The organism is Streptomyces sp. NPDC048504 (assembly GCF_043200035.1).
Lineage (GTDB): Bacteria > Actinomycetota > Actinomycetes > Streptomycetales > Streptomycetaceae > Streptomyces.
This window is the reverse complement of record NZ_JBICXA010000021.1, coordinates 56,927-170,167: the sequence shown is the minus strand read 5'-3', so window position 1 is coordinate 170,167 and position 113,241 is coordinate 56,927. Positions and strand designations below refer to the sequence as shown.

Here is a 113,241-nt window from a genome sequence, read left to right as displayed (position 1 = left end):
CCGAGCGGTTGTTGTTCGATGCCGGAGTGCTGGGTGTAGGTGAGGGGATAGCCCATCAGCTCCGTCATCGTGTCGAACAGGCTCACCGCGACGGACGAGGCCGTGGGCCCGGGCCCCACTCCGCGTTCCCTGCCGTACAGCAACGCGACGATCGACAGGGCGGCGTACAGGCCGCTGCACACGTCGGCCATCGGCGGCCCCGGTTTGGCCGGTGCCCCGGGGTGGCCCGTCACCGCGCAGGCGCCCGACTCGGCCTGTACGAGGAGGTCGTAGGCGCGCTTGTGGGAGAGGGGGCCGCCGGGGCCGTAGCCGTCGATCTCGACGGCGATGAGATCGGGGTGACGGGTCTTCAAGTCGCCTGGGGAGATGCCGAGTTTGGCCGTGGTGCCGGGTGTGAGGTTGGAGACGAGGACGTCGGCGCGTTCCAGCAGGCGGTGCAGGACGCCCATTCCGCCGGGTGACTTCAGGTCCAGAGCCACCGACTCCTTGCCCCGGTTGACCCAGACGAAGTGCGCTCCCAGGCCCTTGACCACATCGTCGTAGTGTCGGGCGAAGTCGCCCCCCTTGGGGTTCTCCACCTTGATCACGCGGGCGCCGAAGTCGCCGAGCGTGCGGGAGCACATCGGAGCCGAGATCGCCTGCTCCAGCGCGACCACGGTGATTCCGGCCAGTGGCCCGGTCGCCGTCATGTCAGCTCGCTGCCGTGAAACTGGCACGGAGTTCGTCCTTCAGTACCTTCTGGCTCGCGTTGCGCGGGAGTTGGTCGACGAAGCGGACATGCCGGGGGACCTTGAAGTTGGCCATGTGCTCGCGGGCCCAGGCGATGACCTCGGTCTCGGTCGGGGTCCGCTCCGGTGAGGCGACCACGAAGGCGCAGCCGACCTCGCCGAGCCGTTCGTCGGGAACCCCGATCACGGCGACCTGCTGGACGTTCTCACAGCCGAGAAGCAGCTTCTCTATCTCCGCCGGATAGGCGTTGAAGCCGCCGACGATGTACAGCTCCTTCTTGCGGTCGACGATGGCGAGATTGCCGTCGTCGTCGAGCCGGCCGATGTCCCCGGTGTGCAGCCAGCCCTCGGCGTCGATCGTCGCGGCGGTGGCGTCGGGGTCGTCCCAGTAGCCGCGGGTGACGTTGTAGCCGCGGACGAGGATCTCGCCGTCGAGTCCGATCGGGACGTCGAGACCGTCGGCGGCGACGATCCGCACCTGGACACCGGGAATGGCACGTCCCGTGGTGTGAGCCACCGTCTCCTCGGTGTCGCCGACACGGGTCGTGGTCACCAGCGCCGTCGACTCGGTCAGGCCGTAGGCGCTCATCACGATGTCGAACGACAACTCCGCTTTCATGGCGTGGATCAGCGATTCCGGGATCGTCGTACCACCCGTCATCGAGACCCGCAGCGACGACAGGTCGTGCGCGGCGCGCTCCGGGTGGTTGACCAGGTCGTGGAAGATCGTCGGCGGTCCGAGGAGAATGCTCACCCCCTCCCGCGCGATGAGGTCCAGCGCCCGCCCGGCGTCGAAGACGGGCATGGGAATGACGGTCACCCCGTGCATGAGGGAGGCCAGCCACCCGGCCTTGTATCCGAAGCAGTGGAAGAAGGGCGGGATCACCAGGAAGGTGTCGGAGGCATCGAAGGTGTACTCCTCCGCCATCCACCCGTAGGCGCGCAGGGACTGGCCGTGCGTGAGCATCACGCCCTTAGGGTGGCCGGTCGTGCCGGACGTGAACATCACGTCGGACACGTCGTCCGGCGTCAACCGGTTGATCGACTCATGGGCGGCGGATGGCGAAACGTCCTCTCCCGCGCCGAGAAAGTCGTTCCAGGCCAGCTCGGCCGCCCCCTGCGGGCCGCGGACGGACACCGTCTTCTGCAGGGCCGGCAGTCCCGGATCGGCCTTCCGTAGTTCGCCGATGTAGTCGTTGCCGAGGAAGGGCGAGGCGAACACGGCCGCCGCCTCCGACTTCCGCAGAATGTACGAGATCTCCTGCGCCTTGAACCGTGTGTTGAGCGGTACGAGGATGGCTCCGGCGCCGTGGATGCCAAGGGCGGTGAAGATCCACTCCGCCGAGTTGGGGGCGCACAGCCCGACCCGGTCGCCCGGCTTGATGCCGAGCGCCATGGTGGCGCGGACCGAGTCGACCATCTGCTCCTCCAGCTCCCGGAACGTCCACCGGCGGTCACCGTCGATGAGCGCCGTGGCGTCCCCGAAACGCCTGGCCGCCAGCCTGATGACGTTGGGGATGCTCAGGAATTCGTCGTCGTAGCGCATCAGTTGGCTCCAGGGCTAGCCGTTCGAGGGGAGATGCAGGATCCGCTTGGCGATGATGTTCCGCTGGATCTGGGAGGTGCCGCCGTAGACGGAGGCCGCGCGGGAGTAGAGGTAGTCGCCGAACAACTCGCCGCTCTCTCCGGAGAGTTCGGCAGGGAACACCTCAAGTGCCGTGTCGTAGAGCCGCTGTTCGGTCCTCGTCATCAGCAGTTTGTCCACGGACGACTCCGGACCGGCGACCTGCCCGGCGAGACGTTCGGCGGTGCGGCGGCGGGCGTGCGCCACGAGGACCTCGTAGTCCACGACACACCGGCCGATCCGGGACAACAGCCCGTCGGGCAGGCTGCCTCGGTGGTCGGCGGCGTGGCGCCGCAGTCGTTCGACGAGCAGTCCGTACTTCGAGATGTGCCCGGTGTCGAGGGCGTTGCGCTCGTACGACACCGTCGTCATCGCCAGCGCCCAGCCGACGCCCTCGGCGCCGATGCGTTCGGACTCCTCGATGCGGACGTCGTCCAGGAACAGCTCGCAGAACTCGTCGTCGCCGTCGGCCGCGCGCAGCGGTCGGACCGTCACGCCGGGTCGGTCCAGGGGAAGGATGAACGCCGAGATCGACTTGTGGGCCGGAGCCGAGCGGTTGGTGCGGGCCAGCAGCAGGCACAGGCCGGAGTACTGGGCGTAGCTCGTCCAGAGCTTCTGCCCGCGCACCACGTAGAAGCCGTCGTGCCGCGCGGCGAAGGTGCTCATGCCCGCCAGGTCCGAACCGGCATCCGGCTCACTGAAGCCCTGACACCACACCTCGTCACCGGCCAACATGCGCGGCAGGAACCGGAGTCGCTGTTCCTCCGACCCGAACTCCAGCAGCGCGTGGGCGAGATACCCGATCCGGGGGACGCCCGGAGCCCGGCAGGCGCCCAGTTCGTCACTGATCGCCACCTGGTGCAGCGCGGTGAGGCCCCGGCCGCCGTAGCGCTCCGGGACGTCGAGTCCGACCCAGCCGCCCGAGTGCAGCAAACGGTGCCAGCGGCGCAGGAAGACCGGTACCGGCTCACCCGACTCCCGCTCGGGGAGGGGGTGTTCGGCCAGCCAGGCACGGAACTCCCGCCGCAGCCGGTCCAGATCGGCCGGGTCGCCGAAGTCCAGCGGGGTGTCGGTCATCGCGTCACCTCCGGTACGGCCAGCGCGGCGAGCAATTCGTCCGTCGTGGCGAGGAGCGTCGCGCCCAGGCGCACCTTGCGCAGATACAGGTGTGCGATGTGCTCCCACGCCTGGGCGATACCGCCGAAGACCTGCATCCCCGCGTAAACCGCCTCCAGTGCCGAGGAGTTGACCTCCGCCTTGGCGACACGTGCCGCCGTCAGGGCGCGCTCCGGCTGCTCGTTGTCGAGACACCAGGCCGCGTACCTCGTGACGCTGGTGCACGCCTCCACCAGGACGGTCGCGTCCGCGAGGAGATGCTGTACGGCCTGGAAGGAGCCGATCGCCTGTCCGTACTGGCGGCGGACACGGGCGTATTCGACCGCCTGCTCCACGAATGAGCCTGCCGCGCCTACCAGTTCGGCCGTCACAACGACAAGTGCGTAGGCCTGCCAACGGAGTTGGTCCGGCGGGTCGAGATGACCGACGGCCTGCACGGGAGCATCCGGCGGTACCGCCCGCACCGAGCGCACAAGGTCCATGCTCGGCGCCGCCGGGCCCAACTCGACCCGGCTGACTGCCCCTTCGGCGGTGACGCAGAGCGCGCTGTCGGCTCCCTCGCTGTCCCAGGCGAGGAGATCTGTCGGCGTCCGTACGGGGAAGCGGAGTTCGCGGGTGAGCGCGATGGTGGGCGTTGACTGCGGGGTGTCGTCGCCGAGTAGGCGGAGCAACTCGGGGGCGAGCAGGACTGTGCCGAGCAGGGATGTCGTGAGCGGGTGGCGGCTGTGCTCCTCGGCGAGCAGCGCGCACTCCTGGGCGGTCGCCGCCGGGGGAGAGGTGCGCCGTAGATCCGCCAAACCCATGTCGTCCAGGGCCTGTTGGGCAGCTGTCCGGGTCGACGGTTTCACCTCGTCCGCCGATGTCACGCCGAAGCGGGTCGCGATTGAGCGCACCATGTCGCGGACCAGGACGAACTCCTCGCGGTCCACGCTCAGTTCTCCTCAGGGGGGTGGGCGCGCCGTTCGGCGCGGGCCGCGAGTTCGGTGATGATGCGGATGTGGTCCGGGCTGGTCATCGTGGCCCGCTCGGCCATCAGCGCGGCTTCCATGCCGCCGCGTGACACCTGCTCGACGACCGCCGCGAGGGCCAGCTTGGTGGCGCGGAGGGCCTCGGCGGGCTGGGCCGCGAGCCGGTGGGCCAGGGCGAGTGCCTCGCGCATGAGGTCGTCGGGCGGGACCGTGCGGTTGGCGAGGCCGAGTTCGACCGCCTTGGGGGCGGGGATACGGTCGCCGGTGAAGAGATACTCCTTCACGCGCAGCAGGCTGGTGAGCATCGGCCACAGGGTGACCCCGCCGTCGCCGGCCACCAGGCCCACCGAGATGTGCGGGTCCGCGAAGTAGGCGTCCTCGGAGATCAGCACCAGGTCGCAGGCCATGGCGAGGCTGCAACCCAGGCCCACCGCGGGGCCGTTGACGGCGGCGATCACCGGCAGCGGGAAGCGGATCATCTCGGTCTGGATGGTGCGGTCGAGACGAATCGACCGCTCCCGCAGCTCCGGGTCGGTGTGGTGCCGTAGGAGATGGTCGAAGTCGCCGCCCGCGCTGAACGCGCGGCCCGCGCCCGTGAGGACGACGGCCCGGGCCTTGGTGTCGTCCGCGAGTTCGCGCCACACCTCCGACAGGCGGCGGTGCAGTTCCTCGGACACGCCGTTCAGCCGGTCGGGGCGGTTCAGGGTGACGATGCGGACGTCTCCGTCGGCGGCCACGGTCAGCACGGGAGGCACCTTGCTCATACCGGGATGGTATTAAAGGTCAGACCGATACTGTCAATGGTGTTGCATGAAGAAGAGAATCACATTCTCGCCTTCCGGTGGGCCGATTCTCCGGTCGGGTCAGTTCTGCGGATCGGTGAGCTCCACTCCGTCCCGGCGGTCCACCTCGGCGGCGGCGCGGGCGAAGCCGCACACATGGCGTGTCATCCGGCGCGTCGCCGCCTCGCTGTCGCGGTCCCGGATCGCCTCGGTGATCCGGGCGTGCGCGCGGGCGGTGAGCTTGCGGATGTCCGCGTCCATGAACTGCTCGATGTTGGTGGCCGCGTGGATCGACTGCGAGAGAGCGCTCATGAACCCGATGAGAAGCTCGTTCTCGCCGGCCCTCGCCACGGCGTTGTGCCAGCGGATGTTGGCGCGCAGGAAGCGCTGGATGTCCTCGCCCGCCGCGACGAGGTCAGTGTGGGCGTCGTCCAGCTCCACGAGGTCGGCGTCCGTGCGGCGCCTGGCCGCCAGTGCCGCGCACGCGGGCTCGATCGCCTCCCGGGTCTCGTGCAGGTCCTCCAGCCGGATCCGCTGCCCCCGGATCACCAGCCGCACGGTGTTCGCGAGGGATTCGCGGCCCGGCCGGTGCACGAAGGCGCCGCCCCCGCGCCCCGGCCTGATCTCCAGCAGCCGTTCGACCTCCAGGATGCGCAGCGCCTCGCGCACGGTCGCCCGGCTCAGCCCGGTCTGCTCGACCAGTTGCCGTTCCGGCGGCAGCGCCGTGCCCTCCGTGAACTCCCCGGAGAGAATCCGCTCGCGCACCTCAGCCGCCAGCACGTCCGACGCCTTCGGGACGGTGAGCGTGTCGAAGCGCGGCCGGGGCTCACCGGCCGCAGCGCGTCCCCGAAGGGTGCGGGAAGGATGCTCGGCGCTCTGCACAGGTTCAGGCCTCTCGTCGGAAGCCGCGCTCTTCGGCCTCTTTGGCTGAACCATTCAACACAGCACGCGCGCCGGCTGTCACATCACCGTGCCGCGCAGCACGCACGTCGCCCGTCTACATGACCATGCCGCCGTCCACCGGCAGGACCTGCCCGGTGATGAAGGAGGCGGCGTCCGAGGCGAGGAACACGAAACTGCCCGCGATCTCCGCCGGCTCGGCCCACCGGCCCAGCGGGATGCGGGCGAGCATCTGGGCCGAGAACTTCTCGTTGGTGCGGATGGTCTCCGTCATGGGCGTGGCCGCCAGCGGCGCGAGGGCGTTGACCAGGACCCGCCGACGCGCCAGTTCGCGGGCCAGGGACTTCGTCAGGCCGATGATCCCCGCCTTGGCGGCCGAGTAGTTGACCTGCCCGAGCGTGCCGACCAGGCCCGCGGACGAGGTGACCGATCCGTCGTCGGGCAGGAACGGCAGCGCGGCCTGCGCGCAGTGGAAGGTGCCCATCACATGGATGTCGAGGACGCGCCGGAACGCCTCCTCCTCCAGCTTGTCGAACATGGCCGGGGCGATGACCCCGGCGTTGTTCACGAGGATGTGCAGCGTCCCGTCCGCGAGCGCCGCCGCGCGTGCCACCGCGACGTCGGCGGCGGACCGGTCCCGTACGTCGAGTGCGGCGCTGTCCGCCGTCAGGCCCGCGGCGTCGATCTTCTCCGCGACGGCCGCGGCGGCCGACTCGTCGACGTCGGTCACCAGCACCGCGGCACCCGCGCGCGCCAGCGCCTCGGCGACCGCGGAACCGATGCCGCCCCCGGCACCGGTGACCAGCGCCGAGCGGCCCGTGAGGTCGAACAGCCCTGTGCTGTCGGTCATTCAGTAGCTCCTCGGGAGTCCCAGCGTGTGTGATCCCAGGTAGTTCAGGATCATTTCCTGACTGATCGGTGCGATGCGCATGAGGCGGGCCTCGCGGAAGTAGCGGGACACGCCGTACTCCTCCGAGTAGCCCATGCCGCCGTGGGTCTGCAGGGCCCGGTCGGCGGCCGTGAACCCGGCGTCGGCGCACAGGTACTTGGCGGTGTTCGCCTCCCGCCCGCAGGGCCTCCCGTTGTCGTACAGCCACGTTGCTTTGCGCAGCACGAGTTCGGCGGCGTCGAGGTGGGCCAGGGAGTCCGCGAGGGGGAACTGGATGGCCTGGTTCATGCCGATCGGGCGCCCGAAGACGACGCGCTCCTTGCCGTACTGGACGGCCTTGTCGAGCGAGGCCCGGCCGATGCCGAGGGCCTCCGCGGCGATCAGCATGCGCTCGGGGTTGAGGCCGTCGAGGAGGTAGCGGAAGCCCTGGCCCTCCTCGCCGACGCGGTCCTCGGCCGGGATGCGCAGGTCGTCGATGAAGAGTTCGTTCGAGGTGACGGCGTTGCGGCCCATCTTCGGGATCGGGCGGACGTCGATCCGGTCGAGGTCGATGTCCGTCAGGAACAGGGTCATCCCGTCGGTCTTCTTGGTGACCTCGTCGGCCTTGCTGGTGCGCGTCAGCAGCAGGATCTTCTCCGACTCCATGGCCTTGGAGATCCACACCTTGCGGCCGTTGACGATGTAGTGGTCGCCGTCCCGTCGTGCGTACGTCGTGATGCTCGCGGTGTCGAGTCCCGCGCCGGGTTCGGTGACGCCGAAACAGACGTGCAGGTCGCCGTTGGCGATGCGCGGGAGTGTGCGGCGCTTCAGCTCCTCGGAGCCGTGCACCACCACCGGATGCATACCGAAGATGGACAGATGGATCGCGCTGGCCGCGTTCATGCCGCCGCCCGACCGGGCCACCTCCTCCAGCAGCAGGCTGGCCTCGGTGATGCCGAGGCCGTGGCCGCCGTAGGCCTCCGGGATCGTGATCCCGAGCCAGCCGCCGCCCGCGACGGTGTCGTAGAACTCCGTCGGGAACTCGTGCGCCTGGTCCTTCCGCATCCAGTACTGGTCGTCGAAGTCGCGCAGCAGTCCGGCGACGGACTTGCGGATCGTTTCCTGGTCCTCGGTCAGCTCAAAGTCCATGGAATGTGGACCCTTCTCCGGTTCCGGCTGCGAAACATATCAAAGGTCAGACCGAAACAGTAGGGTCCAGGTGTGCGGTGATCCGCGCGACCGTGCCGGCGTTGTCCTCGAAGAGGTGCGCCAGCATCCCCGCGGTGCGGGCGGCCTCGACATGGGGGGCGAAGTTGTCGACGAACAGGCAGTCGCCGGGCCGTACTTGGAGCCGGGCGCAGGTGATGGCGAAGGCCCTGGGGTCGGGCTTGCGGACGCCGATCTCGTGGGAGTAGACGATCTCGTCGACCAGCCGGTCGAAGCCGTACGCCGCCGCCTCCAGCTCGCGGGCGCCCACGAAACTGTTGCTGAGGATGCCCAGCCGGCAGCGCGGGCGCAGCCCCGCCACGTAGTCGATGAACTCGGTGTTCGGGGATCCCAGGTACTCCTCCCACAGGTCCGCCATGAAGGACTCGGTGTCCACCGGGCCGAGTCCCAGCCGGATGGCCACCTTCTCGCGCACCTCGTTCTCGGTGATGGTTCCGATCTCTCCGGCCTCCCAGATGTCGGTCAGTCGCTCGTCCGCCGTGCCCGGCGGGAGGCCGAGGCGCTCGTCCCAGCGGGTGAGCCAGCCGGTCCGGGGCGTGAGTTCCAGGACACCGCCGATGTCGAGGATCAGACAGCGCGCGTTCATGCGGGTTCCTCTCGTTCGTCTCCGCACGACCGTCGGGCCTCACCTTTGGACAAGGTCAACCGTCATCGCTCTTCTACCGTGGAGTAACATCGCGCGGCAGGCCATCAGAGGAGGAACCGTGCCACGGTCCGAACGCTCGTCGCTGCTGCTCGCCGGTCTGCTGGCGACCGCGGGGGTCGCCCATCTCACCTCGCCGAGACAGTTCGACGCGACGATCCCGCGCGCCCTGCCGGGGTCGCCCCGGACGTGGACGTACGCGAGCGGTGCCGTCGAACTGGCGCTGGCCGCGGGGATCGCGGTGCCGCGTACCCGGCGTACGGCCGCGCTGGCCGCGGCGGGGTTCTTCGTGGGCGTGTTCCCCTCCAACGTGAAGATGGCGCTGGACTGGCGGGACCGGCCGACCCCGCAGAAAGCGGCGGCCTACGGACGGCTGCCCTTGCAGGTGCCCCTCGTACTGTGGGCACGCAATGTCGCGAAGAATGGGGAGGGACGGTCATGACGGGACGCCTGAACGTCGGTGACAAGGTCGAGGACTTCACGCTGCCGGACGAGACCGGCGCCGAGCGCGGCCTCACGGAACTGCTCGCCGAGGGGCCGGTGGTGCTGTTCTTCTATCCGGCCGCCCTGTCCGCCGGCTGCACCGCCGAGGCCTGCCACTTCCGGGATCTGGCCGCCGAGTTCGCGGCCGTCGGCGCGCGGCCCGTGGGCATCAGCGGCGACTCCGTCGACAAGCAGCAGGAGTTCGCCGGGAAGCACACCCTCGGCATGCCGCTGCTCTCGGACGCCGACGGGACGATCCGGGAGCGGTTCGGGGTGAAGCGCGGGTTCTCGCTCGCGCCCACCAAGCGGGCCACCTTCGTCATCGGCGAGGACCGCACGATCCTGGAGGTTGTCTCCAGCGAACTGCGGATGAACACCCACGCCGACCGCGCCCTCGCCGCCCTCCGCGCCCTCCGGAGGTGACACAGGGGCCACAAATGCCGTATCGCGGTTGTTGCGACGCGGTATAGGGACCATCCTGGACGATATGGAGCAGGTCTCCGCCGCGGCGGTCATCAATGCCCGAGGCATCGTGACGGGGTGGAGCGACGGTGCCCGGACACTGACCGGATACCCGGCCGAGGAGGCCGTGGGCCGGTCGGTGGCGGCACTGCTCGCCGAACCTCCCTCCACGACGGCCCTGGCCGCGCTGACGGGGACCCTGGTCCTACGACACCGGGACGGAACCCCGCTCCCGCTCACCGTGCGGGCCTGCCCGATGCTCGGCGCGGACGGCGCACCGGACGGATACGTCCTCACCGCCGAACCCCTCAGCGAACCCGAATCCGCACCTGCACCCGCACCGACCTTGGCCGAGCAGGCCTTCCAGCAGGCGTCGATGTCGCTCTCCGTCTTCGACACCGAGCAGCGCTACCTGCGCCTCAACGACGTCGCGTGCCGGGTGATGGGAGTCCCGGAGGACGTCCTGATCGGCCGGTTCTTCCCGGAGAGCGTCGAGGACGCCGAGCACAGCCGGAGCTTCCTGGCCAACCTGCGCCTGGTCGCCGAGACGGGCAGGCCGGTCCGCTACAACAGCTGGGCCGGCGCTCCCGCCCTGAACCGGGAGCACGCCTGGAGCATCGAGATGTGGCCCCTCAAGGGCGACTCCGGTGGGGTGACCGCGGTCGCCCTCGCAGCCTTCGACAGCACCGAGCAGTACCTCGCCCAGCAGCGGCTGGCCCTGCTGAACGAGGCGGCGGCCGGCATCGGCACCACCCTCGACGTGGTCCGCACCGCCGAGGAACTGGTGGAGATGCTCGTGCCGCGCTACGCCGACTTCGCCAGCGTGGACCTGCTCCCGTGGGTGCTCGGCGCGGACGAACCACCACCGGCCCCGGACGGCGAGATCGTGCTGCGGCGCGTGGCCCACGGCTCCGTCACCGAGGGAGCGCCGGACGCCGCGGTACCCCTGGGGCAGGCGGACGTCTATCCACCCTTCTCGCCGCCCGTGCGGGCCCTGCGCGAGGGACGGGCGGTGCGCAGTCAGGCCGGCGAACCCGACTTCGTCCGCTGGGTCGACGACCGCAACGCCCGCTCCCCAGAGGGGATTCCGCACCGCAAGGGCGTCCACTCGATGATCGCCGTGCCGTTGCGGGCGAGGGGCACCACGCTCGGCGTCGCGGTGGGCGTCCGCATGGCCCACCCGGACGACTACGCGGCCGACGACGCCGTACTCGCCGAGGAGTTGGCCAGCCGGGCCGCCGTCTGCATCGACAACGCGCGCCGCTTCGCCCGCGAGCGCTCCACCGCACTCGCCCTCCAGAACAGCCTGCTGCCCAGGGACTTGCCCGGGCAGGCGGCGGTCGAGGTCGCCCACCGCTATCGGCCCTCGGGGTCACTCGCGGGCATCGGCGGCGACTGGTTCGACGTGATCCCGCTGTCCGGCAGCCGCGTCGCCCTGGTCGTCGGCGACGTCGTCGGACACGGCATCCCGTCCGCGGCGACCATGGGCCGCCTCTGCACGGCCGTCCGCACCCTCGCCGACGTGGACCTGCCGCCCGACGAACTCCTCACCCACCTCGACGACTTGGTCACCCACCTCGCGACGGACGACACCGGCGACGAGGTCGCGGAACTCGGCGCCACCTGCCTCTACGCCGTCTACGACCCCGTCTCGCGCCGCCTCACCACGGCCGCCGCCGGACATCCACCGCCGGCCGTCGTCCTGCCCGACGGGACCGCGAGCCTCGTCCCCATGACCGCCGGGCCACCGCTCGGCGTCGGCGGACTCCCTTTCGAGGCAGTGGAGTTGGAGCTGCCCGAGGGAGCCACCGTCGCCCTGTACACGGACGGCCTGATCGAGGACCGCGACCGCGACGTCGACCACGCCACCGCCGAACTCTGCCGCGCGCTCACCGCGTCCGCCGAGTCGCTCGACGCGCTGTGCGACTCGGTGCTGAAGGCCGTGATGCCGGAGGAGCCCAGCGACGACGTGGCCCTGCTGCTCGTGCGCACCCGGGCGCTCGGCGCGGACCGGGTCGCCACCTGGGACATCGAACCCGACCCCGCGCTCGTGGCCGGCGCCCGGCAGGCCGCCACCGAGCAACTCACCGCCTGGGGACTGGACGAGGAGTCCTTCGTCACCGAACTCGTCGTCAGCGAACTCGTCACCAACGCGATCCGGTACGGCGAACCGCCCATCCAGCTCCGCCTGATCCGCGACCGTGCCCTCATCTGCGAGGTCTCCGACGGGAGTTCGACCTCACCGCACCTGCGCCGCGCCCACGCCTACGACGAGGGCGGCCGCGGACTCCTCCTCGTCGCCCAGCTCACCCAGCGCTGGGGCAGCCGGCAGACCGGCAGCGGCAAGACCATCTGGGCCGAACAGCCGCTGCCGCCGGACTGACCGGACCACTCACTCGAAGGGGCACCCGGGGTTCGGCGCGTCCTCCGAGAACGGTGATCCGTGCGGCAGGACGTACAGCACGTCGAGGACGAGAGGGACGTTCCCCAGATTGCGGCCGATGTGCACATTGCCCGAACCGGCCGGCTCCTGGATGGGGCTGCCCGCCCGGTACACGCCGTCGGAGGCGCAGCTGGAGTCGAAGTGGCTGAGCGTGCCCTGCTTGACGATGCCGTACAGGGGACCGTCGTGGTAGTGCCAGCCGGTGGCCTGGCCGGGCGGAATGGTGATCTCGCGCAGGGTGTAGTCGGTGTCGCCGATCGTGGTCTGGCTGATCAGCCGGGCGGTGACTCCGGGGCCTGCCGGGGTCGCCTGGGCGGTGCCGCCGACCAGCAGAGCGGCGGCGGCCACCGACCCGGTCACGGCGGTACGGAACGCGGTGCGCATACGAGAACCTTCCGGTGAGATCTTGAACCTCCGCCGTGAACATAGAGGCAGGGAAGGCGAGTTGGGGGCGGAAACACGCAACTTCCACCCCCGGGACTCTCAGAATTCCTCGTGCGTCTCCGGGTCCCCGCCCAGCCGCTGCGGCGTGTGGTCGGCGATGGCGGCCAGTTGGGCCGGGCCGAGTTCGAAGCCGAAGATGTCGAGGTTCGCGCGCTGCCGGTCGGGGTCCGCCGACTTGGGGATCGGGATGGCCCCGAGCTGGGTGTGCCAGCGCAGCACCACCTGCGCCGGTGTCACACCGAAGGCCTCGGCGACCGTCACCACGGCGGGGCCGTTCAGCAGCTCGGAACCACGACCGAGAGGACTCCAGCTCTCCGTGAGAACACCCTTCTCGGTGTCGAAAGCGCGCAGCTCGTCCTGCGGGAACAGCGGGTGCAGCTCGATCTGGTTGACGGAGGGCAGGACGCCGGTCTCCTTCTCCAACTGCTCGATGTGCCCGGGGGTGAAGTTCGAGACGCCGATCGACCGGACGAGACCGTCCTCGCGGAGCTTGATCATCGCCTTCCAGGAATCGACGAACTTGCCGACGCGGGGCAGCGGCCAGTGGATCAGATACAGGTCCACGTACTCCACGCCGAGCCGCGCCCGGGACTCCTCGAAGGACGCGAGGGTCTCCTCGTAGCCCTGATGGCGACCCGGCAGCTTCGTCGTCACGACGATCTCCTCGCGGGGCACATCCCTGCGGGCGATGCCACGGCCGACACCGGTCTCGTTGCGGTAGTTCGTCGCCGTGTCCACCAGGCGATAGCCCATGCGCAACGCACCGGCGACGGCTTCCTCGGCCGTCGCGTCGTCCATCGGCCAGGTGCCCAGGCCGATGGCGGGGATCTTCGTGCCGTCGTTGAGCGTGTGCGTCGGGATGCTGATCACGGTCTGACCTTCCCTTGACTGTGCGGTACACCCAGTATGGGCGACCGGAACCCCTGTCGCCCTGCGCGGGGATCGCTGACACGATCTTCCTTGGAACCGGTACGACCTGGGTACGGACCCGGTAGGGGGACCTGGTACGGACGACCGGCCGGGCACGTACGACGACGGAGCGGGCATGACGACGGACAGCAGCGGAGCGACGACGGACGAGGCGGTGCGGGTGGACGGCATGGAGGTGCGGCCGGCCTCCGGGCACATCGGGGCCGAGATCACCGGTGTCGACCTGGCCGGTGAACTCGACGACGCCGTGGTCGCCGCGATCCGGGCGGCGGTGCTGCGCTGGAAGGTCGTGTTCTTCCGCGGGCAACGCCTCGACCACACGGGGCATGTCGCGTTCGCGCGCCGCTTCGGGGAACCGGTCGTGCTCGGGCGGCGCGGCAGCGCGTCACCGGCCGGCTTCCCCGAGGTCGAAACGACCGCCGACCGGCTGGAGTTGGGCGGCCGGTTCGGCATGGAGCACGAGGAGTGGCTGGAGCGACGCAGGCACACACTGCTGCGCGGCTGGCACTGCGACCACGGCGCCCGCGTCGACCCGCCCGCCGCGACGATCCTGCGCGCGGAGACCGTCCCACCGTACGGCGGCGACACCACCTGGTCCAACCTGGCGGCCGCGTACGCCGGACTGTCGCAGCCGGTGAGGGAGTTCGTGGACGGGCTGCGGGCCGAGCACCGGCTCGGCGTCGGCTATCAGCCCCGCCCCGGCGACGACGCGTACGTCCGTCACCTCCTGGACCACCAGGTCGCCTCGGTGCACCCGCTGGTCCGGGTGCACCCCGAGACGGGGGAGCGGGTGCTGTTCGTCAACGGCTACTACCTGGAGCAGATCACCGACGTCTCCCGGGCGGAGAGTGCCGCGATCCTGGAGATGCTCCTCGCGCAGGCGACCCGGCCCGAGTACACGGTCCGGTTCCGCTGGGAGCCGGGCAGCGTGGCCTTCTGGGACAACCGGGCCACCATCCACCTCGCCCCCAGCGACAACGCCCACCTCGGCTTCCCGCGGACCATGCACCGCGTGATGCTCACCGGCGACATACCGGTCGGCGTCAATGGCAAGCCGTCCGAACCGATCGTCGGCACCGAGCCGGGCCGATGGTGACACGGAGGTCAGACGGTGGGCTTCCACCCGAGCGCCGGTCCCAGCTTCGTCGCCATGTCCGTCAGGATCTGCACGTAGTCCTCGTGCTCGAAGGTGAACGGCAGCGCGAACGCCACCTCGTCGATCTCCCTGAACGCGGCGTGCGCGTGCAGGAGTTCGGCGATCTCGTCGGAGGTGCCGACGATGTCCGGCGCGAACATCAGCCGGGCCGGGCCCTGCGGTGACGTCGTACGGGGAGTGCGCTTGCGGGCGAACTCCTCGTACTTCGCGCGCTGTTCGGCCGACGCGGCGTCGGTCGGGATGACCACCAGGCCCTGGGAGACGCGGGCGGCCTCGCCGTCGGGGTGGTGGGCGCGGAACGTGCGGATGTGGGAGAGCTGGATCTCGGCGAAGTCCCTTGACTCGTCCGGCCCTTCGGCCTTGACGACACTGCTCGTCAGGAAGTTCATCCCGTGCTCGCCGGCCCACTTCGCCGACCCCGTGCTGCCGCCGCCGTACCAGAGGCGACGCCCCAGACCGGGGGAGTGCGGCTGCACCCGGTCCGAGAACACCTCGAAACCCTCGACCCCGCTGAAGTCGGTGGCCGGTTCGCCGCGCACGAAGTCCAGGAGGCGGCGCACCCGCTCGTAGCTGAAGTCCTCGACGTCTGCTGTGTCGGGGTACAGCGCCTCTTTGAGCCGGTCGAAGTGCATCGGCGGGCCGATGCTGACGCCCGGGTTGATTCGGCCCCCGGACAGGATGTCGACGGTCGCCAGGTCCTCCGCCAGCCGCAGCGGGTTCTCCCAGCCGAGCGGGATCACCGCCGTGCCGAGTTCGATACGGCTCGTGCGCTGCGAGGCCGCCGCCATGACCGCGACGGGGGAGGAGATGCCGTACTGGAGGTGGCGGTGGCGCAGCCACGCGCTGTCGAAGCCGAGGTGCTCGCCCAGCTCGATGATCTCCAGCGTCGACTCGTGGCCCCGGCGCGGATCGGCCTCGTCGAAGAGGCCGATCGTGAGGAAGCCCAGCTTCCGCAGCGGGCGTGAGGTGGGCGGCACGGGCTCCTCCGGCGGTCGTACGTCAGTGCTGTTCTGTCCTGATTGTGACAGGCGAACATTGCGCGCGTGTGATCAGTGCAGCGGGATGGTGATCTCGTCCTCGACCGGCGGGTCCATCTCCTGGGCACGGTTGCCGGTGGCCGCGAAACAGCGCAGGCGGATCGCGTCCGGGGTGACGTCCAGCCGCAGGAAGCACTTGAAGAACGGCGGGCTGTACGTCACCGAGCCGGGCGAGAAGAGCTGCGTGTAGATCTTGCGCACCGGGAGGCGGAAGCGCGAGCGGCGGTCGGGACGGCCCCCGGCGCCCAGCAGGCTCGCGACCAGGCGGACGCGGCGGGTGATCCGGACGGGCGGGCCCGGGGTCCGCGTCGGCGGGATGCCGAGGCGCTCGCAGATCACGGCCGACGCCTCGGCCTCGGTCAGGGTGAAGAAGCGGCGCAGGTGCAGTCGGCGCCCGTACAGCCTGCTGTAGAAGGCGAGGGAGTCGCCGCGCAGCGGATAGCAGCGGAAGTCCTGCTCGGTCACGTGTCCGATGTCGACGCGCGGCACGGTGTGGGTCGCGTGCATGAACGCGCCGCCGCCGCCCGAGACCACGTACTGGAGCGTGCGGCCGTCCGCCAACTGCACTGGGTAGCGCTGGTAGTTGTGGATGTCCCCGCCGATCGCGGCGACGAAGCGGTGGGCCGGATCGCTGACGATGTCGTCGACCGTGCCGCCGCCCTCGATGGCGCAGGGGTGGTGCTCGCCGTCGACGTACAGCGGCGAACCGGTGATCAGGATCTTCGGCGTGGGCCCCTTCGCCACTTCGCGCAGCCAGGCGCCCTGTTCGGCGTCGATCGTGCCCAACAGGCCCGTGTCGATGCCGATGACGCGCACCGGACCCGCGTCGATCGCCCAGTACGGGCCCGGCTGCACGGCCTGTTGGACCGGCGAGGAACGCAACTCCCGTGCCTTGTCGAGGCGTTCGCCGTCGGACGGGCTGGGGCGGTGCCACAGCAGCGAGCGCCACCAGGCGCGTGTCAGCGGGCGCGGCGCCTTCGGTGCGGGCAGCGCGGGCGCGTCGGCGCAGAAGACGCGCATGAAACCGCCGAGACCCTCGTACCAGTCGTGGTTGCCGGGTATCGCGTAGATGGGCGCCGGATAGGCCTGGTACGGGCGGAAGAACTTCGTCTCGTAGTCGTCCGCGGTGCCGACGGGATAGATGACGTCACTGGCGACGACCGCGAAGGCCGTTTCCTGACTGGCCTTCAGAAAGCCCGGCACGACGGCGTATTGGGGATCGTCGCCCTCGCCGGTGTCGCCGATGACCATGAAGGAGAAGGTGTCGGGATCGTCGCGCCGGATCACCTTGTCGGCGGGAGCGCCGGCGGCGGCGCGCTGGGCCACCCAACGACCGCGGGTGGAGCCGGTCGGGTCCCCGAACCAGGAGGCCAGCACCCCGTTGCGCGCGGCCCACAGGGTCCTCGGGCTCAGCCACGAGACCTTCTCGACACGGGACGGCATGAGCTGCTGATACGCGCCGCGCTCCGCGGTGCCCCAACCGGCGCCTTCGGGAGTATCGCGTGAAGATTCAGACACCGGTGAACCGTAACAACGAGCCAGCGCGGTACGCGAGGCAGGGGCCTGACAACATCAACTCGACGATGCTCAACCGAAAGGCCCCCGCATGCCCGGCGAAGCCGACTTCATCGATCTGATCCCCGACCCCGAACTCCGTTCGGACCGGCTGCTGTTGGGCATCCGCCACTTCGACGAACCCTTCCTCGTCTCCGTCTCCCTCTCCCAGGGCCTGGGCTCCAGCGACCTGGAGCTGGACCGGGGGAAGGCGGGCCGGACCTGGCTCGCGGAGTTCCGCCGGGTCGGCGACCGGGTCCTGTTCGCCGTCCGCAACAAGCACTTCCTGACCTCCGGCGACGCGGCCGCCGTACGGGCGGGGGCCGAGTCGTTCGCGCTGTCCGTGCTGTGGAGCGGGCCCGTGCTGCGCGAGGAGAACGGCGCGGCGGTCGTCGACGCCACCGGGCTCGTCGTCGCCGACCACGACGGGATCGCCGAGCATCTGCACGCCCGCGAGCAGGGCGACTACACGATCGACGCGTCCACGAGCCTCCCGCTGGTCGCCGACAGCCGCACCGGACCCGCCGCCGTCCGCCTCCCCGCGCTGCTCACCTTCCGGGGCCCCGGCCGCGGACCGGCGGTCCGGGCCGTCGCCGCCGACCCGCGCGCCCTCACCGTCGTCCAGCAGTTGAACCTGCTGCGGCTGCCCGCGTCCCCGCTGCCGGTACGGCGCTACCACCCCGCCTCGGGCGGCTACGACATCGGATACGCCGACCACGGCCTCGTCGGCCGGACGAGCACCCAGGTCAAGCTCCAGCCCCGCTTCCGCGCGGAACCCGGCGGCGCCCCGATCGTCTTCCAGATCGACCCGGCCGTCCCCGAACCCTTCCGCTCGGCGGTCGTCGAGGGCGGCAACTGGTGGCGGCAGGCCTTCGCCCGGATCGGACTCCCCGACGCCTACCGGGTCGAGCCCGGCGCCGACGCCTTCGACCCGTACGACTCCGACGTCAACGGGGTGGTCTGGGTGCACCGGGCGGGCCGCGGCTGGTCCCTCGGCCAGGGCCTGACCGACCCCCGCACCGGCGAGATCCTGCACGCCCGGGTACGGCTCGGCTCCCAGCGCGTCGAACAGGTCCGTGCGCTCGGCGAGTCCCTCCTCGCACCCTACGGCCGGCCCGACGAGGCCGAACGGCTCGCCGCCGTCGAGGAGTTGGTGCTCGCACGGCTGCGCCAGCTCGCGGCGCACGAGATCGGCCACGCACTCGGCTTCATGCACAACTTCGCCAGTACGCAGCACCCCGAACCATCCGTCATGGACTATCCGCACCCGCGGATCGGCGTCACGGAAGAGGGCGACCTCGACCTGTCCGCCGCGTACGGCACGGGACTCGGGCCGTGGGACCACTTCCTGGTCGCGCATGGCTACGGCCGGTTCGGTGAAGGCGCGGAGGAGACCGCGCTCGCTCAACTGCGCGCCGACGCGGCCGGGTCGGGCCTGATCTATCTCTCCGACGAGGACGCCCAGGGACCGAACGCGGCGCACGCCGACGCCGTGACATGGGTCAGCGGGCCGGACGCCCTCCAGGCGCTGGAGACGATGCTGCGGGTCCGCCGTATCGCACTGGACGGTTTCTCCCGCAGGGTGCTGCCGCCCGACCGGCAGACCGGTGAACTGGAGGAACGCGCCGTCCTGGTGCACCTCCTGCACCGGCACGAGGTGACGGCCGCGGCCCGGCTGGTGGGCGGGGTGCGCTACGCGTACGGCCTCGCGGGCGAGGACGGCCGGGGCGCACAGGCCGTCGACGCGGCCACCCAGCACACGGCGCTGACCCGACTCGCCGAACTGCTCCACGCCGAGCAACTCGCCCTGCCCGGCGCGGTGTTGGGCACCCTCACCCCGCCCGCGATCCGCTACGGCCGGACGGATCAGTACCTCGACACGGCGGCCGGGCGGGTCTTCGACCCCTTCGAGGCCGTACGGGTCGCGACCGCACTGGTCACGGAGCAGCTGCTGGACCCGGCCCGGCTCAACCGGGTGGCCTGGCAGCATGCCGCCGACCCCGCGGCGCCCGGTGTCACCGACCTCGTCGACGCGCTCCTCGCCGCCACCTGGCGTCGTACCGACCCGGTACCCGCCGAACTGCCCGGCGGGGTCGCCGTACAGCACACGGCGGACTGGACCCTCCTGAACCACCTGCTGACCCTGCTCGACGACACGGCTCTCCACGCACCGGTACGCATGTCACTGCGCGGAGCCGTGCGACGGCTCGGGACGGAGCTGCGGTGCCAGGGCGACGAACAGGCGCGCGAGGCAGGCGAGTTGATCCGGGCGTTTCTCGCCGACGCCGGGTCGGTGCGGGTCGATCCATTGCCCCGGGTGCCGCCGGGCGCGCCCAACTGAACCGCCGTAGAGCCACTTGACGGCTACGGCGGTCGCTGGCTCAAGTCGGGGCGTGGCGGGCGGTGTCGGTCACCACTCCCCGGGGCGCTGCGGGGTGCCGTACGGGTCCGGGCGGCCGCGTGCGGGAGCGGCCGGGGTGTTCTGGGCGCCGCGGGGATTCGGCGGCGCGGGGATGGCGGGGCTGCCGTACGAGGCCTGTCGGTTCGGCGTCGGGCCGGCGGGGTTTCTGCGGGTGTACCGGCTCCGGCTCCGGCGGCTGTCCGGTGGGGCGGGTGGGCTCTCGTACCCGCCCGGTCGGCCCGCCGTGTCGAAGAGGGAGTCGGGGCGCCGGGCGGCCTGCTTGCCGCCGGTGTCCGGGCCGACCGGGTGGCGGGCGAAGGAGCGGTCCCAGTCGCCCTCGCCCATCACCAGCAGCGGGTCGAACATCACGACGACCCCGGCCAGCAGCAGGAAGATCGCCGGCCCCAACAACATGGGAAGCAGAATGGAGTTGGCGGAGTCGCCCGTCCACGCCCCGCCGGTGCCGTGCAGATGGACGCTCACCGCGGCCATGCCCGTGTAGTGCATCCCGGAGACGGCCACGCCCATTACCAGGCTGGCGCCCAGGCTCGCCAGGAAGCCGCGGATGGAGACGGCCGCCCACAGGGCAGCCGTCGCGGCGACGATCGCGATCGCCACGGAGAGTACGACCGTGCTGGTCCGGTACTCGATGTCGCCGTTCAGCTTCAGGGCCGCCATGCCCAGATAGTGCATGGCGGCGACCCCTAACCCGGTGATGACGCCGGCCGCGGAGAGTGTGCCGGGGGTCGCGCCGCGGTAGCCCACGGCGAAGACGCCGATGCCGACCACGACGATCGCCACGGCCAGACTCAGCGCCGTGAGGCCGACGTCGTAGCCGATCCGGGTCTCCTCGACCTGGAAGCCCATCATCGCGATGAAGTGCATCGTCCAGATGCCGCTGCCGATCGACGTCGCGCCGAGCGCGAGCCAACCCGCTTTCCACGACTGCTTGTTGTGCAGGGACCGCACCACGCAGCGCAGTCCCAGAGCCCCTCCCAGGCTGGCCATCAGATAGGCCGCCACCGGGGTCACCGCACCGTAGCGGAACCCGTCGATCGTGCCTTGCATGAGCCAACTCCCCCCAGAGTTGTGGCTTCTTGTGGGGGGAGTATGTATGGATCGGGGCCCAGGGGCGCAACCCTTTCACGCCGATAGCCGGTTAACTCTGTGCTTTCGGGGGACTACTTCGGCCACATCGAGGTCGATACGGGGACAGAAGCGGTCAGGGCTGTTGCGGCTTCTCGCGGTCGATGAAGTCGTTGGCCTTGTCCTGCGCCATGTCGACCTGCTTGGCGTGCTTGCCGCCCGTGCGCTTGTCGACCATGTCTCCCGTCCGTTCCACACCTTGCTTGGCCTGGTCGGGGTGCTGGCCCAGCATTCCCTTGACCTTGTCCATGAACGACATGGCTGTCCTCCTTCGGACGTGCGTTGGCCCTCCCAGCATCCCCCCGCTTTCCCTATGCCGCATGTCGGGTGATTCCCGGGTTCAGGCGCGTACGAGCGGCTCGACCCCGTCGGTGTCGCGGGCCTCCCGGGTGCGGGACACGGCGAGCAGGAGTGCCTGGAGGACCGCTCCGGACAGGCCCACCCACAGGGCGAACCGGTAGCCGACCCGGTCGGCGAGGAGGCCGCCCAGGGGTGCGCCGACCGCGACCGTGCCCCAGTTGAACGAGCGGATCGTGGCGTTCATCCGTCCCCGCAGCCGCTCGGGCGTGACGGCCTGCCGGTAGCTCATCTCGACCGGGCTTTCGAGCGAGATGGCGCCCGAGACGACGAAGAAGGCCAGCGACACCGAGACCAGGGCCCACGGTCCCCGCTGGGCGAGGACCAGCGGCAGCCAGCCGACGGCGGCGACGAGACGGCCCGCGATCAGGACGGCGCCGACGTCGAATCTCCGCGCCGCGCGTGCGGAGAACGCGCCGCCGAGCACTCCACCGAGGCCCGCGCAGGCGTACGTCACGCCCAGGCCGAAGCCCCCGATCTTGAGCTCCCGCAGCGCGAAGACCACGAAGACCGTACTGACGACGGTGTTGAAGAGGAGCATCAGGTGCGAGGTCAGCGCGATGGACGCCAGGGTCCGGTGGCGGTAGACCCAGGACGTCCCCTCGCGCAGTTCGCTGAGCAGACCGCGCCGCCCGCCGCGATCGGGAACCGGGTCGTGGGCCCGTACCGAGGCCAGCAGCAGGCCGGACACCAGATAGCTGACGGCGTCCACGAGCACGGCGAGCGGCGCGCCGACCAGCTTGATCAGCACTCCGGCGATCAGCGGCCCCGTCGACCCGGCCGCCGCGTCGGCCTGCCCCACCCGGGCATAGCCCGCGTTGAGGAGTTCCTTGGGGACCAGCTGCGGGACGTAGGAGTGGTTGGCCGCGTCGAAGAACAGACAGAGCACCCCGAAGGCGAAGACACACGCGCACAGCGCGGCGATGCCGAGCCGGTCCAGCGCGTACAGGAGCGGGATCGCGCCGAGGAGGACGGCTCTGCCGAGATCCATGGCCACCATGACCGGCCTGCGCCGGCAGCGGTCCACCAGTACCCCGGCCACGAGCCCGAAGAGCAGATAGGGCGCCCAGCGGGCCGCGTTGACCAGACCCACCTCCGTGGCGGAGGCGCTCAACGTGACGGCGGTGAGGATCTGCAGTGCCAGCCCGGTGATCTGCGAGCCGAACGACGAGATCGCGGAGGCGGTCCAGAAGCGTACGTACCCAGGAACGTCCACCAGGCGCGACATGATCGGATCGTATCAAGTGACCGTTCCGCCACGGCAGTTGTGCCACCGGTCACGGCAGCACCGACGACGCCACCGCCCTCCCCGCCAGCAACGCGGCGACCGGATCGGCCGCCTCGTCCAGTTCGATGAGCACCGTGTCCGCGCCGGGCGTACGGGACATCACGTCGGCCCAGCCCTTCCAGTCGACGATGCCCGATCCCAACTCCGCCATGTAGGGCTGCTGTTGGGCGAAGACCGTCTCGTCGATCGTGAGTTCCACGTCGATCGGCCTGACCGCGTCCTTCCAGTGCGCCAGGGCGACGCGCTGCGCGTGACGGCGGGCCACGGCCACCGGATCACCTCCGCCGAGCGCGATGTGGCACGAGTCGGGGCACAGCCAGACGTAGCGCGGATCGGTGAAGGCCATGAACAGGTCGATGTCACGCTCGTACCAGAGCGTGCTGTTGGACTCCGTGTGGAAGGCGAGCCGCACACCCTGCCGGGAGACGGCCTCGCCCACCGCGTGCGCGATGTCGGCCATGCGGGTCATGTACGGGGCGTCGACGAAGAGGGGCGGGCGTGTCCCGAACGTCGTGCGCATGGGGAGCCCCGCGACGAGGAGTTCGGCCCCCACGTCGACGAGGAAGGCCGCGCGTCGTTCGGCGTCGGCGACGATCGCCGGGAGGTTGTCGGCGTCCTGCCAGTCGGGGCTGTCCTCCCCGGCGACGAACGCGCTCACGACGGCCAGCCCACGGGACACCAGCTCGCGGCGGAAGCCCTGCGCACTGCCGAAGGCGCGCAGTGCCGACTCGATGTCGCCCGGCGCGAAGGTGAGTTCGAGGCCCGTGACGCCGGCCTCGTCCAGCGCGTCCATCACCCGCGCCCAGAAGCGCTCGGGGTGCGCCAGCGCCCATGCGCGTACGGCGTCCGCGGAAGGGAGATCCCAGAAGTCCGGGTGGTAGAAGGTGACGATGTCCGTCGCGAAACGCGGGGTCACTCGGCACCTCCGCGCGCGTTGTAGACGACGACACCGTCCGCCTCGTCGACGGCCTTGCGGTAGTTCCGGAACACGGCCAGCGCCTCGTCCCGGAGAACGTCCCCTACGACGTCGATGCCCCGCGCCTCGAACTGCCCGGCCCAGTCCGCGCCGAGCGGGCCCTCGTCGAACGTGGTGATCTCCTCCAGCTCCGGGCCCTCGCCCGCGACCACCAGACCGCGCACCCCGGACCACAGGGTGGCGCCGTAACACTGGACGCAGGGGCGCCAGTTGACGACCAGCTCGTGCGTCGGGAGGCCGGAAGCGCCCAAGTCCCAGCCCCCGGTGGCCACTTGGGCCAGGCCGAGGGCCATGACCTCGGCGTGTGCGCTGGAGACTCCGGAGGCGAGAACGACGTTCACGCCCACGGAGACGATCCGGCCGGTGTCGCGCTCGGCGACGAGCGCCGCGAACGGACCGCCGTTGCCCTCCCGCCAGTTGCGGTCCGCGAGCCGGTGCACGAGGCGCATCCGGTCCTCGCGGCCGGGGACGACGGCGGGCACGTCGGCCAGCTCGTCGTCGATCCACGCCGGCAGGGCCACGCGGTATTCCTTCACGATGTCGATCACGATCGGGCTTCCTTCACGTTCGGGCTTCCTCTCAGCGCGCGGCGAGCGGTGCGGTGCGGGTGGTGACGGCACGGGCGGCCCGTACGGCCGTCACCGCGCCGGTCAGCGTCACGTTGGCGGCCATCGGCGTGGGGATCACGCCGGTACCGGCGACGTACAGGTTGTCGAAGCCCCACACCCGGCCGTCCGGGTCGCACACGCTGGTACCGTCGTCGGCGGTGCCCGAGCGGACGGTGCCGGTCAGGTGCAGGGACGAGCCGGGCGGGAGCAGGGCGAGTTCGGTCGCGGGGTCGAAGGGGCCGAACTCCTCGGCCAGTGAACGGACTTCGGCGAGTCCCCGGTCGATCAGCGCGCGGTCGGTGTCCGTGTAGGCGAACTCGACGCCGATACGGGGGAGTCCGGCGAGGTCCGTCTCCGACTCCGAGAAGACCAGTCGGTGTTCGGGGCGCGACTCGACCGGGACGAGCAGCGACAGCCCCACGGCGTGTGCGAGGGGGCGGCCGTGCTCGTCGACGTACGTCCGGTTCATGATCTGGCCGTGGAACGGCTGGGCCGCCCCGTTCTGCGGCAGCCACAGCGAGTCCGTGCTGAACTCGCCGGGGCGGGGGAGCGGCAGATCGTCCAGGGCGATGCCGAACCGGTCGAGGTCCAGGAGGACTTGGGCGGTGATGAACGCGTGCTCGTTGAGGTAACGGCCCAGCGCCTCGGGGCGGATGCCCGAGGCGAACAGCAGTTGCGGGGTGCGCAGCGCGTCGGCGCACACGATCACGGTGTCCGCGTGGAGTGCGGACTCCGTGCCGTCGGCGACGCGGCGCAGCAGGGCGCCGGTGGCCCGGCCGTCCGAGACGAGCAGCCGGGTCGCAAGGGTCCCCGTGAGCAGGGTGAACGCCGGGTCACCGCCCGTCGCGATCGCCGGGAAGATCGTCCCCGGCGCGGTACGCGGCATGGGGCCCGAGTCCGTCGCCGTGACGGCCATGGGCATCGGCTGCGGGCGCCGGTCGTCGGGTGCGGTGTCGTCGTAGCGGCGGCGCAGGACGTCGAGGACGGTCCGGCCGACCGCGGTCGGGCCGATGGGGGAGGGGGAGACGGCGAGCAGGCGCCGCGCGGTGTCCAGGTCGGCCGCCCAGCGGGCCGGGTCGCCGAAGTCGAAGACCTCGGGTCCGGCCGGCCACGGGGTCGCGGCGGTCCAGTGGACACCCATGCCGCCCGCGTTCCACGCGAGTGCCGTCGCGGGCATCGCCTCGGCGTCCTCGCCGAAGGCCAGCGCGTGGAACATCCCGGGCGGCAGGCGGGCGAGGCTGTCCGCGACCTCGCGCACCACCTCGGCGCCGGTGTACATGCCCTGGATACCGGAGTCGACCCGCTCGTTGTACCGCGACCAGACGGCCGGGTCGGCCACGTCGTGCAGATGCAGTCCCGGCGCCTCGCCGATCGCGCTGCCGCCGTCGACCATCGTGATGCCCAGCCTCGGATCGCTCTCCCGCAGCAGCCGGGCCACCACGGAACCCATGATGCCGCTGCCCACGATGAGGACGTCGGTGTGCGGGGTGTCGGTCACAGGGAGACTCCAAAGTCGTTTGCCGTGGGGGGGAGTTAGGGACTGAGGACGAGCGGGCCGAACAACTCGGTGTCCATGCGGTCGAGCGCCAGCTTCACGGCGCCGATCAGCGCGGCGTCGCGGCCCAGTCCGGTGGCGCGCAGTTCGATCGCGGGGGTACGGGCGGCGCGCATCGCCTCGCGCACCCGGGGGAGCAGCACGTCCGCCGCGTCCTGCAGTCCGCCGCCCAGCACGATGAGCGAGGGCGCGACCGTCCACGACAGGGTGGTCAGGATCGAGGTGATGTTCTCGACGAACTCGTCGACCTCGGCGAGGGCTTCCGTGTCACCGGCGCGGGCCGCGTCGAAGCGTTGCAGAGCCACCTTCCGTTGGGCCGCCTCCGGTGAACTCAGCCAGGCCACGGGGCGGTCGGCGATCGTGCCGGTCGGGATCGACCGCGCCTCGACGATCTCGCCCGCCGCGCCGTCCAGACCGCGGTGCACGGCCCCTCGGATCAGGATGCCGAGACCGGTCCGGTTGCCGAGGATCGCCCACACCATGTTGTCGTGGTCACCGGCCACACCCCGCCAACGCTCCGCCAGCGCACCGAGGTTGGAGTCGTTGTCCGCGAACCAGGGCATCCGGACGCGCTGTTCGAGCTCCTTGGGCAGATGCACACCTTCCCAGCGCGTGGTGTGCACCAGACGTCGTACGACACCCTCGTCGTCGATGGCGCCACCGGACGCCACCGCACCGGCGCGGAGCCGGTCCGGTGATCCGCCCGCGTCGTCGAGCGCCTCCCGTACCAGGGCCGCCGCGTCGTCGAGCGTGACCTGAGGGTCCTGGTAGGCGCGCAGCGGGCGGTGTGCCCGGCCGACGATACGGCCGCGTGCGTCGGCGATCACGGCCGATGCATCAGCGGTGTTGATGTAGACGGCCGCCAACAGGGCGTGCTCAGCGCGCAGTTCGTACCGTCGGGCCGGTCGCCCGGCGCTGCCGCTGACCGGTATCCGCTCCAACTCGGCCACCCAGCCCGCCTCGACGAGCGAGTCCAGGATCAGTTCGATGGTACGGCGGGACAGCCCGGCCCGTTCGGCGAGCGCGGTCAGTGTCGTGGGCCCCGCGGACACCGCGAGCGCGCGCAGGACGACCGAGGTGTTGACGCGCCGCACGGCGCTCTGGTTCATCCCCGACATCAACATCCCTCCGCCTCCTCGGACCTGCCCCGTGCGACGGGCGCGAACCCACAGGTCTCGGTCACCTGTGTCACCGCATCCCCGATCCGGCGATCCCCTGCACGAAGTACCGCTGCAGGAACAGGAAGAGCACGAGGACCGGCAGCATCACGACGATGGCGCCGGCGAGGACCAGGCCGTAGTCGGTGACGTGCTGGGCCGCCTGGCTGGTGGCGGCGAGGCCGACCGGAAGGGTGTAACTCGCCGTGCTCTGGGCGACGATGAGCGGCCAGATGAAGTTGTTCCACGAGTTCAGGAACGACATGATCGTGATCGTCGCGACCGCCGGACCGGCCAGCGGCAGGAAGATCCGGAAGAAGATCCGGAACTCGCCCGCCCCGTCGATGCGCGCCGCCTCCAGTAGTTCGTCCGGGACCGACTGCGCGTACTGCCGCATGATGAACACCGACAGCGGGAGCGCCACGCCGGGCAGCGCGATCCCCGTCAGGGTGTCGGCGAGGCCCATGTCGACGGTGATCACGAACTGGGTGACGAACACCGTCGTGAACGGCACCATCATCGCCGCCATCACCGCGCCGAACGCGAGCCGCTTGCCCGCGAACTCCAGCTTGGCCAGGGCGTATCCGGCCGCCGACGCCGCCACGATGTTGCCGATCACCACCATGAGGGCGACCAGGACACTGTTGGTGAGGAAGCGCCCGAAGCCCTCGGTCCGGAACAGTCGCACGAAGTTGTCGAGCGTGACGTGCTGCGGCAGCCACGCGCCCGGGTCGGAGCGGATCTCGTCGAGACCGCGCAGCGAACCGCTGACCACCCAGAAGAAGGGCAGCAGCGTGAGCAGCGCGCACAGGACCAACGCGCCGTACAGCAGGGGGCGGCCAACGAGCCGTGTGCGCAGGGCGATTGGGGCGTCGGCGGCGGCGGCGGTCAGGTCGGCGTCGGCGTCGTTCAACGACGCGGCTACGGCGGTCATGTGCGGGGCCTCAGCAGTCGGAACTGGACGACACTCACCAGCAGGACGAGCAGCAGCATCACGAAGGACGCGGCCGAGGACATGCCCAGCTGGCCGGAGCCGAACTGGTGGTAGGTGTACAGCGACACGGACTCGGTGGACCCCAACGGGCCGCCGTCCGTGAGGAGATAGGGCTCGTCGAAGACCTGGAGGTAGAAGACGGTCAGCAGCACCGACACCATGAGGGTGGTCGGGAGCAGCAGCGGCAGGGTGATGTGCCTCAACTGCCGCCAGCGGCCCGCCCCGTCGAGCGCGGCGGCCTCGTACACGTCCTCCGGTACGGCCTGCAGCCCGGCGAGGAACAGGACCATCGCGGTGCCGAAGTTCCGCCAGACGCCGAGCAGGATCACCACGGGCATGGCGAGATGCGGGTCGTCCAGCCAGTTCGGCCCGGCGAGACCGACGTAGCCCAGCGCCTTGTTGACGGTGCCGCCCGCGTTGAAGGCGTACTGCCAGATCAGGGCGACCGCGACGACGTTGGTGACGACCGGCGCGAAGAAGACCGTACGGAACACCCCGCGCAGCCGCCGGATCCCGGAGTTCAGCGCGACGGCCAGCGCGAAGCCGATCGCCATCGTCAGCGGCACACCGACGGCGACGAAGACGCCGGTGTTCAGGATGTCCCGCAGGAAGGCCGGATCCTGGAACAGACGCAGGTAGTTGTCCAGGCCGGTGAAGTCGACCGCGAGCGGATGCCGCAGGTCCGAGCCGCGCAGATCGGTCAGGCTGAAGCCGAGCGCGGCCACCGTGGGGATCGCGGTGTAGAGCAGGAACACGACGCCGAACGGCGCGAGAAACAGCCAAGCGACCGCCGTACGACGGGAGTTGCGTGCCCGGCGCCGCGTTCCCGGGACGAGCGTGGTGGTCATCCGCGGCTCACTCCGCGCCCGTGCCGAGGCTCTTGGCGTACGCCTGGACGCTCGCGGCGGCCTTCTCCGCGGTCTGCGTGCCCTTCGCCACGGTCTCCATCTCCTTGCCCAGCCGGGTGGCGACCTGCTGCCAAGTACCCACCTGCGGAAAGGCCTTGGTGTTCTTCAGCTGGGTGAGGAAGGCGTCCAGGAGCGGCTGTTTCTTGACGGCCGGAGCGTCCCAGGCGGAGATCACCGCGGGCAGTGAGCCGTACGCAGAGTACTGGGCGACCTGCGTGCTCGGCTTCGAGACGTGGCGGACGAACTTCCACGACGCGTCCGTGTTCCCGCTGTCCGCGAGGACGCCCCACGTCCCCCCGGCGGAGAAGGAGACGCTGCCCGAGGCACCGGCCGGCAGGGGTGCCGTGGCGACATTCGCCGCCGTCCAGCCGGTCTTCTTCGCGGCGGTGTCGAGCTGCCCGAGCACCCATGGACCGGTGATCATCGTGGCGGTCCTGCCCGACACGAAGTACGGCTGCGCGTCGAGGAAGGTGGGCGTCGCGGTGTCGGCCGAACCCGAGGTGAAGAACGACGCGTTGTACTTGAGGGCGTCGACCATCGCCGGGGTGTCGAGGGTCCAACTGCCGCTGGACGAGAGGAGGTTGCCGCCCGCCTGCCAGGCGTACATCGCGACGTCCTGGCCGTTGAAGATGTCCCAGCCGTTGTCCGCCCCGAGCCCGTGCACTGCTCCGGCGCGTTTCAGCGCCTTGAAGAACGGCACCATTTCGGCCCAGGTGGTCGGCGCCTCGACGCCCGCCTTCTTGGCGAGGTCGGCGCGGTAGACGAGGGCGTACGTGTACGCGTACCAAGGCACCGTGTAGGCCACGTCCTTGACCAGACCCGCGTCCCACAGGCTCGTGAAGAAGGCGCCGGAGTCGACGAGCCCGTCCGGTACGGGCCGGAGGATCGACGGGTCGAGGAACTGCGCCTGCGACTCGGGGAAGAACTGGGCCACATCGGGGCCCTTGCCCGCCGCGATCGCCGCCTGGAGCTTCGTGTAGTACTCGGAGTTCGGTATCAGCGTGAACTTCACGGTGACGTCGGGGTTCGCGGCCTTGAAGGGCTTGATCACCTTGTCGAGGACATCGGCGTCGCCCTGGGCGGCCCAGACGTTGACGGTGCCGGTGGCCGGCTTGTCGTCGATCGACTTGGCCGTGGCCTTCGCGGTGGCGGTCGCGGTGTCGCCGCGCCCACAGCCCGCGAGGGCGAGGGTGCCGAGCAGAGCGGTGCCGGCGGACAGTCTGAGGACGCCGCGGCGGGAGGGATCGGACACTCTGGGCTCCTGTCTCATGGGGCGCTGAGGACAGTGAAGGGAATTCCGGAGCACCGGCGTATTCGGGTTCCGGGATTTTCGGGGAAAGCAGCGTTATCGGTCCGACGGCCGTCATGCGGCTGATGGGACCTCTGTGGCTGACTGCGACGTTAGGAAGGGTCTGTTTCGGCGGCGTGGCTCAGCCGTCACGAATAATTTCGGAACTTGTAGCGAAATCCCTGACAGAGGGAAAACCCTTGAGTGCTCCTGACCTGGATGACATGGACGGGTCAAGACTGTCATCCTCCACCCAGCCACCCCCATGGATCCTCCACGGATTGGTCAAAGTTCAGCCAGTCCCGCACAGCTCGGCTCTTCCCGGACAGCAGACCCGGCTGCCCGGCCTGTCACCGGCCGCGTCCGCGGTCGTCGCAGTAGGAGTTAAGAGTGAGACGCATCCCCCGCAAGCGGATGGCGGTAGGAGCCCTGGTCTCCACCGCCGCCTTCCTGGCCGTCGGCGTCCAGTCGGTGCCGGCGACCGCGAAGCCCGCCTCCCCCCACCCGAGTCCGCTGCTCACCGGCAGCCTGGAGGCGAAGCTCACCCCGGCCCAGCGCACCGCCCTGGTGAAGAGCGCCACCGCGAACAGCACGACGACCGCCCGCACCCTCGGCCTCGGTGCCAAGGAGAAGCTGGTCGTCAAGGACGTCGTCAAGGACAACGACGGCACCGTCCACACCCGCTACGAGCGCACCTACGCCGGTCTCCCCGTCCTCGGCGGCGACCTCGTCGTGCACACCCCGCCCGCCACCGAGGCGACCGGCACGGTGAGCGCGACCTTCAACAACAAGCACACCCTCACGGTCCCCTCGACCACCGCGTCCGTAGCCAAGTCGACTGCCGAGACCAAGGCCCTGACGACCGCGAAGGCCCTCGACGCCAAGGCGCCCAGCACCGACAGCGCCCGCAAGGTCATCTGGGCCGGCACCGGCACCCCGAAGCTCGCCTGGGAGACGGTGATCAGCGGCTTCCAGGACGACGGCACCCCCAGCAAGCTGCACGTCATCACCGACGCCACCACCGGCAAGGAGCTCTCCCGCTTCGAGGGCATCGAGACCGGCACCGGCAACACCCAGTACAGCGGCACGGTCTCGCTGAGCACCACGCTGTCGGGTTCGACGTACCAGCTGTACGACACCACGCGCGGCGGCCACAAGACGTACAGCCTCAACAACGCCACGTCCGGGACCGGCACCCTGATGACGGACGCGGACGACGTGTGGGGCACCGGCGCGGGCTCCAACACCCAGACCGCCGGCGCGGACGCGGCCTACGGCGCCCAGACGACCTGGGACTTCTACAAGAACACGTTCGGCCGCAGCGGCATCAAGAACGACGGCGTCGCCGCCTACTCGCGCGTCCACTACAGCACGGCGTACGTCAACGCCTTCTGGGACGACAGCTGCTTCTGCATGACGTACGGCGACGGCACCAGCAGCACCCACGCGCTGACCTCGCTGGACGTGGCGGGGCACGAGATGAGCCACGGCGTCACCTCCAACACCGCCGGGCTCAACTACACCGGTGAATCAGGCGGGTTGAACGAGGCGACCTCCGACATCTTCGGCACCGGCGTCGAGTTCTACGCCAACAACAGCAGCGACGTCGGCGACTACCTCATCGGCGAGAAGATCGACATCAACGGCGACGGCACGCCGCTGCGTTACATGGACAAGCCGAGCAAGGACGGCGGCTCCGCGGACAGTTGGTACTCCGGCGTCGGCAACCTGGACGTCCACTACTCCTCGGGCCCGGCGAACCACATGTTCTACCTGCTCTCCGAGGGCAGCGGCACCAAGGTCATCAACGGCACCACCTACACCAGCACCACCTCCGACGGTGTCGCCGTCGCCGGTATCGGCCGGGCCGCCGCCCTGCAGATCTGGTACAAGGCCCTGACGACGTACATGACGTCCAGCACCAACTACGCCGCTGCTCGCACCGCCGCGCTCAGTGCCGCCGGGGCCCTGTACGGCACGACGTCCGCGCAGTACGCGGGAGTCGGCAACGCCTTCGCCGGCATCAACGTCGGCAGCCACATCACCGTGCCCACCAGCGGTGTCACGGTGACCAACCCGGGCAGCCAGTCCTCGACCGTCGGCACCGCGGTGAGCCTGCAGGTCTCGGCCAGCAGCACCAACAGCGGCACCCTGACGTACGCCGCGACCGGACTGCCGACCGGCCTGTCGATCAGCAGCTCCACGGGCGCCATCACCGGCACCCCGACGACCGCGGGCACGTACAGCACCACCGTGACCGTCACCGACAGTACCGGGGCGACCGGTACCGCGGCCTTCACCTGGACCGTGAGTTCCAGCGGCGGGGGCGGTAGTTGCACCTCGACCCAGCTCCTGGGCAACGCGGGCTTCGAGTCGGGCGCCACCACCTGGACCGCGACCAGCGGTGTCATCACCACCGACACCGGCGAGGCCGCCCGCACCGGTTCGTACAAGGCCTGGCTCGACGGCTACGGCTCGACCCACACCGACACGCTGTCCCAGTCGGTGACGATCCCGAGCGGCTGCACGGGGACGACGTTCACCTTCTACATCCACATCGACACGGCGGAGACCACCACCAGCACCGCTTACGACAAGCTGACGGTCACCGCCGGATCGACCACCCTGGCCACGTACTCCAACCTCAACGCGGCCAGCGGGTACGTCGCGAAGTCCTTCAGCCTGTCGGCCTTCGCGGGCACCACGGTCGCCCTGAAGTTCAGCGGAGTCGAGGACTCCTCGCTCCAGACCAGCTTCGTCATCGACGACACCGCCGTCACGACCAGCTGACCGATCCGTGAGTCCGGCACCCCGCACGCGCCCCCAGGCGTGCGGGGTGTCCGGTCTTTCTCAGCTCAGCGGGTCCAGCGTCAGATAGGCCTGCTGCGGGTTCCCGTCGTTCACCAGGGACTCCTGGGCGCCGACGTCGTCGAACGCGAACGCGTACGCCTTGCCGTCGGCCATCTGCGCGTGGATCTTGCGCGCGTAGTGGTTGGTCACCGTGTCCAGGTAGAAGTTCGCCGTGGTGGTGTCCGGCTGGTTGGGGTTGACCAGGAGCGTGGAGCGGTTGAAGCCCGCGCACAGCGTGCGTGAGATCGGGCCGCGCACCAGGTCGTTGGGGGCGTCGAGGTACTTGGAGCAGCCGAAGATGCTGGCCGCGTCCGGCTTCTGGAAGGTCGTGACGACCGCCCCGGAGCTGTTGGTGAAGTTCATGACGTTGCCCGACACCCGGCCGTAGTACTTGGTGTTCGGCTGGTCGGCGAACGGCGTCACGGTCAGCGTCGACGACGAGTACTTCGTCCAGACGCGGTTGATGTAGTCGTCCATCACGGTGCTCGGCAGGGCGCCCGTCTCGATCCCGTACGTCGGTGAGAGCGCTCGCAGAACCGTGCCGTCGGAGCGCGTCTGGATCAGGTTGGCCCAGCCGCCCGGCTGCCCGCGCAGCGCGTTGAAGAACCCGGTGTAGCCACCCGACTTGAGATGCCCGGTGGAGGCCGTGCTCCCGTTCGACCGCTGCACCCCGACCGCGTACGGCACGGAGAACATGTCCACCTGGGTGCTGTTGATCCACAGCCCGGAGTCGTTCAGCGTGTACTCGGACCAGTTGAAGAGGATGTTGCGGTTCGGGTCCGTCGGGTTCTGCACGGCCGGCTGCACCAGACCGCCGGTCGTCAGCTTGAACACCAGCTTCTGGCCGTACGAGAAGTAGATGCGGCCGGAGAACTTGGGGATCCGGATGGTCGTGGACTGCCCGGCAGCCGGGCCCGCGATCGACGCGTCCGGCGCCGGGGTGGGCGGGTTGCCCCCGGCCGGCCAGGCGTGGAACGTGCCGTTGGCGTCGGCCCAACCCTGCTGGCCGGTGGCCAGGTTGGTGCCCAGGTCGTAGATGTAGACCGCGTCGCCGCGGCCCGAGTTGTTGGTGATCTTCAGTGGGATCGTGGCGGGCACCGCGGCGTCCGCCGTCACCGGTGTGGCCAGCGCGATCATCGTGGCCACCGCGGTCGCGGCACCCAGTCGACGCATGAGTCTGGCGAGCACTACTCACCTCCGTGTGGGGGGTGTACGAAAAATTGGTCCGTACCTGTGTGAGAGCGCTCTCAGAGTCGCGCCGAGGCGCGGGCATGTCAATGAGTTGAACGAAAGGTGCCCACGGCAACTCGCGCCGTGGGCACCTGGATTGAATCAGTGAAAGCGGTCTGCCGATCAGAACGTACGGTCCAGCAGGTCGAGCAGCGCGACCCAGTGCCGCTCGTCGGCCTCCGCGTCGTACGCCGAGGTGTCGGCCTGCGTGTAGCCGTGCCGCGCACCCGGGTAGACCTCGCAGCGGTGCCGGACGCCCGCCGCGGTGAGCGCGTCCTCGAACCGCTTGATCTGGTCCTCGGGCAGCGAGGGGTCCTGGTCGGCGTGGCCGAAGTACAGCTCGGCGGTGATGTGTTCGGCGGCCAGGTGCGGGCTGCCCGGGTCGTCGGTGGCCAGCCGGCCGCCGTGGAAGCCGGCGGCGGCCGCCACCCGGTCCGGGTGGGCACCGGCGGTGTACAGCGCGAGGCGGGCGCCCATGCAGTACCCGGTGATCGCGACCGGCCCGTCGGCGACCAGCGGGGACTCGGCCAGCCAGCGCAGATACGCGCCGGCGTCCCGCTCGATCAGTTCGGGATTCCGGGCGAACCCCATGATCAACGGGCCGACCTTCTCGAAGATCTCGGGACGCCCGTCGTGATCGATGAACTCGGGCAGCTCGACCACGGGCGCGCGACCCTGCCGGTAGAACACGTTCGGCACCAGGACCGTGTAACCGGCCTCGGCGAGCCTGTCCGCCATCGACTTCAGATGGGGACGCAGCCCGAAGGCGTCCTGGTAGAGCAGCACGGCCGGACGGGGAAGCCCGTCGCCGGGGTGCGCCAGATAGGCGTCGGCGATGCCGTCCTCGGTCGGGATGTCCACGGCTGTGCCCTGTGCAGCGGTCATGGCGGGGTGCCTCCGTGCGGATCGGCGCCGGACCGCCTGCCGGCCCGGCGCGGCGTGTTCCGATCATCGTGGCACGCCCGCCTACGACCCCTCCGCCGGGGTCGGTCGAAGCGGAACCGGGATCACTCGAAGCGGGAGACGTCGCCCGCGCCCTTGCGGACGATCTCGGCCTCGCCGTTCGAGAAGTCGATGACGGTCGTCGGTTCCGTACCGCAGTCCCCGGAGTCGACCACCGCGTCCACCACATGGTCGAGCCGGTCCTTGATCTCCCAGCCCTGGGTCATCGGCTCCTCCTCGTCGGGCAGGAGCAGGGTGCTGGACAGCAGCGGCTCGCCCAGCTCGGCCAGCAGCGCCTGGGTGACGACGTGGTCGGGGATGCGCACGCCCACGGTCTTCTTCTTCGCGTGCAGCAACTGGCGCGGCACCTCCTTCGTCGCCGGCAGGATGAACGTGTAACTCCCGGGCGTGGACGCCTTGATGGCGCGGAACACGTCGTTGTCGATGTGTACGAACTGGCCCAGCTGGGCGAAGTTCTGGCACACCAGCGTGAAATGGTGCCGGTCGTTCAGATGCCGGATCGTCTTGATCCGCTCCATGCCGTCACGGTTGCCCAGCTGGCAGCCCAGCGCGTAGCAGGAGTCGGTCGGGTACGCGATCAGCGCACCCGTGCGCACACTGTCCGCGACCTGGGAGATGGTGCGGGGCTGCGGATTGTCCGGATGCACGTCGAAGTACTTGGCCACCCGCCGAGCTTATGCCGTGCCCGCGCGGGTCGCCGCGCGGGCCCGCTGCGGCCGGCCGGTCCGGCGGAGGTGTACCCCGGGGAATCAGGGGAAGCCGACGAGAGCGCCCGGGTCTCTCCCCCGAACCCGGGCAGGACCGGCTCCGCCCGCGGCCCATCCCCCGTGGCCGCGGCGGGGCGGTTCCACGCTTTCGCGTGGCTCAGCCGTGCAGCCGTACCGGCACCTCCTGCCAGCCGAAGGCGATGAAGGACGGCACCTGGCGCAGCTCGTCCGCCGCCACGGCGAGCCGGGCGTCAGGGAAGCGGGCGAAGAACGCGGGCAGCGCGGTCAGCGCCTCCACACGGGCGAGCGGTGCCCCGATGCAGCGGTGCATGCCGATGCCGAACGACAGGTGGTCGTCGGCTCCCCGGGCCGCGTCGAAGACGTCCGCGTCGGGGCCGTAGTGCGCGGGGTCGAGCCCGGCGGCGGCGAACGTGGTGATGATGGCGTCCCCGGCCGGGACGGTGACCTCGCCGACGGTGAGGTCACTCACCGCGAACCGCAGCGGCAGCGAGGCGATGGACGGGTGGACGCGCAGGGTCTCGTCGACGACGGCGTCCCAGCCGATCTTCCCGGCGCGCACGTCCGCCAGCTGCTCGGGGCGCTTGAGCAGCGCGACGATCGCGTTTCCTATGAGGTTGACCGTCGTCTCGAAACCCGCGCCGATCACCAGCAGCAGGGTGTACAGCAGTTCCTCGTCGCTGAGCCGGTCGCCGTCCTCGTCGCGCACCCGGATCAGTTCGGTGGTGAGGTCGTCGCCGGGGTGCTCGCTGCGGTGGGCGATCAGTGCGGGCAGCACCGTGCCGATCTGCCGCTGCACGGACGCCGCGTGCTCCGGAGACGGGTCCGAGGTGTCCATGATGGCCGCGATCAGCCGCCCGGTGTCGTCGACCAACTCGTCGGGCACACCGAACAGTTCGCAGATGATGCGCATCGGCAGGGGGTGCGCGAGCGCGGCCCTGATGTCGACCACCTCGGCGTCGTCGGCCGCCATCGCGTCGAGCAGTTCCGCGGTGATCGTCTCGACCCGGGCGCGCATCGCCTCGGTACGCCGGTGCGTGAAGCTGGGCGCGACGAGTTTGCGCAGGCGGGCGTGGTCGGTGCCGTAGGTGGAGAGCATGTTGATGACGCCGACCCAGCCCAACACCCAGCCCCAGGACGGGTGTTCGCCGATCTCCGACCACAGGTTCCAGTGCAGCCGGGGGTCCTTGCTGACCTGCGGGTCGAGGATCAGTTCCTTCAGGGTGTCGTAGCCGGTGGGGGCCCAGGCGGGGATGCCGCCAGGCAGTTCGACGGGCACGATCGGGCCGAGGGCACGCAACTTGGCGCTCTCGGCGGCCATGTCGGCGCCGAACGGGTCGAGGGCGATGCGGTCGGACACGGTCACGACAGGTCTCCTGGCTGGTCGGGGGAGCGGGGGCTGAACCGCACGGGCAGCGACGTGAGCGAGCGGTGGAAGGGGCCGGGGCGCCAGGTCAACTCCGCGCGCGGTACGACGGGTTCGAGGTCCGGCAGCCACAGGGTGAGCCGCTCGATCGCCTCCGTCGCGATGAGCAGCGTGTGCTGCTTGACCGGGCAGGCGTGCGGACCCGCCGACCACGACAGGTGCGAGGCGTCCTTGGGATGCCGGCCGGTGACGGCCTCCTGCTCGGCGAAGTGCGCGAGCGCGCCGTACGAGACGACGACCGGGATCGCGGGCCGGATCCACGCGCCGTGGAACGTCACGGGTGAACGGGCGTAGTGGATGCCGTAGTTGGCGAGCGGGGTCTCGTGGTGCAGGACCTCCACCACGGCGTCCATGACCGGTCGGGCGCCACTGGTCAGGGTGGAGTAGTAGACCGAGGTGCCGAGGATGCGGGACAGGGCGTTGGACACCAGGTTCGCGGTCGGCTCGTGCCCCGCGCCCAAGGTGAGGAACACCTGCCAGGTGACCTCCTCCGGGGTGAGCCCGGCCGGATGGTCGAGGAGCCAGCTCGGGAGGTCGTCGCCGCGCGCCTTTGCCTTGGCGGCGATGAGTTCGAGGACGTAGCCGCCGAACTCCGCCTCGCCCTCGGCCGCTTGGGCGCCGCCCTCCATCATCTTGCCCAGCGCCCGGTCCAGCCGCTCGCTCTGGCTGTCGGGCAGCCCGAAGAGGCTGTTGAACACCAGCGCCATGAGTGGCCTGGCGAACTCGCCCACCAGATCGGCCTGTCCGCGCGGGCCGATCCGGCTGACCAGCACATGCACCGCCCGGTGCACCCGGGCCCGCAGGTTGTGTGGCTCGACGCGCTCGAAGGTGTCGATGAGCGAGGCACGGTAGCGGACGTGCGCGGTGCCGTCCGCGAACAGGGAGTTGGGCCGCCAGCGCATCATCCCGAGGACCGGCGAGTCCTCGGCGACCGTCGTCTCCCACGGCCGGGGATCGTGCGAGAACGTGTCGGTGTCGCGCAGCAGCTCCAGCGCGGCCCGCCGCTCGGTGACGACGAACGCCGGTACACCCGGGGCGAGTTCGGCCCAGCCGACCGGACCCTGTGCGCGCAGGGCGGCGTAGTAGCCGTAGGGATCCACCGCGAAGCCGTCCTCCCACAGCCGGACGGGACGGGCGGGGCCGACGGGGGAAGTAGTGGTCACCGGTGCTCCGGAGGGTCGCGGTCGATCAGGTGCTGGACCAGGGCGAGCAGCGCGTCGAGGGACGAGTCCGCGTCCCGCGCGTCACAGGTCACCAGCGGTGTGCCGGGCTCCAAGTCGAGGGCGGCGCGCAGCTGTTGCTCGGTGTGGTGCCGGGGCGCGTCCGGGAAGGTGTTGAGGGCGACGGCGTACGGCAGCCCGCTCTCCTCGACCAGGCCGAGCACGTCGAAGGAGGCGTCGACGCGCCGGCTGTCGACCAGGACGAGCGCCCCGAGCGCGCCGTACGCGATGTCCTCCCACAGTGCCCGGAACCGCTCCTGGCCGGGCGTGCCGAACAGGTACAGCACGATCCCGCCCGGGAGGCTGATCCGCCCGAAGTCGATGGCGACGGTCGTCGTCGACTTCTCCCGCACCCCGGCGAGATCGTCCACGGGGACGGACGCCTCGCTGAGCCGCTCCTCGGTGTGCAGCGGCCGGATCTCCGACACGGAGTCGATGAGCGTCGTCTTGCCCACCCCGAAGGGACCCGCGATCAGGATCTTGACCAACTCGCGGGCGGTGTCCGGCAGATGGATGCCGCTGGTCGTGCTGCCGCTAGTGGTGCTTGAGGGCGCGTAGGCCATCTGCGACTCTCTTCAGCAGGTCGGGGTCGAAGCGTTCGGCGGGCGGGATCGGGGCACGGGCGAGCACCAGGCTCCGGTCGAGAAGACCGGCGGCCAGGACCCGCACCGCGGACACCGGCAGCTCCAGCAGGGCCGCCGCCTCCAGCACCGTCAGCGAGCCGCCGTACAGGGCGTCCAGCAGGGCGAGTTGAGCCGCGGGCAGGTCGGCCGGGGCGGGCTCGCCGCTGCCGCTGAGCACCGTCAGCCGTTCCAGATGCGGGCGGCTGGGCCGGGCCACACCGCCGGTCGACAGATACGCGGGAACGAGAGGACGGCCGCCGCGGCGGCCCGTCATGCCGGCGCGCCGCCGTCAACTCCCCGCGGAGCGGCGGCCATCGCCTTCTCACCCAGCCGCGCCACCTGCGAGTGCACCCGGTGCGCCAGCAGATCCAGCCGCACCTCGGTGTCGCCGTAGGCCGCCACACACGTCCCGTGATCCGTGGGGACGATGAGCACATAGCCGTGGTCCGACTCGATGACCACCTGCCGTATCTCGGCCCGTTCCCGGTCGGCGAAGGCCGCCGCGGCGGTACGGCACGCCCCCTGCACGGTGCTGGTGATCGCGGCGACCCGCTCGCCCGAGGCCTGGGACAGCGCGTCGGTGTACCCCCGCACCAGCCCGTCCCGGGTCAACAGCACCGCCGCCACCACGTGCGGCACCTCCAGGATCGGATCGAGCGCCCAGGCCGTGTCGCCCCCATCGCGGCTGATCATCTAGCCGCTCCCCCTTCGTAGTCGGTCTGATGTGTCTCGTGCGCTGTCACTGCTTCGGGTGCCGCGGCCCGCTCACCTACGGCGGTTTCGGCGTCGTCCGTCGCGGCGCGCGCGGCGGCGGTGCCGGACTGGAGGGCGCCGAGTGCGGCGGCGGCCTGCTCCGGGCGGCGCTCGGATCGGTGTGTCCCGGGCGCGGCCGGTCCTGCCGGTGCGGCGGCCGGGGTACGGCGACGGCGTCGCGGCAGGCCGCCCGCATCGGGCACGGCCTGATGCCCGGACGCGTCGGCTACGGCCCGTTCGTCGCGCTCGGAGCCGTAGGAGTGGGCCGGTGCGGGGGCGGGCGTGCGGGTGGGTTCGGGGGCCCGGCGGGTCGAGCGCGGGGCGCCGGCCGCGGGTGGCTGCCGCTCGGGGTCGATACGGCTGAGGAGATGGCTGTCGATGCGCAGGACCGCGCGGACGCCGCCGTACGGGGAGGGTGAGGACACGTCGACGCTCAGGTCGAACTGCCGGGTCAGGCGGCCGATCGCGGCGAAGCCCATGCGCGGCGGGTCGCCCAGGTCGGTGAGCAGGATCGGGTCGGTACCGGCCACCATCCGCCCGGCGTGGTCGCGTTCGTCCTGGGTCATGCCGAGACCCGCGTCGTCGACGGTGACGCAGGCGCCGTGGTGCACGTGCTCCAGGTTGACCACGACCTCGGTGTCCGGGGCGGAGTGCCGCAGCGCGTTGTCGAGGAGCTCGGCGACGATGATCGCGACCGGTTCGACGGCGTGCGAGACGAGCGCGGTACCGGCTTCGAGATGGTTGTGCACCCGCACCCGGTGGTACCCGGCGAGCCGTGCCTGGCCGCCGGTGACCGCCTCGACGAGGTGCGACTCCTCACGCGCGAGCCCGACCCACGCACCGCACACCACGGCCGCGACCTGCGCCCGGCGCAGCGACTGCTCGTTCTCGTGGTCCAGCATGAACAGGGTCTGCGCCAACTCGGGGTCGTCGTACCGCTGTTGGAGCGAACGCAGGGCGTCCTGCAAGCGGTACAGCGCGGCCTGGATCTCACGGGTGGCCCCGCGCATCCCGGCCTGCGCGGCGGCGTCGATGCGGGTGCGCTGCGCGGCGAGCTCCGAACGCACCGCGCTCAGCACGCTTTCGAGGGCGATCCCGAGAGGCGAGCCGATGAACTGCGGCTGCCCGGGCCCCGGCACGACGACCCGCGGATGCGTGAGGTGCCGGGCGGCGGCCGGAATCCGCTGCACCGCGAGATGCTCTACCTCGGCCGCCAACGCCGCCTGGACACCGTCCAGTCGGTCCCGCAGCTCGGTGATCTCCGCACGCTGCAGGGCACGTTGACGCCGCGACCGCAGCAGCCGGCACCGAGCGCCAGCGCGGACAGCGTGCCGGCGGCGAGCGCACCGGCCACCAGGTCCGGTAATTCGGTCATCGAATCGAGTCCAAGCGAAGTCGGGCAGGGCTGAGTCGGAGCCCTTGAGGCTTAGTCCGGGTCCCTCAGGCGGGGTGCCCGGAGCACAGTACACACCGTCATCGACCGCTCTCGCACGGTGTAACAGGAGATCCCTTCGAAACTGACCGGCCTCTGTTCGCTTCTGTGGCAAGTGTCTGAAATAGCCTGTGGGGAAAGAGAGTTGAGTAGCCAAGGTCGGTGCATCACGCACGAAGGGGGAGCGGTGTGACAGGCGTGGCGCGCTGGCTGGACGGCATCGAGGAACAGGCGGCCGGCGTCCTTCCGCCGGAGATCCACGCCTACTTCCGCAGAGGCGCGAGCCAGGGCCTCAGCGTTGCCGAAGCCGCCCCCGCCTGGGACGGATTCCGGCTGCGACCGCACATCCTGCGGGACGTGTCCCGGTGCGAGACCTCAACGACCGTACTGGGCACGGCAGTCGACACGCCGGTCCTCATCGCCCCGAGCACCTTGCAGCGCCGCGCCCATCCCGACGGCGAGGCGGCCACCGCGCTCGGCGCGGCCGGTGCCGGGTCGCTGCTCGCAGTGACCTCGAACACCGCGGTCCCGTTCTCGGCCCTCGAACCCTCGGGCGCGCCGTGGTGGGTGCAGGTGTACGTGGCCCGCGACCGGTCCTGACCGAGGAGACACTCCGGCGAGCCGTGGCGGCCGGCGCCCGGGCGGTCGTACTGACCGCCGACACCCCCGTCATCGGCTCGCACGGCAGACCCGGCGCACATGTCGCCGACTTCGTGGGCCCGGAGGACCTGTACGGCAACGTCACCGGCACCCCCGACCGGCAGGCCGCCGAGCATGCCCCCGACCTCACGCCGGACGTCATCGACTGGCTGCGCGACCTGACCGGGGTCCCCGTCGTCGTCAAGGGCGTCCTGCGCGGCGACGACGCGCGCGCCTTCGTGGACGCGGGCGCCGCCGGGCTGATCGTCTCCAACCACGGCGGCCGCCAGCTCGACGCGCTGATCCCGACCGCCTGGGCGCTGCCGGCGGTCGTCGACGCCGTCGCCGGAACGGGCGCCGAGGTCTACGTGGACGGCGGCCTGCGCCGAGGCACCCACGTCTTCGCCGCGCTCGCCCTCGGGGCCCGCGCGGTGTTCGTCGGCCGCCCCGCCCTGTGGGCGCTGTCCCTGGCCGGCGCGGCGGGCGTGACCCGCCTGATCGGGGAACTGACGGCGGAACTCGTCGAGACGATGCGCCTGACGGGCGTACCGGAACTCCAGGCGATCGGGCGGGACTTGCTGCACTTCCCGGCGGACGTCGGCCGTCCAGCGGGATCACCGGGCACCCGTTGATCTTCGCGGCGCGCGAGCGCTCGTAGGCGAGCGGGGGTGGCTCGGCGGCCGGGCGTTGGCGCGGTCGCCCCGGACGCATGCGAGGGCCGCGTTTTCCTTGCCCGTGCCGCGCCCGCTGAAGGCGCGCGGCGTGACCTCCGCGCACTTCGCGATCACCTCGACCGTGGCCGCAGCCGGGCCGCTCTCCACGCCGAGGCGTGCGCGCGAATCGATCGTTGCCGCAATCGATTCCGCAGCCACACCTTGCCTGCTCGCCTCTTTCAGTCATATGGTCCGGACATTCCGTCGCCGACGCCACCGAGGTACCCATGGACCGCACCCGCCTGCAGGACCTCCTCGCCCGCGAGAGCGCCGACGCCGAGCGGCTCAACCCGCGCTCGAAGGCCGCCTACGCGCGGGCCGAGCATCTCTTCGGGCGGGTGCCGATGACCTGGATGAACAAGACGGCCGGAGCCTTCCCCCGCTACCTCGACACCGCCAGGGGCGCCCGCGTCACCGACATCGACGGTCACGAGTACATCGACTTCAGCCTCGGCGACACCGGAGCGATGGCCGGCCACTCGCCCGTCGTCGTCGCGGAGGCGGTGCAACGGCGGTTCGCCGAACAGGGCGGCGCCACGGCGATGCTGCCCACGGAGGACGCCGAGTGGGTCGGCGCCGAACTCACCCGCCGCTTCGGGCTCGCCCGCTGGAGCTTCGCGCTGACCGCCACGGACGCCAACCGCTGGGCGATCCGGCTCGCCCGCGCCGTCACCGACCGCCCCAAGATCCTGGTGAACAGCTACAGCTACCACGGCAGCGTCGACGAGTCGCTCATCGTCGTCGGACCGGACGGCCACGGCACCGCCCGCCCCGGCAACGTCGGTGCCCCCTGCGACGTCACGCTCACCAGCCGCGTCGCCGAGTTCAACGATCCGGCCCGGCTGGAACGGGAGTTGGCGCACGGTGACGTCGCCGCCGTCCTCATGGAACCCGCGCTCACCAACATCGGCATCGTGCTGCCCGAGCCCGGCTACCTGGCCGCCGTACGTGAACTGACCAGGAAATACGGCACGTTGCTCATCAACGACGAGACCCACACGTTCTCCGCCGGGCCTGGCGGCTGCACCGCGGCCTGGGGCCTCGAACCCGATCTGCTCACCATCGGCAAGGCGATCGGCGGCGGCATCCCGGCCGGTGCCTACGGCCTCTCCGTCGAACTCGCCGACCGGTTGCTCGGCCGCGCCGACCTGGACCTGGTCGACATGGGCGGCGTCGGCGGCACCCTCGCGGGCAACGCGCTCTCCGTCGCCGCGATGCGCGCCACGCTCGAACACGTCCTGACCGACGAGGCGTTCGCCCACATGGCCAAGCTGTCCGAACGCTTCGCGGCCGGTGTGCAGGAGGGCATCGACGCCCACGCGCTGCCCTGGACGGTGAGCCGCCTCGGCGCCCGCAGCGAGTACCGCTTCGCCTCCCCGGCCCCGAGCACCGGCACCGAGTCCGAGGGCGCCGGAGACCCGGAGCTGGAGGACTTCCTCCACCTCTACCTCGCCAACCGGGGGATTCTGCTCACCCCGTTCCACAGCATGGCGCTGATGTGCCCCGCCACCACCGAGCAGGACGTGGACACCCACACCCGGGTCTTCGCCGACGCGCTCGCCGAACTGGCGCACTGACAGAGGGAGTTGGAGGCAAGCACGTGGACGACATCGACCGGGCCATCCTGCGCGAGCTGCAGACCGACGGACGTATCGCGTACGCCGACCTCGGACCGAAGGTCGGCCTGTCCGCGTCGGCCGCCCGCCAGCGGCTCCAACGCCTGTTGGATTCCAAGGCGGTTCAGGTCGTCGGGGTGACCGACCCGATGGCCATGGGCGGCCAGGCCATGGCCATGCTCGGCATCGAGGTGGACGGTGACCCGCGCGCGGTCGCGGACCAACTCGCCCTGTGCGACGAGGTGGTGTACTCCGTGCTCACCTCCGGCGGCTTCGATCTGTTCGCCGAGGTGGTCACCCCGGGGCCGCGGGACCTGCTCGACTTCGTCAACGACGTGGTGCGGCCGATCGAAGGGGTGCGGAGCGTCCAGTCGTTCCCGTACTTCGGCATCCACACGCACCGGTTCCTCTGGGACGTCGGCTGACCCCGCCCGGAACATCGATATGTCCGAGATGCCGGAGTGATCCCGCGGGCGTCTAATGGGGATGTCGGAAGTGTCACCCGGCGGAAAAGGCCGAGGCCATGGCGCCCACGGAATCCAGCGCAGGGGACGGCCGGACGGCTGCCAAGGGGGTGCTGCGGCGGCTGGGGGAGTGGTGTGCCCGGCACTTCGTGATCGTCATCGTCGCCTGGCTCGTCGCGCTCGCCGCGCTCCAGGTCCTCAACAGGTCCTTCGGGGGCGACTATTCGGACGACTTCTCGCTGTCCGGCGTACAGTCCCAGCACGGACTGCAGGTCCTCAAGGAACACGATCCGGCGGCCGGGGGCTACAGCAGCCAGATCGTCCTGCACGACAAGGACAAGCAGCTCACCTCCTTGAACTCGCAGATGTCCGAGACCGTCGGCGACCTGCAGAAACTCCCGCACGTCCTGTCGGTGCAGAACCCGCTGCCACAGCCCGGAACGCAGACTCCGACGTCCTCCGGCCCGAACGTCGGCCCCCTCTCCTCCGACGCGAAGACCGCGTACATCACCATCCGCTTCGACGTGCAGCCGTCGACCCTCGGCGACGGTTACCTCCACGGCGTGGACACGTCGGTGAAGCCGCTGCGCGCCGCCGGCGCCCAGGTCGAGTACGGCGGACCGCTCGGTGAACTGGCCCGGCCCGCCGCCGACGACCGGGTCAGCGAACTCATCGGGTTCGCCGTGGCGATCGTCGTCCTGCTCATCGGCTTCGGAAGTGTGGTCGCCGCCGCGATGCCCCTCGTCACCGCGCTGATCAGCGTGATCGGGGGGCTCGCGTGCCTGGGGCTGCTGGCGGCGGCGTTCACCTTCGCGACGGTGTCACCGACCCTCGCGACGATGATCGGCATCGGTGTCGGCATCGACTACGCCCTGTTCCTGATCACCCGTCACCGGCAGAACCTCATGAACGGCTCCGATCCGGTGCGCGCCGCCGGACAGGCCTCGGCTACCAGTGGCCGGGCGGTACTCGTCTCGGGCTGCACCGTGATCATCGCGCTCGCCGGACTGTTCGTGTCCGGCGTGCCCTTCATCGGGAAACTCGGGCTCGCGGCCGCCGTGACGGTCGTCTCCGCGGTCATCGGTGCGCTCACCCTCGTGCCCGCCCTGCTCGGGCTCCTCGGCAAGCGGATCGACCGCTACCGGGTGCGCCGCCCGGTCGCCGAGACCGACGCCGCGCCGGGCACCGAACCCACGGGCACCTGGCACCGGTACGCGCAGCGCGTGGAACACCGGCCGTGGACGTTCCTCGCGGCGGGTGTCGCGGCCGTCGTCGTCCTCGCGATCCCGGTGTTCTCCCTCCAGCTGGGCCACATCGGCGACGGCGCCGACCCCACCTCGTTCACCGACCGCCGCGCCTTCGACCTGATGACCGACGCCTTCGGCCCCGGTTCCAACGGCCCGCTGACCATCGTCATCGACCAGACGGGCGTCCCGTCCTCCCAGCGCTCGGACCTCTCCAGCCAGGCCCAGAAGACCCTCGACGGGGTGCGGGGCGCAGCCAAGGTCACCCCGCTGACGACCACCAAGGACGGTGACGTCCTCGTCGGCACCGTGTACTCCAAGCAGTCCCCGCAGAGCGCCGACACCACCGGCCTCACCAACCGGCTCGTCCACGACACCCTCCCGGACGCGGTCTCCGGCACCTCCGCCAAGGGCTACGTCACCGGCACCACCGCGGCCCAGGTCGACTTCCGCGACATCGTGTCGAGCCGGCTGCCCCTGATCATCGGCGTGGTGGTCGCGCTGGCCTTCCTGATCATCCTCGCCGTGTTCCGCGGCCTCCTCGTCGCGCTCAAGGCCGCCGTCCTCAACGTCCTCTCCATCGCGGCCTCCTACGGCGTCGTCGTCGCCGTCTTCCAGTGGGGCTGGGGCGGCCCCGCGCTGGGCGTCTCCGGCAAGGTCCCCATCGAGAGCTACGTCCCGATGATGATGTTCGCGATCATCTTCGGCCTGAGCATGGACTACGAGATCTTCCTGCTCTCCCGCGTCCACGAGGCCTGGCTGCGCACCGGCGACGCCGAGGCGTCGGTCGCCCACGCCCTGGAGATCACCGCGCGCGTCATCACCTGCGCCGCACTGATCATGGTCAGTGTCTTCGCGGCCTTCGTCGTCAGCGACAACATCGTGGTCAAGATGCTCGGCCTCGGCCTGGCGGTCAGCGTGCTGATCGACGCGACTGTCGTACGGCTGCTCATGGTTCCGGCGGTGATGACCTTGCTCGGGCGGCACGCCTGGTGGACACCCCGTTTCCTGGACCGGATCCTGCCGCACATCGACGCGGAGGGCGACCACGAGCAGCAGCCGTGAGCCTCAACTCCCGTACGGAGCCCGGGGCGTGAGCACAAGCATCGTCACATCGTCCCGGATCTCCGGGGAGTGCCGCAGCAGGTCGGACCACACCCGCTCCGCCATCAAGGCCGGGTCGTCGTCGGCGAGTTGGAGCAACCGCTCGGCGAAGGGGTAGAAGGAACCGCCCGTGTCCCGCGCCTCCCACACCCCGTCGGAGGCGAGGAACAGCCGGTCCTCGGGCCGCAGTTGGACGGTCACCCCGTTCAGCGGACCGGCGTCGGACAGCCCGAGGCCGAGCGGCGTCCACGCCTCGACGCCGATCTCCGTGACCCGGCCCGCGCGCAGCAGCACGGGAGAGGGATGCCCGCAGGCCACGATCCGCACCGCGTCCGCGTCCGCCGTGAACTCCAGCAGCACCGCCGTGGCGAACAGCTCCGCGTGCGCCGACCGCGCCGAGTCCACCACCAGCCGCCGGTCCAGCCGCGCCGCGACCGCCTCCAGGTCCGGCAGATCGAGCACCGCCTCCCGGAACGCGCCCAGCAGCGAGGCCACCGTAGCGACGGCCGACAGCCCGTGCCCCTGCACATCGCCCATGACCGCCCGCACGCCGTACGGCCCGTCCCGCACGTCGAAGAAGTCCCCGCCGACCAACGTCCCGCGCTGCGCCGCCCGGTACAGCCCCGCGCAGCCCACCGGCCCCACCCGCTCCGGCAGCGGCGGCACGACGGCCCGCTGCGCCGCCTCGGCGACCGTCCGCTCCAGGTCCAGCTGGGCATCACGGCGACTGCGCACGAAGGACACGAACACGCTCAGCACGGCGACGAACAGGACGGTCAGCAGATCGGTCTCACCGGGATCGTTGAGATGGAACGCCGGCACGGTCAGCAGGGAGACCGTGGCGCCGCCCATCAACGCGGTCGCGAGAGGCCCGTACGACAGCCCGGCCAGCGGCGGAATGGCGCCCAGCAGAAAGCCGATGTCGAGCGAGTGCGGGCTGACCAGCGTCGCCACGCCCACACCCACCACCAGCGCCCACGGCAGCACCCGCACCCACCCCGGCGCCGGCGCGCCCCGAAGCCACCCCCGCCGGGCCGGCTCCCGGACCCGGCGGAACGACGGAACGCGCACCTTTCCCACACCACCACGCTCCTACGGCGGGACCGGCCCCGCACGCCGAGCGGCTGGAGCTAGAACGGTGTGAGCGTCAGCCGTATCCCCGTCGGCGCCGTGTCCTGGACGTACGACGCGAAGTCCGCCACGTCGTCGAAGGCGAAGCCGTACGCCTTGCCGTCGGCGGTCGCCGTGTGGATCGCCTTCGCATAATGGTTCGTGAGGTCCGTGGCGTAGAAGCTCGACGCGTCGGTGGTCGGCTGGGCGGGGTTCGACAGGAGCGTCGAGCGGTTGAAACCGGCGCCGAGCACAGCCGCGACCGGGCCCGTGGTGCCGTCGTTCGGGGCGGCCAGGTTGCCGTCGCAGAACAGCACGTCCCGGGTCGACGGCTTCGCGAACGAGACCGAGGCCGGTCCGGTGAAGGTGAACTGGCCGGCGCGCACCCGCCCGGTGAAGGCGCCCGCGTTCGTGGTGACGGTCAGGTCCTTGCCGGTGTACGTGCTCCACACCTCGTCGATGTACGGCGCGAAGTAGTCCGCGGCGAACAGGCCCGCGTCCAGCCCGTGCCCCGGCGCGATCACCCGCGTGTCGCTCACGATCAGCGGGGCGAACGCCTCGACCTTCCGTACGGCGTCGAACACCGAGGCCCGGCCGCCGTCGCGCAGGGTGCCCGTCGTCTGGTCCTGCGCGCCGGTCAGCCGGATGCTCAGGGGCACGCTGAACATGTCGACCATCGTCGTGTTGCAGAACATCCCGGACGCGTTGTGCGTGAACTCGGCGCAGTCGTGCAGCACCCCGTAGTTGGGGTCGGAGGTCACCCAGCCGGCCGGGTACTGCAACGCCGGGTTGCCGTTGCCGTCCGCCACGGCCTTGAACTTGAGCTTCGCGCCGAGCGACACATAGATGCGACCCGACAGGTACGGGAGCGAAATCGTCGTCTCCGCGCCGGAGTCGAGGCTGATCGCGTAGTCGGTGAAGCCGTCGGCGCCGTTGTCCGAGAGCGCGATCGGCGCGATCGTCCCGTCGGGGGTGACCCGCACCTGCTTGCCGTCCACGTTCCCTACTACGTAGACGTGCACGTTCGCGTTGTCGAACGAACCGCTGTTGTTGACCAGCGTCAGCGGGAGGCCGCCCGCCTGATCGGCGCTGGTCTCCATGGACTTGGTGTCCGCGAGGGCGTGCGGTGCGAGCGCGGCGACGGCGGGAGCGGCCACCGCCGCGCCACCGAGGGCGAAGAGGAGCTTGCGGCGGCCGAGCGTGCGCTGGTGACGGGGAGTCATGTGGGGGGACCTCCGGGCGAGTCGGGCTGTTCGGAGCGGACGGTGCCGACGCTTTGAGAGCGCTCTCACAGCGTGCGTCGGCACCGCCGCCGGGCCCCGATGTTACGCACGACCACGGGCTGGGCCAACGGTTCTGTCGAAGTCGTCACCTCGCTGACCTGCACAGACGAGGTGAGATGGGTGACTTAACCCCCACTTAAGGATCACTTAAGCGCCCGACGAAGCGTTCACCCGTGCTTCATCACCCGTATCCGGGCGCCTCTTCCCTCCCATCGCAGGGCCTCCTAGCCTCGCGACGCCCCCTGTCTTTCCCCTCTCCACTCCATGTCCCTTCCTCGAAAGGCGACTTGACGCATGCGTCACCAACTCCTCGGCACGGCAAGACGGTTCGGTGTCAGAGTCGCGGCCGTGGCGGTCACGTCCGCGCTCGCCGCGTCCGCGCCGCTCCCCGCCGTCGCGGCGACCGCCCCGTCCGTCCGGCCGTCCTCGCTCGTGGACCCGCTGATCGGCTCCAGCAACGGCGGCAACACCTACCCCGGCGCCACCCTCCCGTACGGCATGATCGCCTGGTCCCCGACCAGCACCACCGGCGACCAGACCAGCACGGGAGCCGCCAACGGGTACGAGTACGGCGCCACCCGCATCCGCGGCCTGAGCCTCACCCATGTCAACGGCGCCGGCTGCAACCCAGGCGCGGCGGGCGACGTACCGATCATGCCGTTCGTCGGCGACGTCACCTCGTCCCCCTCGGCGGACACCAAGGACGCCGTGTACGCGTCGAACTTCTCGCACGCCGACGAGAAGGCCACCCCCGGCCGCTACACCCTCGGCCTCGCCTCCGGGGCCACCGCCGACCTCGCCGTCAGCAAGCGCGCCGGAGTCGCCGACTTCACCTTCCCCGCCGACCGCCCGGCGAGCCTGCTCTTCCGCGTCTCCAACTCCCTCAACGGAAGCCAGGACGCACACGTCGACATCGACACCGCCCACCAGAAGGTGACCGGCTGGGTGTACACGGGAGCCTTCTGCGGGCGCCGCGCCAACGGCGGCGTCAACAACCGCAAGAGCTACTACAAGCTCTACTTCAGTGCCTCCTTCGACCGCGCCTTCTCCTCCGTCGGCACCTGGCACGACAGCACCGTGTCGCCCGGTTCGACGTCCGCTTCCGGAGGCGAGGGATACGCCACCGGCGCCGACCGCGCGGGACGCGGTTCCGGCGGCTGGGTCGGCTTCGACACCGCTTCTGACAACGATGTCCGCATGCGGATCGGCATCTCCTACGTCAGCCTCGGGGGAGCCGAGTCCAACCTGCGCCAGGAGATCGCCCCCCACGCGCGCGTGGCCGACGTCGCCGAAGTCGGCGCCCGCGCCTGGGACCGCGAACTGAGCACCGTACGCGTCGACGGCGGCACCCCCGCACGCCGCCAGACCTTCTACACGGCGCTCTATCACGCCCTCATGCAGCCCAACCTGATCAGCGACGAGAACGGCCGCTACTGGGGCATGGACCAAGCCGTGCACCGGTTGGCGCGCGGACAGCGGGCGCAGTACAGCAACTTCTCCGGCTGGGACCAGTACCGCGCCCAGATTCAGCTGCTCGCCCTCCTCAAGCCCACCGTCGCGGGCGACTTCGCCCAGTCGCTCTACAACTTCTCGAAACAGAACGGCGGAATCTGGGACCGCTGGGTGCACATCAGCGGCGCCACCCACGTCATGACGGGCGACCCGACCGCCGCGACCCTGGCCACCTTCTACGCCATGGGCGTCCGCAACTTCGACTACGAGGGCGCCTTCGACTCCCTCGTCCACCAGGCCACCGTCCCCAACCCGGACGAACTCTCGGACGCCGGCTGCCCCGGCCAGTGCGTGGGCCAACGCCCCAACCTCGCCCAGTACATGACCTCCCACTACGCCGCCCAGAACGCCTGCCACTGCTGGGGCGGCGCCGCCGAGACCCTGGAGGACGCCGTAGCCGACTCCGCCCTCGGCCAGTGGGCGAAACTGCTGGGCCGCGACGCCGAGGCGAAGACCTTCACCGACCGCGGCGCCTACTGGCGCAACGTCTTCAACCCCGCCACCGGCTACATCCAGGCCCGCAACCTCGACGGCTCCTGGGTGGGACCGTTCAACCCGGCGAGCGATCTCGGCTTCGCGCAGGGCTCGGCCGCCGCGTACGTCTGGATGGTCCCGCAGGACGTACAGGGACTGGCCGAGGCGATGGGCGGCCGTGAGACGGCGGCCACCCGGCTCGACGGCTTCTTCCACACCGCCGACGGCGCCTGGTCGGTCCGGGGCGGCGACGCACTGCGCTACGACCCGACCAACGAACCCGACATCCACGCCCCCTGGCTCTACAACTCCCTGGGACAGCCCTGGAAGACCCAGGCGACGGTCCGTCAGATCCTCGACACGGCCTACGGCACCGGCCCCAAGGGTCTGCCCGGCAACGACGACCTGGGCACCATGTCCGCCTGGTACGTCCTCTCCGCCCTCGGCATCTATCCGCGCACCCCGGGCAGCGCCGACCTGCTGCTCGGCGCACCGCTCTTCCCGAAGGCGGTCGTCGACCGGCCCGGCCGCACGGACATCGTCATCACCGCCCCCGACGCCGACGACACCCACCAGTACGTCGACGCCGTACGCCTCGACGGCCGCACCCTCACGCGCGCGTGGACCGGCGCGGGCCTGACGCTCAAGGGCGGCAGGCTGGACTTCCGGCTCAGCACCGACCCGAACACGAGCTGGGCGACCGACCCGGGACAACTCCCGAAGTGACCCACACCGGCCCGGCGGAGTCACGCTCCGCCGGGCCGACCCGGAAATACGGTGGACGGGCGGGAGATCACCCCCCTAACGTGTGCGTGCACGCCCTGAGACCAGCGGAAGGAGGCGAGTGCCATGAGGTTCACAACACCCCAGCGCTCCCTCCCCGTCGATCCGGTGTGCCACATGTGACCTGACCGGGAGCGCTCCACGCAGTACCCCTCCCGGAGGAAACCCATGACCGATCTGGTCATTCGCGCGCTCGACGAGAGCGACGCCCATCTTTTCGACACCCTTCCCGACTCCCTCGGCGCCCGAGCCGCACACCGCCTGACGACCTGGCGGCCCGACTGGCAGCGCGTGGCACTGCGCGACGGCACAGTCGTCGCACGCGCCGCCTGGTGGGGAGGCCCGAACGACACCGAACCCCTCGCCGTCGACTGCTTCGACCTGATCGAGGGCGAGGAGGAGGCAGGCGCCGAACTCCTGCGCAGCGCACCCTGGCGCGTCGACGTGGAACTGAGCCTCCCCGCCGGCTGGCGCGACAACCCCGAGATCCGCGCCGCCGCCGAGGCACGCTCCACCGCTCTGCGCGCGGCCGGTTACGACCTCCTGGTCGAGCGGTTCATCTACCGGTGGACCCCGGAGTGCGGCCTGCCCGAACGCCCAGGCCGCCTCGTCTTCGCCCCCGAACCGGACGACGCCGTGTTCTTCGACGCACTGCGCCGCATCCACTCCGTCACCCTCGACGCCCACGCCCAACGGGCCATCCGGCAAGGGGGAGTTGAGAAGGCCGCACAGGAGGAGCTCGACTTCTTCCGCTGGTGCCCGTCCCCGCGCGAGTGGTGGCAGATCGCACGCACCCCGGAGGGAGATCTCGCGGGCATTCACATCCCGGCCCACAACCCGTCGGGCCCGTGCGTCGGCTTCATCGGAGTCGTACCGGAACAGCGCGGCCACGGCTACGCCCGCGACCTGCTCGCCGAGTGCACCCACTACCTCGTCGAGCGGGACGCGGAGTTCATCGCCGCGGCCACGGACCAGGGCAACTTCCCGATGGCCGCGCACTTCGCCGAGGTCGGCTATCCGATCGCCCGGGAGCGGGCCAGCTTCAATTTCGCCGGGTAGGCGCGTCGATTCATAGACACGCAGACACGCAGACACATGAGGCCATAGGGCGGTCGGCCCGGGCTGTCATCAGTTCCGGGCCGACTGTCAGTGCCGGATGCCATGCTGACGGCAGGTCGATCCACGGCGGGATGGAGGCGGGCATGGGGTTCGTCGGCGAGGTCTGGCAGGTGCGCAGGGGCGAGGAGTCGGTCGGGGAGATCCTGATCGACGACGCAGACTTCCCTTGGCTGGCGGGCAAGTTCACCGCCGATCCGGCGTTCGGTGACGTAGCGGAGTTGTTCGCGCGGGAACTGGCCCTTTCGCAAGCGGACGACGACGGGCACTGGATCCGGTGGGAGGAGGCCTACGACGAGATCAGCAGACAGGTGACGCTGACCTCGCCGGACGGTCCCGTGCCCGAGTTCCTGCTGCACATCGAAGGGGAACGGGCCTGGTTCCGGTGGAGCGACGAGCCGTTCGACGAGGACGAGGAGCCGCCCGGCGGGGAGTGACCAGTCGACTGACCAGAGTGAGTGATCAGGCAGGCTCGCTGTCCACCATCGCCTCGGCCTCGGCCAGGATCTCGGTGACCCGCAGCCCGAAAACCGCGTCGCACGAGTGCGGCTGCCCCGTGCGTACGGCCTCGCTCAGCGCGTCGGCGGCCCGCACCAGGGCGGACACCGCATCGCCCGAGCTGTCCGGGAGGCTGGTCACCCCGGCCGTGCCGCGCAGCTCGACCGTGGCTCCCGCCGCGGCGGTCGGCGCGGTGAGACTCAGCGTCAGCGTGCTGGACGCACCGCCGACGTGGTCCAGAACCAGCACGACGGTGTCGCCGGGACCTCGTACGGCGGCGGCCACTCGCCGTGCGTCACCGAGGACCGGCAGCAAGACGGACAGGGCGTGCGGGCCCACGTCCCACAGCGCGCCCTTCTCCTGCCGCCAGGGCGAGGCAGCGAACGGGCTGTCGCTGGTGAACACCGAGCCGAGCCATTCGGCCCGAGCCGTGAACCAGCCCTCCGCCGCGGCCTGTTCGGTGATCCAGGCCGCGGTCTCCGGCTGGAAGCGGGTGGTGAAGAACACGACCGACGCGACCCCGGCCTCCCGCACCGCGTCGACCACGGCCCGCCCCTGCTCCACCGTCGACGCGAGGGGCTTGTCCAGCAGCAGATGCCGTCCCGCCCGCGCGGCCCGCACCGCCAACTCGGCCTGGATCGACGGCGGCAGCGCCACGGCGACGGCGTCCACGTCCGCGAGCAGGGCGTCGACATCGTCGTAGGCCGGGACGCCGTGCTGGTCGGCCAGCTCCTTGGCGGCGTTGGGACGACGCCCCCACACGCCCGCGAAGTCCCACGCGTCGTGCCCACTGAGGGCGGGGGCGTGAGCCATCTGCGCCCAAGGGCCGGTGCCGAGCAGTCCGATACGCATAGCGGTGCCTTTCCACGGTCGAACCTGGTGACGAGACCGGGCTCGATCCGACCGGCCGGTCGCCGGTGAGCGTGCCACATGGACAGGGCGGGTGCGCAAGCCCTTCCTGCCACCCGGCGCCTGCTCGTCAATGGCTACGATGCGGCTGTCCCGGCCGCTGCCGTGCTTGAGCCGTGGCGTTGTGCCGCAGGAGTTCGGCAAGGACGGAGACGCCGTCGCGGTCTTCCAGTCCCGCGGCCATCGCCTGGTCGACGAGCTTGCGGTTCGCCTCCAGTTGGGCCATGGGTGCTCCCACGGATGACGCCAGGGCGTCTATCAGTGTCAGGTCCTTGGCGACCAGGGACAGTGTCATGTGGATGGCCGCTTCGTGCGGTCGTACGAAGTTGTCGCGGTTGTAGAGCACGAAGGGGGCCGCGGCCGCGCTCTGGGTGAAAGCGTCGTAGGCAGCGACCCGGTCGACGCCGGCGCGTTCCGCGAGAACCAGCGCTTCGGACAAGGCTGTTGCCATGGACAGCAGGAGTGAGTTGATCGCGAGCTTCATGACGCTGCCACTGCCTGATTCCCCGAAGTGGAGGACACGGGTGGCCAGGACGTCCATGACGGGGCGCACCCGGGCGAGTGCTTCTTCGGGGCCGCCGACCAGGAAGGTGAGTTCGCCGCGTGTGGCGAGTTCGACGGAACCGGACACCGGCGTGTCGAGGAGAGTGGCGCCGCGTTCGAGAACCAGAGGTGCGAGGGTCCTGACGGTCCCCGGGGCGACGGTGCTGGTCTCCAGGACGGTTGTTCCCGGGCGCAGCCCGGCGAGGATGCCGTCGGGCCCGTGGTGGACCGCGTCCACCGCCGCGTCGTCGGTCAGGCAGACGAGGACGATGTCGGCGGCGGAGGCCGCCTCGCGCGGGGTGCCGACCACGCGGGCACCCGTGTCCGCCGCGCCGTCGAGGGCGCGGGCCCGGGTCCGGTTGGTCACGGTCACGCTGTGCCCTGCCCGGCGCAGGCGCACCACCATGGGGCGGCTGATGCGGCCGATGCCGATCACGGCCATGGTGGGCAGGGTGCCGGAAGCCAAGTCGGTCGTCGCGGCCGCCGAGCGCGCGAGGGAAGTGGTCGGCGAGGCGTCGAGAACCCTGCGGGGCAGCCTGCGCGTCGGCACGATGACCCGCATCACGGCTCTCGACCCGCCGCGCCTGGTGGGGCCTTCCGCCAGCGCCACCCCCTGGTGGACATACGGATCCAGGTCTCCGGATCCGGAGCGGGCGGGATCGCCGAGGACGTGCGACGCGGCCGCCTCGACGTCGGTGTCGTGGCGCTGCCCGCCTCCGAGGCGCACGGCCTCGACCTACGGCAGTTCGCGACGATCCCGTACGTGGTGATCCTGCCGTCCGGACATCCGCTGGCGCAGCGGGACCGCATCGCGCTGAAGGACCTCGCCCACGAGAACTTCGTCTCGGGGGCAAGGGGCTTCGGGTCGCGCGCCGGCATGGACCGGGCCTTCGGTGAACTCGGCATCACGCGTCGCGTGTCCGTCGAGATCACGGACATCGCCTCGGCCGCGTCGTATGTGCGAGCCATCGGTGGCGCCGCCGTCGTGCCCCGTTACGAGCCGGTGGGTACGGCCGGGGTGGTCGTCAAGCCGGTGTCCGGTCCCGTCCCCTCGCTCGCTCTGTCGTTCGCGGTCCGCGCGGGCCGCGAACCGAGCCCAGCCGTCGCCGCCTGGTGAATCTCAGCCCCAACTACACGCGCGACGACGGGACGTTCTGAACAGGTCCAAGTCGGGCTCGGGAGCGCCCAGTTGGGCCACGGCGCAACCGTGAGGCCGCTCAGCCGGTGTCCGAAAGCCTCAACAGGTCCCGGTCGCGAAAGCGCCGCCCTCGCCGAACACCAACCGCCCGAAGTTCTCCGCGATACGCCGATGTCCCGCCGGATCGGGATGGACCTCGTCGGGGAGCGGCAGTTCGGCGTAATCCTCCTCGCCGTAGAGGGAACGGCCGTCGAGGTAGTGCAGGTTCGGGTCGTCGGCCGCTCGCTGCTCGACGACGCGGGCGAGCGCCTCGCGGATGACGGTGAGTGTCAGGCGCCCGAGAGCGCGTTCAGCCGGGTCGCCCGTCGCCCTGAAACGCAGGGTGCCGCCGTCGAAGTCGGGCATGAGGGGGCCGGGAGTGTCCTCCTGGACCGGGCAGAGGATGGCGGAGACGACCAGCAGCGGAGTGGTCGGATGCCCCTCGCGGATGGTGTCGAGGAAGCCGTGGACCGCCGGGGTGAAGGCGCGCAGGCGCATCGCGTCGGCGTTGACGATGTTGATGCCGATCTTGACGCTGATCAGGTCCGCCGAGGTGTCCCGCATCGCGCGGGCGGTGAACGGGTCGAGCAGCGCGTTGCCGCTGAACCCGAGGTTGACGAGCTCCACTCCACCTTCGGCGGCAGCCAGAGCCGGCCAGATCGCCGTCGGACGCGTGGCGTTCGAGCCGTGGCTGATCGAACTGCCGTGGTGCAGCCACACCTTGCGCCCCTTGTCCGGCGCCTTCTCGACGGGGGCGTCGGTGCGCAGGGCGATCAGCTCGGCGGTCTCCGTGTGCGGGAGCCAGATCTCGATGTCCTTGTCACCCGTCGGCAGACCGGCGAACCGGGCGGTGCCGGGCTGCCCCTCCGTGAACTCGGAGGACTGGGTCACCATGTCGGTGATCGTGCGCACGTTACCGCCGGACACCGTGGCCTGGGCGGTGGGGCGGCCGTCGACCAGCAGGTCGTACACACCGTCCGCCGGGGCCGGGAACCCCCGGTAGACGCGCTTGGTGGGCAGCGTGTCCAGCTCGATCGTGGTGGCCCGGGTGCGGAAGACCAGCCGTACACCGGAGGGCTGCGCCTCGGCCACGGCGAGTTGGTCGTCGGGGATCTGGCGGCGCGCCCGCGCGGGCAGCCGATGCGGCAGCAGACCGTGCGCGGTCGTCTCCACGTCGAGGAAGCCGCGCAGCATGTCGGTCGTGACGGGGTGGTGATCGTGTCGTGCTCGGTGCTCATCGCCTCAGCCTGTCGATCGGGTTTCCGGGACGGTCAGTTGTGGGGCGCGGCCCGGTTCCGCAGCAGCGCGTCGAGCGAGTCCACGATCCAGGCCCAGGACTCCCGCGCGTCCGGCGCGCTGTGGTCGAAGCCCCCGGCCAGCTCCAGGCTGACGTAGCCGTGGAAGACGCCGCCCAGCATCCGGACCGCGTGCGTCTGGTCCGGCTCCGCCAGGTCGTAGCCGCGCAGGATCGCCCGTGTCATCTGCGAGTGCCGCACCCCGGCGCTGGCGGCCGCCGTCTCGGGGTCGAGCCGGAGCCGCGCCGCCGCGTACCGGCCGGGGTGTTCCCGGGCGTAGTCGCGGTAGGCGTCCGCGAAGGCGGTCAGGGCGTCCTTGCCGGCCCGCCCGGCCACCGCGTCGGAGACGCGGTCGGCGAGTTCCTCCAGCGCGAACAGGGCGATCCTCGTCTTCAGTTCCTGGGAGTTCTTCAGGTGCGAGTACAAGCTGGCGACCTTGACGTCAAACCGTCGGGCGAGCGCCGAGACGGTCACCTGGTCGAAGCCGACCTCGTCGGCCAGCTCCGCCCCCGCCAGGGTCAGCCGCTCCGGCGTCAGTCCTGCTCTGGCCATAACCTTCCTCCCATTCGGCGATAGCCATTATGTATTTGCCTAAAGGTTTTAGGCAAACTAGCGTGCCGTTCATGAGACCACTGACCGAGCGGGAGATCCGCGCCGCCTTCGTGAACTGCACCAAGGGCGCGGCCAAGCGCCTGTCCGTGCCCCGCGACCTGGCCGAACGGCCGTGGGACGACCTGGACTTCCTCGGCTGGCGGGACCCCCAGGCCCCGGACCGCGCCTACCTCGCGATCGAGGTGGACGGCCGCCCGACGGCGGTCGCCCTGCGCTCTCCCGGCGCCGCCTCCTGGCAGACGCGGCGCAGCATGTGCTCGATGTGCCTGACCACCCACACCGGAGGCGTCACGCTGATGACCGCCGCGAAGGCGGGCAGGGCCGGGCAGCAGGGCAACTCCGTGGGCGCCTACATATGCAGCGACCTCGCCTGCCCGCTGTACGTGCGCGGCAAGAAGGACGCGGGTGTCGGCGCGCGGCTGCCCGAGTCGCTCACCCTGGAGGAGAGGATCCAGCGGACCGTCACCAACCTCACGGCGTTCATCGCCAGGGTCGCCGCTCGTTGAGCGGTCCCGAACCGACCGGTCCCGAGTCGACCCATCCCGACTGAGCGATCCCGATTGAGCAGTCCCGCTGCTGGATCCGTTCGATTTCTTCTATTGGACCTGCGGACCCGGGCCGGAGAGGCTGGACGATGCGTCCTGCCCGTCGTGAACCCGGTCCGAGACCCGGCTCCGGCTCCGGCGGTGCCGGACGGCACGGTTCTGCGCGACAGCCGGAAGACCGGAAGAGGAGCACCAGCATGGACACCCGCCGCATCGGTGACGTCGAGGTCAGTGCGATCGGCCTGGGTGGTATGCCCATGTCGATCGAAGGACGGCCGGACGAGGCACGCTCCCTCGCGACCATCCACGCCGCACTCGACGCGGGCGTGACCCTGATCGACACCGCGGACGCCTACCACCTGCACGCCGACGATGTCGGGCACAACGAGACCCTGATCGCCAAGGCGCTCGCGTCCCACGACCGGGGTGCGGACGTCCTCGTCGCCACCAAGGGCGGCCATCTCCGCCCCGGGGACGGCAGTTGGACCCTGAACGGCAGCCCCGCGTACCTGAAGGAGGCCTGCGAGGCGTCCCTGCGCCGGCTCGGCGTGGAGGCCATCGGGCTCTACCAGTTCCACCGCCCCGACCCGAGGGTCCCGTACGCTGAATCGGTCGGCGCGGTACGGGACTTGCTCGACGAGGGCAAGATCCGCCTGGCCGGCATCTCCAACGCCGACCCGGAGCAGATCCGGCTGGCGAACGAGATCCTCGACGGCCGACTGGTCTCCGTGCAGAACCAGTTCTCCCCGGCGTTCCGCTCCAGCGAACCGGAGCTGGACCTCTGCGACGAACTCGGCATCGCGTTCCTCCCCTGGAGCCCCCTCGGCGGCATCGCCCGCGCCGGTGAACTCGGCTCCGCCTACGCGCCGTTCGCCCGCATCGCCGAGAAGCACGGCGTAAGCCCGCAGCGCGTCTGCCTGGCCTGGATGCTCGCCAAGTCCCCGGTAGTCGTACCGATCCCGGGCGCCAGCCGCCCCGAGACGATCCGCGACTCGGCCGCCGCGCCCGAACTCTCCCTCTCCGCCGAGGAGATCGCGGAGCTGGACGCCGTTTGAGAAGACCCTGATGTCTGAGGTGTAGGAGTGGCGGGCGTGGGCAGAAAGCGCTTGCCCGCTACCGGGTTCACAGAGGGCCGGCCGGTCACAGGGGGAGGACCACCACCGATGGCATCGTCCACGGAGAAACCGCTCGACCACCGCTACCGCGACGAACACCCGATCCGCACCCTCGCCTACCTCTTCCGCGCCGACCGAAGACAACTGGCCCTGGCCGTCGTCGTGTTCACGGTCAAACACAGCCCCATCTGGCTGCTCCCGCTGATCACCGCGTCCATCATCGACACCGTCGTCCAGCACCAGCCGGTCAGCAGGCTCTGGACGAGCACCGGCATCATCCTGTTCATCCTGCTGATCAACTACCCCCTGCACGTGCTCTACGTCCGCCTCCTCTACGGCAGCGTCCGCCGCATGGGCACCGACCTGCGCTCGGCGCTGTGCACCCGCATGCAGCAGCTCTCCATCGGCTACCACTCCCGGGTCAGCGCCGGAGTCCTCCAGGCCAAGGTCGTGCGGGACGTGGAGACCGTCGAGCAGATGGTCCAGCAGACCGCGGAGACCGGGCTCGGCGCGATCACCGTGCTCACCGGCGGTCTGGTCATCATCGCCTTCCGCACACCGGAGTTCGTGCCCGTCTTCATCGTCGTCGTACCGGTCGCCGCCTTCCTCGTGTCCCGGCTGCGGGCACGCCTGCGCACCCACAACGAGCACTTCCGCCACGAGGTGGAGACCCTGTCCTCACGCGTGACGGAGATGACCCGCCTCATCCCGGTCACCCGCGCCCATGGCCTGGAGGGCAAGGCCCTGCGCCGCATGGACGGCACCCTGCGCCGGCTCCTCACCTCCGGAAACCGCCTCGACCTCCTCAACGGCCGCTTCGGCTCGCTGGCCTGGGTCGTCCTCAACGTCGTCGGCGTCCTGGTCCTCGCCGGCGCGGCCCTGGTGTCGTACTACGGCGTCTGGGGCGTCACCGCTGGCGACGTCGTCATGCTGAGCGCCTTCCTGACCACCCTCACCAACTCCACCACCTCCCTCACGACCCTGGCCCCGGTCATCACCAAGGGCCTGGAATCGGTCCGTTCGGTCGGCGAGGTGCTCCAGGCACCCGAGTTGGAGGACAACGAGGGCAAGGCGGAGGTCACCGAGGTACGCGGAGCCGTCACCTTCCAGCATGTCGGCCACACCTACGACAACGACCAACTCCGGCCCGCCGTCCACGACTTCACCCTCACCGTCGCACCCGGCGAGACCGTCGCCCTCGTCGGCGCGTCCGGCGCCGGAAAGTCCACCGTGCTCAACCTCGTCATCGGCTTCATCCGCCCCACCGCCGGCCAACTGCTCCTCGACGGCACCGACATGAACACCCTCGACCTGCGCACCTACCGCCGCTTCGTCTCGGTCGTCCCGCAGGAGTCGATCCTCTTCGACGGCACGATCCACGACAACGTGGCCTACGGCATGGACGACGCCGACGAGGATTCGGTGCGCGCGGCGCTGCGGGACGCCAACGCCCTTGAGTTCGTGGACAAGTTGCCGCAGGGCCTGGAGACCCTGGTCGGTGAGCGCGGGGCCCGGCTGTCCGGCGGTCAGCGTCAACGCCTCGCCATCGCACGGGCGTTGATCCGCGACCCCAGGGTGCTCGTCCTGGACGAGGCGACCTCGGCTCTGGACACCCGCTCGGAAGCCCTCGTCCAGCAGGCCCTCGCCCGGCTGTTGCGCGGCCGTACGACGTTCGTGGTGGCCCACCGGCTGTCCACCGTCCGGGGCGCCGACCGGATCGTCGTGATGGGCGACGGGGAGATCCTGGAGGTCGGCACGCACGACGAACTCCTGCGCCGGGGCGGCGCGTACACGGCGCTGCACAGCGGGCAGGTCGCCTGACCGGATCTCGCGGCCCATGGGTTGGACCGGCGCAGGCTGGGCACACGGAGCGAAAAGCGAGAGAGAGGTGCTCCGTGCCGGTGCCGGACCCGAAGGCCGTCAGAAAACTGCTCACCCGGTACGCGGTGCTGCGCATCTCCCAGGCGGAGCGCCACCGACCGCAGGCGGCCGACGAGTTGAACGACGTCGTCCACACCCTCTGCGTGATGATGGGCACCACCGGCATCCGGGAAGCCATCGTCAAGGCGGACGCCCTGTTGGCGGCGGCGCGCAGCTCCCCGGGGAGCGCGGTCGCGGACGGCCGCGCCGTGGCGTAGATCCGTCAGGAGGACGCCACTTCGGGGACCGGCCTGCCGTGGAACGCCGAGCGGTACGCCTGCGGACTGGTACCGACCACCCGGCGGAAGCGTTCGCGGAACGCGGTGGGGGAGCCGAACCCGGCCTGCTGGGCGATGCGTTCGACGGTGTGGTCGCTGTTCTCCAGCAGATATTGGGCACGCCGTACGCGGGCCCGCAGCAGCCATTGGAGCGGTGTGCTGCCCGTCTGTTCGCGGAAACGGCGGCTGAACGTCCGCTCGCTCATGCCCGATCGCGAAGCCAGCGCGCCCAGGGTGACCTCGTGGGAGAGGTTGTCCTCGATCCACTGGAGAAGCGGTTCGAGGGTCGAGCCCTGCGGGACCGGCGGATGCCGGTGGACGATGAACTGCGCCTGCCCGCCCTCGCGTTCGAGCGGCATGACCGACAGCCGGGCCGCGTCCGCGGCGACCGCGGAGCCGTAGTCCCGCCGGATGAGGTGCAGACACAGGTCGAGCCCGGCGGCGGCCCCGGCCGAGGTGAGGATCTGCCCGTTGTCGACGTACAGCACGTCCGGCCGCACCTCGACCAGAGGATAGGACCGGGCCAACGCGTCGGCGGCGACCCAGTGCGTGGTCGCGCGCAGCCTGTCCAGCAGCCCGGCCTCGGCCAGCACGAAGGCACCCACGCAGATGGACACGATCCGGGTACCCGCAGCTGCCGCCTCCCGTAGTGCCGCCAGCACCCGGGCGGAGGGCGGCGCGGCCTGCTCCGAGCGGCCCGGCACGATGATGGTGTCGGCGTCCGCCAGCGCTTCGAGCCCGTGGTCGACCCGCAGCGCGAACCCGTCCGTCCGCACCTCCGGCGTCTCGCCGCACACCCGCACCCGGTAGGCGTTCCGGCCGTCCGGCAGCCGGGTACGGCCGAACACCTCCATCGGTGTCGCCATGTCGAACGGCACCACATGATCGAGAACAAGGATTGCGACGGTGTGCATGAACACCACGATAGACGGATTCCCGCCAGGCATCCCGCATGGCCTTTTGGCACAGCTGCCAGGTGAGAGGTGTTGGCGGGAATCCGTTGGAAGCTGTCGTTTCAGCCCCTGTGCTCCCGCACCGGACGTCCCTAACCTGGGCCGGTGACCAAGATCCTTCTCGCTCTGCACGTCCTGGCCGCCATCGTCGCGGTCGGCCCCGTCACCGTCGCCGCCAGCATGTTCCCACCCGCGGCCCGCCGCGCTCTCCCGGGCCCGGACGGACCCGACGCGGGCGTGACGACCGTACGGCTGCTGCACCGCATCTGCCGTGTCTACGGCGCGGTCGGGCTGGCGGTGCCCCTCTTCGGCTTCGCGACCGCTTCCGCGATGGGTGTTCTGGGCAGCGGCTGGCTCATCGCCTCCATCACCCTCACCGCGGTGGCGGCCGGCATCCTGATCGCGTTCGTGCTGCCCCGTCAGGACGAACTCCTGGAGCAACTCGGCGCACAGCGGCCCGTGGAGCGGTCCGGGACCGTTCAACTCGCCATGTTCACCGGCATCTTCAACCTGCTGTGGGCGACCGTCACCGTCCTCATGATCATCCGGCCGGGCTCGACCACCGGCGCCTGACCGGTCAGCCGGTGACGCGGACCAGGAGGAGCGCCACGTCGTCGTCGGGCTCCGGGCGCAGCGCGTTGAGGAGCATGTCGCTCGTCTGCTCCAGCGGGCGGCGGGAACTCTGCAACAGGCGGGTCAGCGTGTGCAGTCCGACGTCGATGGACTCGCCGCGGTTCTCCACCAGACCGTCGGAGTAGAGGGCGAGCAACGCGCCGGTGGTGAAGTCGACTTCGGCGGTTCCGAACTCCACGCCGCCGACGCCGAGCGGTACTCCGCCGGGGATGTCGAGGAGTTCCGCGGTGCCGTCGGGGTGGATGAGGACGGGTGGCAGATGCCCGGCGCTGGACAGTTCGCAGGTGCCGCGCCCGAGGTCGACGACGCCGTACGCGCAGGTGGCGATCGCGTCACCGAGGGAACCGGTGAGGTCGTCGAGGTGGTGCAGCAACTCGGCGGGCGGGAGGTCGAGCCGGGCCAGTGCGCGGGTCGCGGTGCTCAACTGGCCCATGATGGCGGCGGCTTGGACGCCCTTGCCCATCACGTCGCCCACGACGAGACCGGTGCGGCCCGGCCCCAGTGGCAGCACGTCGTACCAGTCGCCGCCGACCTCGCTCAGCGCCGGGAGGTAGCGGGCCGCGATGTCGAGGCCCTCCTGCCGGGCCGGGGCCGGTGGCAGCAGGCTGCGCTGGAGGGTCAGCGCGGTGGTGCGCTCACGGCCGTAGAGGCGGGCGTTGTCGATGCAGATCGCGGCGCGCGCGGCGAGTTCCGTGGCGAGGACGCGGTCCTGTTCGTCGAAGGGGCGCTCGTTGACCGTGCGGTAGAGGCTCAGCGTGCCCAGCACCTCGCCGCGGGCCATCAACGGGACGGCCAGGTACGAGTGGACGCCCGCCGTGCGCAGCGTCTGCGCGGCGCGCCCGTCCCGGGCGATGCGGCGCATCATCGGCGGGTCGACCCGCTCGACGAGGATCGGGCCGGCCTCGCGGACACACCGGGTGATGATGCGGTTGGGGCCGTAGGTGGCCAACTCGCCCACCGGGTCCGCCGCGTGGATGGCGTCGGTCAGGTATCCGGCGGCGACGGCCAGCGCGCGGAACTCGACCTGCGCGTCCTCGGTCACCGGGGTGATCGTGCCGTCCGTGACGACCGATTCCAGTACGTCGACGGCGGCCAGGTCGGCCACATGCGGGACCGCGACGTCGGCCAGTTCCCGGGCGGTCTGCTGGAGGTCCAGCGTCGTCCCGATCCGCACCCCGGCCTCCGCCACGACCGACAGATGCTGGCGCGCCTGCGCGACCTCGGCCGCCGCCTGCTCCCGCTCGGTCACGTCCAGGACGGCCATCGCCAGCCCGAGCACCCGGCCCTGCGCGTCCTCGATGCGGTGGTACGACTCCGAGTACGCCCGGTCCACGACGTCGGCCGCCGTGCGGCCCACGGTCTGCTGGTCGAGCAGCGGCTTGCCGGTGATCAGCACATGCCGCATGCGCGACTCGATGGCCGCGACGTCCAGACCGGGCAGCACCTCGCCCACCCGGCGCCCGACGACCTCCTCCTCCGGCACGCCGTTGATGCGCTCCAGGGCCGGGTTGACCCCGACCCACCGCAGATCGGTGTCGAACACCGCGATACCCACCGGCGTCTGCCGCACCAGGCTGTGGGACAGGGCCAGGTCCCGCTCCACACCCCGCACTGTCGTGGCGTCCGCCGCCAGCCCCAGCAGATGCGCCTGACCGTGGCTGTCGCGCAGCCGCATCGTGCGGAACTCGACGGGCCGCTCCGTGCCGTCCCGGTGCACCATCGGGAAGACCCCCGACCAGCGGGCGCCCGAGGCCACCTGGGCGAACAGCTCACGCGCTCTGGCCCGGTCGTCGGGCGACACCAGCAGCCGGTCCGCGCGCTGGGTGAGCGCCTCCTCGGGGGAGTAGCCGAGCAACTGCTCCGCCTCGGGGGCTCCACAGCGTGATGTACCCGCCCGCGTCCAGGACCACCGCCGCGACCCGCAACAGGTCCAGCAGCCCGCCCGGGGCGGCCGAGACACCGTCCCCGGCACCGTAAGCGTCCATCCCAGCCGCTCCTTCCGGTGCGGCACGGCCACCGCCAAGATCCGAACCGCGGATCATTCCGATTACGGCACAGCAAGCCCCGCGGGGCAACACCGCGGGACGTGAACAGGGGGAGGGGGCCGTATGGAGCACGTGCCCGCGCGGATGCCGACGGACCCCCGGATTCTGGTCGTGCCCCGACCCCACAGCCCCCAGGACACTCCATGCCCCTGCCGCTCCGCCTCGTCTCCCTCCTGGTCGCCACCTGTGTGGGCGCCCTCGTGCCCGCGTCGCCCGCCGCGGCCGACGACCAGTCCCTCCAGCGCGGCCTCGACGCACTGGTCGCCGCCCCCGACGGCCCGCCCGGCGTGATCGTCGTCCTGCGCGACGGCGACCGCCGGCGCGTCCTGCACGCAGGCACCGCCGACATCACCACCGGCCGCCCGCTCGAACCGAGCGACCACACCCGGACCGCGAGCACCAGCAAGGCGTTCAGCGGGGCGGTGGCCCTGCATCTCGTACGACAGCACCGGCTCGCCCTCGACGACACGCTCGGCACCCGGCTGCCCCACCAGCCCCGGGCCTGGCGGAAGGTGACCCTGCGCCAGCTGCTCCAACACACCAGCGGACTCCCGGACTTCAGCGAGAGCCCCCGCTTCCGCAGCCTCATCCAGGCCGACCCGCACCGGCACTTCGACTCGCGGCGCCTGCTCGACTTCGTGGCGGGCGAACCGCTGCGCTTCACACCGGGCTCGCAGTACCGCTACTCCAACTCCGACAACATCGCCGTGGCGCTGATGGCGGAGGCGGCTACCAGCACGCGCTACGAGGACCTGCTGCGCCACGACGTCTACAGGCCGCTGGGGCTGCACGACACGAGCCTGCCGCAGGGGTACGAGATGCCGGAGCCGTACATGCACGGATACGTCGTCGGCGGACCGTCCGGCCCGGAGGACGTCAGCGAGGCGGTCGGCATGTCGGGTGTGTGGGCCTCGGGCGGGATCACCTCCTCGCCCCGCGACCTGACCGCGTTCATCAGCGGCTACGCCGCCGGGGCCCTCACCTCGAAGGCGGTCGTGCGGGAACAGCGGCACTGGATCCCCGGGGCCTCCGAACCGGCCGGTCCCGGCCGCAACAGCGTCGGACTCGCCCTCTTCCGCTACGACACCCGGTGCGGGGTCGTTCTCGGACATACCGGGAACACCCTCGGTTACACACAGTTGATCGCGGCGACCCCCGACGGCAGGCGCTCGCTCACTTTCTCATTGACAACTCAGGTGAACCAGGCGGGGAACCCGGAACTGCTGGCCAAGGTGCGCGCGGTCGAGGAGGACGCGGTGTGCAGCCTGCTGGGGACATACGGGGCAGAGCGCCACTCCTGACCCGGGGCGCTCACCCCTTCCGCCTCAGGTGAACCGTTACTGCTCAACCGACCGCGCTGTCCGACCCGTTGACGAGGCCCTCCCGTTCCGAGGCGGCGGGCAGGGCCAGCCACTCCGCGATCGTCCGGGCGATCGGCTGGCCGGTCTCCGCCTCGACGAAGCCGAACTGGCCCGACTGGTTGCACTCGAGGAACCACCAGGTCCCGTCGCCGTCCTCGGCGAAGTCGAAGGCGCCGTAAGCCAGTTCGGCATCGCGCATGTACGTCAGGACGGCATCCGCGATGCGCGGCGGGACCTCGACAGGGCACCAGGGCTGCGCGGAGGCGGCGAAACGGACGTCGACCTCGGTGGGGTCGGCGTCCGGGGCCGTCGCCGTACGGGCGGCCAGCATCCGGTCGCCGACGACGGTGAGCCGGATGTCCGCGCGCTTGGCGACCCGGCGTTGCAGCAGCGTCGGGCCGAACGCGACGGCGGCGAAGTCGGTGTCCGGCGCGACCCGGCTCGTCGGCACGGCTCGCGGCGGATCCTGCGGATGGGCGCCGGAGACCGGCTTGACCACCAGGTCCGGGAAGCGCTGCGAGAACTCGCGGGCGGCCTGCGGGAACGTGGTGATCAGGGTGGCCGGCACGGGCAGCCCGCTGCGCTGCGCGAGCCGCAGCTGCCAGGGCTTGTGCCGGGCCCGGCGGGACGCGTCGGGGTGGTTCATCCAGCGGGCGCCGGAGCCGCGGAGCATGCCGTAGAGCGCCTGGGAGGCCTCCTCGGTCAGCCATGCGGAGGGCTGGGGTGCGCGGGTCGCCGGGGTGCCCGGTCGGCGCACCCAGATGGACCGCAGTCCGCTCACGCTCACCAGCCGCCCCCCGGCGGACAGATGACCACGGAAGGCTCCGTGCACGTACTCGCCGGACAGCGCGACCCCGCCGGTGAGGTCGGCGGGATCGATCCGGACCACGGGGACGCCGGACGCGTGCAGGTGGACCACCACCATGTCCGCCGTGACGTCCTCTTCGCAGGTAAGGACCAGGACGGTCATTTTCGTCGTTCCGTGTTCAGTCGTCGAAGTGAGTCTTCGATCCCGCGGTGGACGTGGTGGTCCCCAGTTCTCTCAGCAGAGCGAGATCATGGGCGGCGACCCGTCCGTCGGCGAGCACGTTCAACTGCAGTCCGGAGTCGTAGCTGTACGGAGCGGTGAGCTCCAACTGTGCTGCCGGGCGAGCGTAGTTGAGCGCGAACGGTTGCATCGTCTCTCCCTCGTCGGTACTGCCTCGTGCAAGCGGTGGCCACCCTGCGAGGTCGCTTGGCCCGCTGACTTCCGTCTGCTTCCAGAGACTTATACGAATCGAACGAGTGAATGGTTTCCTTACTCTGCGTAGTCAAAGTAAGGAAAGTGCCGCGCACGCCGGGGTCAGTCGAGCTCGCCCGGCAGCCCCTTCTCCTGCTCGCCGAGGGAGTTGCGCATCGTGCGAAGAGCGAGGAGAAGTACGGCGATGTCGTCCAGATACACAGGATCGGGCATCAGATCGGTCGGCAGTACGAAGTAGAGGACGGCACCCCAGAAAACCCATTTGGGGCCGGTCGGAAGCCCTGCGCGCCGCATGGAGCGCCGCATGCGGACGAGCCGCACCAGCACTCCGACGGCCACGGCGAGCAGCACCACCGCGAGCACCGCGACGATGACGATCACGGTTGTGGTCGAGTCCACTGGCGCCCCTTTTCCAGGTCCGGCCGCACGGTATGTGCCCTATCCGGATGCCCGGTTACGGCCCCGGTATGGCCGACGAGGGGAACATCACACCCGAACGCTTCGAAGAGCCTTGACAGCCGTTGACCCCTTGTCAGGCGCTGGTACGTTTTCACCGTGAGCGCGACCAACGGCACCGGAACCCACGTGCGGATCGGCCTCGACGCCCCACCGCGCGTGGCCAGCCTCGGCGTCGGCGTGCACGGCACGGTGAGCCCGCGCGACGTGTTCCGGCTTCCGGACCTCTGGCAGCTCCATCTGTACGGCTACGAGGCGGAGTTGACCGTCGACGGCGTGGCGCACGAGATCAGGCCCGGCCATGTGAGCCTGGTCCCGCCCGGCGCGCTGGTGCGGTTCCACTACCGGGGCCGGTCCGAGCATCTCTTCGCCCACCTGGAACTCCCGTCGGCCGGAGAGCGGTTGACCGTGCCCGTGATGCAGGACGCCGGTACGCAGACGCCCGTGCTGACCGACCTGATGCAGCGGGCCGTCGCGGCGGCACCGCGCAACTCCGCCCGCGCGGCAGCCGAGTTGTGGACCGTCCTGTGGCGCGTGGCGGACCTGGCGACCCCGGCTGCGGGCGGAACCGCCGGTCCCCACCCGGCATTCGCCCTCGCGGTGGCCCACATCGAGTCGAACCTGGCGGCCCAGCTGACCGTCCCCGACGTGGCGCACGCGGCCGGCGTCTCGCACAACCACCTCATCCGCCTGTTCCGCGCCGAGACCGGCACCACGGTCGTCGCCCACCTCCGGCACCGCCGCATGGAACGCGCCCGGCACCTGCTCCGGGAGTCGACCCTGTCCATCCCGGCGATCGCGGCCGCCGTCGGCATCGGAGATCTGCAGGCCTTCAACAAGGCATGCCGACGCGAACTGGGAGCGTCACCCAGGGCAGTTCGGGCACGGGTGGGCGGCACCTGAAGGCTGGGTGGGCGGGCCGGTGTCACGAGGTCCCCGCGCGATTCGGTCCGGGTGGGCGTCGGTGAGGGGCGTGGCGGACCCAACAGGCCGCAGGCCGGGCGCCGTCGCGAACTCTTAGCGGCACCGCATGCGCTCAGTCCCTCCCCGCTCCCCGGTACACGTCCAACTCCCCGTCCAGCTCGACCGCCAGGACCGTCGCCGACTTGTCCACGTCTGCCACGTCCGGGGCGTCGATCCACGTCACACCGGGCACGTCACCGAGCCCGCCGATGACGTCGTGGCCGAGTTCGGCGCCGGTGCCGAGGACCGTGACGCGCTTGACGGGCGTACGCAGGCCGCGCACCGACACCGACTCGCGCGGCGGATCGAAGCACACCAGATACAGCGTGCGGCGGTCGGCGGAGAGGGTGCTGGGGCCGTAGTGGTGCCCGGCGGGCAGACCGGCGACCGTGCCGTACACCGCCTCGGAGTGCCGGGCGATCCACGCTCCGAGCCCCTCAAGTCGCTCCGTCTGCACGGGCGTTATCGTCCCGTCCTCCCTCGGGCCCACGTCGAGCAGCAGATTGCCGCCCATCCCGATCGTCTCCGTGAAGTAACGCACCAGCTGCCGCACCGACTTGTGGTGCTCGTCCCCCTGCTGGAAACCCCACGAGTCGTTGACCGTCAGACACAACTCCCAAGGCCCGTCCGGCGCTTGCAACGGCACCCCCTGCTCGGGCGTCGCGTAGTCGCCGTGGCTGAGCATGCGGGCGTTGAGGACGGTGTCGGGGTTCCCGGCGAGGATCAGCTCCGCCAACTCCCGCATGCCCCACTGTTCTTCGCTGCGCTCCCACTCGCCGTCGAACCACAGCAGGTCGGGCCGGAAGCGGTCGACCAACTCGCCGACCTGGCCGTCGCGGTAGGCGAGGTAGCGCGCCCAGGCGGCCGGGTCCTCGTGACCGGGCCGTGCGGAGGCGTAGGGGTTGGTGCGGATCTCCTCGTCGGGCGCCTGGGGGTGCACCGTGCTGGCGTAGTCGGGGTGGTTCCAGTCGGAATGGGAGTAGTACAGGCCGACGTTGAGCCCCTCCTCGCGCAGCGCGTCCGCGTACGGCCCGATCAGATCGCGGCCGGCCGGGGTGCGGCGGACCACGTCCAGGTCACCGTGGGCCGAGTCCCACAGGGCCACGCCGTCGTGGTGACGGGCGGTCAGCACCGCGTACTTGGCACCCGCCCGCGCGAACAGCCGTGCCCAGGCCCGCGGTTCGTAGCGTGCGGCGGTGAACCCGTCGAGCTGCCGCATGTACTGGTCGTGCGGGACCTGGCCCGAGTAGAAGGACCAGGACTCCGGCACACCGTCGACGGCGTAGATCCCGTAGTGGACGAAGATGCCCAGCTTGGCATCGCGGAACCAGGGTTGCATCGGCATACCGCCAAGCTAGGGCGGCGGGCGCAGGGGGCGCGTGGGCGGTGATCACCACTGGTGGTCGATTCTCACCATCGGTGTTGCGCTGCGTAGGCCTTCGGCGTGACCGAGGGGCCAGGACGTCATCTGCGTGACGACGTTTGCCCTGGCCCCGAGACAGACTGCCTACGGCTCCTCGGCCGAGCGGCCACCGTCACTCGGCGGATCGGCCTGCTCGCTGTCGGTCGGCGGTGCGGGGCGCAGTGCCTTCGTCGCGTCCCTCAGCCGGCCGAACGTCCGCTGGAACGGGGACCCGCCCGGCTGGGACGTCGCCCCGGGCACGGAGGCTCCGGCCGAATCGCGCAGCGCGGCCAGCGCCTCGTTGGCCCGGTCCGCGGACTCCCGGTACAGGTCGCGGGACTTCGTCATCGCTTCGAGGGCCTCGGCGTACATGGCCACGAGCCTGCGCTCGCGGGCCAGTTCCTCCTCCATCGTCATCAGCTTCCACTGCTCGCGCAGCGCGGTGACGGCCTCCTGGCCGCCGTCCGGCAGGGGGCGCGCGGAGGCGGCGTAGCGGCAGAGGACGTCCACGAGTTCGGTGGGCTCGGAGCCGTCGAGGAAGACGCTGCGCACCGAGAACTCGCGCACGTCGTAGGAGGGAGCCACCGGGCTGGTCGGCAGCACCACGGCACCGCCGCGCGGCACCTGGAAGTCGAACTCGCGCAGCAACGCCCAGTTGACGGACCGTAGTTGATCCGGTGTGGCCCGGTGCTCCACCACGCGGTGCCGCAAGCTCGCGGGCAGCAGCCGGGCCAGGGGCAGCCGGCCGTGCGCGTCCGGGGTCATGGCCTCGTGCACGACGACGTGGATGTTCCAGCCGTCCTGCGCGCAGCTCCGGAACAGGCGCCGCAGCTCCTTCTCGTCGGAAGGCAGCGGATTGACCTGCCCGAAGCGCAGCCCGGGAACTGTCACACGGTCCCAGCCGGCGTCGGCGCTCTCGGGGTCCTCGGGCCAGAACATGGTCGCGGGGGAAGGCCACCGGGGATCCCAGACCCGCTCGGCCTCCGCGACCAGGACCCACTCCTGCCCCTCCGTCGTAACGGGGGTGCCAGAGGACGAACCCGGTTCCGGAGCGGGCGGGAATGTCAGCCGCGCCCGCACGGTCACCGTCCCCTCCACCCGCCACCGCGCCTCGAAGACCTGCTCGCGCGGATCCTCGTGCTGGTCCTCGTCGGGTTCCAGGTGGTCGTCGATGACCTCGCGGTCCTTGAGCCGTTGCAGCTGTCGCCGTACGACGTCCGCGGCGTCGGCGGACCCGACGTGGCGGCCGCGAGCCAGCCACACCGTGTGGGGGATCGTGGGCGGAGCTGTGGAGGAGTTCGACATAGGCCAATCTGCGGGCGGGGGCGGTGCTGACCCACCAGTATCACCGTCGGAGATCTTGGCGGGTCAAGCGGGGGGTCGAGCATGGATCGTAGAGTCTCGTATGCCCGATTTTTTGGGATACCGCGTGAGCGTACGCGCGGGGTGTGATCGGTTCACTCCGGGCGGCCGGGTTTCACGCGTGCCTCTGACGTGGACCTGTCCGCAGAATGGTGGGGCGGACGGGACCCGCCCACCATCCGCTCGGGGTGGGTCCCGTCCGTGTGCCACCTGATCTCACCGGCCCCGACGCCTGTCCGCGGCGCCCGGCCGGGACGGGACGCCCGGTTCGGGCGGGGGCGCGCTGAAGCCGGCCGGTACCGAACGGGCGCTCGTCGGGGACGGCGCCCGCAGGGGTACGACCGTCTCCTCGCGCGGCGGCCGGGTGCGCGGCAGCGGCTTGCCGACGACGCGGGTGTGCGTCATCAGCGAGGCGCAGGCCGCGCAGACCTCGGCCAGGGTCCACACCTGGCCGACCGCGGGATCGTGGCGCAGCACGAGCAGCACCGAGCCCGAGCAGTCGACCCGGGTCCCCTCGTGCGCCGCGCACCGCTGACGACGGCAGCCGCAGGCCGCGTCGGGGCGTACGGTCGCCGCTCTGACATGGGCCGCCGCATGGGCTTCGGCGAAGCGGCGCAGGGCCGCGATGTCGCGCGACCGGGCGGGCATGCCGCACCCGGAGGAGCAGCTGACCGAGGCGGTACGGTCGCGATGACCTGTGATGCGAATAGTCCAGGTACGCCCGGGTCGACGGGCTGACGGGGCGTCAGGGTACGCGAGAGCCAAGACCACAGTTCCTTTGAGTGGAGGTGTTCACGCGGAAGAGGCGCTGAGTTAAGGGCTAGCTGAGTTAAGAACTACCCGTCGTGGGGCAGTTCACATCATTTGCGGACCCCAAGTATTCGTTCGACACCGCGATACGGTCGACGCATGTCTGACGCGCGGCTGACCACCTCCTCCTACCTCGTCCTCGGCATCATCGACAGACTCGGCGAGGCGAGCCCGTACGACGTGAAGACGGAGGCCGCGCGTACGGTCGCGCCGTTCTGGTCGGTGCCGCACGCGCAGGTGTACGCCCAGTGCGACCGGCTGCTGGAGGCGGGGCTGCTGTCCCAGGTACGGCAGGAAAGCGGCCGTAACCGCCGGGTGCTGACCCTCACCGGCCAGGGCCGGTCCGTCCTCCGGGGCTGGCTGGACGACCCGGAGTTCGTGCCGGTCGAGGCCAGGGAGCGCGGCATCTTGAAACTGTGGTTCGGGGGCCGGCCCGACATCCTCGCCCCGGTCCAGCTCGGCGAGCACGAGAAGACCCTGCGGGGATACGAGGAACTCGCCGACGGCGTGGGCGGGTTGCTGACCCCGGGACAGCGCGAGGCGCTGGAGTTCGGCATCCGGTACGAGCGGATGATGGTCGACTTCTGGCAGTGGGTGCGGCACCGCGACGAACGCGCGCAGGACCGTTGACCCCGACGGCGGCCGCCTCTACCGTCTCGATAGTCCAGACGAGACTATCGAGGGCCGGGCCGAGGCTCTGAGCCGGCAGGGGGGCCGCCGTGCGCCGTCCGACGAACAGCACCTGGCGCCGCGCCACGATGATCGCGGTCACGGTCGTGTGCCTGGCCTACGCGCCGATCGCGATGACCGAACTGTGGCCGTACGCCCGCCCCGGCGCTCCCGCTCTCGGCGAGTGGGTGATGGGCCGTGTCGTCTCCCCGCGCTACGTCACCGACGCCCTCGCCGGCCGTATCGCGCCCTACCGGCACAGTCTCGTCCCGATGATCGTGCACTCGGTCCTCGGCGGCGCCCTGATGCTCCTCGCCCCCGCCCAACTCCTCACCGCCGCCCGCCGACGCACCCGCCTCCACCGCACGCTGGGCGTGGTCTTCGCGGTCACGGTGTACGTCTCGATGGCGGGCGCCGGGATCTACCTGGCGCGCACGGCCCCCACGGACGCGTTCAGCGGCCCGGCGTTCTGGATCGTGCTTGCCACCCTCCTCGTCGGCACCGTCCTGAGCGTCACCTTCGGCATCCTCACCGCGGTCGGTGGACTCCCCGACCTGCATCAGCGCTGGATGCTCCTCTGCTACGGATTCCTCCTCACCGCACCGCTGCTGCGCCTCGAATGGGGCTTCCTGCCCCGGCTGTTGTCCGGCCTGACCATGGAACAGATCAACCAGGTCGCGATCACGCACCTGGGCTCGGTGGTCGTGTTCGGCGCGCTGATCGCCTCGCGGGCACGGGACCGCCGTACGACGGTGGAGGGCGTGTCGGGTTCCTGGGCACCGCCGCCCGTGCTCGCCGTCGCACAACTCGCCGGTGCGGCCGCCCTGTTGTGGATCGCGCGCTCGTACCTCGACTTCGGCGCGACCGGACGGCGACTGCTGTGGGCCTATCTCCTTCCCTACGCGGTCAGTTACGCCGTGATGGCCGTCAACGCCCGCCGCGCCGGACGCCAGGGCCGGCCCTGGGCCCGGGAGGAATGGCGACTGCACCTGACGGCCCTGAGCCTGGCCCCGGTGCTGTCGATCGGCGCGGCCCCGGTCTTCCAACGCGCCCTCGGTCTCGACCGGTTGACGGCCCTGTCCGCCGGTGTCGCCATCGGCTGCGGCATGCTCGCCTTCGCCGCGACGACTGTCGTGAGCCTGCGCGTGATGTACGGACGTGAGCTGCTGAAGCGGACCGCGCTCGCGGACTCGGCCCCAACGCCCCGTCTGCCCACGCCGGTTGGGCGGGGCCGCCCATGACGCCGTGCTCGGTTCGGCCTGGTTAGTATCGGCGCGGGGCTGTTGACTCGCCCCGGCTTCTGGGCCGACTTCGTCCCCTGGACCGTGAACCGGGTCGACGCCCAGGCCCTCGGCGTGTGGGCCCTGACGCTGGGCGTCGGTGTCCTCGGCGCCCTGGCCGAGGACGACCTCGACCGAACTCGCCCTGTCCTCCGGGCACTTCCCGCACGGCGATCGCCGCAGAAGTCGTACTTGCCTTCCGCGCATCGAGCGTGAACTGGTCGTCCGGACCGGCCCTCGGCCTCGTCTGCATGCTGACCGGACTGCTCCTCGCGGGCGCGAGCGGGCGTCTGCTGCTCGGTTCGGTCAGTGGGGATAGGCGCGCGGTGGGCGCTGCTGGGGCAGTTCGTCGCGGAACTCCTCGATGAGCGAACTCACTTGGCGGATGAGCGCGGTCCGTTCCAACCGGTCGAGGTAGAGGTTGCGGCGTGCGAGCCCGGGTGCGTCCACGCAGAAGTACAGCGCCATCAGCGGATTGATGAACAGCTCGCCGCCGCGCGTGCGTTCGGTGAAACGGACGTCACCGAAGTCCCCGCGCACGGCTGCCGCCACGGAACCGTTGACGATGCTCGGATGGTCCGGAGTGGACTCCTGGGCGTGCGCCACCGCATCGAGATACAGCTGCCCCTCGCGGCTCTCACGCGGGAGCGAGAACGCGCCGAGATACGCGCCCTCACGATCCAGCGCGGCCAGGTTCTCCAGCACCAGCGAGTGGTTGACCCCGTGATACGCGTCCACACCGAACCCGAGGCACGCCACCAGCCGTACCGGCACCTCGTCGAGCCCGTTCACCGCCGCGAGGCTGGCCATGTCCTCCTCCGGGGTGCCCAGCCCGTGTTCGTCGCCCCGCATCAGGATGTCGGTGCCGCCGTCCACCAGCACGACGGCGTCGACGCCGCCGAGATGCGCGATGAGCGTGCGGTACGCGTCCCGCAGCGGTCCCACACCGGTCAGGGGGAACGCGTACACGGTCGACGGCATGTCGTGCAGGTCGAGCCACCGCGCGAGGGACCGCTCCGGGAAGTAGTCGCCGCGGGCCTCCGTGTCCGGGCGTACGGCGGCCACGTCGCGGTCCACCCACACGTCCTGGTCGAGGCCGTACAGATCGGCGAAGGACAGGTTCGCGAGGTGCACCTCCTTGCCGGCCGAACGCAGCGCGAGGGCCAGCGGCAGCCCGGCGTAGACGTCGAAGCCGCCGCCCGCGCCGGCGACGAGTATCCGGCGCGCATCGCGCAGACGGCTGAGGAACGGGGGTTCGAGGAGGGAGAACACCGGGGGACGTTAGCAGGCCCGTACGCCATGATGGGCGGGTGGACTTCGAACCGTACCGGGGCGAACTGGTGGCGTACTGCTATCGGATGCTGGGCTCGTTCCACGAGGCCGAGGACCTGGTGCAGGAGACGATGCTGCGCGCGTGGAAGGCCCGCGACCGGTACGACCCCGCACGCGCCTCCGTCCGCACCTGGCTTTACCGCATCGCCACCAACGTCTGCCTCACCGCGCTCGAAGGACGCGCGCGCCGCCCCCTGCCGTCCGGCCTCGGCGCACCGGGCGAGGACCCCGGAACACCGCTCACGCCTGCGACCGACATCCCCTGGCTGCAGCCCTTCCCCGACGCGCGCTACGACATGGAGGCCCGCGCCGACATGCGGCTCGCCCTCGTCGTCGCCCTGCAACGGCTGCCCGCGCGGCAGCGGGCCGTGCTCGTGCTGCGCGAGGTGCTGCAGTTCAGCGCGGCCGAGGTCGCCGACCAGCTCGACACCACCGTCCCGGCCGTCAACAGCACGCTCCAGCGCGCCCGCGCCGCCCTCACGGACGTCGGCGACGACGACGCGATCACCGAACCGGACGACCCCGGGGCACGCGAGGTCGTCGACCGCTACCTGCGGGCGTTCGAGGCGGCCGATGTCCCCGCCCTCGTACGGCTGTTGGCCGACGCCGTGGTCCTGGAGATGCCGCCGGTCCCGCTCTGGTTCCGCGGCACCGAGCACTACGGCGCGTTCATGCGCAGGGTCTTCGAACTCCGGGGCACGGACTGGGCGTTGAGGCGCCTGGTCGCCAACGGGCAACCCGCACTGGCCGCGTACGCACAGGACCCTGCTGGCAGGCACCGCCTGCACAGCCTTCAGGTGTTCACCGTCGCCGGCGGACGCGTCACCCACAACGTCGTGTTCGCCGATCCGCAGTCGCTGAAAGCCTTCGACCTGCCACAACGGCTGTCCGCGAACCGACCGCGCCGACCACGATGAGTTCGGCCGGTGCCGCCGGTATGTACCGGTGAGCACCGACCGAAAGGACACCCATCATGAGCGTCATCGTCATCCAGTTCACCACCCTGGACGGGATCGTCTCCGACCCCGACGGGTCCGACGGCACCCCGCACGGCGGCTGGATGTTCCGCTACGGCCGCGAGGCGATCGGCGGCGACAAGTTCCGGCTGGGCAGCACCCTCGACGACGGGGTCATGCTGCTCGGCCGCAGCACCTGGCAGGCGTTCTCGCGGCTGTGGCCGGCCCGCGACGACGAGTTCTCCGCGCGCATGAACGCCGGGGCGAAGCTGGTCGCGTCCCGCACCCTCACCGATGTGTCGGCGTGGACGAATTCGAGCGTCCTCGACGGCGACCTCGTCGACGCCGTGAAGCGCGAGGAGCGGGACGTGATCGTCATCGGCAGCCTGCCCGTCGTCCGTACGCTGATGGCCGAGGACCTGGTCGACGAGTACCGGCTGATCACCTTCCCCACGGTCCTCGGCACCGGCGAACGGCTCTTCCCGGCGGGCGGTCCGCCCCTCCACCTGGAGTGCCAGCAGATCGAGAAGACGGGCCACACCGTGTTCGCGCGGTACGGGAGGGCGGCGCGCTGACGTGCGCGAGGGGCCCGGCGGTTCGGCCGCCGGGCCCCTCGGTCTCAGCTGCGCGGGAGTGAGACTTACGCGTAGGCGGGGGTGAGGCTTACGCGCCGCTCGCCCTGAGCATGTCCTCACGCTCGACGATCTTCACGCGCTCGCGGCCCTGCGGCTCTCCCAACGCCTTCTCGGCGGCGTCGAGTCGGTACCAGCCGTCCCACGTGGTGAAGCGGACCTCGCGCTCGGCGAAGAACGCCTCCACGGCCTCCGGCTCGGGCGAAACAGGCGTGTGCAGACGGCCGTTGGCGTGGTCGTCGAGCAGGTTGGCCACCGTCTCGTTCGCGTCGCCCTTGGTGTGGCCGATCAGGCCGACCGGACCGCGCCGGATCCAGCCGGTGACGTACGTCGACTGGAGGTGCTCGCCGGTCTCCTGGATGACCCGGCCACCCTCGTCGGGGACCGTGCCCGACTCGATGTCCCAGGGGAGCTTGGGGAGTTTGTCGGAGAGGTAGCCGACCGCGCGGTAGATCGCGGTGACGTCCCAGTCCTTGAACTCGCCGGTGCCCTTGACGTTGCCGGTGCCGTCCAGCGCGGTGCGCTCGGTGCGCAGGCCGACGACCTTGCCGTCCTCGCCGAGGATCTCGGACGGGGACTCGAAGAAGTGCAGGAACAGCTTGTGCGGGCGGTCGCCGACATCGCGGATCGCCCAGTTCTCCAGCGTCTTGGCGACCATGTCGGCCTGCTTGTTGCCACGCCGCGTGGCGATCGAACCCTCGTCGTAGTCGATGTCCTCGGGGTCGACGATGACCTCGATGTTCGGCGAGTGGTCCAGCTCCCGCAGCTCCATCGGGGAGAACTTCGCCTGCGCCGGGCCGCGGCGGCCGAAGACGTGGACTTCGAGTGCCTTGTTGGCCTTGAGGCCCTCGTGGACGTTCGGCGGGATCTCGGTCGGCAGCAGCTCGTCGCCGGTCTTGGCGAGGATGCGGGCCACGTCGAGGGCCACGTTGCCGACACCGAGGACGGCGACTTTCTCGGCCTCCAGCGGCCAGGTGCGCGGGACGTCCGGGTGGCCGTCGTACCAGGAGACGAAGTCGGCGGCGCCGTAGGAACCGTCGAGCTCGATGCCCGGTATGGACATCTCGCGGTCGGCCGTCGCGCCGGTGGAGAAGACCACCGCGTCGTAGAAGCTGCGCAGGTCGTCCAGGCTGATGTCGGTCGGGTAGTCGATGTTGCCGAAGAGGCGGATCTGCGGCTTGTCGAGGACCTGGTGCAGGGCGGTGATGATGCCCTTGATGCGCGGGTGGTCGGGGGCGACGCCGTACCGGATCAGGCCGAAGGGCGCGGGCATCCGCTCGAAGAGGTCGATGGACACGCCGGGTTCGGCGGCCACCTCGGACTTGAGCAGGGCGTCGGCGGCGTAGATCCCGGCGGGGCCGGCTCCGACGATGGCTACCCGCAGGGGGCGCGGCATGATCAGGTTCCCTTCGAGCGAAAACAAGCGACTCGACGGGAAGCCTAAACTAAGGCATGCCTAAGTCGGTATGCGGGTCCGGTCTATGACCTCATAAGGCCGGCTTATGGGGTGCCCGTGGCTGAGGTTCGGCCGGTATGTGGACTGGGCGGGGGTTTTCAGCCCGCCGGGCGGATGTGCACCACGTCCTGTACGACCTCGGGTGGCGTGCTGAGGAGCTGGAGCATGACCCGGGCGACGGTGGCCGAGGGGAGCGGTTTCATGGCTCCCACCCTGGTCAGATAGCCGTCGGCCTCCCACACGGGTGCGGCGCGCTGCCGGTCCTCGCCGGGGAAGTTCTCGATGAAGGCGCTGTCGGAGATCGAGCCCAGGATCACCAGGGCGACCCGGATTCCGTCGCCGCGCAGCTCCTTGTGCATGGCGGCGGTGAAGCCGTTCAGGCCGTGCTTGCTCGCCGCGTACATCGCCATCAGCGGCATGTGGTCCAGCGTGATCTCGGAGGAGATGTTGAGAATGTCACCACCTCCCGCCGCCCGCAGCAGCGGCACCGCTGAGCGGGTCGTGTGGATCGGGCCCAGGAGGTTGGTGCCGATGCAGCTGTGGATGTCCTCGTCGGCGGTGTCCTCGATGGCGCGGATGCGGGCGACGCCGGCGCTGTTCACCAGGATGTCCACCCGTCCGAACCGTTCCTCGATCTGAGCGAACGCCGCGCGGACGCTGTCGCCGCTGCTGACGTCGGTCGGGATCGTCAGCACCGACCCCGCCATCTCCCGCGCGGCCGTCTCCAGCCGGTCGGCACGCCGGGCGAGCAGCACCACCTGCGCGCCGTTCTCGGCGAGCAGCGCCCCGACGGCCCGCCCCACGCCGGTCGAACCTCCGCTGATCACGGCGACCTTGCCCTGCATCGTGCCTGCCATGACGGCCTCCCCGGCGAGATGTGCTGAGACGTGCTGAGACGTGGCGATCGGATGAGAGGCTACCTCTCGATAATTGAGAACGCCATATTCGTCATCGGAGATCGGCCCTGCAACACGGGCGACCCGCCCGGCAGTTGGCAACAGGCTGCTTCCGTGCGGGAAACGGCTCGGTAATGCCCGCACGGTTTCCTCGGGAGAAATCGAGATTCACATCAGGAAACCCCGGATGCTGGGAGCCTCCCATGGCGATGGACACCGCAGCCGCACCGCCCACGACCACCGAGCCGGCACCGACGACCGAGCCCACTCCCGAATCCGACCTCGCCGCCCAAGTCCGCGCCGACGGCGTCGAGTTCGTCCTCGCCGTCTTCGTCGACCTCGCGGGCAAGCCCTGCGCCAAACTCGTCCCGGTGGAGGCGGTCGAGGAACTCCAGTCCGACGGCGTCGGATTCGCGGGCTACGCGGCAGGCGCCCTGGGCCAGCGGCCCAGCGACCCGGACGTCATCGCGCTGCCCGACGTCACCTCGTACACCCCGCTGCCCTTCGTACGCCCCGGACTCGCCCTCGTCCACTGCGACCCGCACGTCGAGGGCAAGCCCTGGCCGTACGCACCCCGCGTCATCCTGCGCGCCGTACTGGCCCGTGCCGCCGAGCTCGGCTTGTCCCTCGCGGTCGGGGCGGAGATCGAGTACTTCCTCGTCAACCGCGACGAACACGGCACGCTCTCCGTCGCCGACAGCCGTGACACCGCCGCCCAACCCTGTTACGACGCACGAGGGTTGACCCGGATGTACGACCACCTCACCGCCGTCTCCAAGGCGATGAACTCCCTCGGCTGGGGCAACTACGCCAACGACCACGAGGACGGAAACGGCCAGTTCGAGCAGAACTTCGCCTACGCCGACGCCCTCACCACCGCCGACCGGGTCATCACCATGCGGTACTTGGTGTCGGTGCTGGCCGAACAGCGGGGCATGACAGCCACGTTCATGCCGAAGCCGTTCACCGACCGCACCGGCTCCGGGATGCACATGCACCTGTCGCTCTGGCGGGGGAGCGAACCCGCCTTCCCCGACGCCTCCGACACCCGAGGCCTCGGCCTGTCCCCGCTCGCCTACTCCTTCGTCGGCGGCATCCTCGACCACGCCCGCGCCCTCCAGGCCGTCATCGCGCCCACCGTCAACTCGTACAAGCGCACCGGCGCGGTCTCGACCCGCTCGGGCGCGACGTGGTCACCCCGCAAGGCCGGTTACGGCGGCAACGACCGCACCCACTTCGTCCGCGTCCCCGACGGCAACCGCATCGAACTGCGCGGCGGCGACGGCTCCGCCAACCCCTACCTCGCGGCGGCCGCGGCCCTGGCCGCCGGACTCGACGGCATCGAGCGCGCACTCGACCCCGGCGAACCCGGAGACACGGCGGCCACCGCGGCCCGCCCCGAACTGCCGCCGACCCTGCTGCACGCCGTGGAGGCACTGGCCGCCGACCCGGTGATCGGCGGGGCTCTCGACGCGGCGGGCCCGGGCGTCAGCGAGTATTTCGGCGAGGTCAAACGCCAGGAGTTCTTCGACTGGCACGGCACGGTCGGCGCCTGGGAGCTGGACCGCTACCTCACCGCTTTCTGACCCGCCCGTTCCTCCCCCTCCCTCTTCATCGCTCCTCATCGGAAGAGAGCCGCATGTGCGGAATCGTCGGGCTCCATCTGCGTGAGCCCTCCCTCGAACCCCGGCTCGGCGAACTGCTCACCGCCATGCTGGGCCAAGTCGTCGAACGCGGCCCGGACTCGGCGGGCGTAGCGGTCTACGGCGACCCGCGCCTGTCACCGCCCGGGCGCGCCGTCGTCTCGCTGCTGGGAGTCACCCCGAAGGAGGCGTCAACGGCCTTGCCGGACACGGTGGTTGTCTCCGCCGACGCCACGACGGTCGTTCACGCGGACTCGCCGGTTCCCGAGTTGCTCGCCATCATCGCCACCGCGCTGCCGCAAGCCACCGTCATCGGCTCGGGGGAGGGCTTCGCCGTACTCAAGGGCACCGGAAATCCGGTCCAGTTGGCCGAGTCGTTCGGGCTCGCCGGAGTGACCGGCTACCAGGGCGTCGGTCACACCCGGATGGCCACGGAATCGGCCGTCACCCCCGAAGGCGCGCACCCCTTCTCCGTCGGCCCCGGCCAATGCCTGGTCCACAACGGGTCGTTCGCCAACCACGCCACCATCCGACGTGAACTCCGGTCCCAGGGCGTGGAGTTCGACAGTGAGAACGACTCCGAGGTCGGCGCCCGCTTCGTCGCCCACCACCTCGAACGGGGCGCCGACCTGGAGAAGGCACTGCGGCTGCTGTGCGAACGCTTCGACGGCTTCTACACATTGCTCGTCTCCACCACCGACTCCTTCGCGGTCGTCCGCGACGCCATCGCCTGCAAGCCCGCGCTGGTCGCCGAGACCGACGCCTGGGTGGCGATGGCCTCCGAGTACCGGGCCCTGGACGTCCTGCCGGGCATCGAGAACGCCCGCATCTTCGAACCCGAGCCGGAAGAGGTGTACGTATGGCAGCGCTGACCGGGGTGGAGATCGCCGACCTCGCGGCCTCCACCGTCCGCGATCTCAACCAGGCACTCCACGCCCCCCAACCGGCACCGGCCTGGCGGGTGTTGAACCCCCGAGGCGCCCACAGCGTCGCCTGCGGTCTCAAGGACGAGGTGACCGTCGACATCGAGGGCCACGTCGGCTACTACTGCGCGGGCATGAACCAGCGCGCCACGGTCACCGTGCACGGCAACGCCGGAGTCGGTGTCGCCGAGAACATGATGTCCGGCACGGTCCGGGTGCGCGGCGACGCCTCCCAGTCCGCCGGGGCCACCGCACACGGCGGGCTGGTGGTGATCGAGGGCAACGCGGCAGCCCGGTGCGGTATTTCGATGAAGGGCGTGGACATCGTCGTCGGCGGGAACGTCGGCCACATGAGCGCGTTCATGGGGCAGGCGGGACGACTCGTGGTCTGCGGCGACGCGGGTGACGCCCTCGGCGACTCCCTCTACGAGGCCCGCATCTACGTCAAGGGCACGGTCAAGACCCTCGGTGCCGACTGCGTGGAGAAGGAGATGCGGGACGAACACCTCGTGGAACTGGCCGAGTTGCTGAAGGCGGCGGAGTTCGACGAGGACCCCGCCGACTTCCGCCGCTACGGCTCGGCCCGGCAGCTGTACCACTTCACGATCGACAACTCGACGGCGTACTGAGGGAGTTGCACCTTTCATGGACTTCGCATCCCGCGGCCTGCGCGAGTCGGCCACCTTCGACCGCGCCACCATCCACGCCATCCAACGGGCCGCCGCGACCGGCGTCTACGACATCCGGGGCTGGGGCGCGAAGCGACCCCTCCCGCACTTCGACGACCTGCTCTTCCTCGGCGCCAGCATGTCCCGCTACCCGCTTGAGGGTTACCGCGAGCGCTGTGACACGGACGTCGTCCTCGGCGCGCGCAACGCCAAGTACCCACTGCACCTGGACATCCCGGTCACCATCGCCGGCATGAGCTTCGGCGCGCTGTCCGCGAACGCCAAGGAGGCGCTCGGGCGCGGGGCGAGCGCGGCCGGCACCTCCACCACCACCGGCGACGGCGGCATGACCCCGGAGGAACGCGGCCAGTCCAAGCACCTCGTCCACCAGTACCTGCCGTCCCGCTACGGCATGAACCCCGACGACCTCCGCAAGGCCGACGCCATTGAAGTGGTCCTCGGCCAGGGCGCCAAGCCCGGCGGCGGAGGCATGCTGCTCGGCCAGAAGATCACCGACCGCGTGGCCGGGATGCGCACCCTTCCGGTCGGCGTGGACCAGCGCAGCGCCTGCCGTCACCCCGACTGGACCGGCCCCGACGACCTCACCATCAAGATCGGCGAACTCCGCGAGATCACCGACTGGGAGAAGCCGATCTACGTCAAGGTCGGCGCGACACGCACCTATTACGACGTGAAGCTCGCCGTCCACGCCGGCGCCGACGTCGTGGTCGTCGACGGCATGCAGGGCGGCACCGCCGCCACCCAGGAGGTGTTCATCGAACACGTCGGCATCCCCACTCTCGCCGCGATTCCCCAGGCGGTTCAGGCACTTCGGGAACTCGGCGTCCATCGCGAGGTCCAACTCATCGTCTCCGGCGGCATCCGCACCGGCGCCGACGTCGCCAAGGCCATCGCGCTCGGCGCGGACGCGGTCGCCATCGGCACCGCCGCCCTGATCGCCCTCGGCGACAACCATCCCCGCCACGACGCCGAGTACCGTCAACTCGGTTCAGCGGCAGGCTACTTCGACGACTTCCAGGACGGCCGCGACCCGGCCGGCATCTCCACCCAGGACGAGGAACTCGCCGCCCGTCTCGACCCGGTCGAAGGCGGCCGCCGGCTCGCCAACTACCTCCGCGTCCTCACCATGGAGGCCCAGACCCTCGCCCGCGCCTGCGGCAAGGCCCACCTCCACCACCTGGAACCCGAGGACCTGGTCGCCCTCACCATCGAGTCGGCCGCCATGGCCCGCGTCCCCCTCGCCGGCACCGACTGGATCCCCGGCACCTCCCGAGCCGCCCTGTGATCGCCGTCGTAGGAGCAGGCCTGATGGGCGCGGCCACGGCCTGGCAACTCGCCCGGCAGGGTCACGAGGTCACGCTCATCGAGGCGTACGACATCGGCCACAAGTACGGCAGCTCCCACGGCAGTTCCCGCATCTACCGCCGCGCCTACGCCGACCCCCTCTACGTCCGCCTGACCGGCGAGGCCCGCGAACTCTGGCAGGAGCTGGAGCGCGACACAGGCACCCAACTGCTGCGCCTCACCGGGGGATTGGACTTCGGCGCGAGCCGCGACCCGGAGGGCATCGCGGACATCCTGGCGGCAGCCGCCGTACCGCACGAACTGCTGACCGCGGCCGAAGCGACGGAGCGCTGGCCGCAGTTCCGCTTCGGCGGTCCCGTGCTCCACCATCCGGACGCGGGGACGGTCGACGCCGACGCGACGGTTGCCGCCGCCGTACACCGGGCCGCCGAGCTGGGCGCCCGCGTCCTCACCGGCGTGCGCGTCACCGGCGCGGAGACCCGCAACGACGGCCGCGTTGCCCTGAGTTCGGAAGGCCCCACTGTCGTCGCAGACACGGTCGCGATCGCGTCCGGCGCCTGGCTGCCCCGACTCGCCGCCCCGCTGGGCATATTGACACCCCTCCCGCCCCTCCGGGTGACCCAGCAGCAGGTCTTCCACTTCCGCCGCCGTGACCCGGGGGCGACCACCTGGCCCGTCTTCGTCCACAAGGACGAGCTGAGCCTCTACGGCCTCCCGTCCGGCAGCGACGGCGGACCACTACCGGCGTTCAAGGTCGCCCAGCACGACGAGGGCGCCCCCACCACCGCCGACACCCGCACCGGCACCATCGACCCCGCCTCCCGCGACAAGGTCACCGCGTGGGTGGCACGCACCTTGCCGGGACTCGACCCCACCCCTGTCGCCGAGGCCAGCTGCCTCTACACCACCACCCCCGACGAGGACTTCGTGCTCGACCGGACCGGCCCGTTCGTCGTCGTCTCCCCGTGCTCGGGCCACGGCGCCAAGTTCACGCCACTCATCGGCAGGATGGCCGCCGACCTCGCCCTGGGCCGTACCGAGCCCCACCCACGCTTCGCGCTCGGCCGGAGCCCCCGGACACGCAACTCCCGGCAGACACACGCCCATCAGGCAGAATGACCGACATGGGCACCGACCAAGACGACCGGGCAACCGCGCTGCCCGACCGGGAGATCACCCCCGAACAGGCCGACGGGCCAGTGGACTTGGAGACCGCGATCGCCCGCCAGGTGCGCCGCTACCGGATCGCGGCCGGTCTGTCGGTGGCGGAGATGGCGGCCCGGGTCGGCATCTCGAAAGCGATGCTCTCCAAGATCGAGAACGCGAACACGTCCTGCAGCCTCACCACTCTCGGCCGCCTCGCCACCGGCCTGAACGTGCCGGTCACGGCCCTCTTCCGCGGCGTCGACACCGAGCGCGAGGCCGTCTACGTCCCCGCCGGTCACGGCGCCCAGATCATCCGCCGCGGCAGCCGGGTCAGCCACCTCTACGAACTCCTCGGCGCCCTGCGCGGCCCCCACAAACGCATGGAAGCCGTCCTGGTCACCCTCACCGAGTCCAGCGAGGTCTTCCCCCTCTTCCAACACCCCGGCACCGAGCTGCTGTTCATGCTCGAAGGCGTCATGGTCTACGGCCATGGAGAGGCGGCCTACACGATGCGCCCCGGCGACGCCCTCCAACTCGACGGCGAGGGCGCGCACGGCCCCCAGGAACTGGTCGAACTCCCCGTCCGCTTCCTGTCAGTCACCGCCTTCGGTGATCACGCAAGGGACTGAAACGGTCTGGTGACGGGCCCGTTCGCTCGCTAGGCTGCACGGCAGTACAGGGATCGTCAACGCGTCGGAGGCCGGGGTAGCGCGTCTCTCCGACGTGCTCATTGGAGACGCCGATGGCGTACCGATCCCTGCTGCGTGTGCCCGGCGCGGCATTCTTCCCACTGGGCTTTCTGGCCCGCCTTCCCTATGCCACCTCGTCGCTCGCGACGCTCGTCCTCGTCCGGTCCGCCTCCGGCAGCTACGCCTTCGCCGGACTCGCCGCGGCGGTCCAGGGCATCGCCAACGCGCTCGGCGCCCCCATCGCCGGAACCCTGGCCGACCGGCACGGCCACCGCCTCATCGGGACGGTCACCGCACTCGCCAACGCCGCTGCCCTGACCGCCCTCGTCGCGGCGAGCCACACCGGCCGCGCGAGCATGCTGACAGCCGCGGCCCTGTCCGGACTCACCCAACCCCCGGTCGGCCCCCTGGTACGCGTCCACTGGTCACGTCTGCTGCACGCCCGCGCCCGGCCCGACCTCATACCGACCGCCTTCTCGTACGAGGCGACCGCCGACGAGATCAGTTTCGTCGCCGGACCCGCGCTCGTCGGACTGCTCACCGCCCTCGGCCCGACAGCGCCGACCCTGGCCGCCATCGCCCTCCTCGTCCTGGCCACCCTGCCCTTCGCCCTGTCCCTGACCCAGGGGAGCACCGAACACCGGCAGAGCACGCACACGGCACGAACTCCCCTGCGGCGCCTGCCACTTGCCGCGATGTTCCTCGCGATGGCCGCGATGGGCACGATATTCGGCGCCGTACAGACCGGTGTCACCGCGTACTCGAATGAGAGCGGGCACCCGGGCAGCGCCGGACTCCTCTACGCCGTCTTCGGCATCGGCAGCGCCCTGGCAGGAGCCGCCTGCGCCTGGCTCCCCGCGCGCTTCACCCTCCGTCAGCGGTACGTGACCTTCGCCGCGACGCTGCTGCTGGGCGCGCTCACCCTGCTGGCCGGGGAGAGGGGACACGCGCTTCCCGCCGCGATGGCCGTCGCCGGGGTGACAGTGGCTCCGTACCTGATCAGCCTCTACGCCCTCACCGAACGCCTCGCACCCGCCGACCGGGCGACCGTCGCCCTGACCATCCTGTGTGCGGGCGGCCCGCTCGGCACCGCGACCGGGCAGGCGCTGGCCGGGTTCCTGGCCGACAGCCACGGCAGCGCCGGGGCGTTCCTGGTGGCGCCGGTCGCGGCGACGGCGGCATTGCTGCTGGCCGTCGCCGTGGTCCTCGCGCGCTCCACCCGAACCGGGGATCAGCGCTCCGTCCGGACCCGGAGATGAACGAGAGGGGGCCATCCGCATGGCCGGGCCTGTATCCGTTGCCGTCACGCGCCGGACACCGGAGTCTTGGGGAAGGTGCCGGGCCACGAGGAGGACACACGATGGGGACGAGCGGTGACACGCCGGATGCCGAGCGGCGACGGCTGGCCGAGGCCGACGATTCCGGGGTGCCCTGGCGCCGTTGGGGTCCCTATCTGAGCGAGCGCCAGTGGGGGACCGTCCGGGAGGACTACAGCCACAGCGGTGACGCCTGGTCGTACTTCACCCACGACCAGGCACGCTCGCGCGCCTACCGCTGGGGCGAGGACGGCATCGCGGGCGTCAGCGACGACAAGCAGCGGCTGTGCTTCGCGCTCGCGCTGTGGAACGGCCGCGACCCGATCCTCAAGGAGCGGATGTTCGGCCTCACCAACTCCGAGGGAAACCACGGCGAGGACGTCAAGGAGTACTACTTCTACCTCGACAGCACGCCCACGCACTCGTACATGAAGTACCTCTACAAATACCCGCAGTCGGAGTTCCCGTACGAGGACCTCAAGGCCACCAACCAGGCACGGGGGCGAGGCGACTTCGAGTACGAACTTCTCGACACCGGCATCTTCGACGAGGACCGCTACTTCGACGTGTTCGTCGAGTACGCCAAGGCGGGCCCCGAGGACCTGCTGATCGAGATCACCGCGCACAACCGCGGCCCGGACGAGGCACCTCTGCACCTGCTGCCGACCCTGTGGTTCCGGCACACCTGGTCCTGGGCCGGCGGCACCGCCGTACCGTCCATCCAGCAGGAGTCCGGCGGCCGACTCCGCGCCGATCACGAGGAGCTGGGCCCGCGCCGGCTGTACTGCGACGCGGACGCGGAGACCCTGTTCACCGAGAACGACACCAACAACGAGAAGATCTTCGGCAGTTCGAACTCCTCCCCGTACGTCAAGGACGGCATCGACCGGTATGTCGTCGGCGGCGAGGCCGGAGCCGTCAACCCCGACCGGACCGGCACCAAGGCCGCCGTCCACCATGTACTGACCATCCCGGGCGGCCAGAGCGCCACCGTCCGCCTGCGCCTCACCGCCACCGAACTGCCCGACTGGACCGGCGACTTCGACACCGTCATGACCCAACGGCGCGCGGAGGCGGACGAGTTCTACGACGGCATCACCTCCGCCGACTCGTCGGCCGACGAACGGCGGCTGGTGCGGCAGGCGTTGGCCGGGATGCTGTGGAGCAAGCAGTACTACTACCTCGACGTCGAGCGCTGGCTCTCCGAGCACGGCGTCGACCCGCTCGCCTCCGACCCCCGGGTGCGGAACAGCAACTGGTACCACATGGTCAACGACGAGATCATGTCGATGCCGGACACCTGGGAGTACCCGTGGTTCGCGGCCTGGGACCTCGCCTTCCACACCGTCGCCCTGTCGATGGTCGATCTCACCTTCGCCAAGGGCCAGTTGGACCTGCTGCTGCGCCGCCTCTACCTCCACCCCAACGGCCAGATCCCGGCCTACGAATGGAACTTCGGGGACGTCAACCCGCCCGTGCACGCCTGGGCGACCCTGTTCCTCTACGAGTTGGAGAAACACCGCACCGGCAAGGCCGACCGCGCCTTCCTGGAGAACGCCTTCCACAAGCTGATGAAGAACTTCAGCTGGTGGCTCAACCGCAAGGACACCGACGGCAACAACGTCTTCCAGGGCGGCTTCCTCGGCCTCGACAACATCGGCGTCTTCGACCGCAGCGCCCCGCTCCCCACCGGCGGCCACCTCGACCAGGCGGACGGCACGGCATGGATGGCGCTGTACTGCCAGAACCTCCTTGAGATCGCCATAGAGCTGGCCGTCGACAACCCCGTCTACATCGAGCAGGCGCAGTCCCTGTTCGAGCACTTCGCGTGGATCGCCGTCGCCATGAACCGCATCGGCGCCGACAACGCGAGCCTGTGGGACGAGGAGGACGGCTTCTTCTACGACGTGCTGCGGCTGCCCGACGGCACGGCGACCCGGCTCAAGGTCCGTTCGCTCGTCGGACTGATCCCCCTCGCGGCCACCAGCCTGGTCGGCGGCTGGGCGGACCGGCGCTTCCCCGAACTGGTCGCCGGAGCACTGGAGTTCATAGAGCGCCATCCGGCCGTGGAGGCCACGATCTCTTCGCACGAGGCGATGGGGCCGAACGCCGACGGCCGGTATCTGTTCGCCCTGTTCGGCGAGGACCGGCTGCGGCGCATCCTGTCCCGGATGCTCGACGAGGGCGAGTTCCTCGGCCCGCACGGCATCCGCTCGCTGTCCCGCCACCACGCCGAGCAGCCGTACACCTTCGAGGTGCACGGGGAGACGTACGGCGTCGGCTATCTGCCCGCCGAGTCCGACTCCGGGATGTTCGGCGGCAACTCCAACTGGCGCGGCCCCGTGTGGTTCCCGGTCAACCTGCTCCTGATCCGTGCCCTCCTCAACCTGCACGCCTTCCACGGCGCCGAGTTCACCGTCGAGTGCCCCACGGGATCGGGCCGCCGGCTCACGCTCTACGAGGTCGCCCGCGAGATCTCCGACCGGCTCACCGCCACCTTCCTCAGCGACGCCGACGGACACCGTCCGGTGCACGGCGCCCAGGCCAAGTTCGCCAAGGACCCGCACTGGAAGGACCTGATCCTCTTCTACGAGTACTTCCACGGCGACAACGGCGCCGGCCTCGGCGCCTCCCACCAGACCGGCTGGACCGGCCTGTCCGCGGTCACCGCCACCCTCTTCCACACCCTGGGCGACCAGGAGTGGTCGGCCCGGGGCCGCGAGAGCCTCCGCCCGACCGGCGACCGAGAGGAGCCCCTGTCATGACCGCCTGGCCCGAGCATCCGGTGATCTACGAGATCAACACCCTGATCTGGCTGGGGGAGTTGAGCAGCCGCTACGGCCGCACCGTCACCCTCGGCGAGGTGCCCGCGCCCGCCTGGGACGAGGTCGCCCTCCCGGGCGTCGACGCCGTCTGGCTCATGGGCGTGTGGGAACGCAGCCCGGCCGGACTGGAGATCGCGCTGCGCGACACCTCGCTCCAGGCGTCGTTCCGGGAGGCCTTGCCCGACCTCCGCCCGGAGGACGTGGCCGGATCGCCGTACTGCGTCCGGAACTACGTCGTCGACGCGTCCCTCGGCGGCCCGGAGGGGCTGGCGGCGGCCCGCGCCCAACTGGCCGCCCGTGGCGTCCGGTTGATCCTCGACTACGTCCCCAACCACGTGGCCCCCGACCACCCCTGGCTGACCGAACGCCCCGGCTGCCTCGTCCAGGGCACCCAGGACGACCTGTCCCGCGACCCCGCCGCCTTCCTGGAAGCGGGCGGCAAGGTCTTCGCCCGTGGCCGCGACCCGTACTTCGCGCCCTGGCCGGACGTCGTCCAACTCAACGCCTTCAGCGACGAGTTGCGCACGGCGGCGGTCGACACCCTGGCCTCGATCGCCGACCAGGCCGACGGTGTGCGCTGCGACATGGCCATGCTGCTGATGACCGACGTCTTCGCGAAGACCTGGGGCGAACGGGCCGGCACGGCACCGGCCGAGGACTTCTGGCCGTACACGATCCCGAAGGTCCGCGAGCGCCACCCCGACTTCCTCTTCGTCGCCGAGGCGTACTGGGACCTCGAATGGGCCCTGCAGCAACAGGGGTTCGACCACTGCTACGACAAACGCCTCTACGACAGGCTGCTGCACGAGGGTGCCGATTCCGTACACGGTCATCTGTGGGCCGACGTCCGCTACCAGCGCGGCCTGGTCCGCTTCCTGGAGAACCACGACGAACCCCGGGCCGCCGCCACCCTGTCGCCCGAGCGGGAACGGGCGGCGGCCGTCACCATCGCGACCCTGCCGGGCGCGACGCTCTGGCACGAGGGCCAGTTCGAGGGGCGACGGGTACGCCCGCCGGTCTTCCTCTCCCGCCGGCCGGAGGAGCCCGTCGACAAGGAACTCCTCGCGTTCCACCACCAGTTGCTCGCCGCCGTCGCCTCCTCCGGCATGCGCACAGGAGGGGAGTGGCAGCTGCTCGACTGCACGGGCTGGCCCGACAACCCCACTCACGAGAACCTGATCGCCTGGTCCTGGACGACGGATTCCAGCCGCCACCTCGTCGTCGTCAACCTCTCCGAACACCCGGCCCAGGGCCGGGTCCGCCTCCCGTGGACCGACCTGCGCGGCGGGTCCCGCCAACTCACCGAACTGCTCGGCGACTTGACCTTCGACCGGGACGGCGACGAACTGGCCGACCCCGGTCTCTACGTCGAGTTGGAGGGCCTCCGCTGGCATCTGCTCGCGGTGATGCCCTGATCTTGACCTGTGGCCAACTGGTGAAGGATTGACGGGAGTTGTGAAAGGTGGCAAGAATTCAGCTTGCTTCGCTGTGCCTACGCTGAGCGAGGCGATGCGAGCGGTCCGGTAGCGCATGCCATCGATCGTTGACTTTCGTGTGCCCGCCGTTCGCGTTCTGCCACCTCCCACACCTTTAACCCATCGTCGAGGCTCACTTTGTCACGTTCGCAACACCTCAGATCACTGTCCGCCCTCGCCGCCACCGCGTTCGTCGCGGCCGCCGCGCCCGTGCTCGCGGCCGGCCCGGCGAGCGCCACCGACGCCGACGCGTGCCAGTCCGCCACCGTGCAGTACCGCATCGTCGGTGCCGATGGAAACGTTGTAGGCGCGGACTGGACCTCGCAGGGCGGGTTCCTCCAGTGGGACACCGTCCCCGGCACCGTCGAGGTCCGGCTGGCTCCCGACCAGAGCGTCGGGGACAGCTGCAAGTACCCCGTCTCCCTCGCCGAGTACACCGCCGAGGGCCCCAACTGGTACAACTCCGGCCACCAGACCATGGTCGACAAGGCCACGGTCTACCTCACCGCCAAGGACGTCGCCGGCGCGAGCGACGCCCAGAAGACCTGGCAGCAGCTGAAGGTCAAGTCACCTGACTGCTACGGCCAGATCGACCTGTACGGCGACGACGTCACCTACGACGGCGGCACGGGCGAGGGCCACGGCCCCCTGCCGTACGAGCCGGACAACATCATGACGCCGTACCACCTCATCGCGGCCTGGAACGGTGGCGACAAGGAGTGCACCCCGAGCACTCCGGACTCGCCCACCCCGACGCCGACGCAGCCCGCCTCGGCGCCGCCCGTGACGCCGTCGACCCCGGCCGGCAGCACGCCTCCCGCCGAGGAGTCGACCCCGCCGGCCAGCCCCAAGCCGTCGACGACGCCTCCCACCTCCGCGCACGTCCCGCCGCTGAAGTCGTCGCCCTCGCCCACACCGAAGGCGACGCCGAACGGTGGCAACCAGCCGCTGGCGGAGACCGGTTCCAGCGCACCGGTCGGCCTCATAGCGGGCGGCGCTGCCCTGGTCATCGCCCTGGGCGCCGGCGGGGTCTACGCGGCCGGCCGCGCCCGCCGCTCCTCCTGACACAGACACGTCCGGCGTGAACTGACCGCCCCGCCCCGTGAGTTGTCACGGGGCGGGGCTCACGGCCGTGGCCAGGGACGCCCGCCGATCCGCTCGATGTCGGTGTTGAAGCGTCGTAGAAAAGCCGCGAAGGCGTCGATGTCCTCGTCCGACCAGTCGTCCATGATCTGGTCCAGGGACCGGACGAGACCCTCGCGCTCCTCGTCGAGCATCCGCGCGCCCAGGTCCGTGATGCGGAACTTGCGGGCCATGCCGCCCTGCGGATCGGGGATGCGCTCCACCAGACCGGACCGCATGGCGGCCGCCGTCTGCCGGTTGAGGGTGGACGTGTCGAGACCGAAGGCGTCGCTCAACTCCCCGATGGACATGGGTCCTTGGACGCGGATCCGGCTCAACAGGATGTAGGCGCTGCGCTCCAGTACACCGTCCTTGCGGCGCCCGCCCTTCTGCGCGAGCAACCCGTGCCGACTGAGAAGCATCTGCTCGTACTCGACCTCGCGCGTGCGCCTGTCCATCGGTCCGCTGCCTCCTGCTTCCTGCCGATGCCGCCGCCATGTCCTGCGCTCCGGGGCGAACCGGCCCATCCTCGCACGACGGTATGCATCATCCCCATCACATGGCTGATACATACGATGTGTACGATGCACATTCCTTCACGTCCCGACTGAACAGACATGCCGAGGAGTCCCGTCATGGACGCCCCCCAGCCTTCAGCCCGCGCAGGCGGCGTGATCGCCACGCTGGCCTTCGCCGGCACCACCGCGGCGATCATGCAGACGCTGGTCACGCCGCTCATCGCCGATCTGCCGGAGATGCTGCACACCTCGTCCTCGAACGCCGCGTGGGTGATCACCGCCACGCTGCTGGTGGCCGCGGTCTGTGTGCCGGTCGTCGGCCGCCTCGGTGACCTGCTGGGCAAGCGCCGCATGCTGCTCGCCTGCTCCGTCCCGCTGATCGTGGGCTCGGTGGTCTGCGCGCTCTCCTCCTCCGTCGTCCCGATGATCGTCGGACGCGGTCTGCAGGGCATGGGCATGGGCATGGTCCCCCTCGGCATCGCCCTCCTGCGGGACGTGGTCCCGCAGGAGCGACTGAGCCCCTCCATCGCGCTGGTCAGCGCCTCCATGGGCATCGGCGGCGGGCTCGGCCTTCCGATCGCCGCGGCCATCGCGCAGTACGCCGACTGGCGTGCCCTGTTCTGGGGTTCGGCCGCTCTCGCCGCGGTCGTCGCCACGCTGATCTGGTTCCTGATCCCGGACGTACCGGCCGCCGCGAAGGGCCAGCGCTTCGACGCACCCGGCGCCCTCGGCCTCGCCGTCGGCCTCGTCTGCCTGCTCCTCGGCATCTCCAAGGGTGCCGACTGGGGCTGGGGTTCGGCCACCGTGCTGGGCCTGTTCGCCGTCGCGATCGTGGCCTTCCTGGCCTGGGGCGTGTGGGAGCTGCGCACGGCCGACCCGCTGATCGACCTCCGTACGACGGCCCGGCCCCGGGTCCTGATCACCAACATCGCCTCGGTCTTCGTCGGCGTCGGCATGTACTCCAGCATGCTGGTCGTCCCGCAGCTGCTCCAGTTCCCCGAGGCCACCGGCTACGGCCTGGGCCAGTCGCTGCTCGCGTCCGGCCTGTGGATGGCGCCCGGCGGCATCATGATGATGATCGTCTCCCCGCTCGGCGGAAAGCTCACCAACGCCCGCGGCCCGAAGTTCACCCTGATCAGCGGCGTCCTGGTCATCACCGTCGGCTACGCCCTGTCGATGGGCCTGATGAGCTCCGCCTGGGGTCTGATGCTCGTCTGCATCGTCATCAACAGCGGCGTCGGCCTCGCCTACGGCGCGATGCCCGCCCTCATCATGAGCTCGGTCCCGCTCTCCGAGACCGCCGCGGCGAACGGCTTCAACACTCTGATGCGCTCCCTCGGCACCTCGATCGGCGCCGCGGTGATCGGCGTGGTCCTCGCCCAGATGACCACCACGGCGGGCGGCTACACCTTCACCTCCGAGGGCGGCTTCCGCACGGGCCTCATCATCGGCGGCGGCGTCGCCCTGCTGGCGGCGCTGGTCGCGGCGGCGATCCCGTCGGTACGGGCAGCCGTGCCGACCGAGGAGAAGGCCGAGCAGGTCGGCGCGTTGGAGGACGCGGGGGTCGAGTCCTGACCTCGGTGGGCTGAACGTACGGGGTGTGCTGCCCGGCGCTGGAGGACCGACGGATCGGTCTTCTGCGCCGGGCAGCGTGCTGTCTGGGTGTCAACTCCCCTGTGGGCAGCGGCCTTCGGGGTGAGTTGGTCGGTTGTGGGGCGCCGGTCCTGTTCGGGGGCAGGGTCCAACTGCGGGCGGCACGCGGCCGTAGACCGGTCTCCACCGCCGAACTCGCGCCGAGATCAGCTCAGTTGCGCGGTCCGAGGCCCTGCAGCGTGTCGTTGAGCTGGGTCGCGGTGAGGGCGGGGGAGGGGAGCGGGGTTGTAGCGGGGGTGGCGCGCAGGCCGTCGAGAAGGAGTGCGAGGGGGCGGCGCCAGGCGTCGGGGCCGGCGGCCGCCGTGAGGGACGGGACGGTGCGGCCCAGGGCGGCGAGGGCGAACAGGACGTCCTCCGGGGTGACATCCGCACGGATCGTGCCCTGGTCGCGGCCGCGGCTCAGCAGCAGTTCCACGGTGTGCCGGTTGTGGGCGTGCACGGCCTGGAGCGATTCGACGCCGTCGAGGTGGGTGGTCATGAGGTCGTTGGTGCCGCGGTCGGCGGCCAGACCGGCGAAGACGGTCTCCAGGTAACCGGTCAGACCGGCCCACGCGTCCTCGGCGGCACGCGCCTGCTCGCCCACGGTCATCGTGTCGGTGAGCAGGTCGCGGAAGACCGCGTCCACCAACGCGGCGCGGGTGGGGAAGTGCCGGTACAGCGTGGCGTTGCCGATGCCTGCGCGGCGGGCGATCACGTCGATCGGCGCGTGCAGCCCCTGCTCGGTGAAGACGGCGTGAGCGGCCTCGATCAGCAACTCCCGATTGCGCCGCGCATCGCGGCGTCGCGCAGGTGCCGTCGCGTCGTTCGGGCCCGTCATCATCGTCCTCCGAGCTGGTGGGGAGTGCTCCCCGGTAGTGATGCTATCGTCGATCCATCAAGTGGGGAGCAGTCCCCACTTTGGCGACGAGGGGGTGGCGTCATGCATGGCAGGGCACTGGTCCTGGGCGGTGGTGGGCCCGTCGGCGGGGCGTGGATGACCGGGGTGCTCGCGGGTCTCGCGGAGGCCGGTGTCGACCTCGACCGAGCCGACGTGATCATCGGCACCTCCGCGGGCGCGATCTTCGGCGCCCGGCTCGCGACCGGCGAGGCGCCGCAGGAGTCGTACGAACGTCAGGTGACCCGCGCCGACAAGGTGGAGCTGAGGGTCACCACGGTCCAGACGATGCGCTTCCTGTGGGCGGCGCTGGGATCCCGCGATCCGCAGCGCTCCGTAGAACGGCTCGGCCGTGCCGCCCTCGGCGCACGCACCGGACCCGAGTCCGAACTCCTCGACGCGGTCGGCACGTTGCTGCGCGGCGCCCGGGACTGGCCCGACCGCGCCCTGCGGATCGCTGCGGTCGACGCCACGACCGGGGCCCTGGAGACATTCGACGCCGACTCGAAAGTCCCCCTCCTCGAAGCGGTCGCCGCGAGCTGCGCCGTCCCCCTCGTCTCGCCGCCCGTCACGGCCGCGGGCCGCCGCTGGATCGACGGCGGCAGCCGCACGACCGCCAATCTCCACCTGGCCGCCGACCATCACCACATCCTGGCCGTCGCACCGATCCCGACCGCCGTCGGCCCGCACCCCAGCGCCCAGCAGCAGGCGGCCCAACTCGCCGCCCAGGGAGCCGAGATCACCCTCCTGACCCCCGATCGCGCGGCCCGACACGCAATGGGCCGCGACCTTACCGCCGACGCTCGTCGCCCAGCGGCCGCCCGGGCCGGCCACGCCCAGGCGACGGCACTCGCGCACGCGGTGCACGCCGTGTGGCGCGACGGCGGGTGACGGCAAGGCCCTGCGTTCCGGCGGGCCGGTCGTCGCGCGGGCTGTGGCACGTGCCGTACCGACCGATCACGCCCGCACGTCCCCGGTGACCATCGAAAGGAGTGCCGTGACGGCACCCACGCTGCAGGACCTGACCCCCGACGGCCTCGACCTGGCCGCCGATCCTCACCTCGTCTACGCGGCCCTGCGCGAGCGCGGGCCCGTGCACCGGGTTCTGGTGCCGGGCAGCGGGGAGGCCTGGCTGGTCGTCACGCGGGACGCGGCCCGTGCCGCGCTGACCGACCCGCGCCTGCGCAACGACATCCGGTACTCCTCGACCTGGCAGGACGACGGCGGCCACGCCCTCGGCCGGAACATGCTGCAGACCGATCCGCCGGACCACACGCGCCTACGGCGGCTGGTCGCGGGTCAGTTCACGCCCGCGCGGATCGCCGCCCTCCGGCCGCGCATCGTGGAGATCGCCGTCGATCTGCTCTCCGAGCTGCCGGCGCGCGGGACGGCGGACCTGGTGAGCCGGTACTCCCTGCCGCTGCCCGTCACGGTGATCTGCGATCTGTTCGGGGTGCCCGTCGCCGACCGTACGGTGTTCCACGCCTGGTCTGACGAGCTCGTCATGCCCGCCTCGCCCGAGTCGGGTGCCTCGGCCGCCGCCGCTCTGGGCGGTTACCTGGCCGAGTTGATCCACCAGAAGCGCGGCACGCAACAGGCCGACCTGCTCGGTGATCTGGTCGACGCGGCCCGTGAACCCGCCGCCGAGTCGGCCCTCACCTCCGAGGAACTCCTCGGGATGGCCTTCCTCCTGCTCGTCGCCGGGCACGAGACGACCGTCAATCTGATCTCCGCGACCGTCCACGCCCTGCTCACCCACCCCGATCAGTTTGAACTCCTGCGTTCCGAACCGGACTTGGCCGGTGCCGCCGTGGAGGAGGCGCTGCGCCACTACTCGCCCGTGCACGCCACCGCGTTCCGTTTCGCGGCCGAGTCCCTGGAGCTCGCCGGCACCCGCATACCGGCCGGGGACGCGGTACAGATCTCCCTGGCCGCGGCCTCCCGTGATCCCCTCCACTTCCCCGAACCCGACCGCTTCCACCTGCAGCGCCAAGGGCCCGGGCACCTCGCCTTCGGCCATGGCCTCCACCACTGTCTGGGAGCACCCCTCGCTCGCACGGAGGCTGCCATCGCCGTACGCCTCCTCCTGCACCACTGCCCGGACCTCGCCCTCGCCACCGACCCCGCGACACTGACCTGGCGAACGAGCACGCTGCTTAGGGGTCTGAGCGAACTGCCGGTGCGTATCGGCCCGTCAGGAGACCTGGGCGGTACCGACTAGCCCAAGTCCAGGACACCGGTGGGCAGTTGAGGGTCGGGCCAGTGAGGTTCGTAGCGCCACTTCCCCACCCCCCGTTCCGCGGCGAACGGTCCGTCACCCCCCTCGATCATCGCGACCGCCTCCTCGCGAGCCTTCTCCACCGCCCGGTGATCGGCCTCGCTCACCACTCCCAGCCGCCGCCCGTGCGCGTACTCGTCCTCGTCCTTCCAGTCCCACCGCGACAGGTCGGGCGCGACCACAAGGTCCAGCAGCAGGTCGAAGGTGTCGAAGCCGATGGGTGTGCGGCGCATCGGATGCTGGAAGTTGACGTACCAGTGCGTGAGTCGGCCGTCTCCCGTGGCCTCGAAGAACGCGTTGACGCTGAACCATCTGTCGGGCGGCACCCATTGGAGATGGGCTGTGTCCCGCCAAGTCCAGTGGCCGAGATGCCAGTTGCCGTCGGCCAGGTTCCGCAGGGCGCGCAGTCGGGCGGTCTCGTCGCCGGTGAGGAGCGATTCGATCCAGGTCGTCGGGGCCAACGACTCCGCGCCCGGCCGGCACCCCAGAACCAGCGCCTCGGCGGTGTCCTCGACGACCCGTAACGCATGGGCGCTCCACACCTTCCGCCGGAACACATCACGCCGTACGGCGGTCTCACCAGGCTGGAACTCCCGCATGCCCACCTCCAGTTGCTCGGGTGACTCATCTCTGCCCGCGTGCCACCGCCCGGAACTCCAGCGGCGTACGACCCTCCCGCTTGCGGAAGAACTTCGCGAAGTCGGTCGGCTCGCCGAAGCCGAGCGTGCGGGAGACGTCCGCCGCCGTCGCGTCGGTGTGGACGAGGAGGCGCTTGGCCTCCAGGAGGACGCGGGCGTCGAGGTACTGCTTGGCGGTCGTGCCGGTCGCCGCGAGGGTCGCCCGGGTGAGGGTGCGCGGGCTGTAGCCCAAGGCGGCCGCGTAGTCGGCGACTTGGTGGCTGGTGCGGAAGTCGCGTTCCAGCGCGGCACTGTAACGGCGGAACGTGTCGTCGGCCGGGGCGGACGACACCGGGTCCGGGCGCACGTGCGAGAGGCGGAGCAGCAGGACGGAGAGGAGCATGCGGAGCGTCTGGAGGTGGGCGTCGAGGGGGAGTGAGGCCAAGTCGGCGTATTCGTGCGTGAGGTGACGGAGCGTCAGGCGGGCGGCTCGCGCGTGCGGGCCCGACGGGAGCAGGGGCGACTGGTCGAAGGGGGGATCGGCTGGGACGAAGCCGGGCTGCCAGATGACGATCGTGCCGTGGGCCGTCGTCAGGTCGGCGGGGACGTACTGGTGCACCTGCCCCGAGCTCACCCACAGCCAGCCGCCCTCCTCGACCGTGCAGTCCGTGAAGTCCACCCGGTGGCGCAGTGTGCCCTCGGTGACATGGATCAGGTGGTGGAAGTCCGGCCGCTGCGGCGCCGACAGGTCGATGCCGCGACGCTCGCCGCGCGCCAGCAGCTCCGTGAAGCCCACGACGTCCATGCCGATGGGCACACCGAGCGACGGGCGGTACGGCACGTCCGTGATGTCAGGCTGACCGCTTTTTCCCATAGCGAGTCCCGAGCCTACCCTTGTCGGGCACCGAACCGCTCCTACGGTCGAAAGAGCAGAGACCGGATCGGGCAAGGAGCTGACGACGTGCGACTGATCGTGGGGATGACCGGAGCGACCGGCGCCGTCCTCGGTGTCCGGCTGCTGGAGCAGCTCGCCGAGCTGCCCGAGGTGGAGACCCATCTCGTCCTCAGCCGCTGGGCCCGGACCACCGTCGAGCTGGAGACGGGACGCACCGCCCGTGAGGTCGCCGAGCTGGCCGACGTGGTCCACAGCCCCGAGGACCAGGGGGCCACCATCGCCTCCGGGTCGTTCCGCACCGACGGCATGGTGATCGTGCCCTGCTCCATGAAGACCCTGGCCGGCATCCGCACCGGCTACGCCGACGGACTGATCGGACGGGCCGCCGACGTGATCCTCAAGGAACGCCGCCCGCTGGTCCTCGTACCGCGCGAGACGCCCCTGAGCGAGATCCACCTGGAGAACATGCTCGACCTCGCGCGCAAGGGCGTCCGGATCGTGCCGCCGATGCCCGCCTTCTACAACCACCCCGCCACGGTCGACGACATCGTCACCCACATCACGTCCCGCGTCCTCGACCAGCTCGACCTGCCCGCCCCCGCCGCCAAGCGCTGGGAGGGCATGCGACCCGCGCGCGACGCCCGCATCCAACCCGCCGCCTGAGACGCCACCCGAGACATCCCAGGCGCCCAACACGCCTGCACCACACGCCTCTTCACGTACGGAGCCCCCATGCCCTACGACGACCTCCGCAGCTTCCTGGACACCCTCGACAAGGAGAACCAGCTGCTGCGGATCACCGAACAGGTCTTCCCCGAACCGGACTTGGCCGCCGCCGCCAACGCGGCCGGACGCATCGGCGAAGGCGCCCCCGCTCTCTACTTCGACAACGTCAAGGGCTTCACGGACGCCCGGATCGCGATGAACGTCCACGGCTCCTGGCGCAACCACGCCCTCGCCCTCGGACTGCCCCCGGACACCTCCGTGCGTGAGCAGGTCGAGGAGTTCGCCCGCCGCTGGGACGCCTTCCCGGTCGTACCGGAGCGCCGCGAGGACGCGCCCTGGCGGGAGAACGCCCAACAGGGCGCCGACATCGACCTGTTCAAGGTCCTCCCGCTGTTCCGGCTCAATGACGGCGACGGCGGTTTCTACCTCGACAAGGCCGCCGTGGTCTCCCGCGACCCGCGCGACCCGGACCACTTCGGCAAGCAGAACGTCGGCACGTACCGCATCGAGGTCATCGGCTGCGACCGCCTCGCCTTCCAGCCGGTCCCCATGCACGACGTGGCCCAACACCTCCAAGCCGCCGAGGAGTCGGGTGAGGACCTGCCCATCGCGATCACCCTCGGCAACGACCCGGTCATCACGATCGTCGCCGGCATGCCGATGGGCTACGACCAGTCCGAGTACGAGATGGCCGGCGCCCTGCGCGGAGCCCCCGCCCCCATCGCCACCGCCCCGCTCACCGGCTTCGACGTCCCCTGGGGTTCAGAGGTCGTCATCGAAGGCGTGGTTGAGAGCCGTAAGCGCCAAATCGAGGGCCCCTTCGGCGAGTTCACCGGCCACTACTCCGGCGGCCGACGCATGCCGACGATCCGTGTCGACCGCGTCTCCTACCGCACGGACCCGGTCTTCGAGTCCCTCTACCTCGGCATGCCGTGGACCGAGGTCGACTACCTCGTCGGCCCCAACACCTGCGTCCCCCTCCTCAAGCAACTCCGCGCCGAGTTCCCCGAGGTGCAGGCCGTCAACGCCATGTACACCCACGGCCTCGCGGTGATCGTCTCGACGAAGAAGCGCTACGGCGGTTTCGCCAAGGCGGTTGGCATGCGCGCGATGACCACACCCCACGGCCTCGGCTACGTCACGCAGGTCATCGTCGTGGACGAGGACGTCGACCCCTTCGACCTGCCCCAGGTGATGTGGGCGATGTCCGCGAAGGTGAACCCCCAGGACGACGTGGTCATCGTCCCCAACCTGTCGGTCATGGCACTGGCGCCGGCCGCCAACACCCCGGGAATCACCAGCAAGATGATCATCGACGCGACGACCCCGGTCGCACCGGACAACCGGGGCCACTTCGACACCCCGGTACGGGACCTGCCCGAGACGTCCGCGTGGGCCGACCGGCTGCGCGCCCTCATCGCCGCCCGCTGAAGCCCACTGAAGCCCGCTGAACGCTCAGCGCACCGACGTCAGGAGTCACCCGCATGATCTGCCCCCGCTGCGCCCACGACACGGTCGACACCGTGACCGCCTCGCCGGTCCCCGGCGTGTGGGACGTACTCCAATGCGTCCGCTGCCTCTACATGTGGCGCACCACCGAACCCGACCGCCGCACCCGGCGCGAGGCGTACCCCGCCGAGTTCCGGATGACGCAGGCAGACATCGACGCCGCGCCGGAGGTGCCCGTCGTACCGCCGCTGGTCGTCGGCTGAGCGACTCGGCGCGAGGCCGGGTCAGATCGCCAGGATCGCCCGCACCCGCTTGCCGCCCCCGGTGAGCGGGGTGACGTCGAGCCGGTGGGCCAGGCAGCGGACCATGGCCAGGCCACGTCCGCTCTCACCCTCGACCGTCATCGGCCGCACGCGCGGCGGGGCCGGATTGTCGTCGTAGACCTCGACCGTGACGCGCTCGTCGGACAGTTGGAGGCGCAGCCGGCACTCGCCGAGGCCGTGCTCGGTCGCGTTGGCGACGAGTTCGGACACGATCAGCGTCGCGTCGTCGATCTGCTCCGCGTCCACCCGTGCCAGCTGATGGCGCGACCGCGCGAGGAACTCCGAGGTCAGCTTCCGTGCCTGGCCCGCCGACGCGGCCTTGTCGGGCAGCAGGTACTCCACGCGTACGGAACGCCTATGGGTACGCCGATGCGTACGCATGGCGAATCACTTCCCCTCCTAGGACAACCCGGTATCCCCGCGGCGCCACCGCACCGGGGCCGCCGCAGATCTTGCGCGGCCGGTCCTACACACTTCACTTGCCCTGAGTCCGTGATCGGCAACCAGGCGGCGCCAGTTGGTTGTCGTCGATCAGGAAATGTCCGCTCTCGGACTCAATTGGGTAAAGCGCCGGGCACGCCGGGGGGATTGCCTGGCAGCCTTGCGATGTCCAAAGGTGGGGGAGGGGTCCCCGCGGAAGGCGGCCCCCGAAAGCCGCGACGCCCTTGGAGTCGACCATGGCCGCAGCGAAGCCGCAGCGCAGTCTCTCCGTGCTGACCTGGCTGCCCGCCGCGGTGATGGCGGTGGTCGCGGTCGGAGACCTCGTCACGGGTCCGGGCCTCGGCTTCCTCCCGCTGGCCTCCCTCGGCCCGGCCTTCGCCGGACTGGTCGGCGGCTGGCGCCGTACCGCGTGGTTCGGCGCGGCCGCGCTCGCCCTGTGCGTCGGACTCGGTCTCTACGACGGCCTGTTCCAGGAACGCCGGGGCTTCCTGGCGATGGTGTCGGTGGTGGGTGTGACCGGCGCGGGCATCGCCGCCGCCGTGATGCGCGGCCGCCGCGAGGCCGAACTCGCCAGCGTGCGCTCCATCGCGGAGGTCGCGCAACGAGTTCTTCTACGACCCGTGCCCCTGACCGCAGGACCCCTCCAGGCGGCGGTGTCGTACACCTCGGCCGTCGCGGAAGCACGCATCGGCGGCGACCTGTACGAAGTGGTCGCCTCCCCGCACGGCGTGCGCGTCATCGTCGGTGACGTGCAGGGCAAGGGGCTCGCCGCCGTCGAGACGGCCGCCGTGGTGCTCGGCGCGTTCCGCGAGGCCGCGCACGACGAACCCGACCTGGTCGGGCTCGGCGAACGCCTGGAACGCAGCGTCTCCCGGGTGCTGTCCGACGAGAAGTTCGTGACCGCCGTCCTCGCCGAGATCGGCACGGACCACGAGGTGCTCTTCCTCAACTACGGCCACCCGCCCCCGATGGTCGTACGGCGCAACGGCACGGCCGACTTCCCGGTCCCGCCCTCCTACGCCCCGCCGCTCGGCCTGGGCGGCGCCCAGGGCAGCGAGAGCCCGAAGCCGTTCTCCGTGCGCTTCGCGCCGGGCGAGCAACTGCTGCTGTACACCGACGGCGTCACCGAGGCCCGCAACGACCACGGCACCTTCTATCCGCTGGGCGAGCGGGCGCACCTGCTGAAGGAACCCGACGCGCAGAGCGCCCTGGACTCCCTGCGCGAGGACCTGGTCCGGCACACGGCCGGACCGCTCCACGACGACGCCGCGATGCTCCTGCTGCGCTATCACGGCCATGCGACCACCACGGGGGACGAGCCGCCCGTCCGGTGAGGACGCGAGGTCAGAGGCGGGTGCACTCGTCGGCCCGCTTGCTTGTTTCGTCAATCAAGTAAACTGGTGGCATGACCACGCCCGAGCAGCCGCTGCGCCCCATGAGCCCGCACGAGGAGGAGCTGGTGCGCGAACTCGCGCGGGTGATGCTCGTGCTGCCCCGGGCCGTCGACGCCGACATGATGCGCGAGCAGCGCCTGCCGCTGACCGAGTACACGACCCTCATGCACCTGTCCGAGGCCACGGACCGGCGCATGCGCATGAGCGAGCTGGCGTCCGTCTGCAACCTCTCGCTGAGCGGCATGACCCGCATCGTCACCCGCCTGGAGACACAGGGGCTGGTCGGACGGGAGCGGTGCGCCGAGGACGCCCGCGGCTGGAACGCCGTCCTCACCGACCAGGGCCTCGCCCGCCTCCAGGAGGCATGGCCCGCCCACCTCTCCAGCGTCCGGCGCCACGTCCTCGACCACGTCGACGCCGACGACCTGACCCGGCTCCTCGGCGTGATGCGCCGTATCGCCACCTGACCCACCGAGCAGACCCAAGGAGCTTGAGATGACCACCCCGACCACCCCCTTCGACATCACGCTCGGCCTGGACACCTTCGGTGACGTCACGCACGACGCCGAGGGCACCCCGCTGACCCACGGCCAGGCCATCCGCCGCCTCGTCGAGGAAGGCGTCCTCGCCGACCGGGTCGGCGTCGACCACTTCGGCATCGGCGAGCACCACACCGAGTCGATGCCCCTGTCGGCAGCCGACGTCGTCCTCGCGGCCATCGCCGCGCGCACCGAGCACATCCGCCTCAACTCGGCCGTGACCGTGATCAGTTCGGACGACCCCGTCCGTGTCTTCCAGCGCTACGCCACCCTCGACGGCGTCTCCGCGGGCCGCGCCGAGGTCATCCTCGGCAGAGGGTCGAGCACCGAGTCGTTCCCGCTCTTCGGCTACGACCTGAACGACTACGAGGAGCTGTTCGAGGAGAAGGTCGCCCTCTTCGCCGAACTGCTCAAGGAGAAGCCCGTCACCTGGTCCGGCACCACCCGTGCCGCCCTCGACGGCATCTCCGTCTACCCGCACAGCGAGACGGGCTCGATCCCCACCTGGATCGGCGTCGGCGGCAGCCCCCAGTCGGTCATCCGCACCGCCCAGTACGGGTTCTCCCTGATGCTGGCGATCATCGGCGGCGACGTGGCCCGCTTCGCCCCGTTCTCCCAGCTGTTCCGGCGGGCGCTGGCGGAGTTCGGCCACCCCGCGCGGCCCATCGGCGTGCACGCGCCCGGCCATGTCGCCGCCACCGACGAGCAGGCGGTGGAGGAATTCGTGCCGGCCTTCCAGCAGCTGATCGCGAGCGTGGCGCGGGAGCGCGGCTTCCGCACCCCGACCCGCGAGAGCCTCATGCGGGACGTCGGCCCCGGCGGCGCCCTGCACGTCGGATCGCCCGAGACCGTGGCCCGCAAGATCACGGACACCCTCAAGACCCTCGACGCGACCCGCTTCAACCTGAAGTACGGCATCACCGGAATGCCCCACGACACCCTGATGACCAACATAGAGCTCTACGGCACGAAGGTCGCGCCGCTGGTGCGCGAGATGATGCGGGACTGACGCGACGCCGCCTCGGGGGAGGCGGCGACACGCAGTACGCCCAGCCGCTAGTGGTGGGTGCCGAAGCCGCGCGTGAACGACGCGAAGGTGTGGCTGAAGTACCAGGTGTCCTGGGCGATCCCGGAGCAGTTGTTGGCTCCCCCAGTGCCCACGCAACTGCCGTTGTCGCGCTGAAGGGCCCAGAACGAGAGCGTGTTGATGCCCCGGGCGACGGCCCACTTCTTCACCGTGACCGCGTTCTGCGTGGTGAAGGTCTCCGCCGGGCCGAAGTCGTCGATGCCGGGCATTTCGGTGACGCCGATCGTCTTCCACAGCTTCGCCGGGTTCTTCTTCGGGTAGAGCGCGGCGAGTTGGGAGTGCAGGCCGGTCGCGGCGGTCCTGGTGTCCTCCGCCATGTCGTGGGCGGCACCGTCGTAGTAGTCGAACGTCATGATGTTGACGACGTCCACGCGCGCGCCGTTGTCGACCGCGTTCTGCAGCAGGGCCACGCCGTTGGGCGCGAGGCCCGTGGTGGTCGTCGGCAGCGTGTAGGAGAACTCCACGCTGCGGCCCGTGCGTTCGGCCCAGCGCTGCACCTTGGCGATCGCCTTGTTGCGGCGGTCGATACCGGCCGTGTTGTTGATGGAGTCGGCCTCGATGTCGAGGTCGATGCGGCTCACGCCGTAGGTCGTGACCAGGCTCTCGTAGACCTTCGCGATGGCGTCGACATCGGTGCAGCTGTCGGCCAGTTCGGTGTTGGTGGTGTCGGCGCTGTAGCCGCCGAAGGACGGGATGACGTTGCCGCCGCGCGCCTGGATCGTGGCGATGTCCTTGCCGAAGGTCGACTTGGAGATCGGCTGGGCGGGCAGACCGTTCCAGTACGCCGTGCACGAACCGGCCGCCTCGGTCTGCAGGAAGGCCATCGTCAGGTACTTGTTCCCGGACGCGGCGGCCAGCGCCGCCGGACTCTCACCGGTCCACGCCTCGAAGTACGGCGCCGCCACATGGTCCGGCATGGGCTGCACGCGGTGCGTCGCACTCGCATCACCTCCACCGAGACCGACAAACCCCGCGGACAGGGCGGTTACGGCCGCGCAGGACAGCGACGCGCGGAGAGGCCCAGGTCGTCTCATTGACGCTCCCATGCTGAGAGGAGAGAAGCCGTCCCTGACCGGGACGAACAGCGACCATATTTGGACTAGACCAATCCCCTGTCAAGGTCCTTGACGGTGAACTGACCAAGGCGGTGCGGGAATTCGGTGAGGGGTGTCCTGGGGCGGGAACCGTTGGATGCGTGGGTGGCGATGAACCGAGGGAGTTCGCGGATACGGCAAGATCCCCCGAGGCCGGTGTGATCTGGCACGCGATCCGAGCCTTCGGGAACGTCCTCGGACTCTTCGCCCACGTCAGGTTCGGGCGCGGCGAGGATCGGTGACGACGGCTGCCAGGTCCGTCCCCGCCCGGAGCAGTCCCACGGTCCGTAGCGCGATCTGGTCGAGACGTGCGGCGAGGACGCGCTGGGCCTCTTCCGCGCCGTCGAGTCGATGCAGGGAGCCCACGATCTCGCGCACCGCCGGAATGCCGTAACCGGTGCTGCGGAGGGCCGCGACGACGCGGGCCGTCCTGATGGCGGAGAGGTCGTAGCGGCGGGCCTGGCGGGAGGTCACCCGCTCGGGGGTGACGAGTCCTTCCTGTTCCCAGAAGCGCAGGGTCGACGGGCGGACGCCGAGTGCTCTGGAGAGTTCGGTGATCGTCATCGCGTCGCTCTCCTGCTCGGCGTCCTGTTCGAACTCCGGTGTGTCCGCCTCGGTTTGGATCGCGCGCAGCGCCTGTCGGGCGCGCACGGCCTCCTCGCGTTCCCGCGCGAGCCGCACATGGACCTCGTTGATCGCCGAGGCCGCCTCCGTGATCGTCCGCGTGCGCAGCTCGGTGAGCAACTGCCGTGCTACCACGGGTCCGACCGCACCCGCGAGGCCTCGATAAGCGCGAAGGGCGTGGACGTGCAGCGGTGCGTAGGAACGGTAGCCGTTGCTCGACCGAGCCGCCGGAGGGATGACGCCCAGCCGTTCCAGGTCCCGCACCTGTTGCACCGAGTACCCCGACCCCCGCGCGACATCGACGGTCCTGAGCGGTGCTTGCCGCGGATCACTCGCCGACTCACTCATCGCCCAACCCCACACAGGCACTTGAAGGTCATGCTTGAACCATGAGTATGGAACAGATCATCGCGACCGTACGAGACTTCACCGGTACCCTCGTGCTCGTACCGGAACCGGGCGGCGAGTTTCCCGAACTCGCCTGGGGAGACGCCTTCTTCTACTACGCCCCCGACGGTCAACTGCCGCGGAACGTCCAGCCGTACGGCACCGTCGTCACCAAGGACTACAAGGCCCGCCTCTCCCAGGACCTGCCCCTGAATCACCAGACCGTCAGGCCCCTGTTCCCGCCGGAGAAGACCCCGGAAGCCGTCAAGGCCGACTTCAACACGCTCCTCAAGCGCATCGCCACGGGGAAGACGTGGGCCTGGAGCATCGACAACAGCATGTGAGGCCGACGTCGCCCGGGGGTGCACCGGATTCTCACGGTCCGTGCTGTCCGGGGTATCGGACATCCCGCATGCTCACTGTTACGATTCAGTAGAGTTCGCCGCTCAGTCGACGCCCCGCAATCAGGACTGCCCGAGACCTTCCCCAGGAGACTCCCATGGCGCGCAGGACCGGCCGCGTGACGGCGACGGACGTCGCCAAGGAGGCGGGGGTCTCGCAGACCACGGTCAGTTATGTGCTGAACGACGTGTCGCACCAGAAGATCTCCGACCAGACCCGCCGCAAAGTGCTCGACGCGGTGGCGAAGCTGGGCTACGAACCGTCGGCCGCCGCCCGCGCCCTGCGCCTGGGCCGCAGCGATCTCGTGCTGCTGTTCCTTCCGGACGTTCCCGTCGGCGGCACCCTGACCGCCCTGGTCGAACTGCTCGGCGACGAACTGGAACGGCACGGTCTGAACCTCGTCACCCGGCGCGAGCGGCACGCCCCCCTCAAATCGCTGTGGCGCGAGCTCATGCCGGCGGCCGTGATGACGACCTTCGACGTCGGCGCCGACGACGTTGCCAGCATGCGGGCGGCCGGCATCCACGTGGTCAGCGCCGGGATGGGCCCCGCGGTCGCCCCCGGTGTCCTGACCGTTCCCCAGACCCTGATCGGCAGCATGCAGGTCGAGCGGCTCGCGGCGACGGGACACACGCGCATCGGATACGCCGCTCCCGGGGACCCCCGGCTCCGGGACTTCCTGGACCTGCGGCTCGACGGCGCCCGTACCGCCTGCAAGGAGCGCGGTCTCGAACCGCCGGTCGTGCTGGACGTGCCCCTCGACATCTCGGCGGCAGCCGCCGCGGCCGAGCAGTGGCACGCGGCCGTGCCCGCCGTCACGGGGGTGTGCGCCTACAACGACGAGACAGCCTTCGCCCTCCTCGCGGGGATGCGCCGGGTCGGCCTCGCCGCCCCCGGCGACCTGGCCGTGATCGGCGTCGACAACGACAAGCTGGCCCCGTTCGCGGTACCGCCGCTGACGACGATCGACAACAACCTCGATGTCGCCGTGGGCCGCCTCGCCCGCATGATCGTCAACGGCGTGACCGGCCAATCCCAGCCATCGGTACCGCAGGTGACGCCGCTGACGCTGGTCGTCCGCGAGTCCGCCTGACCCTGACCGGTCCGACCAGGGCGTCCTCGGCTGACTCCGGGTAGCCCGGTTTCCGGCATGCCTCGTCCGGATTCCCCCCTTTCCAAAAAGCTGTTGCACGACCCTTGTGGTCCACCAAGTGCGGGGCTACGTTACGCATACGTTTCACTTGTACGTATCAGTGGCTGATTTCGGACCCACCGAAAAACGGTGGACATATAGCCCACTTCCGCCAGGAACGGCTGACCGCCAAGAACGGTCCAGGCCGCGTCAGGACCTGGTTTCCCACTCCCTCCGAGGCCCTTGAGGGCGGCTCGCCGCGCGATGCCGTCCGGTCAACCACTCACCAGCGGAGCACCCATGCGAAGAATCGCGCTGACCGCCGTATCGGCTGTCCTGATGTTGTCCGCGGCCGCGTGCGGCTCGGGATCGGGAACCGGTTCGGGCAAGGCGGCCACCGGCGGCACCCTCACCCTGGCCCCCCTGGTCGCGGCCCAGCCATGGGATCTGGCCGACGCCGGTCTCGGCAACAACACGCAGTACTACCAGCCCGTATACGACTCGCTGCTCCGGCTGTCCCCGACGGCCGACGTCAAGCCCAACCTGGCGACCAAGTGGTCGTACAACGCGGCCCGCACGGTCCTCACGATGACCCTGCGGACCGGCGTCAAGTTCACCGACGGGACCGTCCTGGACGCGACGGCGGTCAAGACCAACCTGCTGCACACCGAGAAGGGCACCAGCGAGGCCGCCGGCCAGCTCAAGGGCATCACCGGCGTCGACGTCGTCGACGCCACCACGGTCGCTATCAAACTCTCCGCCCCCGACCCGTCGTTGGTGCCGAACCTCGGCAACGTGGCCGGGATGATGGCCAGCCCCCAGGCCATAGCCGCGGGCACGATCAAGACGACCCCGGTGGGCTCGGGGCCGTACACCCTCGACAAGTCCGCGACCACGGACGGCAGTACGTACACCTTCGTGCGCAACCAGGGCTACTGGAACAAGGCCGCCTTCCCCTTCGACAAGATCGTCCTCAAGCCGCTCACCGACCCGACCGCCGTGCTCAACGCGCTGCGCTCGGGGCAGGTCAACGGCGCGCTGCTGGCCAGCGCCAAGAACGTCGCGCCGGCCAAGAGCAGCGGGCTGAACGTCACCAAGTTCACCTCCGGTGACGTCGAGGGCGTCTACATCTGGGACCGCGAAGGGAAGATCGTCAAGGCGCTCGGCGACGTCCGGGTCCGCCGGGCCCTGAACTACGCCTTCGACCGTTCCACGATCGTCAAGACGGCGAAGCAGGGGCTGGGCAAGGCGACGACCCAGATCTTCAACCCGGCCGGCTCGGCCTTCGACAGCTCGCTCGACTCCACGTACTCCTACGACCCGGCGAAGGCGAAGCAGTTGCTGGCCGAGGCCGGCTATCCGCACGGCTTCTCGGTCACCGTCCCGGACGTGTCGTCGGTCTTCCCGGACCAACAGGCCGCCATGGTCCAGCAGTTGGAGGACATCGGGATCAAGGTCAAGGTCGACAAGATCCCCGTCACCCAGTTCATCAGCGCCCTCCTCGCGGGCAAGTACCCGCTGTCGTACATGACGTTGGCCTCCTTCCGCCCCTGGGACACCATCCAGATCGAGGTGGGAAAGAGCGCGCTGTGGAACCCGCTGCACAGCTCGGACCCGAAGGTCACCGACCTCGTCACCAAGGCGCAGTCGGCGACCGGTGCCACCCAGGACGCGCTGTTCAAGCAGCTCAACACCTACCTCGTCGACCAGGCGTGGAACGCGCCCTGGGACTCCGTGGAGGCCACCTACGCGACGACCAAGGGCGTCACCTTCACCCCGCAGGCGTTCGCCGCCGTCCCGCCGATCTACAACTTCAAGCCCGCTGGCTGACCGGACGTCGGACCGGCCGGGAGCGGTGACATCGCGTGGTGGCACCGCACCCGCCCGGCCGCCGATGAACTCCGGTCAGGGAGAGGCAAGGTGGAGAGACAGATGATCGTTTTCTTGGTCCGGCGCATCGCCGCCGGGCTGGTCCTGGTCCTGGTCATCGCGACCAGCACCTTCGCGCTGATGGGCCTCACCGGCTCCGACCCGGTCCGCCAGATCGTCGGGCAGACCGCCACCCGGCAGCAGGTGACCGCCAAGTCCGCCGAACTCGGGCTCGACCAGCCCTTCGTGGTCCGCTACGGCCACTGGCTCGCGGACGCGGTGCACGGCAACCTCGGCAGCTCGTGGTTCAGCGGCGAGTCCGTGACGAGCTCACTGGAGAACAAACTGCCGGTCACCCTGTCGATCGTGCTGGCCGCGCTCCTGGTGTCGGCCGTACTGAGCACCGTGCTGGGCGTCGCCGCCGCGGTCCGCCGGGGTGCATTGGACCAACTGGTGCAGCTACTCGCGGTGTTGGGGTTCGCCGTACCCAGCTTCCTGGTCGCCCTGGTGTTCGCCGTCGTGATCGGCGTCGACCTGGGCTGGCTGCCGGCGACCGGATACGTGCCGCTGGCGGACTCGGCGGGCGGGTGGCTCCGGTCGATCACCCTCCCCGCGCTGTCGCTCTCCGTCGGAGCGATCGCCGCCACCGCCCAACAGGTGCGCGGCTCCATGGTCGACGTCCTGCGCGCGGACTACGTACGCACCCTCCGCAGCCGAGGCATCAGCGAGCGCAGCCTGCTGTTCCGGCACGCCCTGCGCAATGCCGCTCCGGCCGCGCTGACCGTGCTGGCCCTGCAGTTCATAGGCCTGGTCGGCGGCGCGGTGGTCGTCGAGAAGGTCTTCGGCCTCAACGGGATCGGCAGCCAGGCGACGAGCGCCGGCTCCCAGGGGGACACCCCGGTGGTCATGGGCGTCGTCGTGGTCATGGTCGCCCTCGTCGTGGTGGTCAACATCCTGATGGACCTCGCATACGGCTGGCTCAACCCGAAGGTGCGTGTCGGATGACGCTTCCCCAGTCCGAAGAAGCGGTGGCCCCCGCTGTCGCCGCGCAGGGCCGGGCCGGACTCCTGCGCCGGCTCCTGCGCAACCCGGTGGCCATGACCTGCCTGGTGCTCCTCGCCGTCATCTCCCTGGCCAGCCTGTTC

The 113,241-nt window shown here is 70.6% G+C and carries 106 protein-coding genes and 1 pseudogene (2 of these 107 only partly in view); 51 read left to right on the top strand and 56 right to left on the bottom strand.

The annotated features are described in order from the left end of the window. From ACGFY9_RS41125 to ACGFY9_RS41085, 9 genes are all read right to left on the bottom strand, one after another. On the bottom strand, positions 1-689 hold the 5' portion of the coding sequence (locus tag ACGFY9_RS41125) for a CaiB/BaiF CoA transferase family protein (RefSeq protein ID WP_393763062.1). The gene continues 514 nt to the left of window position 1, outside the view; 689 of the gene's 1,203 nt are visible here — the first part of the coding sequence; the start codon lies at positions 687-689; its stop codon lies off the left edge, out of view. 1 nt (position 690) lies between these two features. Next, positions 691-2,274 (bottom strand): FadD3 family acyl-CoA ligase, encoded by a 1,584-nt coding sequence (locus tag ACGFY9_RS41120; RefSeq protein WP_393763060.1) that lies wholly within the window; start codon positions 2,272-2,274, stop codon positions 691-693. A gap of 15 nt (positions 2,275-2,289) precedes the next feature. Continuing rightward, the gene (locus tag ACGFY9_RS41115) at positions 2,290-3,429 is read right to left on the bottom strand and encodes an acyl-CoA dehydrogenase family protein (RefSeq protein ID WP_393763058.1); all 1,140 of its coding nucleotides are present in this window, start codon (positions 3,427-3,429) and stop codon (positions 2,290-2,292) included. After that, positions 3,426-4,397 (bottom strand): acyl-CoA dehydrogenase family protein, encoded by a 972-nt coding sequence (locus tag ACGFY9_RS41110; protein ID WP_393763056.1) that lies wholly within the window; start codon positions 4,395-4,397, stop codon positions 3,426-3,428. The genes ACGFY9_RS41115 and ACGFY9_RS41110 overlap by 4 nt, the downstream gene beginning before the upstream one ends. Before the next feature lie 2 nt (positions 4,398-4,399). Next, positions 4,400-5,200, bottom strand: coding sequence for an enoyl-CoA hydratase/isomerase family protein (locus tag ACGFY9_RS41105; protein ID WP_393763054.1), 801 nt, complete (start codon positions 5,198-5,200; stop codon positions 4,400-4,402). 99 nt (positions 5,201-5,299) lie between these two features. After that, positions 5,300-5,998, bottom strand: a complete 699-nt coding sequence (locus ACGFY9_RS41100; RefSeq protein WP_393763052.1) for a FadR/GntR family transcriptional regulator — start codon at positions 5,996-5,998, stop codon at positions 5,300-5,302. A 217-nt stretch (positions 5,999-6,215) separates the two neighbouring features. Then, entirely contained in the window at positions 6,216-6,968 is a 753-nt protein-coding gene (locus ACGFY9_RS41095) for an SDR family NAD(P)-dependent oxidoreductase (RefSeq protein ID WP_393763050.1), read from the bottom strand. Further along, positions 6,969-8,135 (bottom strand): acyl-CoA dehydrogenase family protein, encoded by a 1,167-nt coding sequence (locus ACGFY9_RS41090; RefSeq protein WP_393763048.1) that lies wholly within the window; start codon positions 8,133-8,135, stop codon positions 6,969-6,971. Between the two features lie 46 nt (positions 8,136-8,181). Then, positions 8,182-8,799, bottom strand: coding sequence for an HAD family hydrolase (locus ACGFY9_RS41085; protein WP_393763046.1), 618 nt, complete (start codon positions 8,797-8,799; stop codon positions 8,182-8,184). A gap of 118 nt (positions 8,800-8,917) precedes the next feature. On the opposite strand from ACGFY9_RS41085, the gene ACGFY9_RS41080 reads away from it, so the two are divergent. The 3 genes from ACGFY9_RS41080 to ACGFY9_RS41070 all read left to right on the top strand — a co-directional run bounded on the left by ACGFY9_RS41080 (position 8,918) and on the right by ACGFY9_RS41070 (position 12,184). Further along, on the top strand, positions 8,918-9,298 hold the full coding sequence (locus tag ACGFY9_RS41080; RefSeq protein WP_393763045.1) for a DoxX family protein: 381 nt from the start codon (positions 8,918-8,920) through the stop codon (positions 9,296-9,298). Beyond that, the gene (locus ACGFY9_RS41075) at positions 9,295-9,762 is read left to right on the top strand and encodes a peroxiredoxin (RefSeq protein WP_393763044.1); all 468 of its coding nucleotides are present in this window, start codon (positions 9,295-9,297) and stop codon (positions 9,760-9,762) included. The genes ACGFY9_RS41080 and ACGFY9_RS41075 overlap by 4 nt, the downstream gene beginning before the upstream one ends. Before the next feature lie 64 nt (positions 9,763-9,826). Then, positions 9,827-12,184 (top strand): SpoIIE family protein phosphatase, encoded by a 2,358-nt coding sequence (locus ACGFY9_RS41070; RefSeq protein WP_393763042.1) that lies wholly within the window; start codon positions 9,827-9,829, stop codon positions 12,182-12,184. Between the two features lie 9 nt (positions 12,185-12,193). Here the strand turns inward: ACGFY9_RS41070 and ACGFY9_RS41065 are convergent, their stop codons facing one another. Next, positions 12,194-12,628 carry a cupin domain-containing protein gene (locus tag ACGFY9_RS41065; protein ID WP_393763040.1) on the bottom strand — a complete coding sequence of 145 codons (435 nt, stop codon included), beginning with the start codon at positions 12,626-12,628 and terminating at the stop codon, positions 12,194-12,196. 99 nt (positions 12,629-12,727) lie between these two features. Beyond that, positions 12,728-13,558: an aldo/keto reductase gene (locus ACGFY9_RS41060; protein ID WP_393763038.1), complete on the bottom strand. Its 831-nt coding sequence runs from the start codon at positions 13,556-13,558 to the stop codon at positions 12,728-12,730. 175 nt (positions 13,559-13,733) lie between these two features. Here ACGFY9_RS41060 and ACGFY9_RS41055 point away from each other — a divergent pair, with 175 nt between their 5' ends. Next, positions 13,734-14,714, top strand: a complete 981-nt coding sequence (locus ACGFY9_RS41055) for a TauD/TfdA dioxygenase family protein (protein ID WP_393763036.1) — start codon at positions 13,734-13,736, stop codon at positions 14,712-14,714. Positions 14,715-14,722: 8 nt separating this feature from the next. On the opposite strand, the gene ACGFY9_RS41050 is transcribed toward ACGFY9_RS41055, so the two are convergent. Both ACGFY9_RS41050 and ACGFY9_RS41045 read right to left on the bottom strand, forming a co-directional pair. After that, positions 14,723-15,751 carry an LLM class flavin-dependent oxidoreductase gene (locus ACGFY9_RS41050; RefSeq protein ID WP_393763034.1) on the bottom strand — a complete coding sequence of 343 codons (1,029 nt, stop codon included), beginning with the start codon at positions 15,749-15,751 and terminating at the stop codon, positions 14,723-14,725. Between the two features lie 72 nt (positions 15,752-15,823). After that, positions 15,824-17,329 (bottom strand): metallophosphoesterase family protein, encoded by a 1,506-nt coding sequence (locus ACGFY9_RS41045; RefSeq protein WP_393763032.1) that lies wholly within the window; start codon positions 17,327-17,329, stop codon positions 15,824-15,826. Between the two features lie 88 nt (positions 17,330-17,417). On the opposite strand from ACGFY9_RS41045, the gene ACGFY9_RS41040 reads away from it, so the two are divergent. After that, positions 17,418-19,706, top strand: coding sequence for a zinc-dependent metalloprotease (locus ACGFY9_RS41040; RefSeq protein ID WP_393763030.1), 2,289 nt, complete (start codon positions 17,418-17,420; stop codon positions 19,704-19,706). 69 nt (positions 19,707-19,775) lie between these two features. On the opposite strand, the gene ACGFY9_RS41035 is transcribed toward ACGFY9_RS41040, so the two are convergent. The 10 genes from ACGFY9_RS41035 to ACGFY9_RS40990 all read right to left on the bottom strand — a co-directional run bounded on the left by ACGFY9_RS41035 (position 19,776) and on the right by ACGFY9_RS40990 (position 30,007). Beyond that, positions 19,776-20,834, bottom strand: a complete 1,059-nt coding sequence (locus tag ACGFY9_RS41035; protein WP_393763028.1) for an MHYT domain-containing protein — start codon at positions 20,832-20,834, stop codon at positions 19,776-19,778. 154 nt (positions 20,835-20,988) lie between these two features. Then, positions 20,989-21,171, bottom strand: a complete 183-nt coding sequence (locus ACGFY9_RS41030) for an antitoxin (RefSeq protein WP_393763026.1) — start codon at positions 21,169-21,171, stop codon at positions 20,989-20,991. Positions 21,172-21,252: 81 nt separating this feature from the next. Further along, the gene (locus ACGFY9_RS41025) at positions 21,253-22,497 is read right to left on the bottom strand and encodes an MFS transporter (protein ID WP_393763024.1); all 1,245 of its coding nucleotides are present in this window, start codon (positions 22,495-22,497) and stop codon (positions 21,253-21,255) included. A gap of 49 nt (positions 22,498-22,546) precedes the next feature. Continuing rightward, entirely contained in the window at positions 22,547-23,473 is a 927-nt protein-coding gene (locus ACGFY9_RS41020; protein ID WP_393763022.1) for a sugar phosphate isomerase/epimerase family protein, read from the bottom strand. Beyond that, on the bottom strand, positions 23,470-24,081 hold the full coding sequence (locus tag ACGFY9_RS41015; protein ID WP_393763020.1) for a nucleoside deaminase: 612 nt from the start codon (positions 24,079-24,081) through the stop codon (positions 23,470-23,472). The genes ACGFY9_RS41020 and ACGFY9_RS41015 overlap by 4 nt, the downstream gene beginning before the upstream one ends. 31 nt (positions 24,082-24,112) lie before the next feature. Then, positions 24,113-25,639 carry a GMC oxidoreductase gene (locus tag ACGFY9_RS41010; protein ID WP_393763018.1) on the bottom strand — a complete coding sequence of 509 codons (1,527 nt, stop codon included), beginning with the start codon at positions 25,637-25,639 and terminating at the stop codon, positions 24,113-24,115. Positions 25,640-25,674: 35 nt separating this feature from the next. Next, positions 25,675-26,820, bottom strand: coding sequence for an ROK family protein (locus ACGFY9_RS41005; RefSeq protein ID WP_393763016.1), 1,146 nt, complete (start codon positions 26,818-26,820; stop codon positions 25,675-25,677). A 64-nt stretch (positions 26,821-26,884) separates the two neighbouring features. After that, positions 26,885-27,787, bottom strand: a complete 903-nt coding sequence (locus ACGFY9_RS41000; RefSeq protein WP_393763014.1) for a carbohydrate ABC transporter permease — start codon at positions 27,785-27,787, stop codon at positions 26,885-26,887. Continuing rightward, positions 27,784-28,695 carry a carbohydrate ABC transporter permease gene (locus ACGFY9_RS40995; RefSeq protein ID WP_393763012.1) on the bottom strand — a complete coding sequence of 304 codons (912 nt, stop codon included), beginning with the start codon at positions 28,693-28,695 and terminating at the stop codon, positions 27,784-27,786. Before ACGFY9_RS40995 ends, ACGFY9_RS41000 begins: the two co-directional genes overlap by 4 nt. A 7-nt stretch (positions 28,696-28,702) precedes the next feature. After that, positions 28,703-30,007: an extracellular solute-binding protein gene (locus ACGFY9_RS40990; RefSeq protein WP_393763010.1), complete on the bottom strand. Its 1,305-nt coding sequence runs from the start codon at positions 30,005-30,007 to the stop codon at positions 28,703-28,705. Positions 30,008-30,457: 450 nt separating this feature from the next. Between ACGFY9_RS40990 and ACGFY9_RS40985 the strand changes: the two genes are divergently transcribed. Then, entirely contained in the window at positions 30,458-32,833 is a 2,376-nt protein-coding gene (locus ACGFY9_RS40985; protein WP_393763192.1) for a M4 family metallopeptidase, read from the top strand. A gap of 60 nt (positions 32,834-32,893) precedes the next feature. Here the strand turns inward: ACGFY9_RS40985 and ACGFY9_RS40980 are convergent, their stop codons facing one another. The 9 genes from ACGFY9_RS40980 to ACGFY9_RS40940 form a co-directional block, all read right to left on the bottom strand. Next, complete coding sequence (locus ACGFY9_RS40980) at positions 32,894-34,081, bottom strand: glycoside hydrolase family 64 protein (RefSeq protein ID WP_393763008.1); 1,188 nt, start codon at positions 34,079-34,081, stop codon at positions 32,894-32,896. A 165-nt stretch (positions 34,082-34,246) separates the two neighbouring features. Then, entirely contained in the window at positions 34,247-35,008 is a 762-nt protein-coding gene (locus ACGFY9_RS40975) for a dienelactone hydrolase family protein (RefSeq protein ID WP_393763006.1), read from the bottom strand. A 122-nt stretch (positions 35,009-35,130) separates the two neighbouring features. Continuing rightward, the gene (locus ACGFY9_RS40970) at positions 35,131-35,751 is read right to left on the bottom strand and encodes an L-threonylcarbamoyladenylate synthase (protein ID WP_393763004.1); all 621 of its coding nucleotides are present in this window, start codon (positions 35,749-35,751) and stop codon (positions 35,131-35,133) included. Positions 35,752-35,950: 199 nt separating this feature from the next. Next, positions 35,951-37,177, bottom strand: a complete 1,227-nt coding sequence (locus ACGFY9_RS40965) for a cytochrome P450 (protein ID WP_393763002.1) — start codon at positions 37,175-37,177, stop codon at positions 35,951-35,953. Further along, on the bottom strand, positions 37,174-38,400 hold the full coding sequence (locus tag ACGFY9_RS40960) for a cytochrome P450 (RefSeq protein WP_393763000.1): 1,227 nt from the start codon (positions 38,398-38,400) through the stop codon (positions 37,174-37,176). Before ACGFY9_RS40960 ends, ACGFY9_RS40965 begins: the two co-directional genes overlap by 4 nt. Continuing rightward, complete coding sequence (locus tag ACGFY9_RS40955) at positions 38,397-39,020, bottom strand: ATP/GTP-binding protein (RefSeq protein ID WP_393762999.1); 624 nt, start codon at positions 39,018-39,020, stop codon at positions 38,397-38,399. The genes ACGFY9_RS40960 and ACGFY9_RS40955 overlap by 4 nt, the downstream gene beginning before the upstream one ends. Next, positions 38,992-39,354 carry a DUF742 domain-containing protein gene (locus tag ACGFY9_RS40950; RefSeq protein WP_033283022.1) on the bottom strand — a complete coding sequence of 121 codons (363 nt, stop codon included), beginning with the start codon at positions 39,352-39,354 and terminating at the stop codon, positions 38,992-38,994. Before ACGFY9_RS40950 ends, ACGFY9_RS40955 begins: the two co-directional genes overlap by 29 nt. Then, positions 39,351-39,773 (bottom strand): roadblock/LC7 domain-containing protein, encoded by a 423-nt coding sequence (locus ACGFY9_RS40945; RefSeq protein ID WP_393762996.1) that lies wholly within the window; start codon positions 39,771-39,773, stop codon positions 39,351-39,353. The genes ACGFY9_RS40950 and ACGFY9_RS40945 overlap by 4 nt, the downstream gene beginning before the upstream one ends. Continuing rightward, entirely contained in the window at positions 39,770-41,050 is a 1,281-nt protein-coding gene (locus ACGFY9_RS40940) for an ATP-binding protein (RefSeq protein ID WP_393762994.1), read from the bottom strand. The genes ACGFY9_RS40945 and ACGFY9_RS40940 overlap by 4 nt, the downstream gene beginning before the upstream one ends. Before the next feature lie 404 nt (positions 41,051-41,454). Between ACGFY9_RS40940 and ACGFY9_RS40935 the strand changes: the two genes are divergently transcribed. The 5 genes from ACGFY9_RS40935 to ACGFY9_RS40915 all read left to right on the top strand — a co-directional run bounded on the left by ACGFY9_RS40935 (position 41,455) and on the right by ACGFY9_RS40915 (position 47,006). Next, a complete protein-coding gene (locus ACGFY9_RS40935; RefSeq protein WP_393762992.1) occupies positions 41,455-41,865 on the top strand; it encodes an alpha-hydroxy-acid oxidizing protein in 411 nt (136 codons plus the stop codon). A 23-nt stretch (positions 41,866-41,888) separates the two neighbouring features. Then, positions 41,889-42,536: an alpha-hydroxy acid oxidase gene (locus tag ACGFY9_RS40930; RefSeq protein ID WP_393762990.1), complete on the top strand. Its 648-nt coding sequence runs from the start codon at positions 41,889-41,891 to the stop codon at positions 42,534-42,536. 308 nt (positions 42,537-42,844) lie between these two features. Further along, a complete protein-coding gene (locus tag ACGFY9_RS40925; RefSeq protein ID WP_393762989.1) occupies positions 42,845-44,194 on the top strand; it encodes a transaminase in 1,350 nt (449 codons plus the stop codon). 23 nt (positions 44,195-44,217) lie between these two features. Next, a complete protein-coding gene (locus ACGFY9_RS40920; protein WP_393762987.1) occupies positions 44,218-44,658 on the top strand; it encodes an Lrp/AsnC family transcriptional regulator in 441 nt (146 codons plus the stop codon). A gap of 98 nt (positions 44,659-44,756) precedes the next feature. Then, positions 44,757-47,006 (top strand): MMPL family transporter, encoded by a 2,250-nt coding sequence (locus tag ACGFY9_RS40915; protein WP_393762985.1) that lies wholly within the window; start codon positions 44,757-44,759, stop codon positions 47,004-47,006. Positions 47,007-47,009: 3 nt separating this feature from the next. Here the strand turns inward: ACGFY9_RS40915 and ACGFY9_RS40910 are convergent, their stop codons facing one another. Then, complete coding sequence (locus ACGFY9_RS40910) at positions 47,010-48,125, bottom strand: PP2C family protein-serine/threonine phosphatase (protein WP_393762983.1); 1,116 nt, start codon at positions 48,123-48,125, stop codon at positions 47,010-47,012. 50 nt (positions 48,126-48,175) lie between these two features. Beyond that, the gene (locus ACGFY9_RS40905) at positions 48,176-49,378 is read right to left on the bottom strand and encodes a glycoside hydrolase family 64 protein (protein WP_393762981.1); all 1,203 of its coding nucleotides are present in this window, start codon (positions 49,376-49,378) and stop codon (positions 48,176-48,178) included. A 354-nt stretch (positions 49,379-49,732) separates the two neighbouring features. Between ACGFY9_RS40905 and ACGFY9_RS40900 the strand changes: the two genes are divergently transcribed. From ACGFY9_RS40900 to ACGFY9_RS40890, 3 genes are all read left to right on the top strand, one after another. Next, positions 49,733-52,150 (top strand): GH92 family glycosyl hydrolase, encoded by a 2,418-nt coding sequence (locus tag ACGFY9_RS40900; RefSeq protein WP_393762979.1) that lies wholly within the window; start codon positions 49,733-49,735, stop codon positions 52,148-52,150. 225 nt (positions 52,151-52,375) lie between these two features. Continuing rightward, the gene (locus tag ACGFY9_RS40895; protein WP_393762977.1) at positions 52,376-53,266 is read left to right on the top strand and encodes a GNAT family N-acetyltransferase; all 891 of its coding nucleotides are present in this window, start codon (positions 52,376-52,378) and stop codon (positions 53,264-53,266) included. Positions 53,267-53,409: 143 nt separating this feature from the next. Beyond that, positions 53,410-53,760 carry a hypothetical protein gene (locus tag ACGFY9_RS40890; RefSeq protein WP_393762975.1) on the top strand — a complete coding sequence of 117 codons (351 nt, stop codon included), beginning with the start codon at positions 53,410-53,412 and terminating at the stop codon, positions 53,758-53,760. A 25-nt stretch (positions 53,761-53,785) separates the two neighbouring features. Here ACGFY9_RS40890 and ACGFY9_RS40885 read toward each other — a convergent pair whose 3' ends face one another. Then, positions 53,786-54,673 carry a Gfo/Idh/MocA family protein gene (locus ACGFY9_RS40885; protein WP_393762973.1) on the bottom strand — a complete coding sequence of 296 codons (888 nt, stop codon included), beginning with the start codon at positions 54,671-54,673 and terminating at the stop codon, positions 53,786-53,788. A 127-nt stretch (positions 54,674-54,800) separates the two neighbouring features. Further along, positions 54,801-55,835, bottom strand: a complete 1,035-nt coding sequence (locus tag ACGFY9_RS40880) for an NAD(P)-dependent oxidoreductase (RefSeq protein WP_393762971.1) — start codon at positions 55,833-55,835, stop codon at positions 54,801-54,803. 54 nt (positions 55,836-55,889) lie between these two features. Here ACGFY9_RS40880 and ACGFY9_RS40875 point away from each other — a divergent pair, with 54 nt between their 5' ends. Then, on the top strand, positions 55,890-56,390 hold the full coding sequence (locus ACGFY9_RS40875) for a LysR family transcriptional regulator substrate-binding protein (protein WP_393762969.1): 501 nt from the start codon (positions 55,890-55,892) through the stop codon (positions 56,388-56,390). A 120-nt stretch (positions 56,391-56,510) separates the two neighbouring features. On the opposite strand, the gene ACGFY9_RS40870 is transcribed toward ACGFY9_RS40875, so the two are convergent. Then, complete coding sequence (locus tag ACGFY9_RS40870; protein ID WP_393762968.1) at positions 56,511-57,644, bottom strand: GDSL-type esterase/lipase family protein; 1,134 nt, start codon at positions 57,642-57,644, stop codon at positions 56,511-56,513. 77 nt (positions 57,645-57,721) lie between these two features. Beyond that, a complete protein-coding gene (locus ACGFY9_RS40865; protein WP_393762966.1) occupies positions 57,722-58,297 on the bottom strand; it encodes a TetR/AcrR family transcriptional regulator in 576 nt (191 codons plus the stop codon). Positions 58,298-58,368: 71 nt separating this feature from the next. Here ACGFY9_RS40865 and ACGFY9_RS40860 point away from each other — a divergent pair, with 71 nt between their 5' ends. The 4 genes from ACGFY9_RS40860 to ACGFY9_RS40845 all read left to right on the top strand — a co-directional run bounded on the left by ACGFY9_RS40860 (position 58,369) and on the right by ACGFY9_RS40845 (position 62,155). After that, on the top strand, positions 58,369-58,863 hold the full coding sequence (locus ACGFY9_RS40860; RefSeq protein ID WP_393762964.1) for an FBP domain-containing protein: 495 nt from the start codon (positions 58,369-58,371) through the stop codon (positions 58,861-58,863). Positions 58,864-59,099: 236 nt separating this feature from the next. After that, positions 59,100-59,957 (top strand): aldo/keto reductase, encoded by an 858-nt coding sequence (locus ACGFY9_RS40855; protein ID WP_393762962.1) that lies wholly within the window; start codon positions 59,100-59,102, stop codon positions 59,955-59,957. Between the two features lie 108 nt (positions 59,958-60,065). After that, a complete protein-coding gene (locus ACGFY9_RS40850) occupies positions 60,066-61,838 on the top strand; it encodes an ABC transporter ATP-binding protein (RefSeq protein WP_393762960.1) in 1,773 nt (590 codons plus the stop codon). A gap of 74 nt (positions 61,839-61,912) precedes the next feature. Beyond that, positions 61,913-62,155 carry a DUF5133 domain-containing protein gene (locus ACGFY9_RS40845; protein ID WP_393762958.1) on the top strand — a complete coding sequence of 81 codons (243 nt, stop codon included), beginning with the start codon at positions 61,913-61,915 and terminating at the stop codon, positions 62,153-62,155. A 5-nt stretch (positions 62,156-62,160) separates the two neighbouring features. On the opposite strand, the gene ACGFY9_RS40840 is transcribed toward ACGFY9_RS40845, so the two are convergent. Continuing rightward, positions 62,161-63,129 carry a GlxA family transcriptional regulator gene (locus ACGFY9_RS40840; RefSeq protein ID WP_393762956.1) on the bottom strand — a complete coding sequence of 323 codons (969 nt, stop codon included), beginning with the start codon at positions 63,127-63,129 and terminating at the stop codon, positions 62,161-62,163. A 144-nt stretch (positions 63,130-63,273) separates the two neighbouring features. On the opposite strand from ACGFY9_RS40840, the gene ACGFY9_RS40835 reads away from it, so the two are divergent. Further along, positions 63,274-63,741: a hypothetical protein gene (locus ACGFY9_RS40835; protein WP_393762954.1), complete on the top strand. Its 468-nt coding sequence runs from the start codon at positions 63,274-63,276 to the stop codon at positions 63,739-63,741. A gap of 4 nt (positions 63,742-63,745) precedes the next feature. Here ACGFY9_RS40835 and ACGFY9_RS40830 read toward each other — a convergent pair. Beyond that, positions 63,746-65,786, bottom strand: a pseudogene (locus ACGFY9_RS40830) (SpoIIE family protein phosphatase). Positions 65,787-65,989: 203 nt separating this feature from the next. Here ACGFY9_RS40830 and ACGFY9_RS40825 point away from each other — a divergent pair. Further along, a complete protein-coding gene (locus ACGFY9_RS40825; protein ID WP_393762952.1) occupies positions 65,990-67,147 on the top strand; it encodes a serine hydrolase domain-containing protein in 1,158 nt (385 codons plus the stop codon). A gap of 43 nt (positions 67,148-67,190) precedes the next feature. Here ACGFY9_RS40825 and tgmB read toward each other — a convergent pair whose 3' ends face one another. From tgmB to ACGFY9_RS40810, 3 genes are all read right to left on the bottom strand, one after another. Next, positions 67,191-68,177 (bottom strand): ATP-grasp ribosomal peptide maturase, encoded by a 987-nt coding sequence (gene tgmB, locus ACGFY9_RS40820; RefSeq protein ID WP_393762950.1) that lies wholly within the window; start codon positions 68,175-68,177, stop codon positions 67,191-67,193. Positions 68,178-68,193: 16 nt separating this feature from the next. After that, on the bottom strand, positions 68,194-68,385 hold the full coding sequence (gene tgmA / locus ACGFY9_RS40815) for a putative ATP-grasp-modified RiPP (protein WP_033283043.1): 192 nt from the start codon (positions 68,383-68,385) through the stop codon (positions 68,194-68,196). Positions 68,386-68,549: 164 nt separating this feature from the next. Further along, positions 68,550-68,846, bottom strand: coding sequence for a YkvA family protein (locus ACGFY9_RS40810; RefSeq protein ID WP_327406635.1), 297 nt, complete (start codon positions 68,844-68,846; stop codon positions 68,550-68,552). A gap of 156 nt (positions 68,847-69,002) precedes the next feature. Here ACGFY9_RS40810 and ACGFY9_RS40805 point away from each other — a divergent pair, with 156 nt between their 5' ends. Continuing rightward, positions 69,003-69,806 carry a helix-turn-helix domain-containing protein gene (locus ACGFY9_RS40805; protein WP_393762947.1) on the top strand — a complete coding sequence of 268 codons (804 nt, stop codon included), beginning with the start codon at positions 69,003-69,005 and terminating at the stop codon, positions 69,804-69,806. Positions 69,807-69,939: 133 nt separating this feature from the next. On the opposite strand, the gene ACGFY9_RS40800 is transcribed toward ACGFY9_RS40805, so the two are convergent. The 3 genes from ACGFY9_RS40800 to ACGFY9_RS40790 form a co-directional block, all read right to left on the bottom strand. Beyond that, positions 69,940-71,211 (bottom strand): alpha-L-fucosidase, encoded by a 1,272-nt coding sequence (locus ACGFY9_RS40800; RefSeq protein ID WP_393762945.1) that lies wholly within the window; start codon positions 71,209-71,211, stop codon positions 69,940-69,942. Positions 71,212-71,373: 162 nt separating this feature from the next. Next, positions 71,374-72,573 carry a hypothetical protein gene (locus tag ACGFY9_RS40795; protein ID WP_393762944.1) on the bottom strand — a complete coding sequence of 400 codons (1,200 nt, stop codon included), beginning with the start codon at positions 72,571-72,573 and terminating at the stop codon, positions 71,374-71,376. Positions 72,574-72,846: 273 nt separating this feature from the next. Then, the gene (locus ACGFY9_RS40790; protein WP_393762942.1) at positions 72,847-73,278 is read right to left on the bottom strand and encodes a hypothetical protein; all 432 of its coding nucleotides are present in this window, start codon (positions 73,276-73,278) and stop codon (positions 72,847-72,849) included. Positions 73,279-73,539: 261 nt separating this feature from the next. Here ACGFY9_RS40790 and ACGFY9_RS40785 point away from each other — a divergent pair, with 261 nt between their 5' ends. The 3 genes from ACGFY9_RS40785 (at position 73,540) to ACGFY9_RS40775 (ending at position 75,605) form a co-directional block, all read left to right on the top strand. Next, a complete protein-coding gene (locus ACGFY9_RS40785) occupies positions 73,540-74,070 on the top strand; it encodes a PadR family transcriptional regulator (RefSeq protein ID WP_393762940.1) in 531 nt (176 codons plus the stop codon). Between the two features lie 89 nt (positions 74,071-74,159). Continuing rightward, complete coding sequence (locus ACGFY9_RS40780; protein ID WP_393762938.1) at positions 74,160-75,350, top strand: DUF2306 domain-containing protein; 1,191 nt, start codon at positions 74,160-74,162, stop codon at positions 75,348-75,350. Between the two features lie 42 nt (positions 75,351-75,392). Then, positions 75,393-75,605 (top strand): hypothetical protein, encoded by a 213-nt coding sequence (locus ACGFY9_RS40775; protein ID WP_393762936.1) that lies wholly within the window; start codon positions 75,393-75,395, stop codon positions 75,603-75,605. Between the two features lie 90 nt (positions 75,606-75,695). On the opposite strand, the gene ACGFY9_RS40770 is transcribed toward ACGFY9_RS40775, so the two are convergent. Further along, positions 75,696-76,661 (bottom strand): DUF1152 domain-containing protein, encoded by a 966-nt coding sequence (locus ACGFY9_RS40770; RefSeq protein WP_393762935.1) that lies wholly within the window; start codon positions 76,659-76,661, stop codon positions 75,696-75,698. 38 nt (positions 76,662-76,699) lie between these two features. Here ACGFY9_RS40770 and ACGFY9_RS40765 point away from each other — a divergent pair, with 38 nt between their 5' ends. Next, on the top strand, positions 76,700-77,638 hold the full coding sequence (locus ACGFY9_RS40765) for a sigma-70 family RNA polymerase sigma factor (protein WP_393762933.1): 939 nt from the start codon (positions 76,700-76,702) through the stop codon (positions 77,636-77,638). A 56-nt stretch (positions 77,639-77,694) separates the two neighbouring features. Next, complete coding sequence (locus tag ACGFY9_RS40760) at positions 77,695-78,252, top strand: dihydrofolate reductase family protein (RefSeq protein WP_393762931.1); 558 nt, start codon at positions 77,695-77,697, stop codon at positions 78,250-78,252. Positions 78,253-78,340: 88 nt separating this feature from the next. Here ACGFY9_RS40760 and ACGFY9_RS40755 read toward each other — a convergent pair whose 3' ends face one another. Together ACGFY9_RS40755 and ACGFY9_RS40750 are read right to left on the bottom strand one after the other, a co-directional pair. Beyond that, on the bottom strand, positions 78,341-79,705 hold the full coding sequence (locus tag ACGFY9_RS40755; RefSeq protein WP_393762929.1) for an FAD-dependent oxidoreductase: 1,365 nt from the start codon (positions 79,703-79,705) through the stop codon (positions 78,341-78,343). Positions 79,706-79,863: 158 nt separating this feature from the next. Beyond that, positions 79,864-80,622, bottom strand: coding sequence for an SDR family oxidoreductase (locus ACGFY9_RS40750; RefSeq protein ID WP_393762927.1), 759 nt, complete (start codon positions 80,620-80,622; stop codon positions 79,864-79,866). A gap of 242 nt (positions 80,623-80,864) precedes the next feature. Between ACGFY9_RS40750 and glnT the strand changes: the two genes are divergently transcribed. The 10 genes from glnT (at position 80,865) to ACGFY9_RS40700 (ending at position 93,737) form a co-directional block, all read left to right on the top strand. After that, on the top strand, positions 80,865-82,247 hold the full coding sequence (gene glnT / locus ACGFY9_RS40745) for a type III glutamate--ammonia ligase (RefSeq protein ID WP_393762926.1): 1,383 nt from the start codon (positions 80,865-80,867) through the stop codon (positions 82,245-82,247). 53 nt (positions 82,248-82,300) lie between these two features. Beyond that, positions 82,301-83,176: a glutamine amidotransferase gene (locus ACGFY9_RS40740; RefSeq protein WP_393762924.1), complete on the top strand. Its 876-nt coding sequence runs from the start codon at positions 82,301-82,303 to the stop codon at positions 83,174-83,176. Continuing rightward, positions 83,164-83,856: a glutamate synthase gene (locus ACGFY9_RS40735; RefSeq protein WP_393762922.1), complete on the top strand. Its 693-nt coding sequence runs from the start codon at positions 83,164-83,166 to the stop codon at positions 83,854-83,856. Before ACGFY9_RS40740 ends, ACGFY9_RS40735 begins: the two co-directional genes overlap by 13 nt. 16 nt (positions 83,857-83,872) lie before the next feature. Continuing rightward, a complete protein-coding gene (locus ACGFY9_RS40730) occupies positions 83,873-85,201 on the top strand; it encodes an FMN-binding glutamate synthase family protein (protein WP_393762920.1) in 1,329 nt (442 codons plus the stop codon). Then, the gene (locus ACGFY9_RS40725) at positions 85,198-86,340 is read left to right on the top strand and encodes an FAD-dependent oxidoreductase (protein WP_393762918.1); all 1,143 of its coding nucleotides are present in this window, start codon (positions 85,198-85,200) and stop codon (positions 86,338-86,340) included. Before ACGFY9_RS40730 ends, ACGFY9_RS40725 begins: the two co-directional genes overlap by 4 nt. Before the next feature lie 5 nt (positions 86,341-86,345). Next, positions 86,346-86,996, top strand: coding sequence for a helix-turn-helix domain-containing protein (locus ACGFY9_RS40720; RefSeq protein ID WP_393762916.1), 651 nt, complete (start codon positions 86,346-86,348; stop codon positions 86,994-86,996). A gap of 113 nt (positions 86,997-87,109) precedes the next feature. Then, complete coding sequence (locus ACGFY9_RS40715) at positions 87,110-88,315, top strand: MFS transporter (RefSeq protein WP_393762914.1); 1,206 nt, start codon at positions 87,110-87,112, stop codon at positions 88,313-88,315. Between the two features lie 101 nt (positions 88,316-88,416). Beyond that, positions 88,417-91,137: a glucosidase gene (locus tag ACGFY9_RS40710; RefSeq protein WP_393762912.1), complete on the top strand. Its 2,721-nt coding sequence runs from the start codon at positions 88,417-88,419 to the stop codon at positions 91,135-91,137. Then, positions 91,134-92,612: an alpha-amylase gene (locus tag ACGFY9_RS40705; protein ID WP_393762910.1), complete on the top strand. Its 1,479-nt coding sequence runs from the start codon at positions 91,134-91,136 to the stop codon at positions 92,610-92,612. The genes ACGFY9_RS40710 and ACGFY9_RS40705 overlap by 4 nt, the downstream gene beginning before the upstream one ends. Before the next feature lie 198 nt (positions 92,613-92,810). Beyond that, positions 92,811-93,737 (top strand): hypothetical protein, encoded by a 927-nt coding sequence (locus ACGFY9_RS40700; protein ID WP_393762908.1) that lies wholly within the window; start codon positions 92,811-92,813, stop codon positions 93,735-93,737. 59 nt (positions 93,738-93,796) lie between these two features. On the opposite strand, the gene ACGFY9_RS40695 is transcribed toward ACGFY9_RS40700, so the two are convergent. After that, the gene (locus ACGFY9_RS40695) at positions 93,797-94,252 is read right to left on the bottom strand and encodes a MarR family transcriptional regulator (protein ID WP_329242549.1); all 456 of its coding nucleotides are present in this window, start codon (positions 94,250-94,252) and stop codon (positions 93,797-93,799) included. A gap of 177 nt (positions 94,253-94,429) precedes the next feature. Between ACGFY9_RS40695 and ACGFY9_RS40690 the strand changes: the two genes are divergently transcribed. Continuing rightward, positions 94,430-95,887 carry an MFS transporter gene (locus tag ACGFY9_RS40690; protein WP_393762906.1) on the top strand — a complete coding sequence of 486 codons (1,458 nt, stop codon included), beginning with the start codon at positions 94,430-94,432 and terminating at the stop codon, positions 95,885-95,887. Positions 95,888-96,116: 229 nt separating this feature from the next. Here the strand turns inward: ACGFY9_RS40690 and ACGFY9_RS40685 are convergent, their stop codons facing one another. Then, on the bottom strand, positions 96,117-96,785 hold the full coding sequence (locus ACGFY9_RS40685; RefSeq protein WP_393762904.1) for a TetR/AcrR family transcriptional regulator: 669 nt from the start codon (positions 96,783-96,785) through the stop codon (positions 96,117-96,119). A gap of 99 nt (positions 96,786-96,884) precedes the next feature. Between ACGFY9_RS40685 and ACGFY9_RS40680 the strand changes: the two genes are divergently transcribed. Together ACGFY9_RS40680 and ACGFY9_RS40675 are read left to right on the top strand one after the other, a co-directional pair. After that, a complete protein-coding gene (locus ACGFY9_RS40680) occupies positions 96,885-97,730 on the top strand; it encodes a patatin-like phospholipase family protein (protein WP_393762902.1) in 846 nt (281 codons plus the stop codon). Between the two features lie 106 nt (positions 97,731-97,836). Next, positions 97,837-99,060: a cytochrome P450 gene (locus ACGFY9_RS40675; RefSeq protein ID WP_393762901.1), complete on the top strand. Its 1,224-nt coding sequence runs from the start codon at positions 97,837-97,839 to the stop codon at positions 99,058-99,060. Here ACGFY9_RS40675 and ACGFY9_RS40670 read toward each other — a convergent pair. Next, positions 99,057-99,716, bottom strand: a complete 660-nt coding sequence (locus tag ACGFY9_RS40670; protein WP_393762899.1) for a DUF402 domain-containing protein — start codon at positions 99,714-99,716, stop codon at positions 99,057-99,059. The two genes, ACGFY9_RS40675 and ACGFY9_RS40670, sit on opposite strands and share 4 nt — an antisense overlap. 25 nt (positions 99,717-99,741) lie before the next feature. After that, a complete protein-coding gene (locus ACGFY9_RS40665) occupies positions 99,742-100,575 on the bottom strand; it encodes a helix-turn-helix domain-containing protein (RefSeq protein WP_393762897.1) in 834 nt (277 codons plus the stop codon). 120 nt (positions 100,576-100,695) lie between these two features. On the opposite strand from ACGFY9_RS40665, the gene ACGFY9_RS40660 reads away from it, so the two are divergent. From ACGFY9_RS40660 to ACGFY9_RS40650, 3 genes are all read left to right on the top strand, one after another. Then, positions 100,696-101,292, top strand: a complete 597-nt coding sequence (locus ACGFY9_RS40660) for a non-oxidative hydroxyarylic acid decarboxylases subunit B (RefSeq protein ID WP_393762895.1) — start codon at positions 100,696-100,698, stop codon at positions 101,290-101,292. 69 nt (positions 101,293-101,361) lie between these two features. Further along, a complete protein-coding gene (locus tag ACGFY9_RS40655) occupies positions 101,362-102,786 on the top strand; it encodes a non-oxidative hydroxyarylic acid decarboxylases subunit C (RefSeq protein ID WP_393762893.1) in 1,425 nt (474 codons plus the stop codon). A gap of 53 nt (positions 102,787-102,839) precedes the next feature. Continuing rightward, positions 102,840-103,067: a non-oxidative hydroxyarylic acid decarboxylases subunit D gene (locus ACGFY9_RS40650; protein ID WP_393762891.1), complete on the top strand. Its 228-nt coding sequence runs from the start codon at positions 102,840-102,842 to the stop codon at positions 103,065-103,067. Positions 103,068-103,088: 21 nt separating this feature from the next. On the opposite strand, the gene ACGFY9_RS40645 is transcribed toward ACGFY9_RS40650, so the two are convergent. Next, complete coding sequence (locus tag ACGFY9_RS40645; RefSeq protein WP_393762889.1) at positions 103,089-103,508, bottom strand: ATP-binding protein; 420 nt, start codon at positions 103,506-103,508, stop codon at positions 103,089-103,091. Positions 103,509-103,804: 296 nt separating this feature from the next. Between ACGFY9_RS40645 and ACGFY9_RS40640 the strand changes: the two genes are divergently transcribed. From ACGFY9_RS40640 to ACGFY9_RS40630, 3 genes are all read left to right on the top strand, one after another. After that, entirely contained in the window at positions 103,805-104,902 is a 1,098-nt protein-coding gene (locus ACGFY9_RS40640) for a PP2C family protein-serine/threonine phosphatase (RefSeq protein ID WP_393762887.1), read from the top strand. Between the two features lie 71 nt (positions 104,903-104,973). Beyond that, complete coding sequence (locus ACGFY9_RS40635; protein WP_393762885.1) at positions 104,974-105,429, top strand: MarR family winged helix-turn-helix transcriptional regulator; 456 nt, start codon at positions 104,974-104,976, stop codon at positions 105,427-105,429. 28 nt (positions 105,430-105,457) lie between these two features. Then, complete coding sequence (locus tag ACGFY9_RS40630) at positions 105,458-106,510, top strand: LLM class flavin-dependent oxidoreductase (protein WP_393762883.1); 1,053 nt, start codon at positions 105,458-105,460, stop codon at positions 106,508-106,510. Positions 106,511-106,557: 47 nt separating this feature from the next. On the opposite strand, the gene ACGFY9_RS40625 is transcribed toward ACGFY9_RS40630, so the two are convergent. Both ACGFY9_RS40625 and ACGFY9_RS40620 read right to left on the bottom strand, forming a co-directional pair. After that, positions 106,558-107,505 carry a chitinase gene (locus tag ACGFY9_RS40625; protein WP_393762881.1) on the bottom strand — a complete coding sequence of 316 codons (948 nt, stop codon included), beginning with the start codon at positions 107,503-107,505 and terminating at the stop codon, positions 106,558-106,560. Positions 107,506-107,895: 390 nt separating this feature from the next. Beyond that, positions 107,896-108,654, bottom strand: coding sequence for a MerR family transcriptional regulator (locus tag ACGFY9_RS40620; RefSeq protein ID WP_393762879.1), 759 nt, complete (start codon positions 108,652-108,654; stop codon positions 107,896-107,898). Positions 108,655-108,695: 41 nt separating this feature from the next. On the opposite strand from ACGFY9_RS40620, the gene ACGFY9_RS40615 reads away from it, so the two are divergent. The 5 genes from ACGFY9_RS40615 to ACGFY9_RS40595 form a co-directional block, all read left to right on the top strand. Then, a complete protein-coding gene (locus ACGFY9_RS40615; protein WP_393762877.1) occupies positions 108,696-109,037 on the top strand; it encodes a DUF6194 family protein in 342 nt (113 codons plus the stop codon). A 155-nt stretch (positions 109,038-109,192) separates the two neighbouring features. After that, positions 109,193-110,188, top strand: coding sequence for a LacI family DNA-binding transcriptional regulator (locus ACGFY9_RS40610; protein WP_393762875.1), 996 nt, complete (start codon positions 109,193-109,195; stop codon positions 110,186-110,188). 339 nt (positions 110,189-110,527) lie between these two features. Then, positions 110,528-112,057, top strand: a complete 1,530-nt coding sequence (locus tag ACGFY9_RS40605) for an ABC transporter substrate-binding protein (RefSeq protein ID WP_393762873.1) — start codon at positions 110,528-110,530, stop codon at positions 112,055-112,057. Between the two features lie 102 nt (positions 112,058-112,159). Beyond that, positions 112,160-113,101, top strand: a complete 942-nt coding sequence (locus ACGFY9_RS40600) for an ABC transporter permease (RefSeq protein ID WP_393762871.1) — start codon at positions 112,160-112,162, stop codon at positions 113,099-113,101. Next, positions 113,098-113,241 carry the beginning of a dipeptide/oligopeptide/nickel ABC transporter permease/ATP-binding protein gene (locus tag ACGFY9_RS40595; protein WP_393762869.1) on the top strand. Its footprint extends 1,692 nt past the window's final position, so only the first 144 of its 1,836 coding nucleotides appear in the window; it begins with the start codon at positions 113,098-113,100; its stop codon lies beyond the right edge, outside the window. Before ACGFY9_RS40600 ends, ACGFY9_RS40595 begins: the two co-directional genes overlap by 4 nt.

Excerpts from the sequence above, each read along its gene's own strand:
- ACGFY9_RS40650 (WP_393762891.1), top strand. The coding sequence starts at position 102,840 with ATGATCTGCCCCCGCTGCGCCCACGACACGGTCGACACCGTGACCGCC.
- ACGFY9_RS40750 (WP_393762927.1), bottom strand. The coding sequence starts at position 80,622 with ATGGCAGGCACGATGCAGGGCAAGGTCGCCGTGATCAGCGGAGGTTCG.
- ACGFY9_RS40620 (WP_393762879.1), bottom strand. The coding sequence starts at position 108,654 with ATGAGTGAGTCGGCGAGTGATCCGCGGCAAGCACCGCTCAGGACCGTC.
- tgmB (WP_393762950.1), bottom strand. The coding sequence starts at position 68,177 with ATGACCGTCCTGGTCCTTACCTGCGAAGAGGACGTCACGGCGGACATG.
- ACGFY9_RS40850 (WP_393762960.1), top strand. The coding sequence starts at position 60,066 with ATGGCATCGTCCACGGAGAAACCGCTCGACCACCGCTACCGCGACGAA.
- ACGFY9_RS40795 (WP_393762944.1), bottom strand. The coding sequence starts at position 72,573 with ATGTCGAACTCCTCCACAGCTCCGCCCACGATCCCCCACACGGTGTGG.
- ACGFY9_RS40905 (WP_393762981.1), bottom strand. The coding sequence starts at position 49,378 with ATGACTCCCCGTCACCAGCGCACGCTCGGCCGCCGCAAGCTCCTCTTC.
- ACGFY9_RS40695 (WP_329242549.1), bottom strand. The coding sequence starts at position 94,252 with ATGGACAGGCGCACGCGCGAGGTCGAGTACGAGCAGATGCTTCTCAGT.
- ACGFY9_RS40890 (WP_393762975.1), top strand. The coding sequence starts at position 53,410 with ATGGGGTTCGTCGGCGAGGTCTGGCAGGTGCGCAGGGGCGAGGAGTCG.
- ACGFY9_RS40840 (WP_393762956.1), bottom strand. The coding sequence starts at position 63,129 with ATGCACACCGTCGCAATCCTTGTTCTCGATCATGTGGTGCCGTTCGAC.
- ACGFY9_RS40610 (WP_393762875.1), top strand. The coding sequence starts at position 109,193 with ATGGCGCGCAGGACCGGCCGCGTGACGGCGACGGACGTCGCCAAGGAG.
- ACGFY9_RS40635 (WP_393762885.1), top strand. The coding sequence starts at position 104,974 with ATGACCACGCCCGAGCAGCCGCTGCGCCCCATGAGCCCGCACGAGGAG.
- ACGFY9_RS40640 (WP_393762887.1), top strand. The coding sequence starts at position 103,805 with ATGGCCGCAGCGAAGCCGCAGCGCAGTCTCTCCGTGCTGACCTGGCTG.
- ACGFY9_RS40605 (WP_393762873.1), top strand. The coding sequence starts at position 110,528 with ATGCGAAGAATCGCGCTGACCGCCGTATCGGCTGTCCTGATGTTGTCC.
- ACGFY9_RS40860 (WP_393762964.1), top strand. The coding sequence starts at position 58,369 with ATGAGACCACTGACCGAGCGGGAGATCCGCGCCGCCTTCGTGAACTGC.
- ACGFY9_RS40645 (WP_393762889.1), bottom strand. The coding sequence starts at position 103,508 with ATGCGTACGCATCGGCGTACCCATAGGCGTTCCGTACGCGTGGAGTAC.
- ACGFY9_RS40985 (WP_393763192.1), top strand. The coding sequence starts at position 30,458 with ATGGCGGTAGGAGCCCTGGTCTCCACCGCCGCCTTCCTGGCCGTCGGC.
- ACGFY9_RS40705 (WP_393762910.1), top strand. The coding sequence starts at position 91,134 with ATGACCGCCTGGCCCGAGCATCCGGTGATCTACGAGATCAACACCCTG.
- ACGFY9_RS40735 (WP_393762922.1), top strand. The coding sequence starts at position 83,164 with ATGGCAGCGCTGACCGGGGTGGAGATCGCCGACCTCGCGGCCTCCACC.
- ACGFY9_RS41090 (WP_393763048.1), bottom strand. The coding sequence starts at position 8,135 with ATGGACTTTGAGCTGACCGAGGACCAGGAAACGATCCGCAAGTCCGTC.
- ACGFY9_RS40755 (WP_393762929.1), bottom strand. The coding sequence starts at position 79,705 with ATGCCGCGCCCCCTGCGGGTAGCCATCGTCGGAGCCGGCCCCGCCGGG.
- ACGFY9_RS40655 (WP_393762893.1), top strand. The coding sequence starts at position 101,362 with ATGCCCTACGACGACCTCCGCAGCTTCCTGGACACCCTCGACAAGGAG.
- ACGFY9_RS40945 (WP_393762996.1), bottom strand. The coding sequence starts at position 39,773 with ATGATCAGCCGCGATGGGGGCGACACGGCCTGGGCGCTCGATCCGATC.
- ACGFY9_RS40630 (WP_393762883.1), top strand. The coding sequence starts at position 105,458 with ATGACCACCCCGACCACCCCCTTCGACATCACGCTCGGCCTGGACACC.
- ACGFY9_RS40670 (WP_393762899.1), bottom strand. The coding sequence starts at position 99,716 with ATGCGGGAGTTCCAGCCTGGTGAGACCGCCGTACGGCGTGATGTGTTC.
- ACGFY9_RS41025 (WP_393763024.1), bottom strand. The coding sequence starts at position 22,497 with ATGTCGCGCCTGGTGGACGTTCCTGGGTACGTACGCTTCTGGACCGCC.
- ACGFY9_RS40625 (WP_393762881.1), bottom strand. The coding sequence starts at position 107,505 with ATGCCGGACCATGTGGCGGCGCCGTACTTCGAGGCGTGGACCGGTGAG.
- ACGFY9_RS40950 (WP_033283022.1), bottom strand. The coding sequence starts at position 39,354 with ATGACGGGCCGCCGCGGCGGCCGTCCTCTCGTTCCCGCGTATCTGTCG.
- ACGFY9_RS40740 (WP_393762924.1), top strand. The coding sequence starts at position 82,301 with ATGTGCGGAATCGTCGGGCTCCATCTGCGTGAGCCCTCCCTCGAACCC.
- ACGFY9_RS40785 (WP_393762940.1), top strand. The coding sequence starts at position 73,540 with ATGTCTGACGCGCGGCTGACCACCTCCTCCTACCTCGTCCTCGGCATC.
- ACGFY9_RS40825 (WP_393762952.1), top strand. The coding sequence starts at position 65,990 with ATGCCCCTGCCGCTCCGCCTCGTCTCCCTCCTGGTCGCCACCTGTGTG.
- ACGFY9_RS40975 (WP_393763006.1), bottom strand. The coding sequence starts at position 35,008 with ATGACCGCTGCACAGGGCACAGCCGTGGACATCCCGACCGAGGACGGC.
- ACGFY9_RS41035 (WP_393763028.1), bottom strand. The coding sequence starts at position 20,834 with ATGCAAGGCACGATCGACGGGTTCCGCTACGGTGCGGTGACCCCGGTG.
- ACGFY9_RS40720 (WP_393762916.1), top strand. The coding sequence starts at position 86,346 with ATGGGCACCGACCAAGACGACCGGGCAACCGCGCTGCCCGACCGGGAG.
- ACGFY9_RS41115 (WP_393763058.1), bottom strand. The coding sequence starts at position 3,429 with ATGACCGACACCCCGCTGGACTTCGGCGACCCGGCCGATCTGGACCGG.
- ACGFY9_RS40880 (WP_393762971.1), bottom strand. The coding sequence starts at position 55,835 with ATGCGGGTCATCGTGCCGACGCGCAGGCTGCCCCGCAGGGTTCTCGAC.
- ACGFY9_RS40885 (WP_393762973.1), bottom strand. The coding sequence starts at position 54,673 with ATGCGTATCGGACTGCTCGGCACCGGCCCTTGGGCGCAGATGGCTCAC.
- ACGFY9_RS40925 (WP_393762989.1), top strand. The coding sequence starts at position 42,845 with ATGGACCGCACCCGCCTGCAGGACCTCCTCGCCCGCGAGAGCGCCGAC.
- ACGFY9_RS40895 (WP_393762977.1), top strand. The coding sequence starts at position 52,376 with ATGACCGATCTGGTCATTCGCGCGCTCGACGAGAGCGACGCCCATCTT.
- ACGFY9_RS41055 (WP_393763036.1), top strand. The coding sequence starts at position 13,734 with ATGACGACGGACAGCAGCGGAGCGACGACGGACGAGGCGGTGCGGGTG.
- ACGFY9_RS40955 (WP_393762999.1), bottom strand. The coding sequence starts at position 39,020 with ATGGCCTACGCGCCCTCAAGCACCACTAGCGGCAGCACGACCAGCGGC.
- ACGFY9_RS41095 (WP_393763050.1), bottom strand. The coding sequence starts at position 6,968 with ATGACCGACAGCACAGGGCTGTTCGACCTCACGGGCCGCTCGGCGCTG.
- ACGFY9_RS40855 (WP_393762962.1), top strand. The coding sequence starts at position 59,100 with ATGGACACCCGCCGCATCGGTGACGTCGAGGTCAGTGCGATCGGCCTG.
- ACGFY9_RS40995 (WP_393763012.1), bottom strand. The coding sequence starts at position 28,695 with ATGACCACCACGCTCGTCCCGGGAACGCGGCGCCGGGCACGCAACTCC.
- ACGFY9_RS40900 (WP_393762979.1), top strand. The coding sequence starts at position 49,733 with ATGCGTCACCAACTCCTCGGCACGGCAAGACGGTTCGGTGTCAGAGTC.
- ACGFY9_RS41040 (WP_393763030.1), top strand. The coding sequence starts at position 17,418 with ATGCCCGGCGAAGCCGACTTCATCGATCTGATCCCCGACCCCGAACTC.
- ACGFY9_RS41030 (WP_393763026.1), bottom strand. The coding sequence starts at position 21,171 with ATGTCGTTCATGGACAAGGTCAAGGGAATGCTGGGCCAGCACCCCGAC.
- ACGFY9_RS40710 (WP_393762912.1), top strand. The coding sequence starts at position 88,417 with ATGGGGACGAGCGGTGACACGCCGGATGCCGAGCGGCGACGGCTGGCC.
- ACGFY9_RS40865 (WP_393762966.1), bottom strand. The coding sequence starts at position 58,297 with ATGGCCAGAGCAGGACTGACGCCGGAGCGGCTGACCCTGGCGGGGGCG.
- tgmA (WP_033283043.1), bottom strand. The coding sequence starts at position 68,385 with ATGCAACCGTTCGCGCTCAACTACGCTCGCCCGGCAGCACAGTTGGAG.
- ACGFY9_RS40730 (WP_393762920.1), top strand. The coding sequence starts at position 83,873 with ATGGACTTCGCATCCCGCGGCCTGCGCGAGTCGGCCACCTTCGACCGC.
- ACGFY9_RS40800 (WP_393762945.1), bottom strand. The coding sequence starts at position 71,211 with ATGCCGATGCAACCCTGGTTCCGCGATGCCAAGCTGGGCATCTTCGTC.
- ACGFY9_RS40915 (WP_393762985.1), top strand. The coding sequence starts at position 44,757 with ATGGCGCCCACGGAATCCAGCGCAGGGGACGGCCGGACGGCTGCCAAG.
- ACGFY9_RS40600 (WP_393762871.1), top strand. The coding sequence starts at position 112,160 with ATGATCGTTTTCTTGGTCCGGCGCATCGCCGCCGGGCTGGTCCTGGTC.
- ACGFY9_RS40870 (WP_393762968.1), bottom strand. The coding sequence starts at position 57,644 with ATGCTGCGCGGCTTCCTCGACGTGGAGACGACCGCGCACGGTCTGCTG.
- ACGFY9_RS41085 (WP_393763046.1), bottom strand. The coding sequence starts at position 8,799 with ATGAACGCGCGCTGTCTGATCCTCGACATCGGCGGTGTCCTGGAACTC.
- ACGFY9_RS40715 (WP_393762914.1), top strand. The coding sequence starts at position 87,110 with ATGGCGTACCGATCCCTGCTGCGTGTGCCCGGCGCGGCATTCTTCCCA.
- ACGFY9_RS41075 (WP_393763044.1), top strand. The coding sequence starts at position 9,295 with ATGACGGGACGCCTGAACGTCGGTGACAAGGTCGAGGACTTCACGCTG.
- ACGFY9_RS40790 (WP_393762942.1), bottom strand. The coding sequence starts at position 73,278 with ATGCCCGCCCGGTCGCGCGACATCGCGGCCCTGCGCCGCTTCGCCGAA.
- ACGFY9_RS41120 (WP_393763060.1), bottom strand. The coding sequence starts at position 2,274 with ATGCGCTACGACGACGAATTCCTGAGCATCCCCAACGTCATCAGGCTG.
- ACGFY9_RS40680 (WP_393762902.1), top strand. The coding sequence starts at position 96,885 with ATGCATGGCAGGGCACTGGTCCTGGGCGGTGGTGGGCCCGTCGGCGGG.
- ACGFY9_RS41070 (WP_393763042.1), top strand. The coding sequence starts at position 9,827 with ATGGAGCAGGTCTCCGCCGCGGCGGTCATCAATGCCCGAGGCATCGTG.
- ACGFY9_RS40615 (WP_393762877.1), top strand. The coding sequence starts at position 108,696 with ATGAGTATGGAACAGATCATCGCGACCGTACGAGACTTCACCGGTACC.
- glnT (WP_393762926.1), top strand. The coding sequence starts at position 80,865 with ATGGCGATGGACACCGCAGCCGCACCGCCCACGACCACCGAGCCGGCA.
- ACGFY9_RS40685 (WP_393762904.1), bottom strand. The coding sequence starts at position 96,785 with ATGATGACGGGCCCGAACGACGCGACGGCACCTGCGCGACGCCGCGAT.
- ACGFY9_RS41105 (WP_393763054.1), bottom strand. The coding sequence starts at position 5,200 with ATGAGCAAGGTGCCTCCCGTGCTGACCGTGGCCGCCGACGGAGACGTC.
- ACGFY9_RS41000 (WP_393763014.1), bottom strand. The coding sequence starts at position 27,787 with ATGACCGCCGTAGCCGCGTCGTTGAACGACGCCGACGCCGACCTGACC.
- ACGFY9_RS40690 (WP_393762906.1), top strand. The coding sequence starts at position 94,430 with ATGGACGCCCCCCAGCCTTCAGCCCGCGCAGGCGGCGTGATCGCCACG.
- ACGFY9_RS41005 (WP_393763016.1), bottom strand. The coding sequence starts at position 26,820 with ATGTTGATGTCGGGGATGAACCAGAGCGCCGTGCGGCGCGTCAACACC.
- ACGFY9_RS41065 (WP_393763040.1), bottom strand. The coding sequence starts at position 12,628 with ATGCGCACCGCGTTCCGTACCGCCGTGACCGGGTCGGTGGCCGCCGCC.
- ACGFY9_RS40760 (WP_393762931.1), top strand. The coding sequence starts at position 77,695 with ATGAGCGTCATCGTCATCCAGTTCACCACCCTGGACGGGATCGTCTCC.